The sequence below is a fragment of the Clostridium sp. Marseille-P7770 genome (assembly GCF_902143525.1).
Taxonomy (GTDB): domain Bacteria; phylum Bacillota; class Clostridia; order Lachnospirales; family Lachnospiraceae; genus Pilosibacter.
Genome location: NZ_CABFVC010000005.1, coordinates 286,587 through 401,929 on the forward strand (window position 1 = coordinate 286,587; position 115,343 = coordinate 401,929).

Below are 115,343 nucleotides of genomic sequence, written 5' to 3' on the forward strand. Positions count from 1 at the left end.
TGCTGCTATATCGCTCCGACCTGCTTCTATTGTGTGAAAAAAGTCACACGGATGCTGCAGACCACAGAAGGTAACTAAAAATATTGACACATCCAGGTTTCTGGAGCAGTCGTTTGCGACAATCTCAAGCTTTACGCGAGTGCGCATTGACACATAATTTTCTTTGATTATCAGAATGTTCCATCAGAATTTTCCTTAAACAAAAAGATCTCCGACACCAGATTTTTTCCGTGTCGGAGATATTTTTTCGTAAACAAGTGAAAACTCGCTTCGCGAGTTTCCCCTTGTTATCGCGACAGTCGCCAAGGTCTCGCGCAAGCGCGGACTTTGGCTCGTTGTTCGCGTAAAAAATGAGCCAGGAACCACATTCACATGCGCCCCTGGCTCATTCTCACCCTATCAGTTTTTCTCGATCAATTCCAGACTTAAATCTTACTTTAACTCGTCCGGGATCCACCATAATCCATCGTTGTTCTCTTCCATGTACTGCTTGAACTCGTCGGAATGATAAGCATCCACGATCGCTTTTGCCCACTCAGCATCCTTGTTCTCTTCCTTTACAACAACCTGAAGAACAAGATGATCCTGGATATCCTCAGTTGCAAGTGCTGTGGACGGGTCGATGCCTGCGTTATATACAACGCTGCCGGTGATCGCTACATAGTCAAAGTCCTGAATTGCAGCCGGGATCGTTAAGCTCTTCATCTCTGTGAACTCGATGTTGTGCGGGTTCTCAACGATGTCATCCTGGGTTACTGCGGACGGATCCACATCATCAGCAAGCTTGATCCAGCCGATCTTCTGAAGCATCAGGTAGCATCTTGCGGTGTTGGATGCGTCATTCGGAACTGCAACCTTTGCTCCGTCCGGGATCTCATCGACAGACTTATATTTTGCGGAATATACGCCTGCCGGTACTGTCGGGATCGGGCTTAATGCAACGAGATCCGCATTATAGTTCGCGTTGAAGTTTTCCATATATGCGGTGTGCTGCTCTACGTTGACATCGACGTCGCCGTCATTCAGTCCGATATCTGCTGTCTGAAGGTCGGAGAAGTCAACTCCCTTTACGGTATATCCCTCTTTCTCGAGGATCGGAACGATCGCCGCCTCAAAAAGCTCTGTGTACGGTCCCTGGGACTTACCATAGACGATCTCTTTCTTGTCACCGGTGGTGTCCGCTGGTGCCTCTGTGCTGTCTGCCTGTGTGTCCTGGCTCTCAGCAGCCTGCGCCGCTGTTGTAGCTGCTGTCTCTGTCTTTCCGCATGCGGCAAGGCTTAAAACTGCCGCTCCCATCAGTACTCCTGCAATCACTTTTCTCATAATTCTTTCTCTCCTCTTCTTTTATTTATGTTGTCTTAACTTTCCGGAAATCGTATTTCCAAGAATCTGCAACAGCTGTACCAGAACGACCAGGATCACGACCGTGAGGATCATGAGCGGAGTGTTCATCTTCTCATAACCATATGTCAGCGCCAGGTCACCGACTCCGCCTCCGCCGACATAACCAGCCATCGCGGACGCTCCGAGAAGTCCGATGGTTCCTGTTGTAAGTGCAAGCACCATGGAACCCAGGGTTTCCGGAACCAGGAAATAGCGGATGACCTGCCAGGTTGTCGCGCCCATGGCCTCAGCCGCCTCCAGGATTCCCGGATTGATCTCAAGCAGGCTGTTTTCCATCAGTCTTGCAAGATACGGACTTATGTAAACAACTAACGGGACCAGCGCCGCTGTACTTCCGATCGTTGTTCCGACGATCGCGCGTGTGATCGGCATGATCGTTACAAGCAAAATTACGAACGGAATGCTTCGCACCACATTGATATAAGCGCTCACGATCCAGTATAACGGTCGGTTCTCCGCAAGTCCGCCTTTTCTGCAGAGCACCAGGATCAGGGCCAGGATCATACCGATGATCGTTCCAACAAGGAGCGACCAGCCGACCATGTAGAGAGTCTGTCCTCCGTTTAACAGGAGGCGTTCCACCGTGACCTTAAAGATCTTTGTTTTCATGAGTTCGTCCATCTTACTCCACCTCCATCCGTTCTCTTAAGACGCCATTTTTATCGATCTGCTCTTCCGCTTTCCGGATACTCTCATCGTCACCGATGAGCTGTAAGATAAAGACGCACATAACGCTGTCTTCCAGTTCCTGGACCGCTGCGCCGAGGATATTGACCACGACACCGTCCGTCTTGCAGATATCGGAGATCACCGGACGTTTCACGCTGGAACCGATGAATTTCAGGCGTTCCACACGGAAATTTTCTTTCTGTTCCTTCACGAGGCTTATAATGCTGTCCGGGATCTGGTCCCGGATGACCGTCTGGACGAACCGCTTTGTCACCGGCATCTTCGGGGATCCAAAGACCTCCATGACACTGCCGGATTCCACGATCTTTCCGCTCTCCATGACCGCTACCTTGTTGCAGATCATCTGAACGACCTGCATCTGGTGGGTGATGAGGAGGATCGTGACGCCCATCTCACGGTTGATCTTCTTTAAAAGCTTTAAGATTGATTCCGTTGTCTGCGGATCCAGGGCGCTTGTGGCCTCGTCGCAGAGTAGGAGTTCCGGGTCAGTGGTCAGCGCTCTCGCGATTCCCACACGTTGTTTCTGTCCTCCGGAGAGCTGGCTGATATAGGTATCTTTCTTATCCTCCAGCTCAACGATCTTTAATACTTCCTTAACCTTCTTGTCGATCTCTGCCTTCGGAGTCTTCGCTAAAATCAGTGGAAGTGCGATGTTGTGGTACACCGTCTTGGATTCCAGTAAGTTAAACTGCTGGAAGACCATTCCGATCTTTCTTCTCAAAGCCCTGAGCTCCGGCTTTTTCAGTGCGGAAAGCTCCTTTCCACAGACAGTGACTTTTCCGCTGTCTGCCGTTTCAAGGCCATTTACCAGGCGGATCAGCGTAGACTTTCCGGCTCCGGAAAATCCGATGATGCCGCAGATATCACCTTTTTCCACATGGATACTCACATCGTCCAGCGCGTGGACGGTTCCGTATTTTCCTGAAAAGGTTTTGCTTACATGTTCGATCTGGATCAATGTTTCTTCCTCCCAACTAAAAAGAATGTGCCTTGGCACATTCTCGCGCCTCGCGCGGTCGCTTGCGACAGTCTACATCTTCGCGCGAGTGCGCATCTTTGGCACGTCAGTGCCTTTTTATGTAACAGGAAATTCCTCGGAATTTCCTGTTACATAAAAAATCCCGGAAGTTTTTACACTTCCGGGCGCATTTTCTGGCATTAACAGGAAACTATTTTCTGTATACAGGTACATGACCGCACAGCAAAGCTCCTGGCCGTAAAAAACGCCCGGAAGTACACATGCAACAGCAACAACACATATTGTTCATATCAATTCTTCCAGCATTTCCCATACCTGTATCTCCTTTCCGACCGCCAGTCATCCCGCAGTCCTGTGTTTCCTCATCGTCTGAACTTCCTGTTCAAATCCGATGGCGCTATCATACCCTTCATTTCCTATTTTGTCAATATGTTTTTATAATTTTTAAACTATATATTTATTTTTTTTAAACTTCTCGCGCTATCGTTTTAAAATTTTCATATCGTTTTCAGGATATCTTGCGTCGCGCTACCACCGAAACACCACAATCCCCGCAATCGCCAGAACAGCACCGATAAGTTTTCTCCACTCAAACGCCGCTTTCTCGACACCGAAGAGACCAAATACCTCCGCCACATAGGAGACCAGGATCTGGGTCACAACGATGAGCAGTGTCGCCTTTGCCGGACCCAGGCCGTCCATACTTTTGATCACGGTCCAGGTGATAAATGCGCCCATGACACCGCCAAGCAGCATATACTTCCGGTCAATGGAAAACATCCCCCAGATTTCCCCGCGTCCGGTAACGAAATATAAGACCACGCAGGTCACAAGCGCCGTCATCTGCACCCATCCTGCTGCCGCCCAGATACTGCTCTGCTTCGTCACCTCCGTGTTAAAAATCCCCTGCAAACTCATAAGCGCTCCCGAAAGCAGTGCCACCAGAATTCCCCACATATAAAAAACCTCCTGAAACCATGTTTCCCTTAGGATTCCATGATCAGGAGGTTTTTATACCGGCTTTTACACGGCAAATGTTATCTTGTCACAACGATTCCGTTTACTGTCCATGCACCGTCCGCATCAACCGTATAACCATCCGGAGTTGTCGTTCCGGAATACATGGCTCCGCGGTGTCCGTTGGAGGTCTCCTCGAAATAATAGCAGCGAAGCTTGCCGTCATTTCCTTTGATCCAGTTCCATCCGGTCGTCATTCTTCCAAGTGTGCTGTCAGAAACCGGATTAAAGAAGTACCATCTTCCATCGCTATCTTTAAACCAGCCTGTCTGCATGACACCATTTGCATCGAAATGGAACCAGGAATCCTTCGGCTGTCCTGCTCCTGCATATGGATTCTCAATATGTGCCCATGCAGATACAAGATTCTTTCCGTTTGCGGCATTCTTAAAGTACCAGTTTCCCGCTGCATCCTGGCTCCAGCTTCCTGCCGTCATTCCATCAGAAGCAGATGTATTTTTCTTCTTTGAAGAAGAGCCTGCCGGTTCTCCGGATTCTCCGCTATCCGAATCACTGCTGTCGTAAGTCACTTGCTTGATCTCGAAAGTCAGATCCGGATATCCTGTGGATGTTACAACGACCGTATACGGCTCTTTGCCATCAAATACACTGCTGTTTGCAAGATCGATCGTTCCGTCACTCTTTACGATCACAACAGCGCCTCTTCCGGATGCCGCATATTCCTTACCGTTGACCGATACCTTTGTGATGTTCTTTAAGTAGTTCGCGAAATCAGCTTCATCTGCAGAGCCTTTTTTGATGACTGCCGGTACACTGTAATTTCTGTTATAGTATGCCGGATTCGTATCGCTGCTGAGTACAAAATCTGCCTCGATATCTGCCCACTTTTCATTCTTATCAGAAATGGTAAGGGTATACTTTCCAGGCATTGCGTCTGTATAAGTGAGCGCTCCGTCTGCAAATGATGTCTTCAGTCCCGTGATCTGATACTCCGGATCAAATCCTTCCGGAAGTTTCACCGTAACAGCGACAGATCCGTTCCCGGACTTTCCGTCAGCCACTTCAGCCTGTGTGCCATCCTTCATCGGTACATAGAGGTCCGTGTCGATCTCATAAGCGCCTGCGCTTGTGAGGTACGTGATCTTGTCGATGGTCTTACCCATGATATCCTTGTACGGCTCCACGCTGGCATCGACACCATGGCTCTCTTTCGTATATCCGGTGTAAATTCCAAGCTCGGTTCCGCGCCAGATATTTTCGAGATGGCGGAGACCATAGCTCTTTCCGTCCGTTGTCTCAAGAATCACTTCATAGATCGAACTGTTTGTCACGGACTCATCAAGTCCGCTCACATTGATCTGGTAATCTCCGCGTGTCGTCTTTGTCGTGATCTCTGCGGCTGCATCTGATTTTTTAACAGATTTTCCATTCTGGAACTTTGTCTCGGAGAACTTAAAATTTCCATCCTCTCCAACGGTAACCTCTTTATAAAAGTCCGGTTTTTCATCCGGGCTTAAAACATAATACGCATAGGTACCGTTCTCAAATAAGGTGTCTCTTCCTTTGTATGTGTTTGTCTGCTGTTTTCCGCGAAGTGTTGTTGTGATCGTCAGCTCCTTGCTGCCATCTCCTACGTGGGTCAGGTCCTTAAGGTCCGCATCAGAATTTACCATCAGTTTAACCGGGAATGTAACTCCGTCGATCTTCGATCCGTCTGAATTCTTATGGTAAGATCCATTCGACAGTGATTTTGTACGTGTCTTCTGATACGTTGCAGATGTCATCGCATCCACCGGAATATCATTCTGCTTCAGATCATTCTTGTAAAGCTCGTCATACGGAATATTCATCAGCGCATAGATTTCCTGTTCCTCGACCTTCAGTTCTGTCGGGATCACAAAAATTCCCTTTTCCGTTACGAAGCGGATTTGGGTGATCGTTTTTCCGATGAGTGACTTATAATGGTTCGGATTCAGAATGCATTTTTTGCTCTTTGTTGTGAAACCGGTTGAGAAGGCCAGCTCTCCATCTTTAAGGTATGTGTTTTCAAGAAGGCGAAGCCCGTAGCTGTAGCTGTCCCTATTATTTGTCTTTAAAACCACCTCATAGACTGCATCGGTGGAAGATGCGATCAGATTCTGATAATCCTCGATCGTGATCTCGTAGTCGCCATGATATGGCTTGTTTTTTCCAGGATGATACCGTCCGGAGCAGGCAACGATCGTTGCATCAGTTTCAATTTCCTGTTCATCACCAAAGAACTTGCTGAATACCGTTTTCCCATCCTCATCAATTTCCATCAGTTTCTTGTAAACCTTTGGCTCATATCCGTTCGGAAGTACCGCATACGCATAGTCATCATCCAGATTGAACAGGTTATCATTATAGGTGGAATCACTTGCCGAGGCAACTTCAACCTCTTCTGCATTGGACGCAGTGACCTTCTTAAATTCCTTTAAAAGAGACAGATCATCTACCCATACCGGAATGATCGCTCCTTTGATCTCACTTCCATCTTCTGAATGATAAGTACCATTTACTACCTTTTTTTTTCTCGTTTTTTCCTTTGTTGCAGACGAAACAGAATCTACCTTTGTATCATTCTGAATGTCGTTTTCATATACCTTGTCGTACGGCACATTCATCAATACAAATCCGGATCCTCCATTCTCAGAATCGTCATTCCGTTCCCCAATATTTTGATCTACATTCAGCTCCGCTGCTTTTAAACCGGACTTTGAATTACTTTCCGCCACTTCCGCAAGCGCTGCCGTTGGAATCGCTCCGGCAACCATCGCCGCACTTAACAGAACTGCAAGCGTTTTCTGCTTTTTCATGACCTTTCTCCTTTCGCACCATCCCTGTTATTCAAATTAGTTTCAGCTAACCCATGCTTTTGCAACTACATTTCGAATCACGCACACTGCCTTTGATTCGTTGAGCCGTTCGCAGATCTTCTCCCCTGCCTATTCTATCTGCCGGAAAAGAATTTGTGAGATTCGCGTGCATGAAACACGATCTGCCTCCGCATACCTTTTGTTTCATTCTGCCATGCAGAAAATGCAATCTGCTTTTTGAACAAGCAAGCAGGTTAGCTATTGCTAACTCTTTTGCAATAATATCCTACCTCTCATCCAAACTTCTGTCAAGAAAAGAGGACCGCCGATGTGCTGGGTCGGTGGTCCTCTTTCCTTTATTTATGCCGCTTTATGCGGAAAAATGAGAATTTTTTCCATTTTTTATTTACACGAACAACGAGCCAAAGTCCGCGCCTGCGCGAGACCTCGTGCTGTCGGTCCTACGTTTATTTTCTCTTCCTGCACGCCGCCATCGCCAGATGCTTCGCCAGCACCGCCGTTGTCACCGCTCCGACGCCGCCCGGCACCGGAGTCGCTGCGGACGCTTTTTCTTCCAGGCCATCCCAGAGGACGTCTCCGCAGAGTTTTCCGTTCTCATCCACATTGATCCCGACATCGATGAGGACAGCTCCCTCTTTTAAGAATGACGGATCCAGCATCTTCGCCTTTCCTGCTGCCGCAACGAGGATATCCGCCTCCTGGCAGACAGCCTTCAGATTCTCGGTCTTCGTATGGCAGATCGTCACCGTCGCATTTTCCTTTAACATCAGCATGGACAGCGGACGTCCGACTACCATGCTGCGTCCCACGATCACCGCGCGTTTTCCGGCGATCGAAAGGTCGAATGCCTTCAGGACCTCAATAACCGCCTCCGCCGTACACGGAGCAAATCCATCTTTCTCACCGGCAAACACCTTTGCCGTATTGACCGCGCAGATCCCGTCGAGATCCTTTTCCGGACGGATCATCGCCTCGGCGCGCTTTTCATTGATGTGCTTCGGAAGCGGACGGAATAACAGGATCCCGTCGATCGTCTCATCATCATTGATCTTCTGGAATTCCGCAAAGAACTCTTCCTCGCTGATATCCGCCGGATATGCAAAAGACTTCGCTTCCATTCCATATGCCGCAATGCGTTTCATGACATTTCTCTCGTAGGAGAGGTCATCCGGGCGCTCCCCGATCCGGACGATGGCCGCTGTCGGCACATATCCGTTTAATTCCTGGTTCATGGAAAGAACCTGTTCCTTGATCTTTGCAGAAACCTCTGCTCCCTTTAATGTAATCATCCTCTTACCGCCTTTAACACAATCTCGTAGATCCGGTCTGCCTGTTCCGTTCCCTTCTTTATAAGAAGTTCCGCCTGCTGGTTCACTGCTTCGGCATACTCCCGGTCCTTCATCATCTTCGTATTGATATACACGCTCATGACCGCGCCGAGAAGCGCCGAACGGATTCCCTGGATCCCGACTCCGGCGTCGCTGACCGCAAGCCGGCTGCCGTTCAATGCCAGGAACTCGATATCATCCATCACGCTGACCGCCCGCTCCATGACTTCCATCGGAACCTGCGCAGCAGCTTTCAGGCACTCTTCCATCCGCTCTTCCTTTGCTTTTTTCTCCTCGTCCGTCTCCGCCTTCATGCGGTAAACCTCCGAAAGCGGCTCAAACGCCTGCTCGTCCGCCTTCTCGAGACGGATGAAATCCATTCTCGCTTCCTGTAATCGTACAAGGATCTTCTGGATCTCTTCCTCATATATTGCAAATTTCTTTTTCCCTGTCGTCAGGTTTCCCACCATCTCGCCGAGGGCTGTTCCGACAGCGCCGTAAACCGCCGCTGCGCTTCCGCCTCCCGGAGTCGGTGCCTTGGATGCCAGAACTTCCAGGTATTCATTCCACTGTCCCATGACATATTTCCTTCCAGATTTTCTCTTCGCAGTTCTGCTTTGCGTTCTAAACCGGCAAACGCTGCGGCCGTTGCTGTATTGTGCGGAATCGTTTACGGAATCTTCTATTCAGAAAATTTCTGCACGCACCCAACAGCGTTCTTCGGATTATTATCCATGATTTTGCGATTCTTGTCAATCCTGGAACGCTTTTTCCTATCGTTTCTATAGGATGATTCAGGCACTTTTATGCATAAATCTGTCTCCGGATCGTCATTGTGACCGGTCTCTGCCTGCTGAATCTGATATCAGCCATCTGCAATATTCTTCCATATACAGTCGCCTTTTCCTGACATTTTATATTTCATATCGTCAAACCTCGTCATCCTGCTTCTCTGTCGCCTGCATTTATACACTTTATATGCATAATATGCAAAATTTCTTTATAAAAATACATTTTATGCTTGACATACCGTATATTCAGTTGTATATTTATGAAGCACAACGAAAATAAAACGTCTGAAATAAATCGGAGGACTTGATTATGAAAGAGAAAGTTGTTTTAGCATATTCCGGCGGTCTTGATACCACCGTACTGATCCCGTGGTTAAAGGAAACTTACAACTACGACGTTATCTGCGTCTGCATCGACGTTGGACAGGGAAACGAGCTTGACGGTCTGGAAGAAAGAGCAAAATACTGCGGCGCTTCCAAATTATATATCGAACACGTTGTTGATGAATTCTGCGACAATTATATCGCTCCGTGCGTAAAGGCAAATGCGACATACGAGAACAAATACCTTCTCGGTACTGCAATGGCCCGCCCGCTGATCGCAAAGATCCTCGTTGATATTGCAAAAAAAGAAGGCGCTGTTGCGATCTGCCACGGTGCTACCGGTAAAGGAAACGACCAGGTCCGTTTCGAGCTCGGTATCAAAGCCCTCGCTCCGGATATGAAGATCATCGCTCCGTGGAGAATCTGGGATATCAAATCCCGTGAAGATGAGCTGGAATACTGTGCAAAACACAACATCGAGCTTCCGTTCAAGAAAAACGACAGCTACAGCCGTGACCGCAATATCTGGCACATCAGCCATGAAGGTCTTGAGCTCGAGGATCCGTCCCTGGCTCCGAACTACGACCACATGCTCGTACTCGGCGTAACACCGGAAAAAGCTCCTGATAAAGATACAGAGATCTCCATCACATTCGAAAAAGGTGTTCCGGTCGCATTAAACGGCGAGAAGATGAAATTCTCCGAGATCCTCACAAAGTTAAACGAGCTCGGCGGCAAGAACGGTATCGGTATCACAGATATCGTTGAGAACCGTATGGTCGGCATGAAGTCCCGTGGTGTGTATGAGACTCCTGGCGGAACCATCCTTCTCGAAGCTCACAAGCAGTTAGAGGAGCTGATCCTGGACAAGGAGACATTAAAATTCAAGAAGAACATCGACAACGAATTCGCTGATGCTGTCTACTCCGCAAAATGGTTCAGCCCGTTACGCGAGGCATTACAGGCATTCGTTGAGTCCACACAGGAATACGTAACCGGTGAGTGCAAGATGAAACTCTACAAGGGCAACATCATCAAACAGGGCACAACCTCCCCGTACTCCTTATACAACGAGAGCATCGCATCCTTCACAACCGGCGACCTCTACGATCACCACGACGCTTCCGGCTTCATCAACCTCTATGGCCTTTCCACAAAGGTTCGCGCGATGAAGAAGGCAGAGATCGAGAAAAATCAGAACCAGAACTAATCCAGTTCTCTCATAAGAACTTAGGCAGACAGCCCCGGCAGGGATTTCCCGCCGGGGCTGTTAATATCTGTTTACCAGAAGTTTCTACAAAAAGACCGGGAACATTTTTCCTGCTCCCGGCCTTCTTTCTATGGATGCGCGATACATGCCGCTCCTATCTGTGCGTTCTGTCAATTACTTTGCATCTTTTTTATAATTCTTCCTGGCTTACTCCCTCCAGTACAATATGGTCTCCAGGTAAAAGCGCACCGCCACAGCCATCTACTCGTTTCGTACCTGCCGCATAGAATTCACCATCAATGCACATTACGCTGTTTAGCATCGTACTCATCGCCTGATCCACCGGAACAGGAACAATCTTATGCCCCATCTCTTCCAGTATTTTTCTTGTATCTCCGGAAATTCCATACTCCACTTCAAGTCCCTGGGCCCTCGTAAGGCAATTGATATATGGAGCATTCACCAGCTGCTCCGGAGTCATGTCGAAATCAATTGCATTCACGATTCCCTGAAGAGTTCCCGTAATAATTCTCGGTCCACCTGCTGCCCCGATTGCAAGGAATGGTTTTCCATCTTTAAATACCATACTCGGAGACATACTGGAAAGAGGCGTTTTTCCACCCTGAATCGCATTGGCGCTTCCATATGCAAGTCCCTGACTTGTCATTGCTCCTACTGCCGCCGAGAAATCGGACATTGCGTTATTCAGTACAAATCCAAGGCCATCGACAACAATTCCACATCCAAACCAGTCTCGAATCGTCTGTGTCTGCGAAAAAGCATTTCCGTCTTTATCCATTACCACGAAATGGGATGTATTTCCAGGATACTGTTTTGCTTCGATTCCATCGGCCGATGCAAACTCTCCCGCCTTTTCTCCCGCCAATGTAAAACGCTCATGAGCAAATTTCTTGCTTGTCAAACGTTCTACATCGACATTCACAAAATCCGGATCACCAAGTGCTACACTTCTGTCAGCAAATCCCAGTTTCATAGACTCTGTCAATGCATGGATACTGGCTGCTGTATTATGTCCCATGGAACGAACATCATAGTTTTCCAAAATGTTCAGCATTTCAACCAGTGCACAGCCTCCGCTCGGCGGTGCAAATGCGGCAACCTCATATCCCCGATATGTTGTTTTCACTGGTTCGCGGAATTTTGGTTCATAACTCTCCATGTCAGAAACATCAAAACAACCACCACGATCATTAATCAGATCTACAATCTGTTTTGCAACTTTTCCTTTATAGAAATAATCAACTCCCTGTTCCGCAATATTCTCCAGAAGATCAGCAATCTCCTGGTTCTTCTGGATCTCACCGAATCGATAGAAACTCCCATCTTCCTTCAGATACAGTTTTCGAAATGCTTCTGAAAGGCGCATTTTACGCTCAACCGAATTGTCATACATCGTCAGAGCACCTGTATAGCTTGTTCCAAATCCATTACGAGCACAACGAATTGCCGGAGCTGCCACATCTTTTAAAGTCATAGTTCCATATTTCTTCAATACGATATCCATGGTCTTTAAAAGTCCGGGAAGCGCCACTGACTGACCACCAAGATCTTTCCACTCATCCTGCACTTCACCATCTTTTATAAAGAGATCAGCTGTTGCCTTTGCCGGTGCGATCCCTCTTCCGTCAATTCCTTCTGTTTTCCCAGTTTTCGCATCGTACAGTAAGGAAAAGCATCCGCCGCCAATACCAGAATGATGGGGTTCTACCACAGATAACGTCAGTGACACCGCTACTGCCGCATCAAACGCGTTTCCGCCTTTATTTAAAATTTCAAGTCCTGCTCTCGTTGCATATATATTATTACAGCTGACCGCTCCCATGCTTCCATGCGCTACCGGTTTCCCCCAGTAGGATGGCCACATATAAATCTGTTTTTTCATATTCTGTGCCATATTCTCACACTTTCTAAATTAATTTTTTTCCTTATAAGTCATGAGCGAAACAATAATTCCTACACCGTAAGTAACAACTACAACCGGATATACTGCTTCAACAATATCAGTAAGTCCCAGAAGCATCCATGCCACACCTGTGATCATTCCTGTCAGCATGCTCCAGAATGCACCTTGTTTTGTTGTCTTTTTCCAAAGTAATCCTGCCAGGATCGAGAAGCTCACCGGTGCTGCCGCAACGTGCTGTAATGTCAGGAACAGGTTTGTTAAGGACTTGCTTGGAATCAGAAATGCCGGGATCAATGTCAGATATGCGAATACAAACGTAATCGTTTTTGAAAGCTTCAGAACTTTCGCATCATCGACGTCCGGATTGATTTCTGTTTTATATACGTTTGTAATAATGGTTCCCGTTGCCAACATCATAGTTGCCATTGTCGCTGCAATGATCATAGTTGCAAATGCAAAAATAATACCTGCAAATACTGGACTGCTGAAGGTTTTGATAGCATATGCGAATGCAGTGGATCCATCACCGAGGTCTGCTCCGCTCGCCTTAGAAAGCATACCACAAGTTGCTGTAAAGAAACAGATCGGAGCTGCAATTACATAACCAAGAATGGAACCAACTCTTGCTGCCTCCGGGCTCTTTGCAGAAAGAAGCGGCTGAAGAACAGCCTGCATAACCGCCGTACTGATGCAGCCACCTACGATCCATGCAACAATACGCTGTGTCGGCATATTTCCCATGGAATCATACTTCTCAGGAAGCTCGCCTAAAAGACCGCTGAATCCTCCAAATTTCGGAAGTGTTGTGAATACAAAACAGATCAAGAGAACATAGATACCAATACATACAACACGACCGACAGCAGATGCACCTTTCATACCGGAAAAGCTTGTATAAATAACTGCAATCGTGACACCAATAAACATTGCCACCATAAGATTCAATCCAGGAAGCACGATCTGAATGATACTGGATACAGTCTTCAGCTGGATCGGAATATACAAAAATCCGTACACGATCCACGCATATGAATAAAGTCTTGTCGTTCTTACATCATATTTTGTCTGAAGATAGACCGGAACCGATTCTCCTGGCATCCTTTCGCGAATGATCTTTGCAAATACCGCAAGCGCGATGAAATAAAAAGAACCTGCAATCGAATACCATGCACCTGATATTCCCAGATTATATCCATTCTGGGCTGCTCCTACAACTGCCATGCCTCCGATCTGCCATGCTGCAAATACACACCCCAGTGATAATGCGCCCATTGTTTTATCCCCGCCGGACCACTGGTTTGCAGACTTAATTTTGGTTCCTGCATAAACACCTATGCCGATGATAAGACAGAATGTAATGATCCATACCGCTACTAACATACATATCCCTCCTGCTAAAATTGCTGATCTTCCGCTTTTCAAACTCTTATCTGGTGCTCTCTGATTTTCTGCCGAAGATCTGTTGACTGCCACGCAGACATTTTGCTTTCTTTATGTTACACCGTACTGATATGATCGTGTTAAACTGTTCTGCCTCCTTGTCAGAAATATATTACACATTACATATCTCTTGCTCTCATCATACAAACTTTATAGGTAATTGTCAAGAGTTCACGGCAAAGCGGTTGATTTTCAGCCAAATTCCTTATATACTAAAAGAAATATACGATATTTTTGAAAAAAATTACTGTCTCGATTAAAATACAGAACTTTTTGTAATGCTTTTCCAAAACATTTTGTTTCATTTCATGGTTTCCTGTTTCGACTAACATCACCATCGACAATGAACTGATTTATATTACATTTTCGTTCCTATACTAAATTCAAATGGAGGTTTTTATGGATGACAATCAGCAGAGTCTTCTTGGGACTCGAAAAATACATACTGAGACATATAAAAATCAGGCATATGATCTGATCAAAGATGCAATTCTCTACAACCGTTTCCGCGTTGATGCGATCTATTCTCAGGAGGCGATCTGCACCGAACTCGGTATCAGCAGGACACCTGTCCGTGAGGCTCTTCTTGAGCTTCAAAAGGAAGGTTATGTCAGTTTCGCCCGCGGAAAGGGAGTAAAAGTTGTCCCCGTAACAGAACAGGATGCCGGAGATATTCTGGAGGCACGAATTTTTCTGGAATCTCACAACGCAAAACTTGCTGCCGAGCGAGGTACCGACAAGGAAAAGCTGGCAATCATGGATTGCCTGTCCGAATTAAAGCAGAATCTCTCCTCGCTTGACAGTCGTCTTCTTTACCGGATTGATCATCGGTTTCATCGTCTTGTTGCGGATGCTTCCCACAATGGATGGTTTGCTCGCCAAACAAGCCTGATTCTTGACCATTATCTGCGATTTGAGGTTAAATCCGTCTATAATAATTCTATCGATGGTAAACTTGTATATAAAGAGCATTTTTCTATCGGAGAGGGAATCCTCAACAGCCAGCCTGAAATAGCGGCTCAAGCCATGCAGCACCATCTCTCCAATTCCTATACTCGCACACTGGGTAGAATCTGGAAAACCACGCCGGAGCGGTAACTGTTATTCACCGACCATATTATGCGAATTTCAAAAAGTCACGGTATTTCCGCTCCCCTTGGTGGAGTGCAGATACCGTGACCATTACACAATCTCCCTAACGACTGCAATTTTCAAATCTTTCTATCTGATATCTTTGCCATGGTTATGTAAATTTTCCTTGCGGTGCCTCTGTTTCGAATGTGTTTTCTTCGAATAAAGCTCTATCGGCTCACACAAACCTCTCTAATTTTTCATATCCAACATTCATCTTACTCAAAGTATCTTTGACGAAACATTTTTCTTAAACCTCTTACGTTTTTCTTTCTTGCTTGAAGAAAATCTTTCAGATTTGTCCTTTAAATTTCATGTTTTATTGACACTTTAGACACAACTTTATGGTTCAATAGTAGACGTAAGAAAGAGATCTGAAACATCTGTTTCCAAATTCTCTTTCCTTGCAACTACAATTTCAAGTACAGGAAGGAAGCTTTGATTATGAAAAAGAACTTATTATTGACTGCTGCTTTAGCAGGCGTTCTCGCATTAGCAACCGCATGCTCTTCCCAGGGCACAACCACCGCAACCACAGCTGCACAGACAACTGCCGCTGCAAAGGAGACCGCTGAAGTAAAAGAAACGACCGTTGCAAAGGAAACGGCTGACACAAAGGAAACGGCTGAAGTAAAAGAAACGGCTGACGCAAAAGAAACAACTGAAAAAGCCGATGAAGAAAAAGAATCCACGATGACCGGAACGATCAGCGATATCAAGGACTTTATGTTCACGATCACCTCTGACGGAAATGACTACGCATTTACATTCGATAATGACAAAAAGCCGGAAGGACTCGCAGAAGTCAAAGATGGCGATAAGGTTACTGTAACCTACACAGGTACTGTCAGCGCCGTTGACGCATTCTCCGGTACTGTTGTATCTGTGAAGGCTGCAAAATAATCGCTCCTGATCAACAGAAAAATATGCTTTTTCACGAAGCGAGAAGGTTCCATCGGAATCTTCCGCTAATCAAATCCCCTCACCCCGAAAATGCAGTGCATCTTCAAGGTGAGGGGTATTTCTTTCATTTCTTTCATTTCTTTCATTTCGTTCATTTCTTCCTAAGTCTCACGCCAAAATGCCATAGCGGAAGCAGATACAAAAAGACTGCTGCCACAATCGATGTAAGCGGTGCTGACACGGATGCCAGAGGAACCGCACCGGCAATCGACCATGGAACTAACGGTGCGACTACGATCACAGAATTTTCCATATCGATCGCAAATTTCTGGGGATCCGGCTCCAGCTCCTTACAGATCTGATCCACCAGCATCGTCGCCAGTGTCTGGTTGCAGGCCACCATCCCTGCTGCCACGGAAGTCATAAGGATCGTGCCGAACGGAGTGATCTTTCTGCTCACAGTCCCCATCTTCGACTTTAACCCATTTAAAAGACCAGTTTCCTCAAAAATTCCAGAATATGAGGACGAGATCGTAATAATCAGTGCCACGCGAACCATGGACATGATTCCGCCGCCATCGATCATGGATGAGATTGCCGGGTCCGGGGACTTGTAGCCGCCTACCAATATTCCAACGATCAGGGACGGATCCGTGTGCTGCCAGAAAAGGCACACGCCAAGCGCTGTCACAATACTTGCAAGCATTGCCTTGCGCACCTGCACCCGGAACAGCGACAATACCATAATCACCACCGCCGGAAGAATCGGGATCAGCCCCAGGCGGAACACGCTGGAAAAGCTCTCTGCCAGGGACAGATTTCCGGATCCCGCTGCCGGAAATACAATCCCGCAGACACCGTAAAAAACACAGGTCAAAATTAGCGGCAAGATTGTCGTCTTCACCATCAGGCGTATATTGTCAAAAATATTCGTGTGGGTCAACTCCGCAACCAGCAGCGCGCTGGTGGATACCGGAGAACACCGGTCCCCGAAGAATACACCGGAGAGTATCGCGCCTCCTGCAAGGATCTCGTTGCACCCCACCGCCTTCGCCATGGTCATGCAGATCACACCCATGGTCGCCGCCGTTCCGAATGCGGTTCCTGTGAGGACGGAAACCAGGCAGTTTAAAAGGAACGCCATCAGGATCATCACCGCCGGATTCATAAGTCCTGCGCAGTAGGACACGATCGCCGGGATCGTCCCCGCCGCCCGCCAGAGCGCCGTCAGCATACCGATAAATAAAAATGTAAGCAGAATATTCTTCGCCGTCTTAATTCCCTTCCAGGACATTGCGAAAATATCCTTCGCCGAATAACCGCAGTTCAAAGAATACGCAAAAAAGATCAGATATCCGATCGCTAACGCCGCCAGAATCGGGATCCCAGCCATAATACTTCCGATCAGCGTCACTGCAAATACAATGAGAACCGCCGTCTCGCTGATATGTACTTTCATACCAATTACCTCTCCCCTGTTTTCTTTCGTGAACCATTCTCTTAAATATCCGTTCCCTGTTTCAGATATTCCGATTCATCTTTCTGGTGTTAGTATACGCCTGGTTTTCTCACTTGTCTAACTGTATTTTCTGATATATAATACAGTTAAATTGCTGTATTATTTCAGGAGGTTTTATATGAACTTTCTTTCCATGGATTACTTTCTCATGACCGCCGAGAAGCGCAGCTTCACAAAAGCCGCCGACGCTCTTCACATCACCCAGCAGACCTTAAGCACCCACATCGCCAACCTGGAGCAGGAGCTGGACTGCAAACTCTTCGTCCGCCACGTTCCCCTTGAACTCACCTACGCAGGCGAGATCTTCCGCCAGTACGCCGCGGACTTCCAGAAAAAATACCGCGCCATGCAGCATGAGTTCGCCGACCTGAATAAAAATGAGCAGGGCATCCTGCGCATCGGCATCTCCTTCACCCGCTGCCATGCCATCATGCCTGCGATCATCACTGAATACCAGAACCGGTTCCCTAATATGGAGATCCAGGTCATTGAAAACGGAAACACCGGCCTGCAGAAAGACCTGATGGAACACAGGATCGATCTCGCCATCGCAAAATTTCCTGATTTTCTGCCAGGAATTTCCCTGACTGATTTCTATGAGGAAGAAGTTGTCCTTCTTCTCGCAGATTCCCTGTTCCGGAAGGTCGTTTCGAATGCCGCTCCAGCTGATGCCTTGTTTTTATATCTTCCAAAAACTATCTGCGGCTCCGTCTCTGATTCCACTTCTGACACCAATGCTGCTGGAGCTGTATCCTCTTCTTTCCAGGATTTCCCAGCTCCGACAGATTCCCAGCCCGAACCATTAATGTTAAGAAGCCCGGAAGACTTCTCCATCTTCGAACACTGCCCATTTCTTCTGAACTATGCCACCGACATCGCCGGTCAGCTCGGACACCACTTCATCAGCATGGGCAATTTTAAGCCTATCGTAAAGACCCAGTCCGACAATATGGGGATGCTCTTAGAACTCTGCGCCGCCGGAAAAGGTGCCTGTATCTCCCCGCTGAACCTCGCCTTAAGTTCCCTCTCCTTCGATCAGCGAAAAAAAATGCGGATCATCCACCTCGGACAATCCGCAAAATATAAGATCCGCTTCGGCTGTCTCGAACAGCCATACCAGTGGAAAGCGATCCAGAACTTTATGGATGCTGCAAACGCTGCACTCGCGCAGACCGCCCCCACGACATGATTGGCACATTCCAGCAGACTGTATGTACTGAAATACAGAGATTTATCTGTAAATATCCATATATAATGTTTCATTTTTAGGAATGCAAAAATCCCCGCCCGGAAACCCGGACGGGGATCATCACCTGTTGTGACACTACCGGCAGAATCACTCTGCCTACTTTATATACATTTACAATTCACGCAAATTATTTAGCTGCTGCAGCCTTTGCTTCTTTGATCTTCTCTGTCAGCATCGGAACGATCTTGTTTAAGTCGCCTACGATACCGTAGTCAGCTACATCGAAGATCGGAGCGGACTCATCTTTGTTGATCGCAATGATGATGTCAGACTCTTCCATACCAGCTACGTGCTGGATAGCACCGGAAATACCGATTGCGAAGTATACGTGCGGACGAACAGTCTTACCAGTCTGTCCTACCTGGAGATCTTTCGGCTTCCAGCCGGAATCTACAACTGCACGAGAGCAGCTTACTGTACCGCCAATAGCCTCAGCGAGGTCATCAAGCAGTTTGAAGTTCTCTGCGCTGCCAACTCCACGGCCACCGGAAACAAGGATCTTTGCATCCATGATATCAGCTACGTCGGATACTGCCTTAACGATCTCGAGAATCTCAACGTACTTGTTGTCCGGAGTGAAGCCCGGGTTGAATTCGATAATTTCAGCTTTTCTGCCAGCCTCACGGTCAAGCTTCTGCATAACGCCTGGACGTACTGTAGCCATCTGCGGACGGAATTCCGGGCAAGCGATTGTAGCGATCGTGTTGCCGCCGAATGCCGGACGGGTCATAAGGAGCTGACCATGTTTCTGCTCTTTACCCGGCATAGCTACGAGCGGGAAATCTCCGATATCGAGCTGTGTGCAGTCTGCTGTAAGACCTGTATGGATACGTGCGCAAACACGCGGGCCAAGGTCACGACCGATTGCTGTAGCACCGATTAAGAAGATGTCCGGCTTGAACTCGTTGATAACAGATGTGATCGCATGAGTATACGGCTCAGTTCTGTAATCCTTTAATTCCGGATCGTCAACAACGATAACTTTGTCTGCACCGTACTCACCGAGTTCGTCTGCAAGACCTTTTACGTTGGAACCAACTAAAACTGCTGTTACAGTTGTTCCTAAATCTTTTGCCAGGTCTTTACCTTTACCGATCAGCTCCAGAGCGATGCTGCTGATCTGATTGTCTACCTGCTGTGCAAAGACATATACACCCTTATATTCTGCTAAATTCATCACTTTTCACCACACTTTTCTTTTTTTGAATTAAAGTACATGTTTCTCAGTAAGTTTCTCAACAATGTAATTTGCAGCTGCGGACGGGTCAAGGTTTGTCTCCTTAACGCCTGCACCCTTTCTTACTTTGTCGGAAGCCTTAGCGATCTGAGTCGGGGATCCCTTAAGACCAAGGTTGGAATCAAGGACATCCTTCAGATCTTTTCTGCCCCAAACGGTGATCTCTTTCTTGTATGCATCGAAGATTCCGCCCGGAGTCATGTAACGCGGCTCATTTAATTCAGAAAGTGCTGTAATTAAGCACGGCATTTTAGCCTTTAACATCATGTATCTATCATCGAACTGACGCTTAACGATTACGGAGTCGCCATCGATCTCGATGCCCTCAGCATAGCTGATTACCGGGAGACCAAGGTGCTCGGAGATCTGCGGACCTACCTGAGCAGTATCACCATCGATAGCCTGACGGCCTGTGATGATGAGGTCATAGTCAAGGTTTCTTAAAGCACCAGCGATTGTCTGGGATGTAGCCCATGTATCAGCACCGCCGAGAACACGGTCTGTAACAAGGATACCGTTATCAGCGCCCATAGCCATAGCCTCACGAAGAACTTCCTCAGCCTTCGGAAGACCCATTGTAACTACTGTAACTTCTGCACCATACTGATCTTTTAAGCGAAGAGCTGCCTCCAGACCAGCTTTATCATCCGGGTTCATGATTGTGAGCATAGCTGCTCTGTCAAGTGTTCCATCCGGTTTGAACTTTACGCCGCCCTTAGTATCCGGCACCTGTTTTACACAAACAACGATTTTCACTGTATTTCACTCCTTATTTTCATTTATAGTTATGATCTTCCAGCTGTTAAATTATTATTTTAACAGTGCGCCGGAGATAACCATTCTCTGAACTTCACTTGTTCCTTCGTAGATCTCGGTGATCTTAGCATCACGCATCATACGCTCTACGTCGTACTCTCTGATGTAACCATAACCACCATGGAGCTGTACAGCCTTTGTTGTTACTTCCATAGCAACCTCTGCTGCATACAGTTTAGCCATTGCTGCCTCTACGCCGTAGGACTTCTGAGTAGCCTTAGCCATTGCTGCACGGTAAACCATCATCTGAGCAGCTTTTACCTTTGTTGCCATATCAGCAAGCTGGAACTGTGTGTTCTGGAACTGACCGATTGTGCGGCCGAACTGCTTTCTCTCTTTTACGTAAGCAACTGTTCTGTCAAGAGCGCCCTCTGCAAGACCAAGAGCCTGAGCAGCGATACCGATACGTCCGCCGTCAAGAGTATGCATAGCGATCTTGAAGCCCTCACCCTTCTTACCTAAGAGGTTGTCCTTCGGGATGCGGCAGTCTGTGAAAATAAGTTCATATGTTGCAGATCCGCGGATACCCATCTTCTTCTCTTTTGTACCAAAAGTGAAGCCCGGTGTACCTTTCTCTACGATAAATGCGGAAATCTCTTTCTGCATTTTGCCACGTTTCTCAACAGTGCCTGTTACAGCGATAACGATGTATGTATCAGCATACTTACCGTTAGTGATGAAGCACTTGGAACCGTTTAATACCCACTCGTCGCCGTCTAAAACAGCTTTTGTCTGCTGGCCCTGAGCGTCTGTACCAGCGCCCGGCTCAGTTAAACCGAATGCGCCTAACTTCTCGCCTTTTGCAAGCGGAACGAGGAATTTCTGCTTCTGCTCTTCTGTTCCGAATGTCATGATCGGATCCATGCAAAGGGATGTATGTGCGGAAACGATAACGCCTGTAGTACCGCAAACTTTGGAAAGCTCCTCAACGCACATAGCGTATGTAAGCGGATCACAGCCCTGTCCACCATACTCCTTCGGTACCGGAATACCGAGGAAACCGTTTTTAGCCATCTTCTCTACGGTTTCAACCGGGAATCTCTCTTCCTCGTCAACCTCCTGAGCAAGGGGTTTGACTTCCTTCTCGGCGAAATCATGGAACAGTGTTCTCGCCATCTCATGCTCTTTACCTAATGTAAAATCCATGTTTTTAGTTCCTCCTTGTGAATTGTATCATGTATAACATGGGGAAATGTGGATGCTTCACTCCCCCGATGTACCTAATTTAGTACATGCCTTTTCATTATAACATATTGTGAAAAAATAAACAATCGTAATAAAAAAATAATTCGAAATTTACTCTTCTGTTATAAAAGGCATATTGCCTGACGGGATAAGATCACCGTCAGGCAACCCTTACATTATTATTTGCTGTAATCGTAGAAGCCCTTGCCGGTCTTTCTTCCAAGAAGGCCGCCGCGAACCATCTTCTTAAGAAGCGGATGCGGACGATACTTCGGATCGCCTGTCTCTGTCTCAAGAACGTTCATGATTGCAAGAACAACATCAAGACCGATCAGATCACCGAGAGCTAACGGTCCCATCGGATGGTTAGCGCCGAGCTTCATAGCAGTATCGATACCCTCTACGGAAGCAACGCCCTCAGCGTAAATGCCGACTGCTTCGTTGACCATCGGAATAAGAATTCTGTTTACAACGAAGCCAGCAGCCTCTTCTACCTGTACCGGAGTCTTGCCGATCTCTTCAGAGATCTTCTTAACAGCTTCAACGTCTTCCGGCTTTGTGTTTAAGCCAGCGATAACCTCAACCAGCTTCATAACCGGTGCCGGGTTGAAGAAATGCATACCGATTACATGTCTCTCAACTGCGCTGCCGATCTCTGTAATGGAAAGAGAGGAAGTGTTTGTTGCAAAGATACAGCTCGGTTTGCAGATCGCATCGAGCTCTTTAAATGTCTGCTTCTTGATCTCCATGTTCTCGATTGCAGCCTCAACAACGAGGTCGCAGTCACCACAGATATCTTTCACACCAGTTGTGATCTTGTTCAGGATCTTGTCAGCCTCTTCCTGAGTCATTTTGCCTTTTGCGATTCTCTTCTCGAATCCAGCGGCAATTTTCTTCTTTCCGTTCGCTGCAAATGTCTCATTGATGTCGCAGAGCATTACCTCATAGCCTTCTGTCTGTGCGAATGCCTGTGCAATACCGGAACCCATGGTTCCAGCGCCGATAATACCAACTTTCATGATTTTATCTCCTTTATGCAAACATATGATGTAGACTTACTGATCGCTGTTCAGACTGAACAGTTCCATTTATTTGTTTTTGAAGCCGTCCACTTTTCTCTTTTCGAGGAACGCCTTCATTCCTTCCTTCTGGTCCTCGGTCTCGAAGCACTCGGAGAAATATTTCTCTTCGATGGAGATTGCGTGGTCAAGGTCGGAAAGATAACCATCTGTCAGGGACTCCTTGGAATTTCTGACAGCGATCGGTGCGTTGGAGGCGATCTTCTTTGCCAGTTTCATAACTGTCGGCATAAGTTCTTCCTTCGTGCACACACCGTTTACAAGACCGATCCGGTATGCTTCGTCTGCTTTGATATTGACAGCAGCATATACCATTTCCTTTGCTTTTCCGGTTCCGATCAGTCTTGCGAGACGCTGCGTTCCACCGAATCCCGGAGTGATGCCAAGACCAACCTCCGGCTGTCCGAACATAGCGTTTTCGGAGCAGTAACGGATATCACAGCTCATTGCAAGTTCATTTCCACCGCCAAGCGCGAAACCGTTGACAGCTGCGATCGACGGGATCGGAAGTGTCTCCAGCTTACGGAAAACATCGTTTCCAGCTTTACTGAACTCACGTGCCTCCTGTACAGTCATTGTGCTCATTGCAGCGATATCTGCGCCGGCAACAAAGGATTTCTCACCCGCGCCGGTCACAACCAGCACTCTTGTTGTACCAAGATCGATGCTGTCAAGAACAGCGTCTAAATCCTGAATAACCTCTGTATTTAAAGCGTTTAATGCCTCCGGACGGTTGATGGTGATAACACCAACAAAACCGTCCTGCTCATATTTTACAAAACCCATATGTAGTTCTCCTCAGATTTTGCCAAAGTCCCAGATTAGTCTCTCTCTACGATTGTAGCGCAGCCCATTCCGCCGCCGATGCAAAGAGTTGCAAGACCCTTCTTAGCATCTGCCTTCTCCATCTCATGAAGAAGTGTAACAAGGATACGGCATCCGGAAGCTCCTACCGGGTGTCCGAGAGCGATCGCACCGCCGTTCGGGTTTAACTTGTTAAGGTCAAAGCCAAGCTCTTTACCTACTGCTACAGACTGTGCAGCGAATGCCTCGTTAGCCTCGATGATATCGAAGTCTTTGATCTCCATGCCTGTTCTCTTAAGAACTTTCTTTGTAGCTGCAACCGGTCCGATACCCATGATCTTCGGATCTACGCCGCCAAGAGCACCGGCAACCCATGTAGCCATCGGCTTAACACCGAGCTCTTTTGCTTTCTCTTCGCTCATAACAACAACTGCAGCTGCGCCGTCGTTGATTCCTGAAGAGTTACCAGCTGTAACTAAGCCGCCGTCTTTCTTGAATGCCGGTTTTAACTTACCGAGTGTCTCAACCGTTGTTCCGTGACGCGGACCTTCATCTGTATCTACGATAACTGTCTCTTTTTTCTTCTTAACTTCTACCGGAACGATCTCGTCCTTGAATGCGCCGGACTTCTGAGCTGCCTCTGCCTTCTGCTGGCTTACTGCAGCGAACTTGTCCAGTTCTTCTCTTGTAAGACCCCACTGATCGCAGATGTTCTCAGCTGTGATACCCATGTGGTAGTTGTTGAATGCATCCCAGAGAGCATCGTTAACCATTGTATCAACTAATGTAGCATTGCCCATACGGTATCCGTAACGGCCTTTCATCATTGCATACGGAGCCATGGACATGTTCTCCATACCACCTGCAACAACGATATCAGCGTCACCGGAAAGGATCATCTCAGCAGCCATGTTGACAGCCTCAAGACCGGAACCGCATACAACGTTGATCGTAACAGCCGGAACCTCGATCGGGAGACCAGCTTTTAATGTAGCCTGACGTGCTACGTTCTGTCCCTGACCAGCCTGGATTACGCAGCCCATGTAAACCTGGTCAACAGCTTCCGGAGCAACTCCTGCTCTCTTTAAAGCCTCTTTGATTACGATTGCGCCAAGTTCCGGAGCCGGTACTGTGCTTAATTCGCCACCCATTGTTCCGATTGCCGTACGGCATGCACCTGCAAGTACAACTTTCTTTGCCATTTTCTTTTCCTCCTCATTATACCGCTGCCAAGCTCTACACCATATATTTTTCCATAAGCAAGGCAGTATATTATGTATAACTAATCATATCACCAAACCGTTTTGCTGTCAAATCATTATCAAAAGCTTTTTATATATTTTTTCTAAACAAATTAGGAACTTTACTCTTCATTTCGTACAAAAGTTACTTTTATGCTCTGATGCGTCACTTTCTGTTTTTGTCATGTTTTACCATTTCTTTCTATTCCTTTTTCACCGGATTTCTTGACCTTGCCGGCAGATAATGATAAAATAATGTCAGAGTTTGGCCCCGGATCCTATGATCCCGGCAAAGTTCTGAGATGCAGTAATATTTTTATGGTTACAAAGAGAGGGTATTAAAATGGATTTCAAACAGATGTATCAGGAAAAGCTGGTTTCCGCTGAGAAAGCAGCTTCCGTTATCAAATCCGGTGACTGGGTCGATTACGGCTGGACAACAGCAACTCCGATCGCAGTCGATAAGGAAATCGCAAAAAGACTTCCGGAATTAACCGACGTAAACTTCCGCGGCGGTATCTTAATGTGGGTGCCGGAGATCTTCAAGATCGAGAATCCGGCAGAACATATGACCTGGAACTCCTGGCATATGGGCGGGATCGAGAGAAAAGCGATCGCACAGGGCTTCAGCTACTATGCTCCGATCCGTTATTCTGAGCTTCCAAGATATTACAGAGAATCCCAGAACAAGCCGGATGTCGCTGTCTTCCAGGTTTCCCCGATGGACGAGCACGGTTTCTTCAACTTCGGACCGAACGCTTCCCATATGGCTGCTGTTTGCGAGACCTCCAAGGTCGTTATCGTGGAAGTAAACGAGAATATGCCGGTATGCTTCGGCGGTACTGAGGAAGGTGTTCATATCTCCCACGTTGACATGATCGTAGAAGGTGACAACCCGGCGATCGCTGAGATGGGCGGCGCTGCTGCTGCAAGCGATGTCGATGAGGCTGTCGCAAAGCTGATCCTTGAGGAGATCCCGGACGGCGCATGCTTACAGCTTGGTATCGGTGGAATGCCGAACGCGGTCGGCGCTCTGATCGCGAAATCTGACTTAAAGGATCTCGGCGTTCATACTGAGATGTATGTTGACGCATTCGTGGATATCGCAAACGCAGGAAAGATCACTGGCGCAAGAAAGAATATCGACAAAGGCCGTCAGGTATACGCATTCGGCGCAGGTACAAAGAAATTATACGACTACTTAAATAAGAATCCGGAGTGCATGTCCGCACCGGTCGACTACACAAACGATGTCCGCACGATCGCGTCTCTCGACAACTTCATGTCCATCAACAACGCAGTTGACCTTGACCTCTTTGGCCAGGTAAATGCTGAGTCCGCAGGAATCAAGCACATCAGCGGTGCAGGCGGACAGCTCGACTTCGTTCTGGGCGCTTATCTTTCCAAGGGCGGAAAGAGCTTCATCTGCTGCTCTTCTACCTTCAAGAAGAAAGACGGCACCTTAGAGTCCAGAATCGTTCCGACTCTGGCTCCTGGCTCCATCGTAACCGATACCCGTGCGAATATCCACTATCTCGTTACTGAGTACGGTAAAGTAAACTTAAAAGGTCTCTCCACATGGCAGAAGACTGAGGCTATCATCTCCGTAGCACATCCGCAGTTCCGCGACCAGCTGATCGCAGAGGCTGAGAAGATGCATATCTGGAGAGCAAGCAACAAGAGATAGTATTTTCCCGTTTTTTCAGGAGAGCTTTCATTTTAGGAAGGCTCTCCTTTTTCTTTCTTTGTCTCACCCTCTGCTTTTTCCGTTGAATGAAGATTAAACTGTTTGATCCGGCGTGTCGCGATCGGACCGCCGATCGCACATCCGGCAACAAGTCCGAAGGTTGCAGATGCGATCGCAAAGCTTCACATTTTTGTATCATAAGCCAATCTCCTGCCACACTATTTTCAGATATGTATTTTGCGTATCACTTGTGTCCATTTTTTTTACAGAAAGTTCCATCGGAATTTCCTGTAAACAAGTGAAAACACGCTTCGCGAGTTTCCCCTTGTTATCGCGACAGTCGCCAAGGTCTCGCGCAAGCGCGGACTTGGGCTCGTTGTCCGCAAAAAAGCAGCAGCATTTTCTGACATTCTCTCCAGAAAATGCTGCTGCTTTTTATTTCTGCAAATGATCTCTTTCTCTAAACGATCCGCTAAATCTGAATTTTTTCTCCACTCATAGATTCAGGATCGGCTCCATCAGCGTGATCCCGCTCTCCTCCGCCAGCTTCTGCCTGCAGATCTCAAGCAGATGTTCCTGATATGGGGACTCATCCCCTGCCCGGTACAGATAATACAGGGTCCGGTTCGGGAGCTCCACATCCAGTTCATGGATGGAAACCGGGGTATTTTTTAAGATGCTCTTTGCAACCGACACAGGTAGAAACGCCCAGTTGTCACCATTCTGCGTAAAGTACTGCAAAAAGCCCATTTCATCGAGATAGACACTCGGGACGGCCGCACTGCTGAAATAGTAGTTGTGCCAGCTGTCAAAATTCTGATCCCACTGCGTCCGGATCTCCTTGCGAGGATCGAGGTCCGAAATGCTGATCCGCTTCGGAAGTTTCAGCTCCGTCCCGACGACCAGGCAGAGCTTTTCTTTAAACAGGATCTCCGTCTTTACCTGGGAAGAGTACATCGGATCCGTGATAAATGCGATATCCACCGTCTTGTTGTTCACATACCCATAGGCGTCACTGGAATGGAGTGTCGTCACATGCAGGCTGCACTCCGGCGTATCTTTCATGAACTCCTGGAACACGGTCGGAAGCATGAATGCCAGGAGACTTCCTACACTCGCAACATAGAAACTCTTCTCATTTCCGAGGAGCGCTTCTTCCTGTGTCTCGTTCCAGAGAGCCTGCCAGCGATGAGCGATCCCGACAAAGGCACGTCCCTGTCTCGTGAGTTCCACATGGCGGACTCCTTTATTCCGGATAAACAGGGAATATCCAAGTTCTTCCTCCAGCGCCCGGATCCTTCGTCCAAGAGCCGGCTGTGTGATATATAATTTTTCTGCCGCCGCGGAAAAACTTCCGCACTGAGCGATCTTTAAAAATGCTTCAATTTCCAGAAATGTCATCACGTTCTCCTTTCTGCCGGGACCGGCAGTTTTCTATTTCGATCCTGCCTTCACACATGTTTTTTTATAACGCTCATCTCTCTTCTGCTTTTTTACCACAGGATTTCATTTTTGTCCAGAAATATTATTTGAAAATAGTTCAATTCTGAAAATTAAAAGTTTGACAGCTACCATTTTCCATTTCTGTTTCTTCTATATTTATAGTAACATTCTTTTCATTTAAATATTAATATTTATGAATATTATATCAAAAAAAGAAACATTTTACAATTATATTCATTTATGGTATCATTTAAGCATAAACAAGAACGAATTGTTCGAATCTCAGGGGAATATCAAAACATACAGGGAGGAAATCATTATGATGCTTACAAAGAGGATCCAGAACATTAAACCGGCCGCTACACTTGCACTGACCGGAAAGGTCGCTGAATTAAGAAAACAGGGAATCGATGTGATCGCCTTCAACCTCGGCGAACCGGATTTCGGTACTCCGCAGAATATCTGTGATGCGGCAAAGGCAGCGATCGATGCCCAGAAAACAAAATACACGGTTGTCTCCGGTATTATGGACTTAAAAGAAGCAATCTGTGCAAAATTCTTAAAAGACAACAATGTCGTTTACAAACCGAACGAGATCTGTGTCGGAACCGGCGCAAAACAGCCGCTCGTCAATGCAGTTCTTGCCCTCTGTGAAGAAGGTGACGAGGTTATCATCCCGACTCCGTGCTGGGTCAGCTACATCGAGATGGTAAAACTTTCCGGTGCTACTCCGGTCCTCGTACAGAACCGTGAGGAAGACGGTTTCGCCCTCAACGTGGAAGGTATCAAGAAAGCCATCACACCGAAAACAAAAGCGATCATGATCAACACACCGAACAACCCGACCGGTGCTGTATATACAAAAGAACAGCTCACAGAGCTCGCAGAACTTGCCTGCAAACATGACTTCTATATTATTTCCGATGAAGTTTACGAGAAGCTGATCTATGAAGGAAAGAAACACTTCTGCGTTGCTTCGATCTCCGAGGAAGTAAAGGATCGTACCGTTGTCATCAATGGTGTTTCCAAAGCTTACTCCATGACCGGATGGAGAGTTGGTTACGCAGCCGGAAATGCAGCTCTCATCAAAGGAATGACTTCTCTTCAGGGTCATACAACATCCAACACCTGCTCGATCGCCCAGTACGCAGCTCTCGAAGCGATCAGCGGACCGCAGGACAGCGTGGAATCCATGAGAGTTGAATTCGACAAACGCCGTAAATTCCTGGTAGAGCGCTTAAATTCCATGGATGGCATCACCTGCAACAACGCAGACGGCGCTTTCTACTTAATGCCGAATATGACTGCTTTCTATGATAAAGAGTGGAACGGAAAGAAGATCGCTGATTCCTTCGGAATGGCAGATTACCTCCTTGCCGAGGCAAAGATCGCGGTTGTTCCGGGCGGTGCATTCGAGTCTCCGGACAACATCCGTATCGCTTACTCCAACTCCATGGAGAGCCTGATCGAAGGTATGAACCGTATGGAAGCAGCTTTAAAGAAACTTGGCTGATCTGACAACCTTCCATATTCGTAAAACTCTCCCGCGCCGGCGGTGATAAGGACAGATCAAACTTAGCTTTCTTCCCATATATTCAACTTCAGTCTCCGTGAAATTACCGACTGTGGATTGAAACAATATATGTGATGAAAAATCCCTGAAAAAAGCCTGTGAATGCAGGCTTTTTTCATTTACGCGAACAACAGGCCAAAGTCTGCGCTTACGCGAGACCTTGGCGACTGCCGCGATAACAAGAGGACACTCACGAAGCATGTTTTCACTTGTTTATGAGCGCCGGTCTCCCTGCCGCTATACAAATTTTCACATTTTTCACGACAGTATATGAACCTCGCCCATGCGCTGTAACAGAATAAATATAATGTATTATTAACATTTAATGGTAAAATTTGTTATTTTTCATTCGACAACAATCATTTTACATTCCGCACGATTCATGCTATAATAATCAAATGAACGGAGAAGCCGCACCAACTTCTCCTAAAAACTTTCTTCTCATTATATTTTACAACGCGATATAAAAGAAACACAGCCGCCCGGAACGATAATTGGGGTATCGTCCGTGGCGGCTGTGTTCGTATAAAGATATAGCCGACATTTTCTATGTATACAAAGACCCTGAATGATCCCATTTTGCAGGAACAGCCAGGGCCTTTCTTTTTTTATTTCTCTCCGTTCAGTTCTTTCTTATAGACCTCAATGACTTTCTTCATCGCATCCGCACCCGGAGCTCCGATTGTCACACGTTTCTCCACGCAGGTCTTCATGGAGATCGCATCGTAGATATCTTCCTCAAATACCGGGCTGATCGACTTGAACTGCTCTAAAGTCAGATCGTCAAGCGCCTTGTTCTCATCGATGCAGAGAAGGACCAGCTGTCCGATAATTCCATGTGCATCGCGGAACGGAACACCGTGGTTTACAAGGTAGTCCGCAGCGTCTGTCGCGTTTGTGAAGCCGTTCTTTGCGCTCGCCTCCATCACATCCTTGCGGAAAGTCATCGTGGATACCATTCCTGTGAAGAGTAAGAGGCAGCCCTTTACGGTATCGATCGCGTCGAAGGTCAGCTCCTTGTCCTCCTGGAGATCCTTATCATAAGCCAGCGGGATTCCCTTCATGACCGTCAGCATGGACATCAGGGCGCCGTAGACACGCCCGGCCTTTCCGCGGATCAGCTCAGCGATATCCGGATTCTTCTTCTGCGGCATGATGCTGCTTCCGGTGCTATAGGAATCATCCATCTCCACGAAGCGGTACTCATTACTGTTCCAGATGATGATCTCCTCGGAGAAACGGCTCAGATGCATTGCGATCGTGGAGAGCGCAGCCAGGAGCTCGATCAGGTAATCACGGTCGGATACGGAATCCATGCTGTTTAAGGTCGGTCCGTCAAAGCCGAGAAGCTCTGCAGTGTACTCACGGTCCAGCGGATAGGTTGTCCCTGCAAGAGCGCCGGATCCCAGCGGGCAGTAATTCATGCGCTTTCTGATATCAGCAAGGCGGCCTCTGTCACGGCGGAACATCTCATAATATGCGCCGACATGGTGCGCCAGTGTTACCGGCTGTGCCTTCTGAAGGTGGGTAAAGCCCGGCATGTAAGTATGAAGATTGTCCTCCATGAGCTTTAAGAGGACCTCAAGAAGTCCCTTTAAAAGTCCGTCCATCTCGTCGATCTCGTCTCGCGTGTAGAGCTTCATATCGAGAGCAACCTGGTCGTTTCTGCTGCGGCCGGTGTGGAGTCTCTTTCCTGCATCCCCGATCCGCTCGATCAGGTTCGCCTCAACGAAAGAGTGGATATCCTCGGACTCCGTTGTGATCTTTAAGGTTCCGTTGTCGATGTCCTCGCGGATGCTCTTTAAGCCTGCGATGATCGCGTCACGGTCCTCTTCTGTGAGGATCCCCTGTTTTGCGAGCATCGTCACATGCGCGATGCTGCCCGCGATATCCTGTCTGTAAAATTTCTGATCGAAGGAGATGGACTCATTAAAGTTATGTACTAACTGGTTTTCTTCCTTCGTAAATCTTCCGCCCCAAAGTTTCATAGCTGTTCCTCCGTTGTCGCCTTTCTATTATTTATAGTGTCTGTCAGATCTTCATCATCGAGATCCGGAATCTCTTCAAATTCCGGTTCTTCATCAGGATCTTCTTCCTGCTGCATGTTCCGGATCTGTTCCATTCTCTTTCTCGCTTCCCGGCGATCCATCTCCCTGCGCAAAAACCACAGAAGGATCAGGATCACGATGGATCCGCCTGAGATCAGACCGCCGGTTTTTAATCCCTCCGGGAAATAGGAGAAGTCGATCACATGATCGCCGGCGCTCACATCGATAGCCAGGAACGCACCGAACGCCTTTCTCGTCTCCACCTTCTCGCCGTCCACTTTTACGGTCCATCCCTTATCAAACGGGATCGAGGTAAAAAGCATTCCCGCTTTCGCCGCACTCACGGTTCCGGAAAGTTTCGTATCTTTCCAGCTCGTCAGATGCATCGGGGACTGGTTCAGCCGGTCATAGACCTGGATCATCGCGTCCTCTGAGAACCGGTAGGCGATCACATTTAACTGTTCGCCGGCCTCATCCGCCGTGAGCTTCACTTCTGTGCCCGGAGCCAGAGTTCCAAGCTCCAGAAGATATCCGCGGTCCACGTTACTGAAGGATTTCTGTCCGGTCGGCAGTTCCGCCTTCACAGTCTTTACCTTCTTGTTCATGACGAACACATAATATTCGCCCGTCTCATCCGGTGTGAAAGTGAAGGTGTTTTTATTCACCGTTCCGCCGGCATCCACAAGGACTTCGTCCGTCCCGGAAACCAGGCAGAGATCATTCTGGACCTCCGCAGGATTATCCATCTCATACTGCCAGTTTTCCTCGATATCTGAAGGAAGGACAAAGCCGAGCGGCAGTGTGTAGAGATTTTCATAGAGATATGTTCCGCCGCTCTCCCGCAGATACATCATGAGCTCCGTGTTGGAGACTGCCTCGGAACAGAGTGCATATTTCACAGAAAAAATGCTGTCGACAAGCGGCGTGCTTCCAGTGATGCTGTAAGCATTTGTGGACGATTCACATCCAAGCTTCTTAAAGAACTTCGAGAGATCCGCGTTCGCCGTTGAGGAAAACAGGGATACCGACGGAAAGTTCATCCATGCCCCGTCATTCTTCGTCTTTCTCGTCTTTTTCTCCACCCGGTAGAAATCCGATGCCGGCTGCAGGGAATCCTTTAAGATCCGGACCTCCTCATTGTCGCTGGTGTAGGACTCACGGCTCGTTGTCGTCACACTCGTCACCGACATGTTGATCGAAGCCTCAATTGCAACCAGCGTCAATGCCAGGAATCCGCACACCGTCCGCTTTCCATCCTTATAGAGATACATCAGTCCGGCATAAGCCGCCAGGAAGATGATCGCCACATAGTAGACGATAAAGTGGAAATGTTCCTGTGTCACCAGCTTTTCCGCCAGCAGGACAAAGCACGCACTCCCCCAGAAGGCGATCGCGATATGCTTTTTCGGCGTCTCATCCAGATACATATACGCCCGGAAGCAGATGAACAGCATCAGGAAGATGTAGATGAAGGACTGTCTGCATGGAAGGCTGTTCGGATAGTGGAATCCATGCCAGATAAAGTTCAGCGCATTGATGGAAAAGCTCGCAAAAAAGATCAGGATCAGTCCGCAGTAGACGGCTTTCTCCTTCACTGCGATCTTCTTACATGCGAGATACATCAAAAAGAAGAGGAATACCGCGACACCGCAGTAGATATTCGGCCAGTGGTCAAGACCGATCTCCGTCTCCACATTTCCGATATGGCGGGCGATCATGTCAAAGATCGGGAAATACGAGCTCCACGCCTTCGGAAAGTCAAAATCACCGGACGCCGTGCTCTGCAACGCATAGATTTCCGGAAGCAGGATTCCTGCTGCCAGTCCGCCTGAGAGCAGCGAGTAAATTCCAAACCGGACGCAGCTGTCCACGTATTTTCTCACCGGCCCCGGCTTTTCCATGATCAGCAGTGCGATAAAATAAAGCACCAGGAACAGGCAGGTCATGATCGAGATATAGTAGTTTGAGAGGATCGAAAGTCCGAGCGTCACACAGTAAAGCATGCCTTTCTGCTCTTTCACGAGTCTCTCAAGGCCGTATACGATCAGTGGGAACAGAAGAATGCAGTCCAGCCACATGATGTTCCAACTGTACGCCGCCATGTATCCGGACAGGGCATAAAAGATCCCGAAGAACCCAACCCCCAGGATACAGTTCTGGCTGTGTTTCTTTAAATACCAGGCAAAGCTCAGCCCCGAAAGTCCGATCTTCAGAACAATCATGATCGTCATAAATTCGATGATAAACTTCTTCGGGCAGAGCAGGATCAGCCAGTTTAACGGGCTGGCCAGGTAGTAGGCATACAGCGCCGCGAAATTGACGCCCATTCCCACATCCCAGCTGTAAAGGAGACTTCCGCCGGTCCGCAGCTTATACTGGAACTCCGAAAAGAACGGGGCGTACTGGTGATACATATCTGTTCTCAGAAAGCACCTCTCCCCGAATGGAAAGATCCCCCTCTGAACGAAAATGCAGATCATGACGAGCACCGGGACAAAGAAGGCGATCAGAAGACCATCCCTCGGCTTTAAAAACGGCGTTGTCTGCCGCTTGTTCCTTCGATTTTCCGGACGATCCGCAGTTGGCTCATCCGGGATCGTATCGATTCCTTTTATTTCTGTCATAAAGTAAAAACTCCTCCGGCTTCATCAGCCTGTAATCATTTTTGCTTTTTCATACTCCCAACATCCGCCGGGCAGACATCGCAGATCATTTCTTTTTATCTCCTGTAAAGATCAGGATCTTGCTGAACACATAATTCAGAACAACGACCACCACGGAGATCAGCAGCTTGCAGATGAAAAACTCCATCTTCATGAGATCCACCATGATAAACAGCGCTGCCAGGTTAAATAAAAATGTCGCGATCCGGCATAAAATGAACGAGACAAATTCCTTCCATACCTTCGCCGGGTTTAAGGTGTGGCTTTCAAACACCCACCATTTGTTCGTCACAAATGCGAACAATACGGCTGCCACCCAGGCGATCGTCTGGGCCGGGACCGGATCCATCTTCCACATATAATATAGAAGATTCGAGATCGCGTAGTCGATCACCGTCGTCAGGACTCCGAAGATCAGATAAGCGATCCCTTCCCTGGCGAGACCGGACTTTTTTGTCCCCGTTTCCTGTCCGCTCTCCGGCTTCTCATTTTTTTCATTCATAAATATTTCCGTCCTTTTCCGGAATCATCGTTTTCAAAACGTTTCTCCGATTTTTTCAGGATTTCCCTATCATATTCGATAGTCTTTTTCATTTTAGTATACCAACGCAAAAAAGTAAAGGACTGACAGCCGAATTTCTAGCTGTCAGTCCTTCTTTTGTTACTTTTCACGGGTAGGAATTTTCTGAACTGAAAATTCCGTATGATACCGTTATGGTTGCGGATTTTGCCGATTCGGAATGCGAAGCATCGGCAAAATCCTGTTACAGGGCGCGGGCATGGAGTGCCCGTGTACTGTAACCTTCTTTTAAAGCGATTTGGAATGGATTTTGCTCGTAACTTGCCATGCATCCGAAGGGAAGCTCCGTGGGAGGTTCCTGTAGGTATCCGGCTGCTGAACAGTTACGACGTTTTATTCTGCGAGCAGCTTCTCAACACTCACAAGTCTTACGCACACGCAGAAGACCTCTGCCGCCTGTCTGAGGTCATCCAGGGACGGGAAGGACGGCGCGATCCTGATATTGGAGTCGTGCGGATCTTTTCCGTATGGGTAAGTCGCTCCGGCACCGGTCATCACAACACCGGCCTCTTTGCACTTCGCAACGATCGCTTTCGCGCATCCGTCAAGAGAGTCGAAGGAGACAAAATATCCGCCGTTCGGTTTTGTCCACTTCCCGATCTCCAGACCGCCAAGTTCCTTATTTAAGATCTCATCGACTGCCTCAAATTTTGGTCTGAGGATCTCAGCGTGCTTAGCCATCTGCGCTTTTAAACCATCGATATTTTTAAAGAAGCGGACATGACGGAGCTGGTTGATCTTGTCATGGCTGATCATCTGGACATTCATCTGCTTCTTCAGCGCATCGATATTTGCCTTTGAAGTAGCGATCGCGGAGATTCCGGAGCCTGGGAAGCTGATCTTTGAAGTCGAACCGAATTTATATACCATGTCCGGATTTCCTGCTTTTTCACACTCAGAAAGAATGTCGAGGACATGATCCGGGTGATCCGGGTGCAGATGATGAACACAGTATGCGTTGTCCCAGTAGATACGGAAATCTTTCGCAGCCGGTTCCAGGTTTGCAAATCTTCTCACAGTCTCATCTGAGTAAGACTCACCGCTCGGGTTCGCATAGAGCGGAACGCACCAGATTCCCTTCACACTCTCGTCATTATTTACATATTTTTCAACAAGATCCATATCCGGACCTTCTCCTGTCATCGGAATGTTGATCATCTCGATCCCGAAGTATTCCGTGATCGCAAAATGTCTGTCATATCCCGGGACCGGGCAGAGGAATTTCACCTTGTCAAGTCTGCACCACGGCGTACTTCCGCATACTCCGTGCGTCCAGGAACGGCTCACGGTATCGAACATCAGTGTCAGACTCGCGTTTCCGTACATCACGATATTCTCGGCCGGCGAGTCCATCATCGCACCCATGAGCTCTTTTGCCTCCTGAATCCCGGTCAGGACTCCGTAGTTTCTCACATCACCGTCCGATGTCATATAATCACTGCTGCTGTTTAAAACGTCCATCATAGGAAGAGAAAGGTCCAGCTGCTCTTTACATGGCTTTCCCCGCGCCATATTCAGGCTGAGATTTTTTCCCTGATACTCCTTATACAGCGCTTCCAGCTGCTCCTTTAAAGACGCAAGTTCCTGTTTTGACATTTCGCGATATGGTTTCATGTCAGTTTCCTCCTCATGATTCAACGATATATTTCAGATTATCTTTTCCCTGAACACTTATTATAATTCATTAAAACCAATATTTCAACTTAAAAAATAAAGTTTTGCTTCTGTTTTTTTATTTTTTTGAACCTGACCCCATAAAAATCTTAGTCATTGCCGTCTGCAGCAGCTCCCTGCCCCCCGTTTTCAGCTCTTTCCGTGCTTCGGTCCGCGCTCCGCGAAGCAACTCCTGACCGTCTCATTGACTTTTCTTTAACAATAACGTATTATAATAAGATATAGGATGATGATTCCATCTGCTTCGAATTCTGAAAAGGAGAATGGCTTTATGACAAATAATATGCGGACGCGCGATATCCGGCGAATGATCCTGATCGGACTGATCGTTGCTCTCGTGTCCCAGCTTTACTGGAATATCTTTATAAATAATTTCCGGATCTCTTCTTCCGTGATCATACTGCCCGTTCTTCTGATGACACTTGGAAAAAGTCTTTCCACACCGCTCACCTGCGCTGTGACCGCAGTCATCGTGTTCTTCTTCCGCCTGTTTCCGGCGCTCCACAGCGGGACCAGTCTCCTCGTCTCAGCGAAAAGTGTTTTTCCGAATGCGATCTTCTATTTCTGCTACGGCATTATTTTCGCAGCCATGGTCCCGGGAAAACATACCGTCTCCTACAGCCGCCTGTTTCCGGCCGTTTTTTTTGCTGATTTCGGTTCCAACCTGGTAGAACTGTGCATTTCCGAGAGTACGGCACACTCCATGACTCCGGACAAGGCAGGATATCTCTTCCTGATCGCTCTGTTCCGTACCTTTCTTGCCGGTCTGATCCTGATTGCGGAAGGTCACTACCGGACACTCTTAAAAAACGAAGAGCATGAGAACCGTTACCGCCGTCTTTTCCTTATGACGACAGGACTGAAAAACGAGATCTACTTCATGCGGAAAAATTCTGAAGAGATCGAATCCGTCATGGCAAACGCATATAAATTGTATGAGAAATTAAATGAAATGGATGTGCCGGAAGACATGAAACATATGTCTCTTGCTATCGCCCGCGATGTCCACGAGATCAAAAAGGATTATATCCGGATCATCCAGGGGATCGAGGAAGAAATTTCCGATGAGTATGACGAAAAGCGGATGAGTTTTCAGGATCTCTTAAAAATCCTGGAGGACACGACCTACCATATGTTGGAGAATAAGAATGTACATATCCAGCTGGAATTCCAGTGTTCTGATAATTTCATGACCGAAGAACACTATGAGCTGATGGCCATCCTCAAAAATCTTGTAAACAACGCGATCGAGGCGATCGAGTCCGACCGTAGATTCGGAATGATCTACATTGAGGAACATCTGACCGACGGAAATTATGTTTTCCGCGTCACCGATGATGGTCCGGGAATCTCCCCCCGTCATCTTCCGAACATCTTCAAGATGGGCTACTCAACAAAATTTGACCAGAAAACAGGAAACATTTTCCGCGGTGTCGGTCTCTATGGCGTAAAAATGACTGTGGAAGAACAATTTAAAGGAAGCATCGACGTTGAATCGGAGCAGGGGATCGGAACCTCCTTCACCATCACGATTCCGGTCACTTCCCTTGTGGAGGAAACATTATGAGAATCTATATTGTAGAGGATGACCTGTCCGTCATCAATATTTTAGAGGACATCATCGAGACACAGGATCTCGGGGAAATCTGCGGAGACTGCGGCGGGGAACCGGCAAATCTCGCAGACGTGCTGCGCGCCAAGCCGGATGTCATCCTCGTTGACTTTTTCATGCCCGTTAAGGACGGGGTAGAATTCGTAAAGGAACTGCGCGCCGTCAACACCTCGATCAAGTGCATCATGATCTCCCAGGTATCTGCCAAAGAGCTGATCAGCAAAGCCTACAGCGCGGGAGTCGACTTCTTTATCAGCAAACCGATCAATCTCATTGAAGTCCGTTCCGTCTTAAAAAATGTAGAACAGCAGATCACCAACGAACGTACACTCGCAAACATCCGTCGCATGTTCATGAACGAGATCGAACATCCTGCCAAAGATGACAAGCCGAAAGCCGACAACTACGGCCGGAAATTAAAGTACATCTTAAACCGCATCGGCATGTCCGGCGAAAAAGGATGCCCGGATATCATAAAGATCTGCGAATATCTCCACGACAACCACATTCCAGTCTCCAACTTGAGCGTTGCCCAGATGTGTGAGGCTGTCAGCGACTCGCCGAAAAACATGGAGCAGCGCGTCCGCAGGACGATCGCGGCCGGAATGTCCAACATTGCCCACATGGGGATCGAGGATTTCATGAACGAGACCTACACTCTCTACTCCGGAACTTTATTCTCCTTCGAGGACGTAAAAGCGGAGATGGACTATCTCCGGGGAAAACGCACATCCGGCGGCAAGGTCAGCATCAAAAAATTCATCGACGGGCTGATGCTGGAAGCCGAACGATAGTTTTTCATGATCCAGGTACATCTTCCGCAAAAACGGATTGTACCTGGTTTTTTCTATTTCTGATGCGTCTCTTCATTCCTCGGAAATCCACATCCGGAACAATGCCCTTTCCATCTTCACATTCCTTATATCGGATTTTTTCACATATTTTACCTTGTTGTGTATAAAAATATTGTTAAGTAATTACAAATTTTGTTAAGTAATTTTTGTAACTTTTTGTAACTTTGTGAAGTTTTTTGAAGGGACATGCTTATACTCTGTACATAAAAGGTATGGAGGTATAAAAACTATGTTACAAATCGAGCTCAACATGTATCAAGCAGTTGCAGTTGCTGCACTGGTTCTGCTTCTTGGACGTTTCCTTGTAAGCAAGATCCCATTCTTAACAAAATACTGTATTCCTGAACCGGTTGTCGGCGGCGTTGTTTACGCTGTTGTTCACCTGATCTTAAGATCCGCAGGGATCCTCGAAATCTCTTTCGACAACACATTACAGTCCTTCTTCATGACTGTATTCTTCTGTAGTGTTGGTTACACCGCATGTTTCCGTCTCTTAAAGAAGGGCGGCGTTCAGGTACTCTTATTCCTGTTAGTTTCCATTATCATGGTTGCTCTTCAGAATGGTCTTGGCGCTGTACTTGCCGGTGCTTTCCATCTCGACCCGAGACTTGGTCTTGCGGTTGGTTCCATCCCGATGGTCGGCGGACATGGTACCGCAGGCGCATTCGGACCGGTTCTTGAGGAAGCCGGTGTCGTAGGCGCTAACGCGGTTGCGATCGCATCCGCAACCTTCGGTCTTGTTGCCGGCTGTGTGATCGGCGGACCGCTCGCTTACCGTCGTATCCATTCCCTGAACTTAAAGTCCACAGAGACTGCTACCGGCGGCGATGAGGTTACAGTTGATAAGAACGAAGTTACCGGCGCGATCGATTCCAGAAGATTCCTGGACAGCGCATTATACCTTGCAATCGCAATCGGTGCCGGCACGATCGTTTCTTTATTCCTTAACAAGTTAATGACATTCCCGAGCTACATCGGAGCAATGGTTGTTGCCGCTATCATCCGTAACGTTGTTGACGCAACCCACAAAGATATGCCGATGGAAGAGATCAGCACGATCGGAAGCTTCTCTCTTTCCTTATTCCTTGGTCTCGCAATGATGGGATTAAAGTTATGGCAGCTTGCAGAGCTTGCTCTTCCGATGATCGTAATGCTCGCGGCACAGACAGTTCTCATGGCAATATTCGCTTACTTCGTAGTATTCAACCTTCTCGGAAGGAACTACGACGCAGCCGTTATGACATCCGGCTTCTGCGGATTTGGTATGGGTGCTACACCGAACGCTATGGCTAACATGCAGGCGATCACCGGAAAGTATGGTCCGGCTCCGACCGCATACTTCGTAGTACCGTTAGTAGGAAGCTTGTTCATCGACTTCTTCAATGCGCTTATCATTACGACATTTATGAACTTCCTGTAAGATCCAATTTTGGATTATAAATTGTAACTCTTGAAAAAGGGCCCGCACCGGAATCCTGGGGTATGTTCCGGTGGCTGGGCTCTTTTTCCTGTCTGAAATTTAATTGTAAATTTTTCTGAACGACCAGAATCTCTCTTTATCTTCCTGAAAACAGTTCTATCCCATCGATCATCTGCAGTTCTTCTCTCACACACTGAAAAAATCTTCGGATCTGATCATCCATCCGGTTCTCTTTTGTGAGTCCATAGATCGTCATGTCCTCCGGTCCGCCTTCCATCGGACAGATCCACACGTCTTGTCTCTTGAATCGCCTTGCAACAAGAAGCGGGATCACCGCCCATTTTTTTCCATTCAGAAAATATTCCAGAAATTCCATCTTATCCGCTGTGAGACTCGGATTTGCATCCGGCGGAAACCATCGGCTATGCCAGATATCATATTCCGGATTCCACGGCAGCCGGATCTGTTCTTCCGGATCCAGCATATCCGGAGTCACTCGCCCCGTTTCTCTCCAGCTCTCACCACCGGCAAACACGAACGGCTCCCTGAACACAGGGAACGGAACTATTCTTCTGGAATTTAAAAGATCCGAGACCAGAGCCACATCAACACTTCCATTTTCCACATACCCATAAATGTCAGAAGAACGCCCCGTCTTAAATTCAATGCTGCAGGTGTTCCGATCGGACATCATTTTTTTTAATACAGCCGGCATCAGATAAAAAGCAATGCTGTTCACTGTGCTGACCCGCAGAAGCGGACTTTTCTTTCTTCTCGGTATCTCCTCCGCCTCCCTGTAAAGTGTCAGCAGGCGTTCCGCGACCGGAACGAATTCTTTTCCATTCTCTGTAAGTTCCACGCTTCTCTGACCGCGTCCACGCTCAAAAAGGCTGTATCCCAGTTCCTCTTCCATCGATTTCATTCTGCGGCTCATAGCCGGCTGCGTAATAAAAAGCCGTTCTGCCGCTGCTGAGATACTGCCATACTGGAGAACTGCCAGGAATGCCTCCAACTCTGTTTTTGTCATAATGATCTCCGTTTTCTTCGATTTTCTTTACTGCAAATATTTTATCCTGTTCAAAATATATCATTTTAATTATATTTTACTTTTTAATTATTCATTTTTCAATTAATATTTTCTGTGATACACTGATTTCTGTGAAGGTACTGAACCATCAGATTTGGCACCAGCCGGAGCAACGCACAGAATTTGGAGTACGCAGTGCGGAACAATCCGGTATCAGAAGATTATATTTCAGGAGTACATAACCATGAACCAGACCTCTTTGCTTTCCGGCAATATCCGGCAGCAGATCTTAACCCTCGCCGTTCCACTGCTGCTTGGAAACATTTTACAACAGCTTTACAACACTGCCGACTCACTGATCGTGGGCAGATTTCTCGGCACCAACGCCTTTGCCTCTGTGGGAATATCCGGCAGTCTTATGAACCTTTTTATCTTCATCCTCGACGGCTTCTGCGCTGGGATCACGGTAATCCTCGGTCAGTTCTACGGAAGCGGTGACAGAAAAAAATACCGTGAGGAGGTCTTCACCGCTCTTCTTCTCGGCATGATCATCGCCCTTATCATCAGCGGTGTGTGTATCGTCTTTCTGGATCCGATCTTAAACCTGATCCACACCCCGGACGAACTCATTCCTTACGCTGAATCCTACCTTTTCATTATCCTCGCAGGGCTTCCTTTTACCTGCCTTTATAACCTTTTATCCGGAATCCTGCGGTCTATCGGCAACACCAGAACTGCCCTTTCTTTTCTCGCTGCCGCCATCACAGTGAACATCGCTCTGGACCTTCTCTTTATCGGCATTCTGAGACTTGGAACCGGCGGTGCTGCCGCGGCCACGATCCTGTCACAGTTTTTCTCCGCAATCTGCTGTTTTCTGTATCTGCGTGATACTTATCCGGGACTGCTCTGCCGCAGAGAAGATATTGGTGCTCATAAGGATCTTATGATCCACACCCTGCGCTACGGTCTCATCTCAGCGCTTCAGGCCTCCAGCCTGTATATCGGAAAGATTCTCGTTCAGGGCAGTGTCAATACACTCGGAACACCGGGAATCGCCGCCTATACAGCAGCGACCCGCATTGAGGGATTCGCGAATTCCTTCGGTGACAGCGGAGGAAATGCGGTCTCCGTCATGGTCTCCCAGAATCTTGGGGCCGGAAATCATGACAGGGTGAAAAAAAGTCTATTCTGGGGGCTGATGTTAAACTGGGCGGTCTGCGTGGTGATCTCCCTTTTCATGTTCTTTGGTTCCGATCCTGCACTCCGGCTGTTTTTGAGTTCTTCAGACGAGCTGGCTCTCTATTACGGAAACAGTTATATAAGGCTGATCTCTGTTTTCTATATATTCTGCTTTACAGGAAGTGCTTACATGGGATACTTTAAAGGACAGGGCTACATGGTCATCGCCTTCTGCGGAACAACCTTACACATTATTTTCCGTGCGATCTGTTCCGCCATCATGATCGGAAAGATGGGGCTCACCGCGGTTGCTCTCTTTTCCGGTCTCGGCTGGATACTCTGTGTGACATTCCTGACGGTCAATTTTATCCGGATCGCAGGGCAAAACGCAAACCTTCCATCCTCCCATGATCCGAACTGACGCTGAGTCCTTGTTCCCGTGCAGGGAGGCAGGCAAGTTCTGAACTGAAAATGTTGTATAATACAATGGCCGTGGCAGAATCGTATCATTTCCCCCTTGCATTCTCCCTCCTGCAGTGCTATAATGTTCAATATCTTGATAAATATTTAATTTTTGAACATTGTAGGAGGTTTCAAATTATGAGTTCCAAAAATTCCGAAACACCATTAAAAGACCGGATCGACTGGGTCACTGTGATCGTACCGTTTCTTGCGATCCTGGCGCTCTGCGTCTGCTTTATCATGATGCCGGACGCGTCAAAGAGCGTTCTCGACACGATCCGCTTTATCCTGGGCGACACCTTCGGCCTGTTCTATCTCGCCGTCGGTCTCTTCGTCTTCCTGCTCTCCCTGTTTCTGGCTTTCTCCAGATTTGGAAATATCCGCCTCGGAAAGCCGGATGAGAAGCCGAAATACCCGCTCTTCGTGTGGGCCAGCATGATGTTCACCTCCGGTCTCGCCGCCGACATCCTGTTCTACTCCTTCTGTGAGTGGATCCTCTACGCCAACGACCCGCATATCGCCGAGATGGGCTCTATGCAGACCTGGTCCAGCACCTACCCGCTCTTCCACTGGGGTCCGATCCCGTGGGCGTTCTACCTGGTGCTCGCCGTGTGCTTCGGCTTCATGCTTCATGTGCGGGGCTGCCACAAGCAGAAATACTCTGAGGCATGCCGCGCACTTCTCGGAAACAAAGTCGATGGACTCCCGGGAAAACTGATCGATCTCCTCGCCCTCTTCGCCCTGCTCGCGGGGACAACGACGACCTTCGCACTGGCAACTCCGTTAATGTCCCAGGTCCTCACAACCCTGTTCCATCTTCCGTCCTCGAAATGGATCACGATCGCGATCCTGGCCGTCACCTGCGTCTTTTATACATACGCCCTGCTGCACGGCATGAAGGGGATCTCCCTGCTTGCAAAGTCCTGCATGTATCTGTTCTTTGCCCTGCTCGCATATGTGCTGTTCCTCGGCGGAGAGACACGCTATATCCTGGAGACCGGTTTTGCCGCAGTCGGAAACCTCGCACAGAATTTCTTTAGTCTCGCGACCTTCACGGACCCGCAGCGAACAACCTCCTTCCCGCAGAACTGGACGATCTTCTACTGGGCCTACTGGATGGTATGGTGTGTGGCATCCCCGTTCTTCATCGGAACGATCTCCCGCGGGCGCACCGTCCGCCAGACGATCCTCGGCGGCTATGCATGCAGCGTCAGCGCCACATTTTTAAGTTTCATTATTTTAGGAAACTACAGCCTCGGACTTCAGGTAAGCGGAAAACTCGATGTGATGGCGATCTACGCAGCCGGCGGTGATCTCTACACGACGATCATCTCCATTATCCAGACCCTGCCGCTCGCTCCGCTCGTCCTGGTGCTCCTGATCGTTGCGATGGTGGCCTTCTACGCGACGAGCTTCGACTCCATCGCTCTCGTGGCTTCTTCCTACACTTACCGCCAGATCACAGGCGATGAGGAGCCGCACAACGCCGTAAAGGCATTCTGGGCGATCATGCTGATCCTGCTCCCGATGGCACTTGTCTTCTCCGACAGCTCCATGGCAAACCTGCAGAGTGTCTCCATCATTGCAGCGTTTCCGGTAGCGTTTGTGATCCTGCTGATCATCGCAAGCTTCTTAAAGGACGCGTCGGATTACCTGAAATCATAAAATATAAACTACGAAATGTACGGATCGATCACTTTCATCATAAAGTTTGATCCGTACTTTTTTCTTAAACAATTTGTAATTCCCCTGCCACACATTTACCACAAGTTGACGGGAAAATACCATTGTCATAAATTGGAATTCTGGTATAATAGAATATGTAAACAATTTGAGAATTTTCAGCAGCCGTAAAAACAATAATCTGGCTGCTGTTACAATTTCCATGAGGAGGAAAATTAAATGAGAAAGAAAAATTTCTGCCTGGCAGTACTTTCCGCATCCGCAGTTCTTGCTCTGGGTGCTTCATTCAGCTCTTTTGCTGCCTGGAAGTCCGTAAACAGCGAATGGGTCTACACTGACAATAACGGCAACAACGTGACAAGCGCATGGAGAACCGACAACGGCGAATCCTATTACCTCGGTGAGGACGGCTATATGATCCGCAACACTCTTCTTGAGGACAACGGGAACTACTACTACTTAAGAAACGGCGGCCAGATGTTAAAGAACGGCTGGCGCTTCCTTGAGAACCCGAGCTGGCAGGGCGATGATAAAGTCGGCGACGCAAGCTGGTACTACTTCGATAACAATGGACGTGCTCTCCGCACGACCGGAGACAGCGTAAAGATCGCTGATATCGGCGGAAAGAAGTATGCGTTTGATATGTACGGAAGAATGCTCACAGGCTGGATCACAGCTGCCGGTGAAAATATCTCCGATGATTCCGATTGGGCAACCGCTACATACTACGGTGACGCAGAAGGCGACGGAAGCCTCGTTACAAACGCATGGGTATACATCAGCGTTAAGGACGATGACAACGAGGACGATAACGAGCCGACTTACCACTTCTACTTCGCTTCCAACGGTAAGAAGACCGTCAGCACAGAGAAGACCATCGGCAATGTAAAATACACCTTCGATGACAGAGGTGTCGCTCAGGATTCCTGGGTACACAACAGCGACAAGGGTACATGGAAATATTATGGTGACGAAGAGGAACCGAAGCTTCATACCGGTTGGTTCGAGGCTGTTCCGTCCAAAGAATTAAACAGCGATGACCACGAAAACGGTACGACTCATTGGTATTATGCGAACTCCAAGGGTGAGATCACTATTCCTACTGCCGACGGCGAAGTTGGAGTCGTTAAAACAATTGATGGAAAATCCTACTTATTCAATTCTGACGGAGAGATGGTCACGGGATTGAGAATTCTTACATACGATGGTTCCAAAATCACCAATATTTCTTCTGAGGTAGACTCTGCTGATACTGTCAAGAATATGAATTCTGACACGATGAAACTCGTTTACTTCGAGTCCAACGGTGCAGCCAAGACAGGTACTACAACGATCACTCTTGACGGAACTTCCTACACCTTCAGTTTTAAGTCTAACGGTTCCCCGAGAGGTGTTGGCGAAACCGGTATCTCTGATGGTTACATCTATCAAAATGGTTTACGTCTGACAGCAGATGAAGACACAAAATACGGCGTTGTTACTTACAAAAACGAGTCCTACGTTGTAAATGAGAAAGGTTCTATCCAGAAAAACAAGAAGAACCTGAAAGACGCTGATGAGACTTACTATTGCACAAACGCAAAGGGTATCTTACTTCACTCCAGTACTGAAAAGTGTACTACAAAGCACTAATCACTCCTAAGCTTCAAGAGCACCTTCTCCATCATGGAGAGGGTGCTCTTTTTTGTTTCCACGTCTTTTGTTTCTATATTTATTCCAGCATTTTTCTGCCCCTCACACTTCTTCCTGCTGCATAATAGTCTCTTTTCGACTCATTTCCGCCACAGATTCCTCAAGGTTTCACCACAAAGTATTCACAGCTTAATCACATTTCACTGATATACTTATTTTATCAAAAGGAAAACATAACCAACCAAAAAATTCAGGAGGTTTCACTATGAAAAAGAAGATTATGACTCTCGCGCTTACCGCAGCAATGGCTGCTTCTATGGGAATGACCGCGTTCGCAGGACAATGGGTACAGAACACCACAGGCTGGTGGTGGCAGGAAGACAACGGCTCCTACCCGGTATCCCAGTGGAAATGGCTGGATGGAAATAAAGACGGCATCTACGAATGCTACGCATTTGATTCAAACGGATATATGTACGCGGATACAACAACCCCGGACGGCTACACAGTGAATAAAGAAGGGGCCTGGACCATCGGCAACTCCGTACAGTTAAAATTTGCGAAAGATATGCAGAATGAATCCGTTTCCAACAACAATACCGCTGCTGATAACAGCACATCTGACAATACTGTTTATACAAACGAGGATATGGTCGGAACCTTCCGGATCAACGACGAGAACAGAGAAGATTACTTTGAGTTTATGCTCGGTGCCGGCGATTCTATTGCGGCATTCTACTATGATACCGACGGAGATACCCATATATACAGCTTCTCTAAAGTCAGCAATACAAAATACCGCGATTCCTCCAATTCACGTAATCTGACGATCGTAGATTATGATACGATTATTGTAAACGACAGAACCTATATCAGGGACTAATCGTTAATAGCTGACCACTCCATTCCTTGAAGACATGACGCATTCTTCCTGTAAACTATAATTTCCATACCTGCTCCCCGCCCCGGCTTGAAATCTTCCTGCCGGGCGTCTATTGTATCGAAGTATAGAAAAAGCGTATCAACCGATGTATTATCACATCTTTTGATACGCTTTTTTCATGATAACAGTTCCGCCTCACGGCATTCCCGTCTCTTTCTATTCTACATCCTGTCCGCCCTTCACCTGCGGCCGTCCAAGGCTCTCCCACTTCAGGTAGGCGCTGATAAAGCCGTCGAGTCCGCCGTCGAGCACTGCATTTACGTTTCCGCTCTCAAATCCGGTCCGGTGGTCTTTTACCATCGTGTATGGCTGGAGTACATAGGAACGGATCTGGCTTCCCCATCCGATATCTTTGATATCGCCGCGGATGTCGGAGAGCTTCTCTGCATTTGCCTGCTGCTTTAACATATACAGTTTCGCTTTCAGCATCTGCATTGCCTTGTCCTTATTCTGGAACTGGGAACGCTCATTCTGACACTGGACAACAACGCCGGTCGGGATATGGGTGATACGGACTGCAGATGACGTCTTGTTGATGTGCTGTCCGCCGGCACCGCTGGAACGGTAGGTATCGATCCGCAGGTCATCCGGGTTGATCTCGATATCCAGATCTTCCTCGATATCCGGCATAACATCACAGGATACGAAGGAGGTCTGTCTCTTTCCGTTCGCGTTGAACGGAGAAATTCTTACGAGACGATGAACGCCGCGCTCGGACTTTAAGTAGCCGAAAGCATTCTCACCGTTAATCTGGATCGTTACCGACTTAATACCGGCTTCCTCACCGTCGAGGAAATCGAGGACCTCGACCTGATAGCCTTTTCTCTCTGCCCAGCGGCAGTACATGCGGTATAACATGCTGCACCAGTCGCAGGACTCGGTTCCGCCCGCTCCGGCATTCAGTCTTAAGATCGCATTGTTATTGTCATATTCTCCGGTCAGAAGTGTGCGCAGACGAAGTGCATCGAGCTCAGAGGTGAACTCGTCGAGCATCTCCTGGATCTCCGGAATGATCGCCGGGTCATTCTCCTCGTACCCCATCTCGATCATCAGTCCGATCTCCTCATACTGATTCTGGAGCTTGTTGTACTCTGCGACCGTGTCCTTTAAGTTTTTCGCTTCTTTCACGAGTCTCGTAGATTTCTCTGCATCCTCCCAGAAGCTCGGCTCTTCCATGGTCTTGTCCAACTCATCGATCCTTCTGATCTTTGCCTCCAGATTCAGGGAATCACGAACCTCCTTTAACGGAGTTTCATATGTGGACAAGGTGTATTTAAACTGGTCTAACTCAACCATTGACTCTGCCCTTTCTTATAATGATTTAACAAGGTCAGCGCAAGAATTTGCGCTGACCAGTAACATTTCAGTATCTTTCCGGCTGCCGTCTCTATGCCAGCGGTTTTCTTCCGTGACACTGCTTATATTTCTTACCGGATCCGCACGGACACGGATCATTCGGGTAGATTTTCTGTGTCTGACGTCTCTGCGGAGCTCTCGCCGCGGAATCGTCACGGTTTGTACCTGTAACCTTAGCAGCCGGCTCTCTCTCCACCTTCTCCTCTACACGGATATGGCAGAGAATACGGAGCGTATCCTCACGGATCGCCGCAGTCATATCATCGAACATCTCGTATGCGCTCATCTTGTACTCAACGAGCGGGTCACGGTTGCCGTATGCCTGTAAACCGATTCCTTCACGGAGCTGATCCATATCGTCGATATGGGACATCCACTTGTTGTCGATAACCTTTAAGAGTACGACACGCTCGATCTCACGAACCTGCTCTGCATCCGGGAATTCTGCTTCCTTGGACTCATAGAACTTCGTCGCAAGCTCTTTTAACATGTGCTTGAACTCATCTTTGTTCATCTTCTTGATCTCTTCTGTCAGCTCGATCGGCTTTAACGGAATGATCGGAAGAAGAAGATCATTTAATTCCTTGAATCCCCAGTTTTCCGGAGTCTGCTCGTCACTGACAGACATATCCACAGCACCCTCAACGATATCGTTGAGCATCTTCATGATCACTTCACGCATGTTCTCACCGTCAAGTACCTGGCGGCGCTCAGCGTATACGACCTCACGCTGCTCATTATTGACCTCATCGTACTTTAAGAGGTTCTCACGGATACCGTAGTTGTTTGTCTCGATCTTCTGCTGTGCTTTCTCGATCGCGGAAGACAGCATCTTGTGCTCGATCTGCTCATTCTCCGGAACACCGAGTGCATTGAACATGCTCATCAGCTTGTCGGAACCGAAGAGACGCATCAGGTCATCCTCAAGGGAGATATAGAAGCGGGACTCACCCGGGTCACCCTGACGTCCTGCACGTCCGCGGAGCTGGTTATCGATACGTCTGGACTCGTGGCGCTCTGTACCGATGATCTTTAAACCGCCGAGTGCTTTGGACTCATCGTCAAGCTTGATATCGGTACCACGGCCTGCCATGTTCGTCGCGATCGTTACCGCACCGTGAACACCTGCATCCGCTACGATCTCAGCTTCCAGCTCATGATACTTCGCGTTTAATACTTTATGCGGAACTCCGCGCTTCTTTAACATCTGGCTCAACATCTCAGATGTCTCGATCGTGATCGTACCGACAAGGACCGGCTGTCCTTTCTCGTGTGCCTTTACGATCTCCTCGACAACTGCGTGGAATTTCTCTTTCTTTGTCTTATATACAGCGTCATCAAGATCCTTACGGATTACCGGACGGTTTGTCGGGATCACGATAACGTCCATGCCGTAGATATTACGGAACTCTTTCTCCTCAGTCTGGGCTGTACCGGTCATGCCGCCTTTTTTCGCGTACTTGTTAAAGAAGTTCTGGAATGTGATCGTTGCAAGAGTTCTGGACTCTCTCTTGACGTTTACATGCTCCTTCGCCTCGATGGCCTGGTGGAGACCGTCGGAGTAACGACGGCCCGGCATGATACGTCCTGTGAACTCATCGACGATCAGGACCTCATCATCCTTGACCACATAGTCCTTATCGCGGAACATGAGGTTGTGTGCACGGAGTGCGAGGATAATGTTGTGCTGGATCTCAAGGTTCTCCGCATCTGCAAGGTTGTCGATGTGGAAGAATGCCTCGACCTTCTTCACACCCTGTTCTGTCAGGTTTACGACTTTCTCCTTCTCATTTACGATGAAATCACCGGTCTCAGTGATCTCCTCGCCCATGATAGCGTTGAGTTTATTAAACTCACCGGATTCCTCACCGCGGACCAGCTGCTTTGCAAGGACATCGCAAACCTCATAGAGCTTTGTGGACTTTCCGCTCTGTCCGGAAATGATAAGCGGGGTTCTCGCCTCATCGATCAATACGGAGTCGACCTCATCGATGATGCAGTAGTCCAGGTCACGGAGTACCATCTGATCTTTGTAGATCGCCATATTGTCACGAAGATAATCGAAGCCGAGCTCATTGTTCGTCACATAAGTGATATCACACTGGTAAGCTGCTTTTCTCTCCTCGGAAGTCATGGAGTTTAATACCACGCCGACCTTTAAGCCGAGGAACTCATGAACCTGTCCCATCCACTCAGCATCACGCTTTGCAAGGTAATCATTGACCGTTACGATCTGGACGCCTTTACCGGAGAGGGCATTTAAATATGCCGGACAGGTGGAAACAAGAGTTTTACCTTCACCTGTCTTCATCTCTGCGATACGTCCCTGATGAAGGACGATACCACCGATGAGCTGTACCGGGTAATGCTCCATATTTAAGACTCTCTTTGCTGCCTCTCTGACAGTTGCAAATGCCTCCGGCAGAATATCGTCGAGCGTTTCTCCTGCAGCAAGGCGCTCTTTGAACTTTCTCGTCTGATCCTTTAACTCGTCATCAGACATCGCCTGCATGGTCGGGCGCAGTTTCTCGATCTTATCGATGATCGGGTAAATATACTTTAATTCCCGGTCACTGTGCGTACCAAATATTTTTTCAACAAAATTCATTCTGCTTGTTCTCCTATATAAATAAATATCCACATGCGGCTACCCCCAGGCTTTCAACTGAAAATCCAGCCACATACACTGTTTCAATCTCTATCCGATGCCTTTTCTTCTATGTTGCGGCACTTTTCACATGACCGCATACGGCTGCATCGTACAATCCTTAATATTTTAACACCTTCCGGGCTTTTATTCAATGACTTCATTTAATTTTAACAATTCGTACATAAATCTCTTATTTTTAACAAGAATCAGCAAGAATTCTCCCACCTCTATAGGTGGTGAGATGAATTGCTATCTCTTGCATAGTGCCATAGTTGGCATGTAAATATCAGATTATTGCACATAGTTGTGCTGTGTGTTGTAAACTTCTCATATATTGATTTTTGCAGTCGTGCTATATCATCAATCCTGCATACAATGAATAAGCCTGAAGGAAAAATAGATTGCAGATCGAGCAGAACAAATGTTCTGAAATATAATAGACAAACGATCTCATTTGTGATATAATTAAATCAGTCGAAATAAAAATAAAGGCTGATAAATATGAGAGAACTTGACAATAATGCACATTCAGTATTTTTACTCTATTATCATCTGATTCTGGTCGTAAAGTACCGGAAAAAGGTCCTGAATGATCCGATCTCGGATCGCGCACGAGAAATCTTTGAATACATTGCGCCCAAATATCATATCACCCTGGAAGAGTGGAATCACGATGAGGACCATGTCCATATCATGTTCCGTGCCCATCCGAAGTCGGAACTCAGTAAATTTATCAATGCCTATAAAAGTGCCAGCAGCCGTCTGATCAAAAAAGAGTATCCGGAGATCCGGCAGAAGCTCTGGAAGGAAATGTTCTGGAGTCAGAGCTTCTGCCTCCTGAGTGCCGGCGGAGCTCCGATCGAAGTGATCCGTCAGTACATCGAGACGCAGGGGGAGAAAAAACATGAACGTAGTATACCGGTTTCGGATCTATCCCAATAAAATACAGCAGGAACTGTTTGCAAAAACATTTGGATGTGTCAGGTTTGTATATAACCGGATGCTGGCAGAAAAGAAGGAATGCTATGAAAAGACCGGAAAAACCCTGAAGGTCACTCCGGCAAAATATAAGGCAGAGTTTCCATGGCTAAAAGAAGTGGACAGTCTTGCTCTGTGCAATGCCCAGCTGCATCTGCAGACTGCTTATAAAAACTTTTTCCGGGATCCATCGTTTGGATTTCCAAAATTCAAGTCAAAAAAGAATCCTGTTAAAAGCTATACCACAAACAGTGTTAATGGAAATATCCTGTTAAAAGATGGGAAACTGAAGCTCCCAAAGGCAGGCTGGATCCGGATCCGGCAGCATCGTAAGATCCGGGAAGATGCCTGCCTGAAAGGTGCATCCGTCTGTCTGGAAGCTGATGGGCGGTATTATGTTTCTCTTCTGTATTTTTGTGAAGAAAAGCCAGTGGAAATAAGGAACATAAGGCAGGTCGTCGGACTCGATTTTTCCATGAAAGAACTATATGTAGATTCCAATGGAAAACATGCAGTTTATCCGCACTATTTCAGAAACAGCGAGGAAAAACTGGCGAAAGCGCAGAGAAAACTGAGTCATTGCCGGAAGGAAAGCAATCGTTATAAAAAACAGCAGAAAAAAGTGGCGCGGATCCATACACATATCGCTCACCAGAGAAAAGATTATTTGCATAAAGAATCAAGAAAGATAACCAATTTCTATGATATCGTATGCATCGAAGATCTGGATCTGAAAACGATGAGCGGGGAACATCATTTTGGAAAAAGTGTCCATGATAACGGCTGGAGAATGTTCACAGATTTTTTGCAGTATAAACTGGAACGGGAAGGGAAGAAGCTTGTCCGCATCGACCGCTGGTATCCCAGTTCCAGAACATGCAGCTGTTGTGGAAAAATAAAACATGATCTGAAACTGGAAGATCGGGTATATCTTTGTAACTGCGGAAACCGGATGGACCGTGATGAAAATGCGGCGGTCAATATCTGCCGGGAAGGCCTGAGAATATCCGGGATCATATTAGAAAAAAGCGAAAAAGCATCATAAAAAGATATCAGTCCAAAAGAACCGTGGGACACACGGGGATCGCTCGTGAATGCTTTGCCCAACGGGGCAATCGAACGAGAAGCCCCCACTTCAAGCGTGAGCTAAGTGGTGGGAGTATGTCACGGACGGTACTTTATAAATTTACAAATTAATGCCGCCTCCAGCAAACAAGCGCGACTCCCAAGCATGTTGTCGCGGCTGAACACCTCTACGGGCAGCAGACCAGCGAGCTCCCGAAACCGTACCAGCACATGCACTCGCCGCGGTTTACTACCACTGTGGCAGCGGACCGGTGAGATTCCGGGCGGGAGCACATTGATCCGGGGAGATGGTTTCCTCTTAGCTCGCGGGTAACTGCGTTGGAGAACAAGGAATACTTGTCTGAGCGAAGCAAGTTGTGTTCCTCGTTCTCCGCCCTTAGCAGTCGCACGCAAGCTTAGAGGAACCCTCCCTGGATCGCCGATGCTTCTGCCCGGAATCTCACCGGCCCGCAGATACTCCCCAGCGCCCGCAATCTCTTCTCCCCAAATTCCTGCCAAACCATTTTCCACTTAAAAACTGTGTCCCCATCCCACACACTTCCAAAAATTCAGATATTTTCCTCCCCTCTCATTTTTCCCATCTTCTCCCCTTCCAGCATCCTCTTCCCGCAGCTTTTCCTCCATGATTCCCCCATTTCCCCCAGACTGTACAACTTGCACAAACCATACATTCGATTCTCCGGTTATCCACTTTATCCACACTAATCCACCAAAATTATGTGGAAAGTTGTCCACCTCGAAAAATGCCGATTTCACGCTATTTCGCAGTTATACACCAAGTTATCCACATTATCCACAGGTTTTTTCCTCCCCACCGGTGGATTTTACACTCTCTTTATATTTGTTTTATTTTTGTGAACATCTCATAAAATTTACATTTCCGACAACTTTTTTGCCCGATCCCATTGACAAACCCGGAAGACTTTATCTAGCTTTTGAGCTTTTATACACCTTTTTTTACCTTTTGAAATTTTCTCATTTTTCGTGTATTTTAGTTGTCTTTTACAGAATTTTGTGTTATACTTAAGCCATCCCAAACAAAGGAGTTGATTTTATGCGTTACACAATCAGCGGAAAAAATATCAACATTACACCAGGCTTAAAAGATGCCGTGGAAAGTAAATTAGGAAAACTGGAGCGCTATTTTTCTCCTGATACAGAAGTACAGGTAACATTAAGCGTAGAGAAAGGACGTCAGAAAATAGAGGTTACGATTCCTGTCAAAGGCAGCATTATCCGTGCTGAACAGGATTCCAGCGATATGTACGTATCCGTTGATCTTGTAGAAGAGATCATCGAGCGCCAGATCAAGAAATATAAAACCAAGATCGTCGATAAGAAACAGAGCGCATTAGCTTTCAGCGAAGCTTTCCTTCAGGAAGAAGCAGAGCAGGAAGAAACCGTTAATATCGTAAAGACAAAACGCTTCGCGATGAAACCGATGGATGCTGAAGAGGCATGCGTACAGATGGAACTTTTAGGACACAATTTCTTTATGTTCCTCAACGCAGATACAAACGAAGTAAACGTTGTTTACAAGAGAAAAGGCAACTCCTACGGACTGATCGAGCCGGAGTTCTAAGTGTTCTGAAATTTCATAAGAATGAATCACCGGATAGCGGCACCGATACGGATCATCGTACAGTGACCGGTTCTCCGGATCAGTAAAAAAACAGGCGGTACCTGATCTGAAATCGGGTATCGCCTGTTCTTTGTCTTCTTTTATCTCTTCTTTTTTGCACACGCCGCGCACGCCTCACATGCGCTCTTCGCGACTGCCATCCCGCCGAGGGATGTCTCGCGAAGCTCTGACGGGATCGAACGTCCGACCGCGTACATGACGCCGATCGTCTCATCGATCGGGGTGATGCTCCGGATCCCGGCCATGGAGAGTTCTGCTGAGATCAGCGCATTCGAAGCGCCCATCGCATTCCGGTTCTGGCATGGATTTTCAACCAGTCCTCCGATCGGATCACAGACGAGTCCTAAAATATTCACGATCGCAAAGGATGCCGCATCGAGACACTGTGCCGGAGTTCCTCCGAGAAGCTCCACGGCCGCGGACGCCGCCATCGCACTCGCCGCTCCGACCTCCGCCTGACAGCCGCCCTCCGCTCCTGCCGTTGTTGCATTTCTCGTGATCAGGTAGCCGACTGCCGCCGCATTGAACAGCACCTTGCAGATCTCCTCATCCGTAAATCCGAAATTTTCCTGCAGCGAACAGAAAACTCCCGGGATCACTCCCGAAGATCCTGCGGTCGGTGCAGCCACGATAAGTCCCATGGATGCGTTGACCTCGAGAACTCCCACCGCGTAAGCGATCGCCTTCGACACTACATCCCCGCAGATATTCTTTCCGTTCTCCCGGAGTGTGTGCAGCTTCCGGCTCTCCCCGCCGATCATGCCGCCCATGCTGACGATGTTCTCCTTCAACGGCTTTTTCGCCGACGCCTGCATGATCGACCATGCCTTTTTCATCTTTTCCTTCGTCTTTTCCGGATCCTGCTCCAGGAAGGTCGTCTCCCGCTCAAACATCGCCTCGGAGATCGTTTTCTTTTCTTTCTCACAGTACTCTAAAAGTTCTGCTCCATTTGTAAAATTCATCATTTTCCCTCCCGTCAGTCCAGATTGATCGCCGGAACCAAAAGTACATTTTTGACCGCCTCAAAGCCGCGCAGAGCGTTTACCACCTGGTTTGAGACCGTCGTGTCCACTTCAATGATCGCATAGGCCATCTTGCCCTTGCTCTCCCTGTAGAGGCGCAGGGAACCGATATTTAAGTCGTATGCACTTAAAACTGCCGTCACGAATGCAAGCGTTCCCTTCTTGTCGATATGCTGGACTACGATCGTACTGTAATTTCCGGTGAGATCCACATCAACGCCATTTAACCGCGTGATGACCGCATTTCCGCCGCCGATGGACTTTCCGCGCAGGGACATCTCATTCCCGTTCTCATCCTTCACATAAATGTCCACCGTGTTCGGATAGATCTCCTTGTCCGTAAAATTCTCCTCAAAACTGAACTGGAGTCCCGCCTCCTTCGCGTACTCAAACGAATCGCGGATCCTCTCATCATCCGGATGGTACCCTAAGATACCGCCGACCAGCGCCCGGTCCGTGCCGTGCCCATGGTACGTGCGCGCAAAAGAGCCATAGAGAACAAAGCGCACCGACACCGGTTTCTCCACCATTTTTCCGGCGATAAAGGCGATCCTCAGCGCTCCCGCCGTGTGAGAGCTTGACGGTCCGATCATATTCGGTCCGAGAATATCGAACGTTCCGATCTCATTCATACCTGTTTCCTCATTTCCTGTATTTTTCGCAAAACGGCCATGATGCTGCATGGAAAATACGCAGCGCTGGATTATAAAACGCAGCTGCCGTTTTGCTTTTCTTTTTCTACATACTGCACTATCCACTATTATACACAATAAGGAGCTGTTTTTCCACAGCTCCTTATCGTTTCTTTTTTATAGTTCCTGCTGTAATTCTTCGCTTGTTCTTCTCTCTACTCCCGACAACTCCCAGCGGCAAGTCTCCGGGCAGGAGTGCCTTAATTCAGGGATCTGGCTTCCTCTTAGCTTGCGGGTGACTGCGTTGGAGAAGAGAAGACACTTGTCTGAGCGAAGCGAGTTGTGTCTCCTCTTCTCCGCCTTTAGCAGTCTCCCGGGAGATTAGAGGAACCTTCCCTGAATTACCGAGTACTCCTGACCGGAGACTTGCCGCGTATCTTTCACCAAACCTTAATTCAGGAACGTAACCGCCTTCGCCGGCGTTCTGTAATACGCGTTGGAAATAATAATACCGGTCTTTGACGTGCTGGCGTGAATGATCTTTCCATCGCCGATATAGAGCGCAACGTGGTTGATCGTCTTTCCGCTCGCATAGAACAGAAGGTCACCCGGCTGGATCTCAGACAGGGAGATCTGCTTTCCGTTCGATGCCTGATCTCTCGAAGTACGTCCGGTGGAAACTCCAAAATGCTCAAAGATCCGCATCGTAAATCCGGAACAGTCCGCTCCGTTTGTCAGGCTTGTCCCACCGTATACATACGGATTTCCGAGGAACTGTTTCGCATAAGCCACGATCGCTGTGCGGACTGCAGAATCATATACCGCACTTCCCGGTCCGTTCTGGGTATCCTGGTAACTTCCGGAGGTTCCCGTACTGCTGCCTGTGGAAGTATTACTGCCGTCACCGCCCGGACCTGCCGTATTGCCGGTATTCTGGCTTGTGCTGCCCTGGCTGCTCTGGTTCGTCTGCTCCTTCGTCGTTCCGTTGTCCGCATTCGGATTCTGCGCGATCATACCGATCGAGGTTGACGGAGTGTCCTTATTTTCCGTGCTCTGTCCGGATTCCTTTTTCAGCTCCTCAACCTTTGCGATCGCATCGTCCGCCTCTTTCTTGATCCGGGCAGCCTCCTCAGCTTTCTGCTTTTCTTCCTCAACGCTGACCGCCTGCTTAAACTCTACCCTCTGGGTAACATAATCCTTATGAACATATCCGCTCAGGGATTCATCGACCTGGATCTCGATAAAATCGCCGTCTTCCTTCACTTCCAGATATTCCGAATCTTTGGAAAGTGTCGTGAGGACTGCGCTGTTCATATTCGGCTGTTCGCGGAGATTTAAACCGTCCGCGCTGACTGTGACATATACAGTTCCCACATTCTTTGCAATCTTCTCAGCCTCAGCACCGGTAATAAAATATTCTGATTTTATGTAACCTTTAACGGAACCGGACTGGATCTGATACCAGGTTCCTCCCTCTCCGTCCACCGTTGCAAGGATCGTCGCCGCACAGTTATTGTAGATCTTTCCGACAATACTGCTGGAGGTGTTCGCCTCAGAACGGATATTTACATAGTTGCTCACGTGGGAGATCGCCACATTATCGTAAGCCGACTGTTTATTTCCAACGGTCGTGATCCCCTCTCTGGCGCTCACCTGCACCGAAAGCGTCTCAGCCGCATAAGCAGCCTGCGGCATCATGAGCGCCATGCTCAGACCGCAGACCGCGATGATTCTTCCTGCTCTGTTCATTCTTTTTCTTTTCTCCTGTCAATTACCGGCAATCCCGTCTTAATTCTGCATCCTGTCAAAAGCTGTCGATATACTTAATTCTGACCGTTCAGATAAGCTTCCACCGATGCGACGCAGTTCGCGCCGTCCGCCACCGCCGTCACGATCTGGCGGAGCGCCTTTGTACGGACATCCCCGGCCGCGAAGATTCCCGGAACATTTGTCCTTCCGTCCTCGCCGGCTGCGATATATCCCGCCGGATCCATCTCCACGGATCCTCTGAATCTCTCACTGTTCGGGGTGATCCCGACCGCGACGAACACGCCATCCACAGCCAGGTCATTCTTCTCCCCGGTCTTCTTATTTAAAATTCTGAGTGTTTCCACCTTATCTGTTCCGACAATTTCTTCCGGGACTGTATCCCACAGGATCTCCACATTCGGAAGCTCCATCAGACGCTTCTGTAAACTCTTCGCTCCCCGGAACTCGTCTCTTCTGTGGATCACATAGACTTTCTCGCAGAGTCTCGCGAGGAAGATCGCATCCTCAAGGGCAACGTCCCCGCCTCCGATCACCGCAGTCGTCTTTTTCCGGAAAAACGCACCGTCGCAGGTCGCGCAGTAGGAAACACCTTTTCCCGTAAACTCCGCCTCTCCCAGGATCTCAAGCTTTCTGTGGTGCGCCCCGGAAGCGATGATGACCGCTCTCGCAAGTCTCGTCTCCTTTTTGCAGACAACCTGATAGATCACAGGCGGGCGCTCCGCCCCGGCTTCTGCTGCCGTCAGGAGTTCCTGCTCCTCTTCCTTCCCGGATGCGTCTGCGGACTCCGCACTTTCGATCTTCTGTACGGTATCTTTTGCGAATTCCACCCCGAGCTTATCGGCATGTTCCCGGAATTTCATTCCGAGATCAAAGCCGCCGATCCCCGGAAGTCCGGCATAATTGTCTACCTCATATGTTGTAAGCACCTGTCCGCCGCTCATCATCTCTTTTTCGATCACGAGTGTCTCAAGCTCCGCGCGTTTTGCGTAGATCGCAGCCCCGAGTCCCGCCGGACCGGAACCGATAATGATCAGATCATAAATCTGTTCCATGATGCCTCCAATCTCAGAATCGATATATATATGATAAATTTTCCGCACATCCTGTTCTTCATGTCCGCACCAGGCGGTCACAAAACACAAAAATACGCCTTGTATAGTATAGCACCATATATATCTATTATACAATCAGTTTCACTGAAATTTAAGTGGCATTCCTGTGGCAAAATACAGAAAAACGCAGCCATACGAGGGAGTACGACTGCGTTTTTCTACATCCTGATCAATTCACTTGGGGTATTAAAGGATATTGAAGGTATCTTTGCTGCATCCTGCAGCATATTTATCTGTAACGGTCCGTCCCTGGTTGAAGTACAGAGGGATGGGACGAAACCATTGCATTCAGGGAATTTTCCAGCTGTTTATTTTTCTCTTTCCGCCGCAAGCTGCTTCTTTAAGAAGGACAGCTGGCCGCCGCTCAGCACAACTGCGATCTCATTATCCGTAAGGTCAAGGTGTGCGCGGAAGGTGAAGTCTTTCGTCTTATCTTTGATGAGAATGGATCTCGTCGGGATCTGATCGAGCAGATCCGCAAACTCCAGCTCATCGTTCTGGTCAAGACGGTCGTAATCAGCCGGATCTTCGAATAACATCGGGATCACGCCGTGGTTTACAAGGTTTCCCTTGTGGATTCTCGCGATGCTCTTTGCGATTACCGCTTTGACGCCGAGGTACATCGGGTTGATGGCCGCATGTTCACGGGAAGATCCCTGGCCATAGTTTTCGCCGCCGATAATGATGCTCTTTCCCATCGCCTTTGCGCGTGCCGCAAACTCCGGATCATAACGGTGGTAGCAGTACTGGGACATCAGCGGAATGTTGGAACGCATGCTGGAGAATTCCGCGCTGGCCGGGGTGATATCATCCGTCGAGATGTTGTCACGCCCCTTTAAGCTGATCGGTGCACAGAGATACTGGGTCGGAGCTTCCGGCACCGGAAGGAACTTGATGTTCGGTCCGCGGACGATCTCAACCTTTTTCGCTTCCTCCTCGGAGAGCGGAGGAATGATCATGGAATCGTCAACAATGTACTGATCCGGCTCTTTGATCTCGCCGAGGATCTTCACGTTCTCGCCCATGATGTCCTCTGCGGTCGCAAATGTTCCCATGATCGCAGTCGCAGCGGCACTTTCCGGGCTTACCAGGTAGATCTTCGCAGTCGGATTTCCGGCGCGTCCCTTGAAGTTCCGGTTGGAAGTGCGGACAGCAACTCCGTCTGTTGCCGGTGTCTGGCCGATCGCGCAGCACGGGCCGCATGCGATCTCAAGGATCCGGACTCCTGCTGCGAGCAGCATATCGATATAACCGTCACGCATCAGCTCACGGTAAGTCTGTTTCGAAGCGATCGCACATGTGCAGCTCACGTCATCGTTGACATGATGCCCGTTGAACACGAGAGCAGCTTTTGCGATATCTGCATAGCTCGCATTCGTACAGCTTCCGATAAATACCTGCTGAACGCGCTTTTTCTCTGCATCCTTTAGCGGCATGACGTTGTCCGGCTGGTGTGGACATGAGATCAGCGGTTCCAGCTCGCTTAAGTTGATGTCGATGCATTCATCATATTCCGCATCCTCGTCCGGCAGCATTTCCACATACTGGTCGCCGCGTCCCTGCGCAGTCATGAACTTTTTCACCTGCGCATCCGCCGGGAAAATCGAGGTTGTCGCACCCATTTCAGCACCCATATTGGCGATCGTGGCTCTCGCCGGGACCTCCAGAGCTGCTGCACCTGGTCCTACATACTCATATACATTTCCAAGTCCGCCTTTGATCGTGACGAGCTGGAGCATTTTTAAGATGACTTCCTTCGGGTTGCAGCCGGGTTTCAGGGAACCGGTAAGATTTACCTTCACGACACGCGGCATGGTGAGGCGCATCGGAACACCGGTCATTGCAGTCGCAACATCCATTCCGCCGACTCCGATACAGAGCATGCCGATCGCGCCGCCGTGCGGAGTGTGGCTGTCACCGCCCATGCTGACCTTTCCAGGCACACCGAATCTCGCAACATGAACCGCATGGCAGATCCCGTTTCCCGGTCTGGAGACATGGACACCGAAACGTTTTGCCGCAGACTGTAAGTAGATATGGTCATCCGGCGTCTTGTTGTCCACATAGAGCAGGTTATGGTCCAGGTAGCTGACACTGCACTCCGTGCGGATCCGGTCAAGTCCGATCGCTTCAAATGCCAGGTATGTCATAACGGCATTGATGTCGTGGGTTAAGGTCTGGTCCACTTTGATAAAAACTTCCTCGCCCGGAGTCATGCTGCCGGAAACATAGTGGGACTCGATAATTTTTCTGGTCAATGATCTTCCCATGGTAAAACCTCCATCTCAATCTTCATAACTGCTGTTTTCACTTCTTCGTTTTCTTCTTCATCTGCACGATCTGCCGACTCTGACTTCCTGAAATTTTGCAGCGCCGATCACGCTTAAATTACTTTTGATCTGGTCTCATCATATCATCGGCAGCCGGGAAAATAAAATTGAAAGGTGGAATGAAATGATTCAAAAGTGGAATGGGGTACTTGCAAAAGCAAAATTTTTCTCTAAAAAACGGGACAAGCTGCCGATTCTGTCGTAAAATAATACTACGAATCCATAAAACGATTCCGTAGGTCTGCGTATTTCTCGCCCCGGAATCGTTACCATGACTTAAGGGATGTGATTTTTCCATGAAAGACTCCGACTGGAGAATTCTTTATGAACTGCATAAAACATCAAATCTGACGAAAACGGCAAATCTCCTTTTTATGACGCAGCCGACCCTGACAAAGCGTTTAAAACAAATGGAGACCGAATGGGGATGTACCATTGTGGACCGGACGCCAAAAGGCCTGACATTCACCGCAGAAGGAAATTTTCTTGCGGCACAGGCAGAAAAATATCTGGAGCTGTTCCATGACACAAAGGAAGAATTAAAAAAACTGCAGGATGCCGCACTGACGGAGATCGTGATCGGCGCTTCCTACACTTACAGCAAATACTCTCTCGCAGATGTTCTTGTTCCGTACCAGATCGCGCATCCAAATATAAAATTCCGGATCGTCAATGATTCCAGTGATGCTCTTTACCGCCAGGTCCTGGACGGATCCGTGGATGTAGGATTTCTGCGCGGGGATTATGAGGGACCGGTAAACAGGACTCTGTTAGGGGAGACCCGCGGTTTCCTTGTCACGAAAGGAGCCGTGGAAGTGTCTGCGCTTCCCGGAATGCACCGGCTGGACTATAAAACGAACGAAAAGACGACCGGGCTCCTGAACAGATGGTGGGAAATGTGCTTTGAGAGCGCTTATCCGTCCGGAATGATGGTCGGGCACATCGACGGGGCATGGAAGCTGATCGATGAGGGGATGGGATATGCCCTGAGTTTTCTGCCGGAAAACTTTGAGAACCGGTATCAGCTGACGCTCACGCCGCTTACATGGCCGGACGGAACACCGGTGACGAGAAAGACCTGGTTTGTGTACCCGAAGGAGAAACGACTGCCGGAAAAGCTTGCCGATTTTATAAAATATACAGAATCGCTTGCTGCTTCATTTTCATCTTCATCTGCTTATTTTTAAGAAGGAACTTCTATGAAAAACATTGACTGGAAAATTTTAAAAGTATTATATGAAAAGCGCAGCATCACAAAGGCCGCCGACGCCCTCTTTATGACCCAGTCCGCCCTGACAAAGCGGCTGCAGTCGATCGAGAGCGAGTGGGGCCGCCAGCTCGTGGAACGGACAAGCCGTGGCGTAACTTTCACAGAAGACGGAAAATATCTGGTACAGAAGGCAAACATCATGCTGGATTTTCTCCAGGAGATCGAGGACCACTTTGCAGACCGCCATACAAAGATGGAATCCTTAAAACTCGGCGTCCCGAACTCGTTTGCAAAGCGCCATCTTCCGAAACTCCTCGCCGCATACCAGAAAAGCGGAGCCAATCTCTATATCAAGACAATTTCCAACTCCAGCGATGTGATCTTAAAGGATCTGATCGACGATACGATCGATATCGGTCTCGTCTGCGGCGATTTCCCGTATCTCGGTGACCAGGTATGCCTGTTTCAGGAAGAGCTCTACATCGTTGCCCCGAAAACAGCAACCATGGATTCCATCGAACATATGCCACTCATCGAGACCTTCTATAATCCGATGGTCCGCATGATCATCAATCAATGGTGGAAAAGTCAGTTCGGAAGCAGTCCCCATGAGAAACAGCAGGTTCCCTACTTTGACATCGCCATCGAAATGGCAGAAAACGGGCTCGGGATCTGTTTCGTGTTCGGAGATGACTGGAAGATCGACGAGAAAAAACTACAGCTGATCCCTGCTTATGACCGGGACGGAAATCCTGTTTCCAGAAAAGTCTCCATGCTGATCTCGGACCGCTGCTATAAAAGCGAGGGAATCTCTGATTTTATCCGGTTTGTGGAAAACTATTACGGAGTAAACTGAAATTGGATCCGGCTGTCTGAAACCTGTTTGTAATCCGGCGTGATATTCCATAATGGAATACCGCGCCTATTCTTTTCCTGAATTTCCATTTGACATGTTAATAATTTATCATAAAGATATCACAAGACAGGATTCCTCCGATCTTTCCCTGAAGCCATCACTCCGGCTGCAGGAAATCCGGCATCGGATCTGGGAATCCCGTAACGTGATCAAGTGGGTATCTTTTATATGATCTATATTCATCTCAGGAGGAAAAGGAAATGAGCTACGCTTATGTGGGCTGCAGAACAACAAAAGAACGAAATGCACGCGGAAAAGGCTTAAAAGTTTTCGAGATCAACGACAAGACCGGAGACTGGAACCTGATCCAGTGTTTAAAGACGGAGGAGGAAAATCCATCCTACCAGACACTCGACAATGAGGGAAATTTTCTCTATTCCGTACACGGAGACAAGACAAAAGTCTCCAGCTATAAAATTCTTGAAGACGGAACTTTATCTCCGTTAAATATGATCGAAATCGGCGGAAAAAATCCGGTGTTCATCACTGCTGACAGAACAAACCGCTTTTTAGTCGTTGCTGCTCTCCAGGGCGGCGCTGTCTATGTCATTAAGAGAAATGAAGACGGAAGCCTCGGCGAGATCGTCTCTGAGACTCATCTTCCTGGCAAAAAAGAGGGAACTGTCTCCTTCGCGCACCAGTGCATCTGGGATCAGACAAAGACCTACCTTTTTGTTGTGACCCAGGGAAGGATCCAGGGCTACGGTCAGGTTCTCGTATACCGCTTTGACGCAGAAAACGGGACTCTCACCGAGACCGACTGCTTCCGCTCCAGAGAGTACGATGAGCCGCGCCACATCGCGGTCCATCCGAACAACCGCTACGCATACCTGATCAATGAAAAAGGCAATAAAATGACATACTTCGGCTTTGATGCTGAGAACGGAAAGCTTCATGCACGTCAGAATCTGCCGACACTTCCGGAAACCTACACAGGCGAAGGACAGGCCAGCGCCTCTCTGCTCGACAAAAACGGAGAGATCCTGATCGGTTCCAACCGCATTCACGAGTCTATCGTTCTCTACCGCATCGACCAGGAGACTGGTTACATGAAGGAACTCGGCTACTACCCGGCAATGGGTCTCACCCCGCGCTTCATCACCTTCAACCCGGATTACAGCCGTTTCTACATGGCAAACGAGGACAGCGATACGATCATCGAGATGAAGCTTGACTCTGAACAGGGCCGCATGGAATACACCGGCCGCGTGATCGCAGCCGAAAGCCCGGTCTGCATCACATTCCGATAGGGAGGTGCACATATGAATCTTGGTCTTATTTCACTGATCGCTCTTTTAGCAGCTATCGTCATCGGCTTCGTCCGCAAGGCGAATGTCGGAATCTTATGTATCGGCTTCTCCATGATCCTCGGTCTCGTCTACGGGATCAAGGCCGGAGACATCATCAAGGGATTCAGTTCCTCCCTCTGTATGCAGATGATCGGCATCACTTATCTCTTTGCCATCATCAATGAAAACGGAACTCTGGAACTTCTCGCAAAAAAAATGGTAGCGCTTGTCGGACCGCACAAGGCGCTGATCCCGTTCGTCATGTACCTGCTCGGATTCCTGATCTGCGCGGTGGGACCGGGAGCCATCCCGTCTCTCGCGATCGTTCCGGTCATCGCGATCCCGGTTGCGATATCCGCAGGTGTGAACCCGATCATGACGGCGATCATCGGGGATCTCGGTGTCATGTCCGGACGCATGAGCCCGCTGACTCCGGAAAGCGCCGTTGTCCGCGAGCTCATGGAATCCCAGGGACTTACCGGCAATACTGTTCCGATCATGATATGCCTGACCGTGACAGCCCTCGTTGTCGCAGTTCTCGTATATATTTACTACAGAGGCTGGCAGGTTGCTCCGCACACCAACCATCAGGATGTTCTTCCGAAATTCAGTAAAAATCAGTGGCTCTCCTTAGCAGGACTTGCCGCTCTCGCGATCGGCGCCCTGTTCTTCTCCTGGAATGTCGGACTTACCGGTTTTACTGTCGGCTCCGTCCTTATCGTTCTCGGATGCGGTGATGAAAAGACTGCATTCAAGATGATCCCGTGGAATGTCATCATCATGGTTCTCGGTGTCGGTATCCTGATGAACGTCATCTCGATCTCCGGCGGCATCGACATCATGGTCGACGGTCTGGAATCTGTGATGGGACCGAAAACAGCCGCAACGATCATGGCGATCGCCGCAGGCCTCATGTCCTTCTTCAGCTCCGGACTCGGCGTTGTGTTCCCGACGCTGATCCCGACAGCCAGCGGGCTTGCTGCGAGCATCGGCGGCGTGACTGCCCTGGAGCTCGTCTCCGTGATCGTCATCGGCGGAACCGTCTCCGGATTCACTCCGATCTCCACGACCGGCGCCCTCATCATGGCGGGTGTTGCCCAGCAGGAGAATGCGGACGAGAAATTCCCACAGAACCGCCTGTTTGTGGAGCTGTTTGCGGTGTCCTTTATCGCGCTTGCAGTTCTGGCTGTATTTGCTTTTATTGGAATTTATAAGATTATTGCATGAATATGCTAATTTGCTAAATAATTTCGATTATTCCATTTTTTTGTTCATTCAGGGACTGAAGGTCCCAAATACATCCTTTGGAATGCCTGGTGAATCTTCATCGGGCATTTTTCTTAAAAAGTAATAAATTTAAGGAATGGATCTTCATGACATTTTGGCATGATGAATTGCGCCAAATTCATAAAACCCCTGCTGTTTTTCTGATATACTAAAATTAAATTATGACCACCTGGGAAGAATTCAAATGATTCTTCCGGAAATGATCTATCATTATTTAGAAAGGAGAATCACAGCTGTATGAATGCAGAAACGCTGTGATACAAATGACCATGTTCAATAAAGAAGAACGAACCTACTGGATCGAAAACTACAAAAAATTTCCGACTGCAAACATCTCCGATGCCATGGACAATCTCGGACTCCGCTCCGGAGTTGTACTCGGACTTCACGCTCTGGATGTCTACCAGCCCCGTACTGCAGGCTTTGCGAAGACGATCCGCCAGATGCGCAGAAAGACTGCATTCGACGGAAAAGCGCTGACAAAACAGGCATCCATCATCGACACCCAGACCGAATACGGCGATCTTCTCGTCATCGAAGCGACCGGTCTTACCGATATCGCCACAGGCGGCGCCATGTTAGCCACAAGAGCCCAGATGCGCGGGGTCATGGGGGAGCTCACAAACGGAAGTCTCCGTGACATCGACGAGATCGCAGACCTCAAATTCCCGGTCTACCTCGGCGGCACAAGCCCGGTAAAAAGCGCCCGTTTCATGGAGACGGTTGACACCGATGTCCCGGTATTCATCGGCGGCGTCCAGATCTGCCCGGAAGACCTCGTCCTTATGGACCGCACCGGCGTTGCCGTCGTTCCAAGTGCACATTTAAAGGAAGTTCTCGAAGAAGCCAAAAAGATCAAAGCAAAGGAAGACCGGATCGAAGACCTCGTCCGCGGCGGAATGAGCCTGAATGAGGCGAGACAGCAGAAATAAACTTACACAAAATCCCTCCGAAATATTTCGGGGGGATTTTCATCGTTACCATTGTATGATTTAACCTGATATGTTATACTTCGCACATCGGAAAGCCGGACGACTTTCCCCTCTTCGATTGAAGAGCAATTATACATCTCTCCCACACATGAAAGGGAGAAATAAAAAATGAGGTGTCTCTCTATGAAAAAAACAGTTCTCGTCACCGGCTCCTCCCGCGGGATCGGGCGGGCGGTGGCTTTAAAATTTGCTTCCTGCGGATACCGGGTCGTGATCAACTGCGCCAGAAGTGCGGACCGGATGGAAGAAGTGAAAAAAGAAGTGGAGACGCTCGGTGCAGAGTGCCTGGCGGTACAGGCGGATGTCGGAAATCCGGAAGACTGTAAGCGCCTGTTTCAGGAGATCGAGTCCCGCTTCGGTCATGTGGATGTCCTCGTAAACAACGCCGGGATCTCCATCATCGGCCTTTTACAGGACTTGAGCTTTGAAGACTGGAACCGAATCATCTCCGCAAACCTCTCCTCCGTCTTCCACTGCGCAAAACTTGCAATCCCCGGGATGATCCACAACCACAGCGGAAAGATCATCAATATCTCCTCCGTCTGGGGCGTCTGCGGCGCGTCCTGCGAAGTGGCCTACTCTGCCACAAAAGGCGGCGTCAACGGTCTCACCATGGCCCTCGCCAAGGAGCTCGCCCCCTCCGGCATTCAGGTGAACGCTATCGCCTGCGGAGCCATTGATACGGAGATGAATGGATTTTTATCTGAGGAGGAGCATGAGATGCTCCTGGACGAGATTCCCGCCGGCCGCATGGGAAAGCCGGAGGAGGTCGCAGATCTCGTCATGAAGCTCGTAGAAGCTCCTGATTACCTGACCGGACAAGTTATAAAAATGGATGGCGGCTGGATCTGATCCAGCCACCATTTCTTTCCGCTTTAAAAGCGCAGACAATCCTGCAGATAACGCGCATGCGCCTGAAGCGCAGCAATAATCTCCTGTCTTCTCTTCTTTATCATCGGACTCATTCCCGTCAGGCTCACACTTCCAAACAATTCATTATGATATCGATTAAAGATCGGCACTGCTAACGCTGATACTCCGGTAAAAAGAGCGTCGTATTCTTCAGAATACCCATTTTTACGGATCCGGTATAGCTCCACGTCAAAATTCTTCTGCCTATCCTCGAAAGACTTCTGGAACGGTGTCATCGGCATTCTTTCCAGATATTCCGCTCTTTCTTTTTCCGATAAATATGCCAACAGAATCTTTCCGCTTGCGGAATCATACAGGGATATCTGTGGTGACACGCGCTGGACAATAAAAGGGCAGTTTGTCGGTTCCGTTGTGTCTATCACTCTCAATTGCTTTTCGTCCATTGCAAACATGGTTCCGTTTAACTGGAACTGATTACTTAACGCCAGCAGCCTGTCATGGCCTCGGTCAATGCACATGCTCTGGCGCGTCCCGGCCGCGAGACAGGCTTTGTTAAACAGCGCCGCCCCCAGCATGTACTGCCCATTTCCATTCTGGCTGATATATCCATTCTGGTAAAGCGTACTCAGGATTCCATGAACTGTACCTTTGTTCAAATTGAGCTGATTGCTGATCTGACCCAGCGTCAGGGCAGAATTTGTCATCGTAAAGCAGTTCAGTATGTTGATCGCACGCTGAACCGACTGGATCTGACGTTCCGTAGCCTTTGTATTTTTTTCCGTAACATTTTTCGATTCATCCAATGGCAAAATACATCCCCCTGTCAAATAGAGTTTGATATTGTCAAAAGCAAGTTGGTAATTATTGTCATTTTAACATTCCTATGCTATATTGTCAACACAGTTACAAAAGTTCAATTTTTTCGGCCGAATAAATAGAACATTCATATCACTCAACTAAAAAAGGAGGAAAACGCATGGTGAATTCCAATAATGTCACTCGTAAATTTACTATGAAAGAAAAACTTGCTTCCCTTGGTCCCGGCTTCGTGATCGTGGGATCATTCATCGGTCCCGGAACCGTAACAAGCTGTACACTGGCAGGTGCAACTTACGGTTTCACACTTTTCTGGTGTGTTGTCTTTTCCGTTATCGCAGTTATCGTCATGCAGGGTATGGCGGCAAGGATCGGCATCATCACTCAGGAAGGTCTTGCAGAAAACATGAAGCATGACTTTGCTGACCGTCCGCTTCTTCGAAACATTTTATGTGGTCTTGTCATCATTGCGATCACCATCGGCGGACTCGCATATATGGGCGGCAACCTTACCGGAACGGCAATGGGAGCCAGTGCACTGACCGGTGTTCCGACAAGAATCATGGCTCCGGTCTTAGGCGTTATCGTTCTGATCGTTCTCCTCTTTGTCGGTGATGCCGTGAAATATCTGGAAAAGCTTTTAAGTGTATGTGTCACTTTAATGGCAATCGTCTTTCTTATGACAATGCTCATTGTTCGTCCTGATTTCGGCGAACTGCTCCGCGGCTGCATCCCGACAGTCCCGAAGGGCGGACTGATGACATGTCTTTCCCTCATTGGAACGACAGTTGTTCCGTACAACATGTTCCTGCATGCTGCAAGCGCCCAGAGAACATGGCATACAAAGGAAGAACTTCCGCTCTGTATGTTTGGCACAACCGTACCGATGATCATCGGCGGTGTTATCACAGGTTCCATTATGATCACATCAGCAGTGGTTATGCGCGGCATGAGCGTTAACAACGCAATGGATATGGCTGTACAGCTTGAAGGTACACTCGGACGTTTCGCTCAGCCTTTCATGGCATTAGGACTTCTCTCCGCAGGTATTTCCAGTGCTCTCTGCTCTCCGATCAGTGTCTCTTACGTATTAGCCGGACTTTTTGACTGGAAGACAGATGGCTCCGATAAACGTTTCTTAGGAACAAGCGCAATCATTCTGATCGTCGGAATTATTATTTCCGCAATCGGTACCAACCCGTTAGCACTGATCATGACTGCTCAGGCTGTAAATGGAATCGCACTCCCGGTCGTTGTAGGTGTTACTCTTTACCTTGCAAGCCGTCAGAGAATTATGGGTGAATATAAGAACTCCATGCTCCAGAACATTATCGGCCTGATGATCTTTGCGATCTCACTGATCCTTGGTATTTCAAGTTTTATCGGTGTTTTTGCCGGTTAAAGCATTAACACATACATGCACATGAGAAGAGGTGAACATATGCTGGAGGAAGTTGCGAGAGATGCCTGGGAGTATGGACGAAAATTCCTGCTGCAGGGAAAGGTCGCAGATTACATACCTGAGCTTGGGAAAGCAAATCCAGTACATTTTGGACTATGTATTAAAACAGAAGATGGCCGTCATATCGAATTTGGGGATTCCGAACGCCGTTTTACTATACAGAGTATCTGTAAAATCGTTTCCCTCGCAGCAGCACTGCAATATATCGGTGAAGAAAAGGTCTTTAAGAATGTGATGATGGAACCATCCGGGGATGCGTTCAATTCAATCTTAAAGCTTGACACAGCGAGCAACCGCCCGTTCAATCCAATGATCAACGCGGGAGCCATTGAAGTTGTAAGCCTTCTGGCCGGGCGCTTCTCTTTCGAACAGATGCTGGAATTTATCCGCACCTTATGTAATGACAATGAGATCGTTCTGGATGAGTCCGTTTATCGCTCCGAAAAGGCGACCGGTGACAGAAACCGGGCGATCGGATATCTGTTAAAGAGCAAGGGCGTGTTAAAGGGGGATGTTCTCCAGACGCTGGATCTCTACTTTAAGCTCTGTTCCTTGAGTGTAAATGCAAGATCATTATCAGAATTAGGCCTTCTTCTTGCAAACGGAGGTATTTCCACAACTACCGGAAAACGCCTTCTCGACAAAAAAGTCGTCCGAACATTAAAAACCCTTATGCTGACCTGCGGCATGTACGACCGTTCCGGGGAATTTGCCGTCCGCGTGGGAATCCCATCCAAAAGCGGTGTCGGCGGCGGAATCCTGTCCTGTGTGGGAGGCCGTATGGGAATTGGAATCTATGGACCGGCACTTGACGAAAAAGGCAACAGCATCGGCGGCGGATATACACTGGAATATCTCTCTGAACATTTGAATCTTCACATCCTTGATTCCGCCGATGAAAAAGAAGCATAAAATTAAGTCTTTTAATGCGACATATACAGTTTTCATGTAACTGTTGACTGCTTCATAACCATAAGTAAAAAAATGCCCTCGACAATGGGGCAATTGAGCAAAGAAAGGAAATAACATTATGAGAAACAGCAAACCAACTATTTATGATCCGGCGTTTTTACCAAACAACATTTACAGCGGAGTTCCGTCCTGGCTGAATCTTCCGGTTCTTGAAAATGAAAGTGAACTTTCCTCCATGGATGCCGTTGTCACCGGTGTTCCGTGGGAAGGCGGATGCACGATCGGCGGATACTCTTCCTGTACAGAAGGACCGAAAGCAATCCGTTCTGTATCGATCCGTTATACCGGCTATCTTCCGGACTTTGACCTTGATGCATTCGATTACTTAAAAGTCGGTGATTTCGGCGATGTCGCATGCAGAAACGGTGATTATCCGCTCACCTTTGCAGCGATCAGAGAAAGAATCGGCCAGATTGAAGAGGCAGGCGCTCTCCCGATCACCTTCGGCGGCGATCATGGAATTGCATATCCGATCATCAGTGAGATTGCAAAACGTCATCCAAAGAGAGTCGGCGTTCTCCATATTGATGCCCATCTTGACAATTACTCCATCTTTGGTGATGATGAATATTCCCGTTGCTCTCCGTTCTATCAGCTTTACAATGATCCGAATATGGATTCCACAAAAATCGTACACATCGGTATCCGCGGACCGCGTAACCATAAAGAGGAATTTGCAAACGCAAAAAAATACGGTGCGACTGTGATTCTCGCAAGAGAGATCAAAGAAAACGGCTGGAAAGAATCCATCCGAAAAGCAATTGAGATCGCCTCAAAAGATACCGATCTGATGTATATCACCGTTTGTTCAGACTGCCTTGACGCAGCGAGCATGCCGCAGGGGCCGCAGGATATGTGTGGCTTAACATCTTATGAATTATGCATGATGCTTCACGAAGCCGGACTCGCAGGTGCAAAGGGCATGGATTTCGTGGAGATCTATCCAGATACTCTGAGCTACCAGACCGCTGCACACGATGCATGCTGGGCAACCCTCTATTATCTGAATGGACTTGCAGAGAGAAAGAAAAACGAGAGCGAACAGAAATAGCTTCTGAAAGACGCAGCAGTTCAGCCAATCCGTGGTCGGACTGCTGCTTTTTTATAAAAAGAAACAAAAAATCAATTTTCTTACCGGTCTGTAGCAGCCGGGACTTTGTACACATGAAGGAGGAAACCATATGAAGACAATTTACGATGTACCGATCATTTTGAGAAGAGAAATTGAAGCGCTTATGGTCAAGCCATTTATCGATGCGTTTGAAAAGGAACTCGGACATGAAAAAACATATGAGATCGTAAAAAAAGTCATCTACGACATCGCCTTTAAAGAAGGTCAGGAATATGCGGAGCTCTTCGGAAGAAATGACCTGCAGGCGATCCGTATGCAGATGGAACCCTGGTCATCGAACGGTGCCTTAAACCTTGCATGGAGTGGAGACGGAGAAAAACATCTTTGTGAAGATGTTCTGGAATGTCAGTATGTTGCCATGTATGAACGTATCGGTATGAAGGATCTCGGAGCTGTCTTATCCTGCGGACGCGATGAACCGTTTTATAAAGGCATGAATTCCAAGATCAAAATGACACGAACAAGAACTCTGATGCAGGACGGCAAATGCTGTGATTTTGTATTTGATCTGGAGGAATAGCTGTGAACGTTCTGAAATTCGTAAAAGCGAAAAATGACTATCTCGGCAAGATCGAGGGCGGTGGACTTTCTTGAAAATTCAAATAACGAATGATATCATATTCCCCTATATACCCCCATTCCTTGCCGGGGAAATTTTCAGAATTCCATGACAGTTAAAAAGTGGGACTACTTCACCGACGCTTTGCTCGCCGGACAGCAATCCCACTTTTTATTTATTGATTTCTCTGTATATGATTTTTATTATTTTTGCGAAATATCAGGCGTTCTTTTCCTTCTCTTCTCTCTCCTCGCGCTCCCGCTCCGCCTGGGATTTTCTCAGATAGTCCGGCTTATGCTCCATGGCGGTCTCTGTCTTTCCTTCCGCAAAGTAGACAGCACCCAGTGCAGCCACAGAAGCGGCTCTCTGGCGGTTTACATGCGCCGGGGCAAGATCGTAAGGCACGGTCATTTTCTCCCGGATCTGCTTTTCGTAGACCGGCACACCGTCACCTAAGAAGATCACGCGCTCGCCCATCGCGTTCAGTTTTTCGATCAGCTCGCCCATATCCATCGCATCCTGATCCATCACGGTCTCAAATTTCTTCTCAAAGCGATAGATTCCCGTGTAGACCTGGTTTCTTCTCGCATCCATGATCGGACAGATCAGTCCGGATGCACCGAACAGGTTGTACGCTGTCGCGTCAAGCGTCGGAACATGGATCAGCGGCTTATTTAATGCCAGTCCAAGTCCCTTCGCCGTCGCAGAGCCGATCCTGAGTCCCGTAAAGGATCCCGGACCGCCTGACACCGCGATCGCATCGATCGTGTTCAGATCGATCCCGACAAGTTTTACCATCTCATCGATCATCGGCAGCAGAGTCTGTGAATGGGTCATCTTGAAATCCACCGTATATTCCGCCATCGTGATCCCATCCTCATAGATGGCCGTCGATGCCACCAGTGAGGAGCTCTCAATTCCTAAAATCCGCATCTATTTGTCCTCCACCGTGATCTTTCTGTAATCAAAACCTTTCTCCAGGTTCTTTTCGATCGTGACGGTCTTCACATGTTCCGGCAGGATCTCCTCGATCATGTTGGACCACTCGATGAGCGTCACACCTTCCCCGTAGAAGCAGTCTTCGTATCCGACTTCATCCATCTCGCTGATGTCGCCGATCCGGTACACATCGAAATGGTACAGCGGCATTCTTCCGCTGTCATACTGCTGGACGATCGTGAAGGTCGGGCTGTTTACCGGCTCCGTGATTCCGAGTCCCTCAGCAAAGCCCTTCGTAAAAACTGTTTTCCCGACGCCAAGATCGCCGTTCAGACAGATCACTTCGCCCGGCTTTGCCTGTTCCCCAAGCATTTTTCCAAAGGCGAAGGTCTCCTCCGGTGCATTTGTTTCCTTTATCATGCCTTTAATCCTTTCGTCTTCTTCGGCGGAAGATTCCGCTTGCAGAAATCAACAAACTCCTGCTTTCTCCCTTCAATGGACCGGAATGGCACAAGATATCCGTTTGTCGGTCCGACCTTGATGATATACATATTCGGGATCCGAACGACTTTCCAGATCTGATCCCATTTCAACTCTCCGGTCACACCGGCCTGTTCGACCCCGATCTGCTCATCCGAAACGTCAAGATTGATCGGCGTTGAGTATCCGGTCGTTTTCGCATGCGCCTTTGCCTTCATCCAGATCATGATCGGCTGGACAAACACAAAAAGGATGATACAGCCCAAAAGCATGACTCTCTGCATCACTGCCACTGAGCTCCATGCGTATCCGAGAATCCCGATGACCAGGATCAGGAACACGAATGTAAAGATCCCGGCAAATCCCGAATACGCGCTGTACATGGAGAAATCAAAAATATCTCTCGCTGTCATTTTTACCTGAATTTTCATACCAGTTTTTCCTCTTCAAATGCCGTCCGGATCCGGTTCATACACTCCTCGATGACGCTGCGCGGGGAAGCGACGTTGATGCGCTCAAATCCGCGTCCCTCCTCACCGAAGATATATCCCTCATCCAGAGCGACCTTTGCTTTCTTCTGCATCAGTTCTTCCAGTTTTTTCTCATTCCGGTCAACGTATCCGTTGAGATCAAGCCACGCGAGGTAGGTTCCCTCCGCCTTGACGAGATGAGCCTTCGGAAGATATTTCTTTAAATATTCGTCGATATACGCGAAGTTTCCATCCAGATAGTCCTTCAGCTGCTCCAGCCACTCTTCCCCCTCTGTGTAGGCCGCGATCATCGCCGTCATGCCCAGAGCGGAAGCGCCATCCATGGACAGGCTGCCATTCACATAGTCTTTCCATTTTTTCTGAAGTTCCTTATTGTGGATCACGATATTGGAGGTCTTCATTCCGGCAAGGTTGAAGGTCTTGCTCGGCGCCGTGCAGACAACGATCCGGTCCGCATACTCCGGAGCCACATTCATGATCGGTATGAACGTCACGCCACGGCGGATCAGGTCGCAGTGGATCTCATCGCAGATGATCCATTTGTCGTACTTTTTACAGATCTCAACCGTCTTTTTAAGCTCGTCCTCCGTCCAGACACGGCCTGTCGGGTTATGCGGACTGCATACCACGAGAACCTTGTTTGCCGGGTCCTCCATCTTCTTATCGAGATCCTCAAAGTCGATCCGGTAAGCACCGTTCTCATAGATCAGCGCGTTGTCCACCGGAATGCGGCCGTTGCTGTTGGCCTTATTCGTAAATGGATAGTAGATTGGGCGCTGGAGGACGATCCCGTCCCCCGGTTCCGTGAGGAGGTTGATGAGCGCTGCATAGGCAGCCACAACGCCCGGACAGAAAAACAGGTTCTCTCTGCTCTCCTCCCAGCCATAGCGCTTCTTCATCCAGCCTGTCACAGCATCCATGCACTCGTCCGCATCGTACATGGTGTATCCGAAGATTTTCCGGTCGATCCGCTCATGGAGAGCCTTTAAGATCGGTTCTGCGCAGGCAAAGTCCATATCTGCCACCCAGAGGGCGAGGGAATCTTTGTCAGCTCCCTTCGGCAGACGTTCAACTTTCATTGCATGGGTTCCCTTACGGTCGATCACTTCATCAAAATTATACTTCATGACTGACTCCTCCATTTCTTCGGCTCGCCGGAATATTCTCCGTCTGTCCCGTGTATTCCTTTTTATCTGGTTCGTCTCCTTAAAAGCCTTATATCTCTGGCATTCCTACGCTAAAATCAGTTTCTTCCTGCCGCAGGGATTTCAGGACTTTTCCGCCAATTAAATATTCCTTCATATCGACAATTTAGAATTTATTCCTCGTCCAATATCATAGATAAGGAAATTCTTTTCTTCGCCATATCCACTCCGAGAACCTTCACCTCAACGATATCCCCTACGCTGACCGCCTCAAGCGGATGCTTGATGTACTTCTTGGAAAGCTGGGAAATGTGCACAAGACCGTCCTGATGGACACCGATATCTACGAAAGCGCCGAAATCAATGACGTTTCTGACGGTTCCCTTTAAGATCATTCCCGGTTTTAAGTCCTTCATATCGAGGACATCCGTTCTGAGGATCGGTTTCTGCATCTCCTCACGCGGGTCTCTCGCCGGTTTTTCCAGTTCCTTTACGATATCCTTTAAGGTCTCCTCACCGACTTCCAGTTCCTCTGAGAGCTTTTTATAATCCATGATCTTCTTTGAGATCCCGGCAGCTCCGCCTTTTGTGATCTCCTCCGGCTCCACATGGACACGTTTTAACAATTCCATCGCCGCCTTGTAGGACTCTGGATGCACAGACGTTCCGTCAAGTGGATTATCCCCACCGGCAATTCTCATAAATCCGGCGCACTGCTCGAACGCCTTCGGGCCGAGCTTTGCGACCTTTAAGAGCTGGCGGCGGTTTGTGAATGCACCGTTCTCCTCACGGTAAGCGACAATATTTTTCGCGATCATCTTTGACACGCCGGAGATGTACTCCAAAAGGGATGCCGATGCTGTGTTCAGGTCAACTCCAACCTTGTTTACGCAGTCCTCCACAACATTCCCGAGCGCCTCACCGAGGTGTTTCTGGTTCATATCATGCTGATACTGACCGACGCCGATGGCCTTCGGATCGATCTTTACAAGCTCTGCAAGCGGGTCCTGGAGACGTCTCGCGATGGAGACAGCACTTCTCTGACCTACATCAAATTTCGGGAATTCCTCTGTCGCAAGCTTGCTGGCAGAATATACGGAAGCTCCCGCCTCGTTTACGATCACATACTGGACGTGTTCCGGGATCTCCTTGATAAACTCCGCGATGATCTGCTCAGACTCTCTGGAAGCAGTTCCGTTTCCGACGGAGATCAGGGAGATCTGATATTTCTCGATCAGCTTCTTTAAGGTCTTTTTCGCGTCCTCGACCTTATTCTGCGGTGCGGTCGGATAGATCACAACGGTATCGAGGACTTTTCCGGTCGCATCAACGACAGCCAGCTTACAGCCGGTACGGAACGCCGGGTCCCATCCAAGAACAACGCGTCCGGCGATCGGAGGCTGCATGAGAAGCTGTTCCAGGTTCTTTCCGAATACCTGGATCGCGCCGTCCTCCGCCTTTTCCGTCATGAGATTTCTGACCTCACGCTCGATCGCCGGAGCGATCAGACGGTTATAGCTGTCCGCGATCACTTCCTGCAGGATCGGAGTTGTCACCGGGTTTTCTCTCGTGATCACCATCTTGTTCAGATAGCGCAGGATTTTCTCCTCCGGAGCCACGATCTTTACAGTCAGGATCTTTTCCTTCTCGCCGCGGTTTAAGGCGAGGATCCTGTGTCCTGCACACTTTCTCACGAGCTCCTCGTGGTGATAGTACATCTCATAGACAGATTCTGTCTTCTCATCCTTTGCCTCGGAGACGATCGATCCCTCTTCCTTCGTCACGTTTCGGATATAGGCGCGGTATTTCGCAACCTCGGAGATCCGCTCCGCGAGGATATCCTTTGCGCCGTCGATCGCTGCTTTCACGTTCGCAACGCCTTTTTCCTCTGATACATACGGGGCCGCAAGAGTCTCGATCGGCTCCTTCGCCATCTGCAGCATAATCGTATCGGCAAGCGGCTCAAGTCCTCTTTCCTTTGCAACGCTTGCTCTCGTCTTTCTCTTCGGGCGGAACGGAAGATATAAGTCCTCGACCGCCACCATCGTCTCAGCATCCTCGATCTTTTTCTTCAGATCAGCGGTAAGTTTTCCCTGATCTTCGATCGCCGCGAGGACCTGGGTCTTACGGTCTTCCAGTCCGCGCAGATATTTTAATCGTTCATCCAGGTTTCTTAATATCTCATCGTTTAAGGAACCGGTTACTTCTTTCCGGTATCTGGCAATAAACGGAATCGTGTTTCCCTCATCGATCAGATTTACGGCTGCCTCGATCTGGCTCCGTTTTACCCCTAATTCCGCTGTCAGTACGCCTAAAATGTCCATGTTGTTTCTCCTTCTGGTTCTTCCCCGGACGGCTCCAGGCTGCCGGAGATGTCAATCTCCATTATAATTCAATCCATCCTCTTATGCAACTTAAATGTGGACATGCGCGGCGTTTCATGTTAAACTATACGGTAACTGTTCCGTGTCATTTTTCCGCGGCGCGGACAAGTTTCACATACATTTAGGAGGAATTTTCATGACAGATTACGACGATCAGAATTCATCTGAATATAAAGACCAAACCACTGAAACAGCTCCTGCAGAACAGACCGGTCAGCAGATTTCATCCCCGGCAGACGGACAGGATACAAACCAGCAGTCCCCGGACAATAGGCAGATGTCTCCTCAGAATAATGGACAGGATCCCTACTGGCAGAACCCAAACAGCCAGCAGATCCCTCCTCAGAACAACGGACAGAATCCTTATTGGCAGAACCCAAACAGCCAGCAGATCCCTCCTCAGAACAACGGACAGAATCCTTACTGGCAGAACCCAAACAACCAGCAGATTCCTCCTCAGTATAACGGGCAGCCGCCCTACTGGCAGGATCAGCCGCAGCGCCCAAGACGCGAGAAAAACTCATTTGCAGCGATGTCCCTGATCAGCGGTATCTTCGCGATCCTGACGCTCTGCTGTTTCGCATTCCCAGTTGCGATCATCTGCGGAGTCGGCGCGATCTGTTTCGCGATCATCTCCAAACGCGGGCAGGCATTCCGCGGAACAGCCATCGCAGGCATTATTCTCGGTGTGATCGCCATTCTCCTCGGTGTCGGTGAATTCTTTTATGTTCTGACGATCACCAACTTGATGAAGGACCCGGCCAACGCGGCAGCTTTCAACCAGTTCTTTGAACAGTTTCAGCAGCAGTTCGGGATCAATTAATCTTTTGTTTCAAAAGCCGGTTGATCACCTTTTATGGCAATCGAAAAGCCACTGTTCCCTTCCATCGATCACAAAAAGATCGCGGAAGAAGAACAGTGGCTTTCCTTTTTTCCATATGACGCAAAAAAACCGGCAGAACACGCATAAAACGTATTCCACCGGTCTTAAGTTCTGCCGTACGGCTAATTGCTATACAGAATTAAACGAGCTCGATCAGAACTGCCATAGCACCGTCGCCCTTACGCTGACCGATCTTGATGATTCTTGTGTAACCACCGTTACGGGAAGCGTACTTCGGAGCGATCTCGTTGAACAGCTTGTTTGTAAGATCAACTTTCTTTGTGTTTTTCTTCTTACCAGCTGCTGCTGTCGGAACTTCTGTTACGTCATAAAGAGCTTTTACCATCTGTCTTCTTGCATGAAGTCTGGACGGCATGTCCTTCTTGATTTCCTTCTCAACTTCGTCGTATACAGTAACTTTCTTACCGTCAACAACTTCTTTTACTCTCTTGCCGTCAGCGTCCTTGCGGGCAACTTTAGCAGTAACTTTTACAGTCTCGAAGTTATCTTTCTCTTTTACTGCAAGAGCGATCAGGCTCTCAACGATCTTTCTTACTTCTTTAGCTCTAGCCTCAGTTGTAACGATCTTTCCATGATATAAAAGGTTTGTAGCCTGGATTCTAAGTAATGCTTTTCTCTGACTGGAAGTTCTTCCGAGTTTTCTATAACCTGCCATGATTTAATTCTCCTCCATTTGTGGAACAGCCGCCCACGCATCTTTGGACTTACTGGACTGCCGCCTTTTTCTCCATAATGAGTCGCTCTACGCCCGTCCGTGCTTCTTTGGACTTACCATCCGGGTGTGTATCACAACTAAATTTTACTGTTCGTCACTGGAATTGAGCTGTAAGCCCAGTTCTTTTAACTTTGCAAGTACTTCCTCGAGGGACTTACGACCAAGGTTTCTAACCTTCATCATATCCTCAGATGTACGGCTGCAAAGCTCTTCAACGGTATTGATACCGGCTCTCTTGAGACAGTTGTAGGAACGAACGGATAACTCCAGCTCGTCAATGTTCATCTCAAGAACTTTCTCTTTCTCGTTGTTCTCCTTTTCAACCATAACCTCTGCAGTCTTTGCATTCTCAGAGAGGTCGATGAAGAGATTCAGATGCTCGCTTAAAACTTTAGCAGCAAGGCTGACTGCCTCGTCCGGATCAAGTGTTCCGTTTGTGTAGATCTCAAGTGTGAGCTTATCGTAGTCTGTCTGCTGACCAACACGGGTGTTCTCAACGGACATGTTGACACGCTCAACCGGTGTGTAAATGGAATCTACAGCGAGAACTCCGATCGGAAGATCGTCGCTCTTGTTCTTATCAGCGCTCACGTAGCCACGGCCGTTGGTGATCGTAAGTTCCATGTAGAACTTGCTGTCTGCACCGCCGCTTAATGTTGCGATCACCTGATCCGGGTTGAGGATCTCGATGTCAGCATCTGTCTGAATGTCAGATGCGTGGATCACGCCCTCGCCCTCGAACTCGATGTACGCAGTCTTCGGCTCGTTTGTATCGCTGTTGTTCTTAATTGCTAAGCTCTTGATGTTCATGATGATCTCAGTTACATCTTCCTTAACGCCGGAGATGGAGCTGAACTCATGAAGTACACCATCAATTTTCACCTGGCTGACAGCAGAACCCGGTAAAGAAGAAAGCATGATTCTTCTCAGGGAATTTCCCAGAGTTGTGCCGTAACCCCTCTCAAGCGGTTCTACGACAAACTTTCCGTATCTTTTATCTTCGGAAATCTCAGCAATCTCAATGTTTGGTTTCTCAAAATCGAACACAAAAAGCCCCTCCTTTTGGGTATGCTTTGACAAATGCCACGGAGCATTTTAGAACACAAAGCATCCGGCCGAAAAATGGCCAGATACTTTGTAAAAACCGCTCCGGTGAATTATTTGGAGTATAACTCGACGATGAGCATCTCGTTTACAGGAACGTCGATTTCTTCTCTTGTCGGAAGAGTTTTGATCTCGCCCTTTAAGTTCTCATGGTCAGACTCTAACCATGCCGGAACAAGACGACCAGCTGTGGTCTCGAGAACCAGCTTGTAGTGGTTGTCGCCTTTGTTCTTTTCTCTGATCTCAACAACATCGCCAGCCTTTACAAGGTAGGACGGGATGTTTACGCACTTGCCGTTTACAAGAACGTGCTTGTGGTCAACGATCTGTCTGGCTTCCTTTCTTGTTCTTGCGAAACCAAGACGGAAGATAACGTTGTCAAGTCTGCGCTCAAGAAGGATCATAAGGTTTTCACCTGTCTGTCCGTTTAAACGCTCAGCCTTATCGTAGTAGTTACGGAACGGCTTCTCCAGAACGCCATAGATGAACTTAGCTTTCTGTTTTTCTCTTAACTGAAGACCATACTCACTGATCTTCTTGTTTGCTCTCTTAGATTCTCTGTTGGATTTTTTATCTATTCCTAAATAAATGGGATCAAGGTCAAGGGATCTGCATCTTTTAAGAACAGGAACTCTATCAACTGCCATTTTATTTCCTCCTAATTAGACTCTTCTACGCTTTGGCGGACGGCATCCGTTGTGCGGAACCGGTGTTACGTCCTTAATGCTTGTTACTTCAAGACCACATGCCTGAAGGGCACGGATAGCAGCCTCACGGCCTGATCCCGGTCCTTTAACCATAACGTCTACGGATTTTAAACCATGTACAAGAGCTGCCTTAGTTGCAGTTTCTGCAGCCATCTGTGCTGCATATGGAGTAGATTTCCTTGAACCTCTAAATCCCAGACCGCCTGCACTTGCCCAAGATAAGGCATTACCCTGTGCATCTGTTAATGTCACGATTGTGTTGTTAAAAGATGACTGGATGTGCGCCTGTCCGCGTTCAACGTTTTTCTTTACACGCTTTTTTGTCACTTTTTTAGCAGTGGACACTTTTTTAGCCATTTTAAACTAACCTACTTTCTCATTTACTGAACCCTGTTTCCTGTCTTTAAAACATGCAACGTGATTCATAACATTTGTTACTGATTATTATTTCTTCTTGTTTGCAACAGTCTTTCTCGGACCCTTGCATGTTCTTGCGTTTGTCTTGGTCTTCTGACCACGGCAAGGAAGACTCTTTCTGTGACGAATACCTCTGTAGCATCCGATCTCCTGAAGTCTCTTGATGTTTAAAGCGATCTCACGACGTAAGTCACCTTCAACAGTCTGAGTCTCAGCGATTACTGCTGCAATGTTCTTTACTTCGTCATCGGTTAAATCCTTTACACGAGTGTCAGGATTTACACCAGCCGCAGCAAGAATACGGTCTGCACTTGCTCTACCGATACCGTAGATATAAGTTAAGCCGATTTCGACACGTTTTTCCCTTGGTAAATCAACACCTGAAATACGAGCCATGAGTGGTACCTCCATTTAAATATTGTAGAAATAGTTATTGCCGACACGACAACGCACTCTCGCGTTTCATGTCAAAGCCGCGCGAAAAATACAGGCAAATATGCGGCATCAGCCCTGTCTCTGTTTGTGCTTAGGATTTTCACAGATAATTCTGATACTGCCTTTTCTCTTAATAACCTTGCACTTCTCGCAAATCGGTTTTACTGATGATCTTACTTTCACAGTAATTCTCCTTTCCTTCGTAGTCCGCTTCCCTTACTGCCGGAAACACACCGATTCCGTGCCATCTGGAAACGGCATTACGGGTTGCTATACCTGTATAAAAAGCACCTGAAAATGGGCATAATACAAGCGTTCCAACAAAGTTCGCTTGAGCATTATAACACTTCCTTACAGGAAAATCAAGCATTTTTGCTGGTTTTCTTCAACTTTTTTCTGCCCGTCCTCAAAGATACTATTTATCTCTCCAAATGATACGTCCCTTGGATAAATCGTATGGGGACATCTCTAATGTTACCTTGTCTCCCGGAAGAATACGGATGTAGTTCATACGCAGTTTTCCGCTGATGGTTGCTAAAACCTTGTGGCCATTTTCAAGTTCAACCTGGAACATGGCATTCGGCAGTTTCTCTACAACAACGCCTTCGATCTCGATTACGTCAGCCTTAGACATAAAATTTACCTCCTGTTTGCTTTCTTAATGATCTGGACATGTTTTTTATTTTTCCGGAGGACCCGGCCGTTCTCTGCAAGCAGAGAAACGTATGTTCCAAGGTCCTCCGTTATGACATAGATTTTATCCTTGTCATTTCCGGCAAGTGATCTCGCCAGGAATCCCGGGGTCATCTCCATGCGGGGCCTCCTATTCAAGGCCCGGACGCAGGGAGAGGATCTCCGGCTCGCCCTCGGTGATGAGGATCGTATTCTCATAGTGAGCGGACAGGGCATGATCTGCTGTAACAACGGTCCAGTCATCGTCCATCCAGATTACATCCGGTGTACCTGCATTGATCATCGGCTCGATCGCCAGTGTCATGCCCGGCTGCAGAAGGATCCCCTTTCTCTTCGTTGCGAAGTTCGGGACCTCCGGATCTTCATGAAGGTGGGTACCAATTCCATGTCCTACCAGATCGCGGACAACGCCATAGCCGAATTTCTCGGCATATGCCTGGATTGCCGTGGAGATGTCATTCAGATGATTGCCTGCTTTTGCAAATTTAATACCTTCGTAAAAGCACTGTTTTGTCACATCCATCAGTTTCTGTGCTTCCGGGGAGACGTTTCCTACTGCCCAGGTGCGGGCTGCGTCGGAATGGTATCCTTTATAGATCGTTCCTGCGTCAAGGCTGACGATATCGCCTTCCTTTAAAATGCGGTGCTTATTCGGGATACCATGTACGATCTCATCGTTTACGGACACGCAGATGGATGCCGGATATCCATTATAATTCTTAAAGGACGGAATGCATCCATGGCTGCGGATCAGGCGCTCTCCCAGCTTGTCGATGTCCATCGTGGACATTCCCGGGTGAACGGCTGCATGCAGCTCCTCGTGTACCTGCGCCAGAATTTCTCCGGCTTTTCGCATCAGTTCGATCTCTCTCGGCGATTTAATTGTTACTGCCATTCTTTTAAGCTCCTAAAATCTTTGTGATAGCCTCAAATACCTGTTCCATATTCTGTGTTCCGTCTACAGTGTAGAGAACGTGCTTATCCGCATAGAAGCTGATGAGCGGACGTGTCTGCTCATGGTAAACAGCCAGACGTTTTGTAACAGTCTCCGGCTTATCATCATCTCTTAAGACGAGTTCAGCGCCGCACTTGTCGCAGATGCCTTCCTTCTTCGGAGCAGCATATACGATGTGATAGGTCATTCCGCACTTTACGCATGCACGGCGGCCTGCCATACGGGTAACGATCTTCTCATCCGGTACGTCGACATCGATCGCGAAATCGATCGCCTCTCCCTTTTTCGCAAGAGCCTCTGTGAGAGCCTCTGCCTGCGGGATCGTACGTGGGAATCCATCGAGGATGTATCCCTCTTTGCAGTCCGGCTGGCTGATCCTGTCCATAACAAGGTCAACAGTCAGTTCATCCGGAACAAGAAGTCCCTGGTCCATGAATGCTTTCGCTTTCTTTCCAAGTTCTGTTCCGTTCTTGATATTAGCCCGGAAGATATCTCCGGTAGAAATGTGCGGGATTCCGTACTTTTCCGCGATTCTCTGTGCCTGGGTTCCTTTTCCGGCACCCGGCGCGCCCAACATAATGATCTTCATAATTGTTATTTCCTCCACTCGTCCTAAAAAACCGAAAAAGCGGGCGAAAAGCATCTTTCCGCCCGCTCCGATTTTCAGCACGCAGCTGCTGCTATTTCTCTGTCAAATCAGTCATTTAAGAATCCCTTGTAATTTCTTACAAGCATTAAAGACTCCACAGCCTTGATCGTCTCGAGGATAACACCTGCAATAATGATCAGGGATGTGCCGCCGAAGGAAAGATTACCAACGGAGAAGAGACCGGATGCGATGATCGGGATAATGCACACGATCACCAGACCGCAGGCTCCAATAAATACAATATAGTTTAAGATATTGTTAAGGTAGTCCGAAGTTGGCTTACCTGGGCGGATGCCCGGGATAAAGCCGCCGGATTTCTTCATATTATTAGCAACTTCCAGCGGGTTAAACGTAATGGACGTATAGAAATACGCGAACAGTACGACTAATACGATATATACGAGCAAACCAATGGAGTAAGCCGGAGCTTCCGGTTTAAACCAGTTGGATGAGCTCAGCGCTAACAGGATCTTTCCACCGATTGTTGAATAATCTACGTGGAAGAACTGAGCGATCATGACCGGCATGGACATGATGGAAGAAGCAAAGATGACCGGAATAACGTTTGCGGTGTTTACCTTCAACGGAATGTAGGTAGACTGTCCGCCGATCATTCTGCGGCCCTGCATCTTCTTGCTGTACTGTACCGGAATTCTGCGCTCCGCATCATTTAAGATGAGAACGAAGACAACGATCGCAATGATGATCGCCAGTACAATAATGCATGCTACTGTTGCAACTGCAACTGATTTGCCTGCCATAAAGCGCTCATATAATGTCATCATATCCTGTGGAGTACCAGATACGATATTGATCAGAAGTACGATGGAAATACCGTTTCCGACTCCATTGTCTGTAATCCTCTCGCCAATCCACATCAGAAGAGCGGAACCTGCGGTCATAGCTGCTACAACCGTGAGGTATCCCCAGACATTGCGGTGATCTTCGAGAAGAAGTCCTTTACCGCCAAGGCCGACTGCCATTGCACAGGACTCGAAAAGAGCCAGGCCAACGGTAAGATATCTGGTGTACTCTGCGATCTTCTTTCTTCCGTCCTCACCATCCTTCTGCATTTCCTCAAGCTTCGGAATTGCAATGGTAAGCAACTGCATGATGATGGACGATGTGATATACGGGGTGATGCTCAGCGCAAAGATCGACATGGAGGAGAAAGATCCTCCTGTGATCGCATTGAAAAATCCCATTCCAGATGACTGGAGATTGGAAAAGAAATCATGCAGATAGCTGGGATCAACGCCCGGAATCGGAAGACAACAGCCGATTCGGATGACTACAAGCATCATGAAGGTGTAAAGAAGTCTGTCGCGGACTTCTTTCACCTTAAATGCCTTCTGTAAGGATTTTAGCATATTAGATCACCTCGCAGGTTCCACCTACTGCCTCAATTTTAGCTTTTGCGCCTTCACTGAAAGCATTGGCTTTAACGACAAGTTTCTTTGTTAACTCTCCGTTACCAAGAATCTTAACGCCGTCCTGCGGGTTTTTGATCACACCTGTCTCCAGTAATGTCTCAACGGATACTACGGAGTCATTCTCAAATCTCTCTAATGCGCTTACATTAATTCCAACGATCTCCTTGGAGTTGATGTTTGTAAATCCTCTCTTCGGAAGACGTCTGTATAACGGCATCTGGCCGCCCTCGAAACCAGGTCTCGGTGCGCCGGAACGTGCCTTCTGGCCCTTATGTCCCTTACCAGCTGTCTTACCATTTCCAGAAGCGTGTCCACGACCTCTTCTGAAACTATCACTGTGTTTAGATCCTTCAGCAGGATGTAAATTAGATAAGTTCATCACTGCACCTCCTTACTTATATCTATTAGATCTCTTCAACTTTTACCAGATGTCTGACATTCTGGATCATGCCTCTAACTGCACCATTATCCGGCATCTCAACAGTCTTGTGCATCTTCTTTAAACCAAGTGCCTCGATTGTTGCTCTCTGCTTCGGAACAGCGCCGATAGGGGATTTTACTAATGTGATTTTTAATTTCTCTGCCATTTTATTATCCTCCTATTAGCAAACAACGTCTTCAACAGATTTGCCGCGGTTCTTAGCAACCTCTTCCGGAGTCTTTAATTTTGTAAGACCCTCGATTGTTGCGAGAACTACGTTTGTCTTGTTGTTGGAACCTAAAGACTTTGTACGGATGTTCTTGATGCCTGCAAGCTCTACTACGGAACGAACCGGACCACCAGCGATGATACCAGTACCTTCCGGAGCTCTCTTGATCAGTACGGAAGCGCTTCCGTACTCGCCAAGGAAGTCGTGCGGGATGCTCTTGTTCTCATCCATCGGGATCTCTACAAGGTTCTTCATAGCAGCTTCTTTACCTTTACGGATAGCTTCCGGAACCTCACCTGCTTTACCAAGGCCTGCGCCTACGTGACCATTGCCGTCTCCTACTACTACCAGAGCGGAAAATCTCATGGTACGTCCACCTTTAACAGTCTTGGATACGCGCTTAATGGCAACAACTTTGTCATTTAACTCTAACTGACTTGCGTCAATGATTGTACGCTTCATGCTGTTTTCTCCTCTCTATTAGAATACGAGACCAGCCTCGCGGGCTGCATCTGCTAATGCCTGAATCTTACCCTGATAAATGAAACCGCCTCTATCGAAAACGACCTCTTTGATGCCTTTCTCGATTGCTCTCTTAGCTACTACGGTTCCGATATATGCAGCTGCATCAACGGTATCTGTGTTCTCTAACTCTGCTTTGATCTCTTTCTCAAGAGTAGAAGCAGATACTAAAGTATGTCCAACGGAATCGTCGATGATCTGAGCATACATATGATTATTGCTTCTGAACACTGCTAAACGCGGTCTCTCTGCTGTACCAGCAAAGCGATTGCGTAATCTATAGTGTTTTTTTCTGCGGATTTCGCTTCTTGACTGCTTGCTAACCATTTTTACACTCTCCTTAAATTATTTCTTACCAGTCTTACCAACTTTGCGTCTGATAACCTCATCAGCGTACTTGATACCTTTGCCCTTATACGGCTCCGGTCTTCTCTTCTCTCTGATTTCAGCTGCATACTGGCCGACTTTCTCTTTGCTGATGCCCTTAACGATGATGATGTTCTGTCCATCAAGAACAGTCTCGATACCTTCCGGATCTTCCATCTCTACCGGATGGGAGTAACCAAGGGAAAGTGTGAGCTTCTTGCCCTGCTTCTGAGCTCTGTAACCAACACCGTTTACCTCAAGCTTCTTCTCGTAGCCTTCAGTAACACCCTGGATCATGTTATGGATTAGCGTTCTTGTAAGACCGTGTAAAGATTTCATCTTCTTTAAATCGTTCGGTCTTGTTACGACGATGTGTCCATCTTCTTCTTTGATTTCCATCTCTACCGGTAAATCTCTTACCAGTGTTCCCTTCGGACCTTTAACGGTCACATTGTTGTTCTCTGCGATTGTTACAGTTACGCCTGCTGGAATCGCTACCGGCATTCTACCAATACGTGACATGCCTTTTACCTCCTACTTAGATTCTCGGAAAGTGCTTTAACACTCTCTGTTTTCAGTTTCTATGTTATATATAGTCTGAAGTTATCTCCAGACGCACGCAAACTCCGCCCTTCCAGATCTTAAATCCGGCTTTGCAGGCGGGGTGCGATAACATCAATAATTACCAAACGAACGCAAGAACTTCTCCGCCGACACCAAGCTGTCTAGCCTGCTTGTCAGTGATGATTCCCTGGTTTGTGGATACGATAGCGATACCAAGTCCGCCAAGTACCTTCGGCATATCTTCCTTGCCAGCGTATACACGTAAGCCCGGCTTGGAGATCTTCTTGATACCGGAGATGATCTTCTCGTTCTTGTCTGCGCCATACTTTAAGGAGATGCGGATTGTCTGGAATGCACCGTCCTCAACGATGTCATATTTCTTGATGTAGCCTTCTCTTACAAGGATATCAGCGATAGCTAATTTCATCTTGGAAGCCGGAACATCTACTGTATCGTGTTTAGCAGTGTTTGCGTTACGAATTCTTGTAAGCATATCTGCAATCGGATCGCTCATAGTCATGATTATATTTCCTCCTAATGGGTTGTTGGTTTATCACTGTGGTTCGCGAATCATTCGCGCTGCACAGGAGTGTTGTTCGGCCTGGGGAAAACAAGTTTTCCGTATAGGCGTTGTTACGATGAATAGGGAAGTTCTTTTCCCTGTGGTCGAAGAACGGGACCAGTCAGCTTGCCAGGCGCTTCACTGCACGGTCAGGCGGGGGAACTCGCCGTTTCCCACCTGACTTCTGACGCCTTTTAAGCAGCTAAATCCTACCAGCTTGCCTTCTTTACGCCCGGGATCTCGCCCTTGTAAGCGAGCTCACGGAAGCAGATACGGCAAATGCCATATTTTCTCAGATATGCATGTGGACGACCACAGATTCTGCAGCGGTTGTATTCTCTTGTGGAGAACTTTGCCGGACGCTGCTGTTTAATCTTCATTGAAGTCTTTGCCATGGTTACTCCTCCTAATTACTTTGCAAACGGCATGTTGAATAATGTTAAAAGTTCACGAGCTTCCTCGTCAGTCTTAGCGGTAGTAACGAAGATGATGTCCATACCTCTAACCTTGTCAACTTTATCATATTCAATTTCCGGGAAAATTAACTGTTCCTTGATGCCGAGTGCGTAGTTACCTCTGCCGTCGAACGCGTTAGCGTTTACGCCGCGGAAGTCACGTACACGCGGAAGAGCGAGGTTGATCAGACGATCAGCGAACTCGTACATCTTCTCGCCGCGAAGAGTAACTTTGCATCCAATAGCCATGCCCTCTCTGAGTTTGAAGTTTGCGACAGACTTCTTAGCCTTTGTAAGAACTGCCTTCTGACCGGAGATGATCTCAAGGTCACGAACTGCAGAGTCAAGGACTTTCGCGTTGTCTTTTGCTTCGCCTACGCCCATGTTGATAACGATCTTGTCGAGCTTCGGCACTTCCATGATATTCTTATAACCAAATTTCTTGATCATTGCTTCAACGATCTCGTTCTGGTACATTTCTTTTAATCTAGCCAACTTGTGTTTCCTCCTCTCTGCTATTAGTCAATTACTTTACCGGTTGCCTTAGCAACGCGGACTTTCTTACCGTCTTTAACTTCAAAGCCAACTCTTGTAGCTTTTCCGTCAACGAACAGCATTACGTTGGAGATATCGATCGGAGCTTCCTGATGAACAATTCCGCCGTTCTGGTTTGTCTGGCTCGGTTTGGTGTGCTTTGTCACCATGTTGCAGCCTTCAACGACAACTTCGTTCTTCTTGGTATCTACGCTCAGAACTTTACCAGTTTTATCTTTATCTTTACCTGCGATGATCTTTACCATATCATCTTTTTTGATTTTATGCATTATCTGGCACCTCCTTATAATACTTCCGGAGCCAGAGATACGATCTTCATGAACTGTTTCTCACGAAGCTCTCTTGCAACCGGCCCAAAAATACGGGTTCCTTTTGGAGTCTTGTCATCTTTGATGATAACTGCTGCGTTCTCATCAAATTTAATATAAGAACCGTCTTTACGACGTGCGCCTTTTACAGAACGAACTACAACGGCTTTGACTACATCGCCCTTCTTTACAACGCCACCTGGTGTTGCTTCTTTAACGGAGGCTACGATTACATCACCGATGTTAGCATATCTTCTTGTAGAACCGCCCATAACGCGGATACAAAGCAGTTCTCTTGCACCTGTATTATCGGCAACCTTTAATCTGGATTCCTGCTGAATCATGCCTGTTACTCCTTCCTCGAATCAATTATCTTGCTTTCTCGACGATTTCAACAAGTCTCCATCTCTTATCCTTGGATAACGGTCTTGTCTCCATCACTTTAACTGTGTCGCCGATATTGCACTCATTTTTCTCATCATGAGCTTTTAATTTATATGTCTTTTTAACGATCTTTCCGATTAACGGATGTTTTACGTGGTTCTCGATAGCAACGACGATTGTCTTGTCCATCTTGTTGCTAACTACCTTACCAGTACGTGTTTTTCTAAGATTTCTTTCCACGACGGATAATCTCCTTTCAAAATCGATTTGTTACACGCATCGGCGTGTGTCATAACGACAGCTGTTCAACCCGCAAGTATGCCTTGGGGGTTCTTCACCGATACGGGATTAGTTAGCAACTCTTGCCTTTTCTGTGATAACAGTCTGAATTCTTGCGATGTTCTTGCGAACCTCTTTGATTCTGCTTGTGTTATCTAACTGGTTGGTTGCGTTCTGGAATCTCAGGTTGAAGAGCTCCTTCTTTGCTGCAACTAATTCTTCATTTAACTCTGCAGCGGTTTTCGCTTTTAATTCTTCTACATACTTATTAGTTTTCACTGTTATCACCGCCTTCTAAATCTGCCTTGGAAGCAATTTTACACTTACACGGGAGTTTGTGCATAGCAAGACGAAGAGCTTCCTTTGCTGTTTCCTCCGGAACGCCAGCGATTTCGAACATAACACGGCCCGGTTTAACTACTGCTACCCAGTACTCAAGAGCGCCCTTACCGGAACCCATACGAGTCTCAGCCGGTTTAGCTGTTACCGGTTTGTCCGGGAAGATCTTGATCCAAACTTTACCACCACGTTTGATATAACGAGTCATGGCAACACGGGCTGCCTCGATCTGATTAGATTTGATCCAGCACGGCTCAAGGGCAACAAGGCCATACTCACCGTTGGAGATTGTATTTCCTCTTAAAGCTTTACCGGCCATAGTTCCACGGAACTGTTTGCGGCGCTTTACTCTTTTCGGCATTAACATTATTTATCGCTCCCTTCCTTATTTCCCTTAGTCGGAAGAACCTCGCCTTTGTAGATCCAAACTTTAACGCCAAGTTTGCCGTAAGTTGTATCTGCCTCTGCGAAACCATAGTCAATATCTGCTCTTAATGTCTGAAGCGGGATTGTTCCCTCGCTGTAGAACTCTGTACGTGCGATATCAGCGCCGCCAAGACGTCCGCCAACTGCAGTCTTGATACCAAGAACGCCAGCCTTCATGGATCTGGACATTGTGGACTTCATAGCACGACGGAAGGAAACACGGTTCTCAAGCTGCTGAGCGATGGACTCTGCAACGAGCTGAGCTTCACGGTCCGGTCTCTTAACTTCCTTGATGTCTACAAATACCTTCTTAGCAGTCATCTTCTGAACTTCAGCTTTGACCTTCTCGATCTCAGATCCGCCCTTACCGATAACTACGCCCGGTTTTGCTGTGAAAACGATAATTTTTACTCTATCAGATGCGCGCTCGATTTCGATCTTGGAAACGCCGGCGCTGTATAATCTCTTCTTCAGGTAAGTTCTGATTTTGTGATCCTCGATGAGGTTGTCAGCGAAATCAGCTTCAGCGTACCATCTGGAATCCCAGTCTTTGATAACGCCGACTCTCATGCCGTGTGGATTAACTTTCTGTCCCATAACTGCCTCCTATTATTTCTCGTTCAGCACGATAGTGATGTGGCTCATTCTCTTTTCGATTCTGTAAGCTCTACCCTGTGCTCTCGGTTTTACTCTCTTCATAATCGGTCCCTGAGATGCGTAGCACTCCTCCACATACAGGTTCTCTGCGTTCATGCCGTTGTTGTTCTCAGCATTTGCGATTGCAGATTTTAATAATTTCTCGATTAAGCTGGAAGCATATCTAGGATTGTAAGTTACAATACCAAGTGCTGTCTGAACATCTTTGCCTCTGATGGCATCTAATACGAAACAAGCCTTCTGAACGGATACTCTTGCGTAAGACAGCTTTGCAGACGGTCTTGTATCCTTCTGGGCATTTCTCTCTCTCTTAATCTGACTTCTATGTCCCTTAGCCATTACTGGAACCTCCTTTCAAAGCGTATCTATTATTTACGTCCGGACTTTTTCTCGTCTTTGCCGTGGCCTCTGTAAGTTCTTGTAGCAACGAACTCACCAAGTTTGTGACCAACCATATCTTCTGTTACGTATACCGGTACATGCTTTCTGCCGTCATGTACAGCGATTGTATGACCAACCATCTGCGGGAAGATTGTAGAACGGCGGGACCAGGTCTTGATAACCTGTTTCTGTCCTGCCTCGTTCATAGCGTCTACCTTCTTCAGTAAGCTAGCGTCTGCAAATGGTCCTTTTTTAAGTGAACGAGCCATCGTTTTACCTCCTATCGATTATGAAATAGCCTTACCATTTCTTCTTCTTACGATTAACTTGTTAGACTGTTTGTTTTTCTTTCTAGTCTTAAGACCAAGAGCAGGCTTGCCCCACGGTGTGCACGGACCCGGACGGCCGATACCAGTCTTACCTTCACCACCACCGTGCGGATGGTCATTCGGGTTCATAACGGAACCACGGACTGTCGGGCGGATACCCATGTGACGTTTTCTACCTGCTTTACCAATCTTAACAAGGTTGTGGTCGCCGTTGCCTACAACACCGATTGTTGCGCGGCACTCGATCGGAACCATTCTCATCTCGCCGGACGGTAAACGAAGTGTAGCGTATTTTCCTTCTTTAGCCATTAACTGTGCAGCGTTTCCTGCAGAACGAACCATCTGTCCGCCCTTGCCCGGGAAAAGCTCGATATTGTGAACCTGTGCACCAACCGGGATTAAGGATAACGGTAAGCAGTTGCCGACCTTAGCCTCTGCGTGCTCGCCGCTCATAACCTTCATTCCGTTTGTAAGGCCCTGCGGTGCAAGGATGTAGGACTTCTCACCATCTGCGTAGCAGATTAAAGCGATGTTAGCGCTTCTGTTCGGATCGTACTCGATACCGATTACAGTTGCCTGAATTCCGTCTTTGGAATTTCTCTTGAAGTCAACCATTCTATATTTCTGTCTGTTTCCACCGCCCTGATGTCTAACGGTGATCTTACCCTGGTTGTTACGACCAGCGTTCTTCTTTAAAGAAACTACTAAGGACTTCTCCGGAGTTGTCTTTGTGATCTCGGAGAAATCAGAACCTGTCATATTTCTTCTGGAAGGTGTATATGGGTTATAGGTTTTGATTCCCATTTCTGACTCCTTTCAACGCCTTCTGGCGTTTCTATTTTTCGTATCGCGGCTTTGGTTGCCGCATAGTTTCAAAAATTACAGACCCTGGAAGATCTCGATGTCTTTGCTGTCTGCTGTGAGCTTAACGATTGCTTTCTTGGTCTTAGCAGTCTTACCAACTACCATACCACGTCTGCGGTTCTTACCGTCAGCGTTCATTGTGTTTACGCTCTCGACCTTTGTGCCCGGGAACATCTTCTCAACAGCTTCTTTGATCATGGTCTTGTTTGCTTCCGGATGTACGAGGAATGTATATTTCATCTCGCTCATAGCGTTCATGCTCTTCTCAGTTACAACCGGTTTGAGGATTACGTCGTAGTACTGTACGTTTGCCATTATGCGTATACCTCCTCGATAGATGCTACAGCAGCCTTAGTAGCTACTACAGTGTTGTATTTCAGAATGTCGAATACATTGATTGTATTAACAAGGGAAGTCTTAACTTCCGGGATATTTCTTGCGGAAAGAACTGTGTTCTGATCGTTGTCAGCAAGAACAACAAGAGCCTTGGAAACCTTGAGGTTGTTCATAACAGCCTTGAAGTTCTTTGTCTTGATCTCGTCGAACTTTAACTCGTCAACAACTACGAACTTGTTCTCGTTTACTCTGCTTGTAAGAGCGGACTTAAGAGCAGCTCTCTTCTCTTTCTTGTTAAGAGTGATTGTGTAATCTCTCGGAGTCGGAGCGAATACCATTCCGCCGCCTGTCCACTGCGGAGATCTTGTGGAACCCTGTCTAGCGTGACCTGTTCCTTTCTGTCTCCACGGCTTTCTGCCGCCACCGGAAACCTCAGAACGTGTTTTTGCTTTCTGTGTTCCCTGACGTTTATTTGCAAGCTGTGCAACAACAGCCATGTGTACGAGATGCTCGTTCACTTCAACGCCAAATACAGCGTCGTTCAGCTCGATTGTGCCAACTTCTTTACCTTCCATATTGTATACGGATACGTTTGCCATTTCTGTTTCCTCCTTTCCTGTAAAAGCTTATTTGTTAGCCTTTACTGTTTCCTTTAATGTTACTAAGGACTTCTTCGGTCCCGGTACAGCGCCTTTAACAAGGATCAGGTTGTTCTCAACGTCAACCTTGACAATCTCGAGGTTCTGAGTGGTAATCTTCTTGTTACCCATCTGACCCGGCATGCCTTTGCCCTTGAATACGCGGCCCGGAGTTGTTGCGGAACCATTGGAACCCTGATGACGATGGAATTTAGAACCATGAGCCATCGGTCCTCTGCTCTGTCCAAGTCTCTTAATAGCGCCCTGGAAACCTTTACCTTTGGAGATAGCAGTTGCATCAACCTTATCGCCAGCAGCGAAGATATCAGCTTTGATTTCGTCTTTTACGTTATACTCTTCAGAATTCTCAAAACGGAACTCTCTAACGAATCTCTTGTAAGATACGCCAGCCTTGTCGAAGTGACCCTTTACCGGCTTGTTTACAAGTTTCTCTCTCTTATCTACAAAGCCAACCTGTACAGCTTTGTATCCATCGTTCTCCTCTGTCTTAACCTGTGTTACTACACACGGACCAGCCTGAAGAACAGTTACCGGAACAAGAACGCCTTCATCGTTGAAGATCTGAGTCATTCCGACTTTTGTAGCTAAAATCGCTTTCTTCATTGTTTTTACCTCCTGTTACTAATCTACAGCGGAACGCAAAACAGAATTTTCTGTGCGTTCATCCTAGAGCAGCCCAACATAGGTGGAACACTATGACATTACATATTGTAATGATGTTGATTCCCTTTCAGGATGAGTAGTGTTGCTTTTATATCAGAACCATTCAGGATTTCTAATTTTAGTGGCTACATTTCAGTAGCATGAAAAATAAATATTTTTCAATTATTTATTTTTCATTTTGATGTCGATATAAACACCAGCCGGCATTTCCAGTCTGGACAGTGCATCTACTGTCTTCTGGCTCGGGCTTGCGATATCGATGAGTCTCTTATGAGTTCTCTGCTCGAACTGCTCTCTGGAATCTTTGTACTTATGAACAGCTCTTAAGATTGTTACAACCTCTTTCTTTGTCGGCAGCGGAACCGGACCACTCACCTGTGCTCCTGTTTTCTTTACTGTCTCGATGATCTTTCCAGCGGACTGGTCGATCAGCTGATGGTCGTAAGCCTTTAATGTGATTCTCATAACCTGACTTGCCATAAAAAAAGTCGCCTCCTTTTCGCACTTTTAATCGAAGTACGACAAGCGGTGACTGTACACGGTCTCGTGTGTATCATGCCGATTCACACGTTGTTACTGCCCCTTACCCTGAGCAGCTGTTAATTTGGTACAGTGACTTGTCGCCAGTTTCCTAACTTGACATTCGCTCCACGGAACACCTGCCATTCTCAGGCAGCAACCTCTCGCTTCTACGCTATCATGTCACAGCCAGATAAGAATAACACATCGTAATCTAAAAATCAAGCCTTTTTTGCTTATTTTTTAAGGGTTTTTTCAATTTGTGGATAATCGGCAGGAGCATGTTCAAATCGAAGTTTTCCATGCACAGATTGAAACAGCAAAGAGGAAAAAGGTCGCATCAGATCCATTCTCATGTGACTTTTTCCTCTTTTCGCTTCAGGGAGCATCCTGTTTCTTCTATATAATATAGTAGATATTCAATTTTCCCCGTTATCAATTTCTCAGAATCTAATGCGCAGGTCCTACTTCTCAGCACCTGTCTCTTTCTCGATCTCCAGATTCTCCTTTACCTTCGCCTCAAAGTCATCATTCGCAGCTTCTGTCTCCCCGGTCTCCGCGGAGATCTTCGCTTTTACCGCATCGACGCCTTCATCGAAAACTTCAAGAGCTGTCTGCAGCTGGTTGTCCTCGTCCTTCGGGATCTCGATCTTTGACTTCAGATCCTCAGCGAGTGCGACTGTCACATCCGGCTCGATGCCGAGTTTGTGGATGCACTCACCGGACGGAGTATAATAATACGCCGTTGTGAGTTTCAGGCCGCTGCCGTCCGGGAGATTGAACACTCCCTGGGCGATTCCTTTTCCGAAGGTCTTCTCTCCGACGATCGTTGCCCAGTTGTTATCCTTTAAGGCACCCGTCAGTACCTCGGAGGCGCTGGCGCTCTCGCCGTTTACAAGAAGAATGATCGGGACATCCACTTCATGTCCGTCATCGGAAGAGTAGGTGCTGTCATCGATTCCTTTTCCCTTAAAGCTTACGATGGTCTTTCCATCCGGAAGAAGATAATCTGCGATTTCCTTCGCCGCCTGGACAACACCGCCGCCGTTATTTCGAAGGTCAACGATCAGCTTTTCCATTCCCTGGGCTGTAAGGTCATCCACAGCTTTCTTAAACTGTTCGGAGCTTACCTCCTCAAAGGAAGAAAGTGAGATATATCCGGCTTTGTTTTCCACCATCTCATACTCCACCGTCGGGTTCTCCACCATGCGCCGCTCCACATCCATCTCCACATATTCATCCGTGGACTGACGGTAAACAGTCAGATGGACCTTCGTTCCTTCCTCACCGCGAATGTGATCGCTCACGAGAAGAGAGAGGTCCTCACCGGTCGCCTCGATATCTTCCACTTTGTAGAGGATATCTCCGGGAAGCATTCCGGCTTCCTGTGCCGGGGAATCTTTAAACACCTTCACGGCCGTGATAATTCCGGTATATACATTCTGGCTGACCTGAACACCGATCCCGCAGTAAGTACCGGAATTTTCCTCGTTCAGACTGGTATATTCGTCCTTATCATAATACACAGAATACGGATCGTTCAGAGAATACATGTACCCTCGGTAGATCCAGTCCTCCGCTGTCCCGTTCTTCTTCTGTTCTTCCTCCGTCATGTTCTCATCGAACAGGAAGTACTTGTCGATCAGTGCCTCCATGTACTGAAGCTTCGGCTCGATCTTCTTCATATCAAGCTTGTTGGCATCCGCTCCGGTCGTCTGTGCGCTCTGACTCTCCGAAGTCCGACGCCCGATGATCCATATTCCGGTTGCAAATCCAACCACTGCAAATCCCGCAAAAGCCGTCACAAGTGCGCCCACCAGGACGCCTTTCCAGAATTTATTTTTCGTCTCTTTCTCTTCCAATGTCTTCTCTCCTTCATCCTTCTGCAGCTGTTTTTGTCTGGAGATTTTTCTCTTCCATTGCTGTCTGAAATCCATTATGTACAGCAAAGCCTATCACGATCCGAATTGTCCGCATGATCTGCGCAGCTCTGTCAAAGTCCGCTATGGACTTACATACTTCGTCGGATTCACATAGGAACCGTTCACTCGGACTCCGAAATGGAGATGGGATCCGGTGGAATAGCCCGTTGAGCCGACTTTCGCGATCGTCTGTCCCTTTTTCACACTTTGTCCCTGTGATACCAGAAGACTGGACGCGTGCATATACACGGTGTAGACGCCGCCTCCATGGCTGATCATCACATAATTTCCAGCGGAAGAGCTGTAAGTCGCGATCACGACCTCACCCGCTGCAGCCGCGACGATGGAAGTTCCTGTCGGCGCGCTGATATCGATTCCCTGGTGGTTCGAAGAAGCCCCCTTTGTCGGGGATTTCCGGCTTCCGAATCCCGAAGTGATCCGTCCGCTCGCCGGACACGGCCATGTAAAGCTAATGTCCCCAAGGCTCACTGTTTTATACGTCTGTGCCGCCTTGTTTGCCGCAGCAGCTTTTTTCTTCTCCTCCTCGGCTTTCTTTCTCGCTTCCTCTTCCTTCCGTTTGATTTCCGCCTCGATGGACTTGATCTGGTTTTCCTGCGCCTCGATCGACTTCGCATATTCGGAGATCTGACCTTCTGCGGAAGCGATCTTCGTCTCGTAGTTCTGGAGCTCCGTCTGTTTCGCGGCGAGAAGCTTCTCCACGGACGCCTGTTTTGCCTCCGTCTCATCCTGAAGAGTTAATAGTTCAGCATGCTCTCCTTCCAGAGCTTTCTCTTTCTCTGCGATCTTCTCCTTCGTTGCGGCATACTCATCGAGTTTTTGCCGGTCATAGGAAGAGATTTTTGTGATATACTCCGCCTTGCTTAAAAGCTCCGAGAGGGAACCCGCCTCCATGAGAAGATCCACGTAGGTGCTGTCGCCCTTCTCGTACATATATTTTATCCGGAGCTTCATGGATTCATACTGGCTTTTCTCCGTCTCCTTCGCCTCGGAGAGTTCCTGCTTTGTCGTATCGATCTGCTTTTCCTTCGCGTCGATGTCATCATTCAGCTTTGAAAGCTCATTTCCGATCGATTCCAGACTGGAATCCAGCTTTTTGACATAGGCGGTCGTGTCGCTTTTCAGTCCTTCCAGGTTCTTTAATTCCTGTTCTGTTTTCTTTTTTTCCGCTTCCAACGCCGTTTTTTTGCTCTTCGCGTCACTCAGTCCGCTCTTCGTCGCCTGGGCGGAAAGCGGCGTCGCGAGAACGAGGGCAAAAGACAAGGCCGCAGCCAGAAACTTTCCTGATCTTCTCATTTGTCTCTCCCTCCTACACGCGCAGCTCTCTGCGGATCGTAAAGAAACTTACGAAAAATCCAAGTCCGCCGCCAAGTGCGAGGGCGATCGCCGCCATCGTCGGATAGAAGGTTCCGATCGGCAGGAACTGGATGATCCCCGAGAGCAGCTCAAACCGGTTCATCACATATTCCACGGTCTGGCGGTAAACGAACAGCATGACTCCCAGCGGGATCGCCGCTCCGATCAGCCCCAGGATCGTTCCCTCCACCACAAACGGCGCCCGGATCATGAAATTTGTCGCTCCGATGAGCCGCATGATCCTGTTCTCGTTCTTGCGGAATTCAGCGGCGACAGAGATCGTATTGCTGATCAGGAACACCGCAACGGCGAGCAGCATGGCGATCAGGACGCCGAACAGGAGTCCCAGGATCTTATTAAAGCTCGCGAGGCCGGTTGCCGCACTGTTGGAATAGTTTACCTTGCGGACTCCGGAAAGTCCTTCCAGGTAAGCCACCATCCCGTCCTGATCCGTGATGTTGTTTAAGCAGATCTCATAGGAAGAAGATCCCGCAAGAGGATTATCGTCCGCAAATCCTTCCGCAAGTGCCTCCTCGTCCCCGAAATACTCGCTCTTAAAGCTGTCCCACGCCTCCTCAGCGGAGACAAATTTGATCTCTTTTATGATTCCCGACTTATCCGACTCGATCTTTGCCCCGATGTCTTTGATCTCGTCCTCCGTCAGGTTCTCATCGAAAAATACCGTGATCCCCATCGTTGTCTCCGCCGTGCGGACCATGTACTCGATGTTGGTGATCACAGAAAAAAATACGCAGAATAAAAAAATACATGCAGAAATGATCGCGGTCGACGCAAGGGAAAACCAGATATTTCTGCATATATTCACCAGTCCCTGCTTCATGCAGAACCAGAATGTGCTAATCCTCATAACGGTACCCACTTTCCTCCTCATCACGGATCACCATACCACGGTCGATCGTAATAACACGTTTTTTCATCATGTCCACGATCTCATGGCTGTGCGTGACAACGATCACGGTTGTCCCACGCCTGTTGATCTTTTCCAGAAGTCCCATGATCTCCATCGCATTGTGGGGATCCAGGTTTCCTGTCGGCTCATCGGCAAGCAGGATCTCCGGACGGTTGATCAGAGCCCTGGCGATCGCCACTCGCTGCTGTTCTCCGCCGGAAAGCTGGTGCGGGAAAAACTTATATTTGGAAGAAAGACCTACCATCTTCAACATCTGCGGAACAGATTCCCGGATCGTCCGGCTGGACTCTCCGATCACTCTCTGGGCAAATGCCACATTCTCATAAACCGTCTTATCTTTTAAAAGACGGAAATCCTGGAATACGACACCAAGGCGTCTGCGGTATTTCGGAACATATCTTCTCGGCATTTTCACGAGGTCCATGTCATTAACGACAACACGGCCGGAAGTCGGCTCCACTTCCTTCAAGAGGATCTTGATCAATGTGGATTTTCCGGAGCCGCTCCGGCCGGTTATAAAGACAAATTCCCCATCATCGATCGTGATGTTCACATCCCGCAGGGCTTTCGTACCCCTGTCATAGGTCTTTGTCAGTTTTGAAATTTCTATCATAATTTAGTAGTCCAGATTCTCCATGTACTTCATGTACTTTACAACCATCAGGGCGATCTTGAAGGTGATCGCGTCCTCAAATACGCGCAGATCCAGGCCGGTGCTCTTCTGGAGCTTATCCAGACGGTAAACAAGCGTATTTCTGTGGATGTAGAGCTGTCTTGATGTCTCGGAGACATTCAGGCTGTTCTCAAAGAACTTATTGATCGTTGTGAGTGTTTCCTCATCGAACTCATCCGGGTTCTTCCCGTCAAAGATCTCCTTGATAAACATCCGGCAGAGCGGAAGCGGAAGCTGATAGATCAGACGTCCGATACCAAGGTTCGAGTAAGCAACTACATTCTTGCTGCTGTAGAAGATCTTTCCGACGTCGAGAGCCATCTTCGCCTCTTTGTAGGAGCGGGAGACATCCTTGATCTCGCCGACGATCGTACCGAACGCGATGCGCACCTTGGACATTGCCTCCGTGTTCAGCATATCCAGAATCGTGTTCGCGACCTTCTCAAGATCCTCGTAAGTCTCACCCGGCTTTACCTCGCGGACGAGGATGATATTCTTTTCATCGACAGCCGTGATGAAATCTTTTGTCTTTGTAGAGAACAGGCTCCGCATCGTCTCCAGAGCATTGTTGTCTTTTTCATTCTTTGTTTCGATCAGATATACTACTCGTTTTACATTCGTCTCGATATGGAGCTTCTTCGCGCGGTTGTAGATATCAACGAGAAGAAGGTTGTCGAGAAGAAGGTTCTTGATGAAGTTATCTTTATCGAATCTTTCCTTGTAGGCCACCAGAAGATTCTGGATCTGGAACGCTGCCAGTTTGCCTACCATATAAACATCATCGCTGCCGCCTTTTGCGAGCAGGATGTACTCAAGCTGGTGCTCATCAAACACTTTAAAGAACTGATAACCGGAAATCACCTGGCTGTCCGCCGGAGAATCCACAAACGCGAGTATGGAGCTTTCATACTCTTCCGCATGCTCGAATGTGGAAGCCAGGACCTTTCCCTCCACATCACAGACGCAAAGGTCAATTCTTGTAATCTCTTTCAGTCCTTCGATATTCGACTGTAAAATCTGATTTGAAATCATAGCGTCCTCTCCTTTTCACAGTATCGCGACGATCCAGTACCTTTCTCCTCAGGTTCCACGGTTTGCAGTTCCTTTCGGGATGAATGGCAATCGTTGCAGGCATGGACATATTCACATTTATTCTAATGCAAAATCACAAAAAAGAAAAGAATTTTTTGTATTTTTCACTAAAAAAACAGACCGGATCCCCGTAAAAGGACCGGCCTGCCTGATATTTTGGTTATTCTGCAATGATTTTTTCTGTTTCTTTGTCGAAGAGGTACACATTGTCGCCGGAAATTTTGAAGGACATCTTCTTTCCGGTGAGATTTTCTCCGCCTTCCGCCTTTGCCAGGAATTCATTCTCACCGACACGGAAGCGGATATACGGCGCATCATCGATCTCCTCGCCTCCGATGAGTTCCCCTGTGATCTCACCGTTCTCTCCGTTCTTTGCCGGAGTGACTTTATCCGGGCGGACACCTGTAAAGACCTCCTTGCCCACATAGCCGAGCTCTCTGAGGAGATTTCCTTTTTTCTCTGAGAGCGGGATTGTTCCTGATGAAAACTTCAGAACAACACTGCCGTTCTCCTCCGTCACCTTCGCGATGGATAAGTTCATCCGCGGTGTTCCGAAAAATCCGGCAACAAACAGGCTGCCCGGGTGGTTATAGATATTCTGTGCGGAGTCTTCCTGGCAGATCACGCCTTCGTTCATCACGATCATCCTTGTCCCCAGCGCCATTGCCGTTTTCTGGCTGTCTGTCGCGTAGATCACTGTGATCCCGAGCTCACGGTTGATGTTTGCAAATTCTTTTCTCATCACTTCCTGAACATCCGGATCCGCCTCCGCGATCGTGCGGTCCAGGAGCAGGATCCCCGGGCGGCGCATCAGGGCACGTCCGAGAAGGACACGATATGTATCAGCGGCTGAGAGTTCTTCCGGCATCTTGTCAAGAGTCTCCCCAAGATTTAAGATCTTTGCAGTCTCTTCCACTCTTCTCTCGATCTCCGCCGGGTTCATTTTTGCCATCCGGAGTGAAAACATGAGATTTTCCTCCACGCTCATTCCCGGATAGAGTACACTGTTCTTAAAAAGCATCGCGACGTTTCTCTCTTTCGGATCCGCGTCCGTCATGTCGATCCCATCGATCAGCAGGCTGCCTGAAGTGATCTCCTCAAGTCCGCCGATCATCCGAAGCAGCGTCGATTTTCCGCACGCCGTCGGTCCCACCAGGATCAGAAATTCCCTATCCTTCACTTCCAGATTGAAATCCCGGATTGCCTTCTGGTCACCCGGAAACGTCTTGTTGATATTTTTTAACACTAAACCAGACATCAATTTCCTCCTGATCTGTATGATATATTCATCTGCAGGATTGCAGACTTAACCTATTGTTATATCTATTGTATCCATCATACACAAACAGTACATGTTTTTCCATATGGTTATTCCACAAAAAAATGCGTTTTTTCCATGCATATTCCATAGGACCACTCAGACTTTTTGAAAAATATGCCCTTTTTCCATAAAAACAGACAGACGGTTAGTTAATTTCTTATCAAAATTACCAAAAAGGCGGAGACTGTTTTCACTCACAGTCTCCGCCTTTTTTATTTACGCAAACAACGAGCCAAAGTCCGCGCTTGTGCGAGACCCTGGCGACTGTCGCGATCATTCTTATTTTACTGCGATCGCTTCCATCTCAAGAAGGACATCCTTCGGAAGTCTTGCAACCTCCACGCAGGAACGTGCCGGGCAGTCTTTTGCGAAATATTTTGCATAGATGCCGTTGATCGTTGCGAAATCATCCATGTTTTTGATGAATACGCTTGTTTTTACAACCTGGTCAACAGATGTCCCTGCTGCCTCGAGAAGATTCTTCACATTTTTCATGACCTGCTCTGCCTGAGCCTCGATCCCCTCCGGGATCTCACCTGTCTCCGGGTTTACCGGGATCTGTCCGGATGCAAATACAAAACCATTTGCCTCGATTGCCTGGGAATACGGTCCGATCGCTGCCGGTGCGTTTGTTGTGCTGATAACTTTCTTCATGTGATTTTCCTCCATGATTCCTTATTTATCGATTTTCCGGATGCTTTTCTCCGTGATCTCGATCTTTCCTTCTTTTAACAGATGTCCCACCGCACGCTTGAATGCGTTCTTGCTGAGTTTGAACTCGCGCGCGATGACTTCCGGAGCTGCCTTATCATTAAACGGCAGGACTCCGTCAAACTCTTCAATGACCTTCATGACAAGATCGGCGTCAGAAAAGATCTGGCTTCCCGCCTTGTCTCTCGTTGTGAGGTCAAGCTTTCCGTCCGCACGGACTCTCGTCACACGGACACGGATCTCATCTCCTACCTTGTAGCCGGAAAACAGTTCCTTTTTCGGGATCATTCCCTGGTAGATCCCATCCACCGCAACGAATGCGCCCATATCCGGATTGATCTCAAATACAAATCCATCCGCCTCGTCTCCGGTGTGGTACGGGGAATCACATCTCAGATACTGGTACGCCTTCATGGTCGCCGCGAGACGTTTGCTCTTATCCACGTAGAGGGCAACCAGGCATTTCTCTCCTTTGCGGACCTGGTGGGTCTGCTCCTTAAACGGGAGCAGGAGATCTTTCTCCAGTCCCATATCGAGAAACGCGCCGATCTTTGAGACTTCTTTCACCTCAAGGACCGCCGTCTCACCCAGAGTGACCTTCGGGCGGGATGTCGTCGCGATCAGGCGGTCCTCAGAATCCTTGTAGAGGAACACCTCCAGCTCATCCCCGATCTTCGTTCCCGCCGGTACCTGCTTCTTCGGGAGAAGGACGCCCTGGGCATCCGCCTTATCTCCGTCAGAGAGATAAATTCCAAAGTCCTTCTCTTTGATCACTTTCAGTTTCTGAATTTTTCCGATTTCCATCATGTCTTTCGTCCTCCCGCAGCTGCACCCCGGCATTGTTCACGTTCCATGCAAACAGCAACCCGGATCTTTCCGCTGCGTCCTCTCTTTTTATTTTCACTGTCATGATCCTGCCAACCATCAGCAGGATCCGGTTACATCTCTTTCAACTCGATATTTGCAAACACATCGCCGTCCGGATTGCAGAGCGATACAAGATAGGATTTTCCTTCCCGCGCGCTCCTGATCACGATCTCATCCCCGAGCACAGCCGCTTTCCTGTATTCAGCCCTGATCTCCGAAATTTCCGTCCCGGCCGGAAGAAGTTCTCTCGCAATGTCCACATACTGGGCATTGTTTACATGAAGGTTCGTGTCGAGAAGGTGTTTCATGACCACCATCCGTCCCGTCTCCTCCATCTCCTTCGGCACCTGGATCTTTCTTCCCACATCCTTCATCTCGAGTTTCGGGCTGAACTCCCCGTAAGGAGCTGTGTCCGACTCCATGATCCGCATCGGGCGTCCCGTCTCCGTATTCAGGAGAAACCAGTAGGAATTTGCCTTCACGAGATATTCGTTCTTTTCATCTATGATTGCGAAGTTTCTCAGGGCGTAAAGTCCTTTTACCCCATACGGCCATGTGACCACGCGGATCTTTTCACCCAGCGCCGGGCGTCTTTCGATCATGATCTGCCAGGATGATAACAGCCATGCTTTCTTCTCCTGCTCCAGATATCCGATCCCGACTCCCGCGTCTTCCGACTGCATTGTCGAACAGTCCTGCATATAATTCATGATCCCGGTCAGGGACAGCTTCGCGTCAATATCCGTCTCGCTGTACCGGACCCGGCTGTTTAATTCATACATAATCTACCTCACTGATCGGCAAGATCCGTATTCCGACTCAAAAATCCATTCCCGCGAAACACGCTCTCTTTTTCCGACTTCGCCTGTAACTGTTCAGTACCTTCACAGTCACGAGCAAAAATCCATTAAAAATTGCCTGCGGCAATGGGATTTTTGCCTGCCAGCCCATGTTTTCGTACGGTCAGCGCAGTAAATGCGCAGACCTACTGAACAGTTAGCTTCGCCTTTACATTAACACAAATGGATGTCAAGCGCAAGAAAAAGGTGTACAGTAACAAAAAAGACCATTAAGCCTTGCATTCACAAAGATTAACAGCCTTTTATCAGCTGGGCTACAAGGATTCGAACCTTGAAAATGACGGAGTCAGAGTCCGTTGCCTTACCATTTGGCGATAGCCCAATAATATGTGCTTAAAGCACTTTGACAATATTTAGTTTATAAACTGGGCTACAAGGATTCGAACCTTGAAAATGACGGAGTCAGAGTCCGTTGCCTTACCATTTGGCGATAGCCCAATGCATCAACGAGACATATTATAGCGCAACGACTCTGATCCGTCAACTATTTTTTTCAATTTTTTTATTTTTTATTTACTGGATCCTGCTGCAGGCTTTCCAGTCCGGAAAATTACTGCCTGTGGATGAACATTTTCCCTCACCTGTCTTAATGATTCCGCGGATTATCCGGATCTTCGAAACCAGGGCCCTGCATGTATGCCGGAGTCTTTGTTTCCGGTGTCAGCATTCCGGACGCCGCGGTGGTCTCCGTGACCGCAGCCGTTGTCTCCGAGGCTGTCGGCGCGGCTGTCTCCGACGGCACAGTTTCCGGCGCTGCAGTTACAGCAGGAGCCGTCTCCGCCGGAGAAGTTTCCGGAACGCCGGTCGTCTCATGAGAAGTTCCATACTCCCAGGTATTCCGATTCCGTCTCCGTTCAGAACTTCCATATTCATCGCGCTCAGACTCATCGTCCTCGTCATCCCCGTCTTTCCGGTAGCTTCCTGTATCCTGGTCCACCCAGTCCACGCTCTCTCCGGCTTCCAGGGCTTTCCGGCGTCTCTGCATCTCCGAAAGACCATCGTTCTCCGTAGTCTCTGTCTCTTCGCCCGCAGCAGACTCATCCGTAGTCTCTGTTTCCTGCTTTAAGACATCTTCCGTGCTCTCCTGAGCAGTTGTCTCCTCCTCTGTACTCTCCTCGCTGGCCTTCTCAAACGTCGTCTTTACGATCACCGGCTCCAGCGACAGCTGATATTCATGTTCTTCGATCTCACGGACCAGACGTTTCGATGAATACCCGGCGAGTTCTTCCTTTTCCGGCACTGTGATCTCCGGATTTTCCGCAAACAGACGCTTTAAGAACTCCGCCTTCGTCACCGTGATCCCATATTCCGTCACAAGTTTTTTCGTGTCTGCGTCCTCATCCGCCTCAAACACGTAGACCTTCGCCCTGGACTCCTTTTTCTGGAGCTCGGACTCTGTCTCCTTCTGAACTTCTTTTACGATCTTCTCCGGCGACGCCTTACTGTCCGGATCAGATCTCCGGACAGAGATCAGGATTCCTCCGTCCTCGCCCAGACTGTTATTCTCAGCGAGCCGGTCAAAGATTTTCCCCACAGTGATCCCAAGACTTTTTCCGTCAAACGCATCCATGGAGACTGTTTCATTTGTCCTCGCCATCTTTCCGGATGCCGACAGCACTGCGCCCCTCCTGTTCATGGTAAATTCCATCAGGATATCGGAATTTACTTCCATGATCAGGGACTCTTTCTGGTTCTTTCCAGCCATCAGGACCGCCATCAGGCAGACGGCAGCTGCGCAGGCCGCCAGCGCTCCTCCTGCCCTCGTAAACCACTTTTTCAGGGATTCCGCGGAGAATTCTCCGTCAGCTCCCATTCCCGCTTCCCTTCGGTCCGTCTGCTTTTTCTTCTCCTCAAAGAGTATGTCCTCATGTTCTTCATTCTGATTCATCATACCGTTTTCCTCTCGCCTTCATAAGCCACGTGAAGAAGGAATAAGCCTTCCGGCGGAGCAGTTCTCCCCGCCATGTCCCGGTTCTTTGCCTCCAGGATCACCTTCATTTCCTCCGGTTTCCGCATTCCGCTGCCGATCTCCAGGAGTGTTCCCGTCAGGATCCGCACCATGTTGTAGAGAAAGCCGTTTCCTGTATACAGAAGTTCGATCTTCGTTCCGTGTTCCACGATCTTTATCTCATCGATCCGGCGCACCGTGCTCTTTTTCATCCTGCGGTTCGCACAGAAACTTTTGAAATCATGCTCCCCGATGAGGAAGCCTGCCGCGCGCCTCATGGCCTCCAGATCCAGTTTTTTCCCAAATCCGTAAACATATTTTCGCTCAAACACATTCTTCTTATCCCCGGTCTCCACATAATATCCGTATGTTTTTGAGGAGGCGGACAAACGGCTGTGGAAGCGTTCCGGTGCGAGATCAGCCTCAAGCACCCGGATATCCTCCGGCAGATACCTGTTTAAGTATTCTTTCGCAGTCCCTCCGTCCGGGCAGATCTTCGCGTCCACATGGAAATTTGCCACCTGGCCTTTTGCATGGACTCCCGCGTCTGTTCTTCCGGACCCGTGGACTTCCACTTCCTCTCCCGCCATTTTTAAAAGCACTGCCTCCAGTTTCCCCTGGATCGTATTCTCCGTATTTCCCTGTTTCTGCCAGCCGTCATACCGGTTTCCGTCATATTCCAGCGTAATGCGAATATTATTCTTCATTGTTGTTCCTTCCTGATCTCAAAGCGGACCCGTTCCGGCTTTTCCCGGTAAACAAAAATTCCCGGCAGAATTTTCTTCCTTGATCCGCCGGGAATTTCTGGCTCATCTGCCTGTTACCGCCCGGAAAAGACTATTTGTCTTCCAGCACGGATGTACAATGCGGACAGCGTGTCGCATGGATATTGATTTTTGTTTTGCAGTACGGGCATTCCTTCTCCGTAGCAGGAGCCGGAGCTGCCGGTTTCTCGAACATTTTCTTTGCCAGATGAACAGGACCAATTTTCACCACTATTCTACCAATTTTTCTCTTTGTTGGGAATACCCAGTTCCTGTTTTTTTATCTTTTCCTCAAATTTTCCCCATTTTATCCTGCTTCTGTCCCTCCGCAGTGCTCGTTTCCATCACCGGACTTTCCCCGATGGATCTCCGTCCTGCCCCGTTCCTCTCCCAAAATGCGACAGCAGGAGTAAAAGCTCATGCGCAAACAGCGGCATGGCGGAGAGGATGAGAAGTCTTGCCCATTCTGTCTTCGTGAGCCGCACGGTCTGGAACGCCGCAACGAGCGACGTCTGTTCCGTCACCACAAACTGCAGAGAGAATCCGACCGCCAGCGCCAGAATCATCAGCCGGTTATTCACAGGATCCATCCGGAAAACAGACTTTTCCACATCCCGCATCCCGATCGCGTGGAAAAGCTGGGACAGTCCCAGGACGGTAAAGGCATACGTCTGGCAGTGCGCCAGGATCATGGGATCTTCCAGCACTTTTCTGATCCCGGCAAGTGCAGCCGGTCTTCCACTCCCGACAAGAAGAGCTGCCGGAACGACCAGAAAAGCGGTCAGGCTGATCAGTGCGATAAGAAATCCATAAAACACCGTGCAGATCCCGCCTCCGTGGGCAAACAGGCTCTCTCCCGGTCTTCGCGGCTCCTTCTCCATCAGCTCCATTCCGTCGCACACATCCGTCCCCAGTGCCAGCGCCGGCAGAGAATCCGTGATCAGGTTGATCCAAAGGATGTGGCTTGCCTTGAGCGGGGCTGGCAGCGAAAACAGGATTGCGAAAAACATGGTCATGATCTCCCCAAAGTTCGAAGAAAGCAGAAATATCACCGTCTTTTTGATGTTTTCATAGATCTCTCTTCCTTCCTCAATGGCATTCCGGATCGTGGCGAAATTGTCATCCGTCAGAACGATGTCCGCCGCCTGTTTTGCCACATCAGTCCCGTTCTTTCCCATGGCGATCCCCACATCAGCCGCCCTTAAAGACGGAGCGTCGTTTACCCCGTCCCCGGTCATGGCGACGATCCCATCCGCCTTCTTAAATGCCTGAACGATCCTGACTTTGTGATCCGAGGAGACCCGCGCGAACACCCGGATCGATCCGATCCGTTTCTCAAGCCCGTCGTCACCCATCCTGTCTAATTCCTCCCCGGTCACGCACTGGGCCGGGGAATCCGCGATCCCAAGCTTTTTTGCCACTGCCAGGGCCGTATTTTTATGGTCCCCCGTGATCATCACCGTTGTGACCCCGGCGCGGCGAAATTCCCTTACCGCCTCCGCGGCCTCCGGGCGCACCGGATCTTCCAGGACCGCCAGCCCCAGGAATGTCATCCCTCGCTCGGACATGTCATTCCCGTTCTTCATGGCTGCCCCCAGGACGCGTCCGCCTGACGCGGAATAAGCGGAAAACTGTCTTTCATATTTTTGTCTCCGCTGCTCCGTCATGGGATGGATCCCCATCTCGTCCTTATAGTGGTCACACCGTTCCAGGATCACATCCGGCGCCCCTTTCGTGAATGAGACGATCCTGTCCTGTCTCCGGCATACCGTCGTCATCCGCTTCCGCTCCGAGTCAAACGGCAGCGCTGCGCTCCTGACCCACTCCCTTCTCAGCTTCTCTGACCATCTTTCGTTTTCCCAGCCTCTCTTCTTTCTGTCTCTGACGTCCGTCTTTTTCTGATCTTCGCTTTCTCTGTCCGCATAGAGTAAAAATGCCGCCTCCGTGGGGTCCCCGATCACCTCCCGCTTCCCCCATTTTGCATCATTGCAGAGAAGAAATGCCGTCAGAAGGAGTTCCGGATCCCCGTCCAGTGCCTGCACCGTCATCTCGTTTTTTGTCAGCGTACCCGTCTTATCCGAGCAGACCACATTGACAGCTCCAAGCGTCTCCACCGACGGCAGCCGCCGCACGATCGTGTTTACTTTTGCCATCCTGGAGACTGAGAGTGCGAGAACGATCGTGACGACCGCCGGAAGTCCTTCCGGGACCGCCGCCACCGCCAGGGAGATCGCCGTCAGGAACATCTCCCCCGCATCCCGCTTCTGAAAGATCGCCATCAAAAATAAAACAGCGCAGAGTCCCACCGCCAGGATGCTTAACATCGTCCCGAGGTCTCCTAACCGCTTCTGCGGCGGGGTGATCCCCCCCGGCGTCTCGTGGATCAGCTTTGCGATCCCGCCGATCTCCGTCTCCATTCCCGTCGCTGTGACGATCCCCTCGCCGCTCCCGACTGTCACAAATGTGGACATGTACGCCATATTTTTCCGGTCCCCCAGCGGGGTATGCGCCCCTGCCAGAAATCCTGCGTCTTTCTCCACGGGAACCGACTCCCCCGTGAGTGCCGATTCCTGCGTTTTTAAGTTCTCCGCAGTGATCAGCCGGAGGTCTGCCGGAACCTGCTGCCCGGCACTGAGCAGCACGAGATCCCCGGGGACCAGCACGGCGGAATCCACCTCAAGGATTCTCCCGTCCCGCCGCACCACGGCCGTGAGCCTCGTCATCTTCTTTAAGGAATCCAGCGCTTTCTGCGCCTTTCCTTCCTGTGCCACTCCCACCGCCGCATTTAAGAGCACGACTGCCACGATGATCGCCGCGTCGCCCTGTTCCCCTAAAAGGACTGAGATCACACCGGCAGCTAACAGTACATAGATCAGCGGATCCATGAACTGCCCGATCAGCCGTTTTAGGACAGACGGAGGCTTTTTCTCCTGCAGTTCATTTTTTCCATATATGGACAGCCGCCGTTTTGCCTCCCTGTCGGACAGACCGCCTGGATCCCCGGCATCCAACTCCCGTTTTACGTCAAAGACTGTTTTTTCTTCAAACAAAAAATCCCCCCATCCTCTCCTGCTTTTAGCAAGTTTATGAGGATGGAGGGAAAAACATACCCGGCCGCGTCTCTCAATGAAATTTATAATTTCTGATCACGGCCTGCAATGTCCTTGTTCCATTATATTCATTTACATCCGGGTAGTAGATCATATCGATCATATTTCTTCCCGCCTGCTCCTCAAGGAACCGGTCCCCGTCGGCAAACAAAAGTCCGTCCACCGGCTGCCCCGTCTCCGTCACGAGATTCAGCTTTACGACATTCCGGTTCTTTCCGAGAACTCTCGCATTCCGGATCACCAGACTTTTCTGCGCGAACAGCGGTTTTTCATTTCCCTGTCCGAACGGCTCCAGGTCCTTTAACTCCTGGACGATCTTCTCGTTCACATACTCGAACGGCATCGGGACGTCGATCCAGATCTTTGGCACAAAATCTTCCTCCGTGAGCTCTGCGTCCGCGTTTAACCGCCTCCGGAACTCATCGATATCCTTTTCTTCCAGGGAAAGTCCTGCTGCCATCGGATGTCCGCCGAACTTCACGAGGAGATCCGAGACTTTGCAGAGTCCCTGGTACATGTGATACTGCTCGATGGAGCGGCCGGAACCTTTCGCCGTGGTCTCTCCGCGGGTCAGCACAAAGGACGGCTTGTGGAAATGTTCCCGGAGTCTTCCGGCGATGATCCCGGCTAACGATTCATGGCACTCCGGAAGAAATACAACGAGTACCTTATCGTCCATGTACTGTTTTTCCACCTGCTCGATCGCTTCCGCCTCCCCTTTCGCGGTCATGTCCTTCCGCATATCGTTGAGTTCTTTAAGCTCATCCGCCATCTCGCCGGCCCGTTCCGGATCTTCCGCCAAAAGCATCCGCAGTGCGACCTTCGCGCTCTTTAACCGGCCTCCGGCGTTTAAGCAGGGACCGATCACAAAGCCGATATGGTACGCGCTTAAATTTTCGATATCCAGGTTATTTTTTTCTATAAGTTTCCGGAGTCCGGTATTCTTCGTCGATCCGATCTTTTTGAGACCATATTTTACAATCAGCCGGTTCTCGTCCTGGAGCTTCATGACATCCCCCACCGTAGCGATGGCGGCGAATTCCAACAGGTCCATCCACTCACTCTCCGGGATCCCAAGCTTCTCATACAGCACCCGGATGAGCTTCCAGGCGACCACAGCGCCGCAGATCTCGTGGAACGGGTAAGTCTCCCCGTCCTGCTTCGGATCAACCACAGCGTCCGCCGGAGGCAGGATCTGACCATACTCATCGACCGGAACTTCGTGGTGGTCCGTCACCACGACCGTCATTCCCAGCTGTTTCGCGATGCTGATCTCACGGAGTGCCGCAATCCCGTTGTCGCAGGTCACGAGCGTATCCACTCCGTCTGCGGACGCCTGGCGGATAATCGACTCGTTGATCCCATATCCGTCCTTGATGCGGTCCGGGATCTCATAATCGATCTGAGCATCATTTTCTTTCTCGACGCTGTATCGGCCTGCCTCCAATGAGCACCGCTGCGATAGTTCTTTTGCCGCCCGCTGAAATCCCTTTAACAAAATATATGTCGAGCACACGCCGTCGATATCGTAATCCCCGATGATCCGGACATGCTTTCCCTCTTTCAGCTTTCTTACGATCAGCTCCGCCGCCTGCTCCATCCCCTTCATCAGACGCGGATCATAGAGATCGTCCAGCGTCCCATAAAGATATTTTCTCATCTCCGCTTCTTCCGTCAGTCCGCGGTTTCTCATGACCCGCACCGCGACCGGGCTGACTCCCAGCCGCATGGCGAGACCGGAAAAATCCGCCCGCTTCGTCTGCACCATCCAGAGTTCTTTCTTTTCCTCCATGTTTTTCTCCCGTTATTTTTTACCGTTTTTCTGCCAGATAAAAGTTTTCCATCAGTATTTCTGTCCATTTACTTTCAGCCACTGCCGCCGTTCCCTGTAATCCGGCAGGATTTTCCCGACTTCCGCCCAGAATGCCGCGCTGTGGTTCATCTGGAGTCTGTGGGCGAGCTCGTGCACCACCACATAGTCCAGGATCTCCGGAGGCATCAGCACCAGTTTCCAGTTAAAATTCAAGTTTCCCTTCGCACTGCAGCTTCCCCAGCGGGTCTTCTGCTCCCTGATCGTGATCGTCCCGTAAGAGACTCCCATGAGCGGAGCATAATGGCTGCATCGGGCTCTGATCGCCTCTGCTGCCCGTTTTCTGCCTTCCGCCCGTTCTTGATCCGTGTAGGACGGACGCTCCGCCATGATCCGCTCTCCGGCTTTCAGGCGCACCTCGATCCAGTCCCGGTGTCCCTCGACAAACCAGTCCGCTGTCTGCACCGGCGTCCGGTAAGGCGCCCGGACCGTGATCGTCCCGTCGAGATCCACTTTTAAGGACATGGACCTGCGCTTCGCCCGGATCAGTTCATATGTAAAATGTTCTGTCTTTCTCTTCATATGCTGTCTCCTATGATACGAAAAAAGGCACCTGCTAATGCAGATGCCTTAATCAGCGCGCCAGAGAAGATTCGAACTCCCGACACTACGGTCCGTAGCCGTATGCTCTATCCAGCTGAGCTACTGACGCACATTTGAGAAGTCTTGGTGAACCGCAACTCACTCAACGAAAAGTATTCTACTACATATTTTCGTTTCTGTCAACACTTTTTGAAATTTTTATTCAATTTTTTGTTTTACCGATCGCGGTGCGCAAAAACAGCTCAGCCGCGCACCGCAATCATGGTTCAAACAATCCAATTCCTATGCAGGATCACCCGCAGTACGATCTCCTTACCAGATCGACGGTTTCAGATCTGTCGGAAGCGGATTCGGATATGTCTCTCCGTCCAGCTCTTCCTTCCAGTCTGCCTTTGCTTTTTCGATCAGCTCCGGATTCAGGAGAAGCTCAGC

Annotated in this window: 111 protein-coding genes, 3 tRNA genes and 1 pseudogene (2 of these 115 cut by a window edge); 28 read left to right on the forward strand and 87 right to left on the reverse strand. The window is 48.4% G+C overall.

What is annotated here, in order from left to right; genetic code table 11:
• A protein-coding gene (locus FN001_RS14055; protein ID WP_142412273.1) for an MATE family efflux transporter crosses the window boundary here: on the forward strand, positions 1-78 show its 3' portion. The gene continues 1,275 nt to the left of window position 1, outside the view; only the last 78 of its 1,353 coding nucleotides appear in the window; its start codon lies off the left edge, out of view; its stop codon occupies positions 76-78.
• Between the two features lie 354 nt (positions 79-432).
• Here the strand turns inward: FN001_RS14055 and FN001_RS14060 are convergent, their stop codons facing one another.
• The 7 genes from FN001_RS14060 to FN001_RS14090 all read right to left on the reverse strand — a co-directional run bounded on the left by FN001_RS14060 (position 433) and on the right by FN001_RS14090 (position 8,815).
• A complete protein-coding gene (locus tag FN001_RS14060) occupies positions 433-1,323 on the reverse strand; it encodes a MetQ/NlpA family ABC transporter substrate-binding protein (RefSeq protein WP_142412274.1) in 891 nt (296 codons plus the stop codon).
• Between the two features lie 21 nt (positions 1,324-1,344).
• Positions 1,345-2,025: a methionine ABC transporter permease gene (locus FN001_RS14065; protein WP_185911952.1), complete on the reverse strand. Its 681-nt coding sequence runs from the start codon at positions 2,023-2,025 to the stop codon at positions 1,345-1,347.
• 1 nt (position 2,026) lies between these two features.
• Entirely contained in the window at positions 2,027-3,052 is a 1,026-nt protein-coding gene (locus FN001_RS14070) for a methionine ABC transporter ATP-binding protein (RefSeq protein ID WP_142412275.1), read from the reverse strand.
• 549 nt (positions 3,053-3,601) lie between these two features.
• Complete coding sequence (locus FN001_RS14075; RefSeq protein WP_142412276.1) at positions 3,602-4,030, reverse strand: DMT family transporter; 429 nt, start codon at positions 4,028-4,030, stop codon at positions 3,602-3,604.
• A gap of 80 nt (positions 4,031-4,110) precedes the next feature.
• Positions 4,111-6,888, reverse strand: a complete 2,778-nt coding sequence (locus tag FN001_RS14080) for a hemoblobin-interacting domain-containing protein (protein WP_142412277.1) — start codon at positions 6,886-6,888, stop codon at positions 4,111-4,113.
• A 467-nt stretch (positions 6,889-7,355) separates the two neighbouring features.
• On the reverse strand, positions 7,356-8,198 hold the full coding sequence (locus tag FN001_RS14085; RefSeq protein ID WP_142412278.1) for a bifunctional 5,10-methylenetetrahydrofolate dehydrogenase/5,10-methenyltetrahydrofolate cyclohydrolase: 843 nt from the start codon (positions 8,196-8,198) through the stop codon (positions 7,356-7,358).
• Positions 8,195-8,815 (reverse strand): cyclodeaminase/cyclohydrolase family protein, encoded by a 621-nt coding sequence (locus FN001_RS14090; RefSeq protein ID WP_118727757.1) that lies wholly within the window; start codon positions 8,813-8,815, stop codon positions 8,195-8,197. The genes FN001_RS14085 and FN001_RS14090 overlap by 4 nt, the downstream gene beginning before the upstream one ends.
• Positions 8,816-9,338: 523 nt before the next feature.
• Here FN001_RS14090 and FN001_RS14095 point away from each other — a divergent pair.
• Positions 9,339-10,562, forward strand: coding sequence for an argininosuccinate synthase (locus FN001_RS14095; protein WP_182426766.1), 1,224 nt, complete (start codon positions 9,339-9,341; stop codon positions 10,560-10,562).
• 190 nt (positions 10,563-10,752) lie between these two features.
• Here FN001_RS14095 and ggt read toward each other — a convergent pair whose 3' ends face one another.
• Together ggt and FN001_RS14105 are read right to left on the reverse strand one after the other, a co-directional pair.
• Positions 10,753-12,477 (reverse strand): gamma-glutamyltransferase, encoded by a 1,725-nt coding sequence (ggt, locus tag FN001_RS14100; RefSeq protein ID WP_142412279.1) that lies wholly within the window; start codon positions 12,475-12,477, stop codon positions 10,753-10,755.
• An 18-nt stretch (positions 12,478-12,495) separates the two neighbouring features.
• On the reverse strand, positions 12,496-13,866 hold the full coding sequence (locus FN001_RS14105) for a sodium:solute symporter family protein (RefSeq protein ID WP_142412280.1): 1,371 nt from the start codon (positions 13,864-13,866) through the stop codon (positions 12,496-12,498).
• A 459-nt stretch (positions 13,867-14,325) separates the two neighbouring features.
• On the opposite strand from FN001_RS14105, the gene FN001_RS14110 reads away from it, so the two are divergent.
• Both FN001_RS14110 and FN001_RS14115 read left to right on the forward strand, forming a co-directional pair.
• Positions 14,326-15,024, forward strand: a complete 699-nt coding sequence (locus FN001_RS14110; RefSeq protein ID WP_142412281.1) for a GntR family transcriptional regulator — start codon at positions 14,326-14,328, stop codon at positions 15,022-15,024.
• A 477-nt stretch (positions 15,025-15,501) separates the two neighbouring features.
• Positions 15,502-15,960: a hypothetical protein gene (locus FN001_RS14115; RefSeq protein ID WP_142412282.1), complete on the forward strand. Its 459-nt coding sequence runs from the start codon at positions 15,502-15,504 to the stop codon at positions 15,958-15,960.
• A gap of 151 nt (positions 15,961-16,111) precedes the next feature.
• Here the strand turns inward: FN001_RS14115 and FN001_RS14120 are convergent, their stop codons facing one another.
• On the reverse strand, positions 16,112-17,419 hold the full coding sequence (locus FN001_RS14120) for a Na+/H+ antiporter NhaC family protein (protein ID WP_142412283.1): 1,308 nt from the start codon (positions 17,417-17,419) through the stop codon (positions 16,112-16,114).
• Between the two features lie 178 nt (positions 17,420-17,597).
• On the opposite strand from FN001_RS14120, the gene FN001_RS14125 reads away from it, so the two are divergent.
• A complete protein-coding gene (locus FN001_RS14125) occupies positions 17,598-18,668 on the forward strand; it encodes a LysR family transcriptional regulator (RefSeq protein WP_142412284.1) in 1,071 nt (356 codons plus the stop codon).
• 187 nt (positions 18,669-18,855) lie between these two features.
• On the opposite strand, the gene FN001_RS14130 is transcribed toward FN001_RS14125, so the two are convergent.
• The 6 genes from FN001_RS14130 to FN001_RS14155 all read right to left on the reverse strand — a co-directional run bounded on the left by FN001_RS14130 (position 18,856) and on the right by FN001_RS14155 (position 25,051).
• Positions 18,856-19,905, reverse strand: coding sequence for an electron transfer flavoprotein subunit alpha/FixB family protein (locus FN001_RS14130; protein WP_118298760.1), 1,050 nt, complete (start codon positions 19,903-19,905; stop codon positions 18,856-18,858).
• A 30-nt stretch (positions 19,906-19,935) separates the two neighbouring features.
• Positions 19,936-20,721 carry an electron transfer flavoprotein subunit beta/FixA family protein gene (locus FN001_RS14135; protein ID WP_117470189.1) on the reverse strand — a complete coding sequence of 262 codons (786 nt, stop codon included), beginning with the start codon at positions 20,719-20,721 and terminating at the stop codon, positions 19,936-19,938.
• Positions 20,722-20,775: 54 nt separating this feature from the next.
• Positions 20,776-21,927, reverse strand: coding sequence for an acyl-CoA dehydrogenase (locus FN001_RS14140; RefSeq protein WP_117470188.1), 1,152 nt, complete (start codon positions 21,925-21,927; stop codon positions 20,776-20,778).
• Positions 21,928-22,145: 218 nt separating this feature from the next.
• A complete protein-coding gene (locus tag FN001_RS14145; RefSeq protein WP_142412285.1) occupies positions 22,146-22,985 on the reverse strand; it encodes a 3-hydroxyacyl-CoA dehydrogenase NAD-binding domain-containing protein in 840 nt (279 codons plus the stop codon).
• A gap of 69 nt (positions 22,986-23,054) precedes the next feature.
• Positions 23,055-23,831, reverse strand: coding sequence for an enoyl-CoA hydratase-related protein (locus FN001_RS14150; protein WP_118530430.1), 777 nt, complete (start codon positions 23,829-23,831; stop codon positions 23,055-23,057).
• A 35-nt stretch (positions 23,832-23,866) separates the two neighbouring features.
• Complete coding sequence (locus tag FN001_RS14155) at positions 23,867-25,051, reverse strand: acetyl-CoA C-acetyltransferase (protein WP_142412286.1); 1,185 nt, start codon at positions 25,049-25,051, stop codon at positions 23,867-23,869.
• A gap of 382 nt (positions 25,052-25,433) precedes the next feature.
• Here FN001_RS14155 and FN001_RS14160 point away from each other — a divergent pair, with 382 nt between their 5' ends.
• On the forward strand, positions 25,434-26,777 hold the full coding sequence (locus FN001_RS14160) for a butyryl-CoA:acetate CoA-transferase (RefSeq protein WP_118650883.1): 1,344 nt from the start codon (positions 25,434-25,436) through the stop codon (positions 26,775-26,777).
• A gap of 32 nt (positions 26,778-26,809) precedes the next feature.
• On the opposite strand, the gene FN001_RS18780 is transcribed toward FN001_RS14160, so the two are convergent.
• The gene (locus FN001_RS18780; RefSeq protein ID WP_486463525.1) at positions 26,810-26,911 is read right to left on the reverse strand and encodes a hypothetical protein; all 102 of its coding nucleotides are present in this window, start codon (positions 26,909-26,911) and stop codon (positions 26,810-26,812) included.
• A 361-nt stretch (positions 26,912-27,272) separates the two neighbouring features.
• Positions 27,273-28,178 (reverse strand): LysR family transcriptional regulator, encoded by a 906-nt coding sequence (locus FN001_RS14170; RefSeq protein WP_142412287.1) that lies wholly within the window; start codon positions 28,176-28,178, stop codon positions 27,273-27,275.
• 361 nt (positions 28,179-28,539) lie between these two features.
• On the opposite strand from FN001_RS14170, the gene FN001_RS14175 reads away from it, so the two are divergent.
• Complete coding sequence (locus FN001_RS14175; protein ID WP_118298766.1) at positions 28,540-29,733, forward strand: pyridoxal phosphate-dependent aminotransferase; 1,194 nt, start codon at positions 28,540-28,542, stop codon at positions 29,731-29,733.
• Between the two features lie 668 nt (positions 29,734-30,401).
• On the opposite strand, the gene argH is transcribed toward FN001_RS14175, so the two are convergent.
• The 4 genes from argH to FN001_RS14195 all read right to left on the reverse strand — a co-directional run bounded on the left by argH (position 30,402) and on the right by FN001_RS14195 (position 36,698).
• Positions 30,402-31,781 carry an argininosuccinate lyase gene (gene argH, locus FN001_RS14180; protein ID WP_118298767.1) on the reverse strand — a complete coding sequence of 460 codons (1,380 nt, stop codon included), beginning with the start codon at positions 31,779-31,781 and terminating at the stop codon, positions 30,402-30,404.
• Positions 31,778-34,465, reverse strand: a complete 2,688-nt coding sequence (locus tag FN001_RS14185) for a YfhO family protein (protein ID WP_142412288.1) — start codon at positions 34,463-34,465, stop codon at positions 31,778-31,780. Before FN001_RS14185 ends, argH begins: the two co-directional genes overlap by 4 nt.
• Positions 34,466-34,550: 85 nt before the next feature.
• Positions 34,551-35,006 (reverse strand): GtrA family protein, encoded by a 456-nt coding sequence (locus FN001_RS14190; protein ID WP_118298769.1) that lies wholly within the window; start codon positions 35,004-35,006, stop codon positions 34,551-34,553.
• Between the two features lie 411 nt (positions 35,007-35,417).
• Positions 35,418-36,698, reverse strand: a complete 1,281-nt coding sequence (locus FN001_RS14195) for an aspartate aminotransferase type Ic (RefSeq protein ID WP_142412289.1) — start codon at positions 36,696-36,698, stop codon at positions 35,418-35,420.
• 331 nt (positions 36,699-37,029) lie between these two features.
• On the opposite strand from FN001_RS14195, the gene FN001_RS14200 reads away from it, so the two are divergent.
• The 3 genes from FN001_RS14200 (at position 37,030) to gltS (ending at position 40,644) form a co-directional block, all read left to right on the forward strand.
• Complete coding sequence (locus tag FN001_RS14200) at positions 37,030-38,325, forward strand: sensor histidine kinase (protein WP_142412290.1); 1,296 nt, start codon at positions 37,030-37,032, stop codon at positions 38,323-38,325.
• Positions 38,322-39,164, forward strand: a complete 843-nt coding sequence (locus FN001_RS14205) for a response regulator (protein ID WP_142412291.1) — start codon at positions 38,322-38,324, stop codon at positions 39,162-39,164. Before FN001_RS14200 ends, FN001_RS14205 begins: the two co-directional genes overlap by 4 nt.
• 289 nt (positions 39,165-39,453) lie before the next feature.
• On the forward strand, positions 39,454-40,644 hold the full coding sequence (gltS, locus tag FN001_RS14210) for a sodium/glutamate symporter (RefSeq protein ID WP_142412292.1): 1,191 nt from the start codon (positions 39,454-39,456) through the stop codon (positions 40,642-40,644).
• A gap of 136 nt (positions 40,645-40,780) precedes the next feature.
• Here gltS and FN001_RS14215 read toward each other — a convergent pair whose 3' ends face one another.
• A complete protein-coding gene (locus FN001_RS14215; RefSeq protein WP_142412293.1) occupies positions 40,781-41,671 on the reverse strand; it encodes a LysR family transcriptional regulator in 891 nt (296 codons plus the stop codon).
• Positions 41,672-41,915: 244 nt separating this feature from the next.
• Here FN001_RS14215 and FN001_RS14220 point away from each other — a divergent pair, with 244 nt between their 5' ends.
• The 4 genes from FN001_RS14220 (at position 41,916) to FN001_RS14235 (ending at position 47,510) form a co-directional block, all read left to right on the forward strand.
• Positions 41,916-43,271, forward strand: coding sequence for an MATE family efflux transporter (locus tag FN001_RS14220; protein WP_142412294.1), 1,356 nt, complete (start codon positions 41,916-41,918; stop codon positions 43,269-43,271).
• A 179-nt stretch (positions 43,272-43,450) separates the two neighbouring features.
• Entirely contained in the window at positions 43,451-44,977 is a 1,527-nt protein-coding gene (locus FN001_RS14225; RefSeq protein ID WP_142412295.1) for a BCCT family transporter, read from the forward strand.
• Between the two features lie 237 nt (positions 44,978-45,214).
• Positions 45,215-46,627 carry a PspC-like choline-binding domain-containing protein gene (locus tag FN001_RS14230; RefSeq protein ID WP_142412296.1) on the forward strand — a complete coding sequence of 471 codons (1,413 nt, stop codon included), beginning with the start codon at positions 45,215-45,217 and terminating at the stop codon, positions 46,625-46,627.
• Between the two features lie 265 nt (positions 46,628-46,892).
• A complete protein-coding gene (locus FN001_RS14235; protein ID WP_142412297.1) occupies positions 46,893-47,510 on the forward strand; it encodes a hypothetical protein in 618 nt (205 codons plus the stop codon).
• Between the two features lie 216 nt (positions 47,511-47,726).
• Here the strand turns inward: FN001_RS14235 and prfB are convergent, their stop codons facing one another.
• Together prfB and secA are read right to left on the reverse strand one after the other, a co-directional pair.
• A complete protein-coding gene (gene prfB, locus FN001_RS14240; RefSeq protein ID WP_118299253.1) occupies positions 47,727-48,866 on the reverse strand; it encodes a peptide chain release factor 2 in 1,140 nt (379 codons plus the stop codon).
• 91 nt (positions 48,867-48,957) lie between these two features.
• A complete protein-coding gene (gene secA, locus FN001_RS14245; RefSeq protein WP_142412298.1) occupies positions 48,958-51,534 on the reverse strand; it encodes a preprotein translocase subunit SecA in 2,577 nt (858 codons plus the stop codon).
• A 543-nt stretch (positions 51,535-52,077) separates the two neighbouring features.
• Between secA and tnpA the strand changes: the two genes are divergently transcribed.
• From tnpA to hpf, 3 genes are all read left to right on the forward strand, one after another.
• Positions 52,078-52,518 (forward strand): IS200/IS605 family transposase, encoded by a 441-nt coding sequence (gene tnpA, locus FN001_RS14250; RefSeq protein ID WP_117483318.1) that lies wholly within the window; start codon positions 52,078-52,080, stop codon positions 52,516-52,518.
• The gene (locus FN001_RS14255; protein ID WP_142412299.1) at positions 52,481-53,599 is read left to right on the forward strand and encodes an RNA-guided endonuclease TnpB family protein; all 1,119 of its coding nucleotides are present in this window, start codon (positions 52,481-52,483) and stop codon (positions 53,597-53,599) included. Before tnpA ends, FN001_RS14255 begins: the two co-directional genes overlap by 38 nt.
• Positions 53,600-54,694: 1,095 nt before the next feature.
• The gene (gene hpf, locus FN001_RS14260; protein ID WP_118533617.1) at positions 54,695-55,222 is read left to right on the forward strand and encodes a ribosome hibernation-promoting factor, HPF/YfiA family; all 528 of its coding nucleotides are present in this window, start codon (positions 54,695-54,697) and stop codon (positions 55,220-55,222) included.
• 140 nt (positions 55,223-55,362) lie between these two features.
• Here the strand turns inward: hpf and sdaAA are convergent, their stop codons facing one another.
• From sdaAA to FN001_RS14285, 5 genes are all read right to left on the reverse strand, one after another.
• Positions 55,363-56,244, reverse strand: a complete 882-nt coding sequence (gene sdaAA / locus FN001_RS14265; protein WP_118299257.1) for an L-serine ammonia-lyase, iron-sulfur-dependent, subunit alpha — start codon at positions 56,242-56,244, stop codon at positions 55,363-55,365.
• 14 nt (positions 56,245-56,258) lie between these two features.
• Positions 56,259-56,936 carry an L-serine ammonia-lyase, iron-sulfur-dependent subunit beta gene (sdaAB, locus tag FN001_RS14270; RefSeq protein ID WP_021905496.1) on the reverse strand — a complete coding sequence of 226 codons (678 nt, stop codon included), beginning with the start codon at positions 56,934-56,936 and terminating at the stop codon, positions 56,259-56,261.
• Positions 56,937-57,386: 450 nt separating this feature from the next.
• Positions 57,387-58,685, reverse strand: coding sequence for a C40 family peptidase (locus FN001_RS14275; protein ID WP_021905497.1), 1,299 nt, complete (start codon positions 58,683-58,685; stop codon positions 57,387-57,389).
• Positions 58,686-58,759: 74 nt separating this feature from the next.
• A complete protein-coding gene (locus tag FN001_RS14280; RefSeq protein ID WP_118533621.1) occupies positions 58,760-59,758 on the reverse strand; it encodes an NAD(P)/FAD-dependent oxidoreductase in 999 nt (332 codons plus the stop codon).
• A gap of 368 nt (positions 59,759-60,126) precedes the next feature.
• Complete coding sequence (locus tag FN001_RS14285) at positions 60,127-62,088, reverse strand: aconitate hydratase (protein WP_142412300.1); 1,962 nt, start codon at positions 62,086-62,088, stop codon at positions 60,127-60,129.
• Positions 62,089-62,444: 356 nt separating this feature from the next.
• Between FN001_RS14285 and FN001_RS14290 the strand changes: the two genes are divergently transcribed.
• From FN001_RS14290 to ymfI, 6 genes are all read left to right on the forward strand, one after another.
• A complete protein-coding gene (locus FN001_RS14290; protein WP_142412301.1) occupies positions 62,445-63,335 on the forward strand; it encodes a LysR family transcriptional regulator in 891 nt (296 codons plus the stop codon).
• 12 nt (positions 63,336-63,347) lie between these two features.
• Positions 63,348-64,214, forward strand: a complete 867-nt coding sequence (locus tag FN001_RS14295; protein ID WP_142412302.1) for a LysR family transcriptional regulator — start codon at positions 63,348-63,350, stop codon at positions 64,212-64,214.
• 260 nt (positions 64,215-64,474) lie between these two features.
• Entirely contained in the window at positions 64,475-65,524 is a 1,050-nt protein-coding gene (locus FN001_RS14300; protein ID WP_142412303.1) for a lactonase family protein, read from the forward strand.
• Between the two features lie 12 nt (positions 65,525-65,536).
• Positions 65,537-66,790: an SLC13 family permease gene (locus FN001_RS14305; protein ID WP_142412304.1), complete on the forward strand. Its 1,254-nt coding sequence runs from the start codon at positions 65,537-65,539 to the stop codon at positions 66,788-66,790.
• Positions 66,791-67,113: 323 nt separating this feature from the next.
• The gene (locus tag FN001_RS14310; protein ID WP_243122036.1) at positions 67,114-67,782 is read left to right on the forward strand and encodes an RraA family protein; all 669 of its coding nucleotides are present in this window, start codon (positions 67,114-67,116) and stop codon (positions 67,780-67,782) included.
• A gap of 183 nt (positions 67,783-67,965) precedes the next feature.
• On the forward strand, positions 67,966-68,694 hold the full coding sequence (gene ymfI / locus FN001_RS14315) for an elongation factor P 5-aminopentanone reductase (protein ID WP_142412306.1): 729 nt from the start codon (positions 67,966-67,968) through the stop codon (positions 68,692-68,694).
• A 23-nt stretch (positions 68,695-68,717) separates the two neighbouring features.
• On the opposite strand, the gene FN001_RS14320 is transcribed toward ymfI, so the two are convergent.
• Positions 68,718-69,524: an IclR family transcriptional regulator gene (locus FN001_RS14320; protein WP_142412307.1), complete on the reverse strand. Its 807-nt coding sequence runs from the start codon at positions 69,522-69,524 to the stop codon at positions 68,718-68,720.
• 167 nt (positions 69,525-69,691) lie between these two features.
• Here FN001_RS14320 and FN001_RS14325 point away from each other — a divergent pair, with 167 nt between their 5' ends.
• The 4 genes from FN001_RS14325 to FN001_RS14340 all read left to right on the forward strand — a co-directional run bounded on the left by FN001_RS14325 (position 69,692) and on the right by FN001_RS14340 (position 73,617).
• Entirely contained in the window at positions 69,692-70,933 is a 1,242-nt protein-coding gene (locus FN001_RS14325; RefSeq protein WP_142412308.1) for an Nramp family divalent metal transporter, read from the forward strand.
• A 39-nt stretch (positions 70,934-70,972) separates the two neighbouring features.
• Entirely contained in the window at positions 70,973-71,905 is a 933-nt protein-coding gene (gene glsA, locus FN001_RS14330; protein WP_142412309.1) for a glutaminase A, read from the forward strand.
• A 118-nt stretch (positions 71,906-72,023) separates the two neighbouring features.
• Positions 72,024-73,016, forward strand: coding sequence for an agmatinase family protein (locus FN001_RS14335; RefSeq protein WP_142412310.1), 993 nt, complete (start codon positions 72,024-72,026; stop codon positions 73,014-73,016).
• Positions 73,017-73,146: 130 nt separating this feature from the next.
• A complete protein-coding gene (locus FN001_RS14340) occupies positions 73,147-73,617 on the forward strand; it encodes an L-2-amino-thiazoline-4-carboxylic acid hydrolase (RefSeq protein ID WP_142412311.1) in 471 nt (156 codons plus the stop codon).
• Between the two features lie 258 nt (positions 73,618-73,875).
• Here FN001_RS14340 and tsaB read toward each other — a convergent pair whose 3' ends face one another.
• The 5 genes from tsaB to FN001_RS14365 all read right to left on the reverse strand — a co-directional run bounded on the left by tsaB (position 73,876) and on the right by FN001_RS14365 (position 79,035).
• On the reverse strand, positions 73,876-74,589 hold the full coding sequence (gene tsaB, locus FN001_RS14345; RefSeq protein ID WP_142412312.1) for a tRNA (adenosine(37)-N6)-threonylcarbamoyltransferase complex dimerization subunit type 1 TsaB: 714 nt from the start codon (positions 74,587-74,589) through the stop codon (positions 73,876-73,878).
• Positions 74,590-75,015: a tRNA (adenosine(37)-N6)-threonylcarbamoyltransferase complex ATPase subunit type 1 TsaE gene (gene tsaE / locus FN001_RS14350; RefSeq protein ID WP_117514264.1), complete on the reverse strand. Its 426-nt coding sequence runs from the start codon at positions 75,013-75,015 to the stop codon at positions 74,590-74,592. It abuts the gene before it with no gap.
• A complete protein-coding gene (locus FN001_RS14355) occupies positions 75,012-75,506 on the reverse strand; it encodes a YcxB family protein (protein ID WP_021905509.1) in 495 nt (164 codons plus the stop codon). Before FN001_RS14355 ends, tsaE begins: the two co-directional genes overlap by 4 nt.
• Entirely contained in the window at positions 75,503-76,693 is a 1,191-nt protein-coding gene (locus FN001_RS14360) for a MalY/PatB family protein (protein WP_142412313.1), read from the reverse strand. The genes FN001_RS14355 and FN001_RS14360 overlap by 4 nt, the downstream gene beginning before the upstream one ends.
• Before the next feature lie 191 nt (positions 76,694-76,884).
• Positions 76,885-79,035 carry a Tex family protein gene (locus FN001_RS14365; protein WP_142412314.1) on the reverse strand — a complete coding sequence of 717 codons (2,151 nt, stop codon included), beginning with the start codon at positions 79,033-79,035 and terminating at the stop codon, positions 76,885-76,887.
• Positions 79,036-79,231: 196 nt separating this feature from the next.
• On the opposite strand from FN001_RS14365, the gene FN001_RS14370 reads away from it, so the two are divergent.
• Positions 79,232-79,918, forward strand: a complete 687-nt coding sequence (locus FN001_RS14370) for a hypothetical protein (protein ID WP_142412315.1) — start codon at positions 79,232-79,234, stop codon at positions 79,916-79,918.
• A 199-nt stretch (positions 79,919-80,117) separates the two neighbouring features.
• Here FN001_RS14370 and FN001_RS14375 read toward each other — a convergent pair whose 3' ends face one another.
• The 51 genes and pseudogenes from FN001_RS14375 to FN001_RS14620 form a co-directional block, all read right to left on the reverse strand.
• A complete protein-coding gene (locus FN001_RS14375; RefSeq protein WP_015553821.1) occupies positions 80,118-80,654 on the reverse strand; it encodes a bL17 family ribosomal protein in 537 nt (178 codons plus the stop codon).
• A 144-nt stretch (positions 80,655-80,798) separates the two neighbouring features.
• Complete coding sequence (locus tag FN001_RS14380) at positions 80,799-81,761, reverse strand: DNA-directed RNA polymerase subunit alpha (protein ID WP_118298697.1); 963 nt, start codon at positions 81,759-81,761, stop codon at positions 80,799-80,801.
• A 110-nt stretch (positions 81,762-81,871) separates the two neighbouring features.
• Positions 81,872-82,465 (reverse strand): 30S ribosomal protein S4, encoded by a 594-nt coding sequence (rpsD, locus tag FN001_RS14385; RefSeq protein WP_015553822.1) that lies wholly within the window; start codon positions 82,463-82,465, stop codon positions 81,872-81,874.
• A 15-nt stretch (positions 82,466-82,480) separates the two neighbouring features.
• On the reverse strand, positions 82,481-82,882 hold the full coding sequence (gene rpsK, locus FN001_RS14390; protein ID WP_015553823.1) for a 30S ribosomal protein S11: 402 nt from the start codon (positions 82,880-82,882) through the stop codon (positions 82,481-82,483).
• A gap of 87 nt (positions 82,883-82,969) precedes the next feature.
• Positions 82,970-83,338, reverse strand: coding sequence for a 30S ribosomal protein S13 (gene rpsM / locus FN001_RS14395; protein ID WP_015553824.1), 369 nt, complete (start codon positions 83,336-83,338; stop codon positions 82,970-82,972).
• A gap of 108 nt (positions 83,339-83,446) precedes the next feature.
• Positions 83,447-83,560 (reverse strand): 50S ribosomal protein L36, encoded by a 114-nt coding sequence (gene rpmJ, locus FN001_RS14400; protein ID WP_003022746.1) that lies wholly within the window; start codon positions 83,558-83,560, stop codon positions 83,447-83,449.
• 232 nt (positions 83,561-83,792) lie between these two features.
• Positions 83,793-84,011, reverse strand: a complete 219-nt coding sequence (gene infA, locus FN001_RS14405) for a translation initiation factor IF-1 (RefSeq protein WP_015553825.1) — start codon at positions 84,009-84,011, stop codon at positions 83,793-83,795.
• Positions 84,012-84,016: 5 nt separating this feature from the next.
• On the reverse strand, positions 84,017-84,190 hold the full coding sequence (locus tag FN001_RS18195; RefSeq protein WP_182426560.1) for a KOW domain-containing RNA-binding protein: 174 nt from the start codon (positions 84,188-84,190) through the stop codon (positions 84,017-84,019).
• 10 nt (positions 84,191-84,200) lie between these two features.
• Entirely contained in the window at positions 84,201-84,965 is a 765-nt protein-coding gene (map, locus tag FN001_RS14410; RefSeq protein ID WP_118604094.1) for a type I methionyl aminopeptidase, read from the reverse strand.
• A gap of 4 nt (positions 84,966-84,969) precedes the next feature.
• A complete protein-coding gene (locus FN001_RS14415) occupies positions 84,970-85,614 on the reverse strand; it encodes an adenylate kinase (RefSeq protein WP_118321373.1) in 645 nt (214 codons plus the stop codon).
• A gap of 107 nt (positions 85,615-85,721) precedes the next feature.
• Positions 85,722-87,044 carry a preprotein translocase subunit SecY gene (gene secY, locus FN001_RS14420; protein ID WP_142412316.1) on the reverse strand — a complete coding sequence of 441 codons (1,323 nt, stop codon included), beginning with the start codon at positions 87,042-87,044 and terminating at the stop codon, positions 85,722-85,724.
• Between the two features lies 1 nt (position 87,045).
• Positions 87,046-87,486 carry a 50S ribosomal protein L15 gene (gene rplO / locus FN001_RS14425; RefSeq protein ID WP_118298693.1) on the reverse strand — a complete coding sequence of 147 codons (441 nt, stop codon included), beginning with the start codon at positions 87,484-87,486 and terminating at the stop codon, positions 87,046-87,048.
• A gap of 25 nt (positions 87,487-87,511) precedes the next feature.
• A complete protein-coding gene (gene rpmD, locus FN001_RS14430) occupies positions 87,512-87,694 on the reverse strand; it encodes a 50S ribosomal protein L30 (RefSeq protein WP_015553830.1) in 183 nt (60 codons plus the stop codon).
• Between the two features lie 15 nt (positions 87,695-87,709).
• Complete coding sequence (rpsE, locus tag FN001_RS14435) at positions 87,710-88,219, reverse strand: 30S ribosomal protein S5 (RefSeq protein WP_118599616.1); 510 nt, start codon at positions 88,217-88,219, stop codon at positions 87,710-87,712.
• An 18-nt stretch (positions 88,220-88,237) separates the two neighbouring features.
• A complete protein-coding gene (rplR, locus tag FN001_RS14440; protein ID WP_015553832.1) occupies positions 88,238-88,606 on the reverse strand; it encodes a 50S ribosomal protein L18 in 369 nt (122 codons plus the stop codon).
• 18 nt (positions 88,607-88,624) lie between these two features.
• Entirely contained in the window at positions 88,625-89,167 is a 543-nt protein-coding gene (rplF, locus tag FN001_RS14445; RefSeq protein WP_015553833.1) for a 50S ribosomal protein L6, read from the reverse strand.
• A 160-nt stretch (positions 89,168-89,327) separates the two neighbouring features.
• Complete coding sequence (rpsH, locus tag FN001_RS14450; RefSeq protein WP_015553834.1) at positions 89,328-89,729, reverse strand: 30S ribosomal protein S8; 402 nt, start codon at positions 89,727-89,729, stop codon at positions 89,328-89,330.
• A gap of 251 nt (positions 89,730-89,980) precedes the next feature.
• On the reverse strand, positions 89,981-90,166 hold the full coding sequence (locus tag FN001_RS14455) for a type Z 30S ribosomal protein S14 (RefSeq protein WP_008396318.1): 186 nt from the start codon (positions 90,164-90,166) through the stop codon (positions 89,981-89,983).
• Positions 90,167-90,181: 15 nt separating this feature from the next.
• A complete protein-coding gene (gene rplE / locus FN001_RS14460; protein ID WP_118532551.1) occupies positions 90,182-90,721 on the reverse strand; it encodes a 50S ribosomal protein L5 in 540 nt (179 codons plus the stop codon).
• Positions 90,722-90,744: 23 nt separating this feature from the next.
• Positions 90,745-91,050, reverse strand: coding sequence for a 50S ribosomal protein L24 (gene rplX / locus FN001_RS14465; RefSeq protein ID WP_015553835.1), 306 nt, complete (start codon positions 91,048-91,050; stop codon positions 90,745-90,747).
• Positions 91,051-91,064: 14 nt separating this feature from the next.
• Complete coding sequence (gene rplN / locus FN001_RS14470) at positions 91,065-91,433, reverse strand: 50S ribosomal protein L14 (protein ID WP_118532547.1); 369 nt, start codon at positions 91,431-91,433, stop codon at positions 91,065-91,067.
• A gap of 25 nt (positions 91,434-91,458) precedes the next feature.
• Entirely contained in the window at positions 91,459-91,740 is a 282-nt protein-coding gene (gene rpsQ, locus FN001_RS14475) for a 30S ribosomal protein S17 (protein WP_330579573.1), read from the reverse strand.
• An 81-nt stretch (positions 91,741-91,821) separates the two neighbouring features.
• Positions 91,822-92,031, reverse strand: a complete 210-nt coding sequence (rpmC, locus tag FN001_RS14480; protein ID WP_021905521.1) for a 50S ribosomal protein L29 — start codon at positions 92,029-92,031, stop codon at positions 91,822-91,824.
• Positions 92,021-92,458, reverse strand: a complete 438-nt coding sequence (gene rplP / locus FN001_RS14485; protein WP_015553837.1) for a 50S ribosomal protein L16 — start codon at positions 92,456-92,458, stop codon at positions 92,021-92,023. The genes rpmC and rplP overlap by 11 nt, the downstream gene beginning before the upstream one ends.
• Positions 92,458-93,114 (reverse strand): 30S ribosomal protein S3, encoded by a 657-nt coding sequence (gene rpsC / locus FN001_RS14490; RefSeq protein WP_015553838.1) that lies wholly within the window; start codon positions 93,112-93,114, stop codon positions 92,458-92,460. The genes rplP and rpsC overlap by 1 nt, the downstream gene beginning before the upstream one ends.
• Positions 93,115-93,126: 12 nt before the next feature.
• Positions 93,127-93,513 (reverse strand): 50S ribosomal protein L22, encoded by a 387-nt coding sequence (rplV, locus tag FN001_RS14495; RefSeq protein WP_015553839.1) that lies wholly within the window; start codon positions 93,511-93,513, stop codon positions 93,127-93,129.
• A gap of 29 nt (positions 93,514-93,542) precedes the next feature.
• Entirely contained in the window at positions 93,543-93,824 is a 282-nt protein-coding gene (gene rpsS / locus FN001_RS14500) for a 30S ribosomal protein S19 (RefSeq protein WP_015553840.1), read from the reverse strand.
• Between the two features lie 18 nt (positions 93,825-93,842).
• The gene (rplB, locus tag FN001_RS14505) at positions 93,843-94,688 is read right to left on the reverse strand and encodes a 50S ribosomal protein L2 (RefSeq protein WP_117470154.1); all 846 of its coding nucleotides are present in this window, start codon (positions 94,686-94,688) and stop codon (positions 93,843-93,845) included.
• A gap of 75 nt (positions 94,689-94,763) precedes the next feature.
• Positions 94,764-95,063, reverse strand: coding sequence for a 50S ribosomal protein L23 (gene rplW, locus FN001_RS14510; protein WP_142412317.1), 300 nt, complete (start codon positions 95,061-95,063; stop codon positions 94,764-94,766).
• A complete protein-coding gene (rplD, locus tag FN001_RS14515) occupies positions 95,063-95,683 on the reverse strand; it encodes a 50S ribosomal protein L4 (protein ID WP_117470152.1) in 621 nt (206 codons plus the stop codon). Before rplD ends, rplW begins: the two co-directional genes overlap by 1 nt.
• 27 nt (positions 95,684-95,710) lie before the next feature.
• The gene (rplC, locus tag FN001_RS14520) at positions 95,711-96,346 is read right to left on the reverse strand and encodes a 50S ribosomal protein L3 (RefSeq protein ID WP_117503172.1); all 636 of its coding nucleotides are present in this window, start codon (positions 96,344-96,346) and stop codon (positions 95,711-95,713) included.
• 222 nt (positions 96,347-96,568) lie between these two features.
• Positions 96,569-96,886: a 30S ribosomal protein S10 gene (gene rpsJ / locus FN001_RS14525; protein ID WP_015553845.1), complete on the reverse strand. Its 318-nt coding sequence runs from the start codon at positions 96,884-96,886 to the stop codon at positions 96,569-96,571.
• A gap of 503 nt (positions 96,887-97,389) precedes the next feature.
• The gene (locus FN001_RS14530) at positions 97,390-98,787 is read right to left on the reverse strand and encodes a S41 family peptidase (protein WP_243122030.1); all 1,398 of its coding nucleotides are present in this window, start codon (positions 98,785-98,787) and stop codon (positions 97,390-97,392) included.
• Between the two features lie 141 nt (positions 98,788-98,928).
• A complete protein-coding gene (locus FN001_RS14535) occupies positions 98,929-100,161 on the reverse strand; it encodes a murein hydrolase activator EnvC family protein (RefSeq protein ID WP_142412319.1) in 1,233 nt (410 codons plus the stop codon).
• Between the two features lie 13 nt (positions 100,162-100,174).
• Positions 100,175-101,089 (reverse strand): cell division protein FtsX, encoded by a 915-nt coding sequence (locus tag FN001_RS14540; RefSeq protein ID WP_142412320.1) that lies wholly within the window; start codon positions 101,087-101,089, stop codon positions 100,175-100,177.
• Positions 101,079-101,765, reverse strand: a complete 687-nt coding sequence (gene ftsE / locus FN001_RS14545; protein ID WP_118321380.1) for a cell division ATP-binding protein FtsE — start codon at positions 101,763-101,765, stop codon at positions 101,079-101,081. Before ftsE ends, FN001_RS14540 begins: the two co-directional genes overlap by 11 nt.
• Before the next feature lie 3 nt (positions 101,766-101,768).
• Positions 101,769-102,857, reverse strand: coding sequence for a PucR family transcriptional regulator (locus tag FN001_RS14550; RefSeq protein WP_118321381.1), 1,089 nt, complete (start codon positions 102,855-102,857; stop codon positions 101,769-101,771).
• Positions 102,858-103,077: 220 nt separating this feature from the next.
• Complete coding sequence (locus FN001_RS14555; protein ID WP_142412321.1) at positions 103,078-104,175, reverse strand: ABC transporter ATP-binding protein; 1,098 nt, start codon at positions 104,173-104,175, stop codon at positions 103,078-103,080.
• A 342-nt stretch (positions 104,176-104,517) separates the two neighbouring features.
• Positions 104,518-104,892: a RidA family protein gene (locus FN001_RS14560; protein ID WP_118298679.1), complete on the reverse strand. Its 375-nt coding sequence runs from the start codon at positions 104,890-104,892 to the stop codon at positions 104,518-104,520.
• Between the two features lie 21 nt (positions 104,893-104,913).
• Entirely contained in the window at positions 104,914-105,756 is an 843-nt protein-coding gene (locus FN001_RS14565; RefSeq protein WP_118298678.1) for a CvfB family protein, read from the reverse strand.
• A 131-nt stretch (positions 105,757-105,887) separates the two neighbouring features.
• On the reverse strand, positions 105,888-106,598 hold the full coding sequence (locus FN001_RS14570) for an acyl-[acyl-carrier-protein] thioesterase (protein WP_142412322.1): 711 nt from the start codon (positions 106,596-106,598) through the stop codon (positions 105,888-105,890).
• A gap of 327 nt (positions 106,599-106,925) precedes the next feature.
• Positions 106,926-106,998: transfer RNA gene (locus FN001_RS14575), tRNA-Gln, on the reverse strand.
• Between the two features lie 43 nt (positions 106,999-107,041).
• Positions 107,042-107,114: transfer RNA gene (locus tag FN001_RS14580), tRNA-Gln, on the reverse strand.
• A 148-nt stretch (positions 107,115-107,262) separates the two neighbouring features.
• Entirely contained in the window at positions 107,263-108,567 is a 1,305-nt protein-coding gene (locus tag FN001_RS14585) for an anti-sigma-I factor RsgI family protein (protein ID WP_142412323.1), read from the reverse strand.
• On the reverse strand, positions 108,564-109,331 hold the full coding sequence (gene truA, locus FN001_RS14590) for a tRNA pseudouridine(38-40) synthase TruA (protein ID WP_142412324.1): 768 nt from the start codon (positions 109,329-109,331) through the stop codon (positions 108,564-108,566). The genes FN001_RS14585 and truA overlap by 4 nt, the downstream gene beginning before the upstream one ends.
• 130 nt (positions 109,332-109,461) lie before the next feature.
• Positions 109,462-109,557 (reverse strand): annotated as a pseudogene (locus FN001_RS18525) (large conductance mechanosensitive channel protein MscL); the annotation flags it as partial.
• A 175-nt stretch (positions 109,558-109,732) separates the two neighbouring features.
• Positions 109,733-112,438 (reverse strand): cation-translocating P-type ATPase, encoded by a 2,706-nt coding sequence (locus FN001_RS14600; protein ID WP_142412325.1) that lies wholly within the window; start codon positions 112,436-112,438, stop codon positions 109,733-109,735.
• A 73-nt stretch (positions 112,439-112,511) separates the two neighbouring features.
• A complete protein-coding gene (gene recJ, locus FN001_RS14605; protein WP_142412326.1) occupies positions 112,512-114,290 on the reverse strand; it encodes a single-stranded-DNA-specific exonuclease RecJ in 1,779 nt (592 codons plus the stop codon).
• A 51-nt stretch (positions 114,291-114,341) separates the two neighbouring features.
• The gene (locus FN001_RS14610; protein ID WP_118298672.1) at positions 114,342-114,890 is read right to left on the reverse strand and encodes a M48 family metallopeptidase; all 549 of its coding nucleotides are present in this window, start codon (positions 114,888-114,890) and stop codon (positions 114,342-114,344) included.
• 56 nt (positions 114,891-114,946) lie between these two features.
• Positions 114,947-115,020 (reverse strand) — tRNA-Arg (locus FN001_RS14615).
• Positions 115,021-115,223: 203 nt separating this feature from the next.
• Positions 115,224-115,343: the 3' end of a M20 family metallopeptidase gene (locus FN001_RS14620; protein ID WP_142412327.1), read on the reverse strand. Its footprint extends 1,317 nt past the window's final position; the window shows 120 of its 1,437 coding nt (coding positions 1,318-1,437); its start codon lies beyond the right edge, outside the window — the gene reads right to left on this strand; its stop codon occupies positions 115,224-115,226.

What these genes read in the sequence shown, in the direction of transcription:
- FN001_RS14060 (WP_142412274.1), bottom strand. Translation starts at nt 1,323, where the DNA reads ATGAGAAAAGTGATTGCAGGAGTACTGATGGGAGCGGCAGTTTTAAGC.
- FN001_RS14065 (WP_185911952.1), bottom strand. Translation starts at nt 2,025, where the DNA reads ATGGACGAACTCATGAAAACAAAGATCTTTAAGGTCACGGTGGAACGC.
- FN001_RS14075 (WP_142412276.1), bottom strand. Translation starts at nt 4,030, where the DNA reads ATGTGGGGAATTCTGGTGGCACTGCTTTCGGGAGCGCTTATGAGTTTG.
- FN001_RS14080 (WP_142412277.1), bottom strand. Translation starts at nt 6,888, where the DNA reads ATGAAAAAGCAGAAAACGCTTGCAGTTCTGTTAAGTGCGGCGATGGTT.
- FN001_RS14085 (WP_142412278.1), bottom strand. Translation starts at nt 8,198, where the DNA reads ATGATTACATTAAAGGGAGCAGAGGTTTCTGCAAAGATCAAGGAACAG.
- FN001_RS14090 (WP_118727757.1), bottom strand. Translation starts at nt 8,815, where the DNA reads ATGGGACAGTGGAATGAATACCTGGAAGTTCTGGCATCCAAGGCACCG.
- FN001_RS14095 (WP_182426766.1), top strand. Translation starts at nt 9,339, where the DNA reads ATGAAAGAGAAAGTTGTTTTAGCATATTCCGGCGGTCTTGATACCACC.
- ggt (WP_142412279.1), bottom strand. Translation starts at nt 12,477, where the DNA reads ATGGCACAGAATATGAAAAAACAGATTTATATGTGGCCATCCTACTGG.
- FN001_RS14105 (WP_142412280.1), bottom strand. Translation starts at nt 13,866, where the DNA reads ATGTTAGTAGCGGTATGGATCATTACATTCTGTCTTATCATCGGCATA.
- FN001_RS14110 (WP_142412281.1), top strand. Translation starts at nt 14,326, where the DNA reads ATGGATGACAATCAGCAGAGTCTTCTTGGGACTCGAAAAATACATACT.
- FN001_RS14115 (WP_142412282.1), top strand. Translation starts at nt 15,502, where the DNA reads ATGAAAAAGAACTTATTATTGACTGCTGCTTTAGCAGGCGTTCTCGCA.
- FN001_RS14120 (WP_142412283.1), bottom strand. Translation starts at nt 17,419, where the DNA reads ATGAAAGTACATATCAGCGAGACGGCGGTTCTCATTGTATTTGCAGTG.
- FN001_RS14125 (WP_142412284.1), top strand. Translation starts at nt 17,598, where the DNA reads ATGAACTTTCTTTCCATGGATTACTTTCTCATGACCGCCGAGAAGCGC.
- FN001_RS14130 (WP_118298760.1), bottom strand. Translation starts at nt 19,905, where the DNA reads ATGAATTTAGCAGAATATAAGGGTGTATATGTCTTTGCACAGCAGGTA.
- FN001_RS14140 (WP_117470188.1), bottom strand. Translation starts at nt 21,927, where the DNA reads ATGGATTTTACATTAGGTAAAGAGCATGAGATGGCGAGAACACTGTTC.
- FN001_RS14145 (WP_142412285.1), bottom strand. Translation starts at nt 22,985, where the DNA reads ATGAAAGTTGGTATTATCGGCGCTGGAACCATGGGTTCCGGTATTGCA.
- FN001_RS14150 (WP_118530430.1), bottom strand. Translation starts at nt 23,831, where the DNA reads ATGGGTTTTGTAAAATATGAGCAGGACGGTTTTGTTGGTGTTATCACC.
- FN001_RS14155 (WP_142412286.1), bottom strand. Translation starts at nt 25,051, where the DNA reads ATGGCAAAGAAAGTTGTACTTGCAGGTGCATGCCGTACGGCAATCGGA.
- FN001_RS14160 (WP_118650883.1), top strand. Translation starts at nt 25,434, where the DNA reads ATGGATTTCAAACAGATGTATCAGGAAAAGCTGGTTTCCGCTGAGAAA.
- FN001_RS14170 (WP_142412287.1), bottom strand. Translation starts at nt 28,178, where the DNA reads ATGACATTTCTGGAAATTGAAGCATTTTTAAAGATCGCTCAGTGCGGA.
- FN001_RS14175 (WP_118298766.1), top strand. Translation starts at nt 28,540, where the DNA reads ATGATGCTTACAAAGAGGATCCAGAACATTAAACCGGCCGCTACACTT.
- argH (WP_118298767.1), bottom strand. Translation starts at nt 31,781, where the DNA reads ATGAAACTTTGGGGCGGAAGATTTACGAAGGAAGAAAACCAGTTAGTA.
- FN001_RS14185 (WP_142412288.1), bottom strand. Translation starts at nt 34,465, where the DNA reads ATGACAGAAATAAAAGGAATCGATACGATCCCGGATGAGCCAACTGCG.
- FN001_RS14190 (WP_118298769.1), bottom strand. Translation starts at nt 35,006, where the DNA reads ATGAATGAAAAAAATGAGAAGCCGGAGAGCGGACAGGAAACGGGGACA.
- FN001_RS14195 (WP_142412289.1), bottom strand. Translation starts at nt 36,698, where the DNA reads ATGAAACCATATCGCGAAATGTCAAAACAGGAACTTGCGTCTTTAAAG.
- FN001_RS14200 (WP_142412290.1), top strand. Translation starts at nt 37,030, where the DNA reads ATGACAAATAATATGCGGACGCGCGATATCCGGCGAATGATCCTGATC.
- FN001_RS14205 (WP_142412291.1), top strand. Translation starts at nt 38,322, where the DNA reads ATGAGAATCTATATTGTAGAGGATGACCTGTCCGTCATCAATATTTTA.
- gltS (WP_142412292.1), top strand. Translation starts at nt 39,454, where the DNA reads ATGTTACAAATCGAGCTCAACATGTATCAAGCAGTTGCAGTTGCTGCA.
- FN001_RS14215 (WP_142412293.1), bottom strand. Translation starts at nt 41,671, where the DNA reads ATGACAAAAACAGAGTTGGAGGCATTCCTGGCAGTTCTCCAGTATGGC.
- FN001_RS14220 (WP_142412294.1), top strand. Translation starts at nt 41,916, where the DNA reads ATGAACCAGACCTCTTTGCTTTCCGGCAATATCCGGCAGCAGATCTTA.
- FN001_RS14225 (WP_142412295.1), top strand. Translation starts at nt 43,451, where the DNA reads ATGAGTTCCAAAAATTCCGAAACACCATTAAAAGACCGGATCGACTGG.
- FN001_RS14230 (WP_142412296.1), top strand. Translation starts at nt 45,215, where the DNA reads ATGAGAAAGAAAAATTTCTGCCTGGCAGTACTTTCCGCATCCGCAGTT.
- FN001_RS14235 (WP_142412297.1), top strand. Translation starts at nt 46,893, where the DNA reads ATGAAAAAGAAGATTATGACTCTCGCGCTTACCGCAGCAATGGCTGCT.
- prfB (WP_118299253.1), bottom strand. Translation starts at nt 48,866, where the DNA reads ATGGTTGAGTTAGACCAGTTTAAATACACCTTGTCCACATATGAAACT.
- secA (WP_142412298.1), bottom strand. Translation starts at nt 51,534, where the DNA reads ATGAATTTTGTTGAAAAAATATTTGGTACGCACAGTGACCGGGAATTA.
- tnpA (WP_117483318.1), top strand. Translation starts at nt 52,078, where the DNA reads ATGAGAGAACTTGACAATAATGCACATTCAGTATTTTTACTCTATTAT.
- FN001_RS14255 (WP_142412299.1), top strand. Translation starts at nt 52,481, where the DNA reads ATGAACGTAGTATACCGGTTTCGGATCTATCCCAATAAAATACAGCAG.
- hpf (WP_118533617.1), top strand. Translation starts at nt 54,695, where the DNA reads ATGCGTTACACAATCAGCGGAAAAAATATCAACATTACACCAGGCTTA.
- sdaAA (WP_118299257.1), bottom strand. Translation starts at nt 56,244, where the DNA reads ATGAATTTTACAAATGGAGCAGAACTTTTAGAGTACTGTGAGAAAGAA.
- sdaAB (WP_021905496.1), bottom strand. Translation starts at nt 56,936, where the DNA reads ATGAATGAGATCGGAACGTTCGATATTCTCGGACCGAATATGATCGGA.
- FN001_RS14275 (WP_021905497.1), bottom strand. Translation starts at nt 58,685, where the DNA reads ATGAACAGAGCAGGAAGAATCATCGCGGTCTGCGGTCTGAGCATGGCG.
- FN001_RS14280 (WP_118533621.1), bottom strand. Translation starts at nt 59,758, where the DNA reads ATGGAACAGATTTATGATCTGATCATTATCGGTTCCGGTCCGGCGGGA.
- FN001_RS14285 (WP_142412300.1), bottom strand. Translation starts at nt 62,088, where the DNA reads ATGGGAAGATCATTGACCAGAAAAATTATCGAGTCCCACTATGTTTCC.
- FN001_RS14290 (WP_142412301.1), top strand. Translation starts at nt 62,445, where the DNA reads ATGAAAGACTCCGACTGGAGAATTCTTTATGAACTGCATAAAACATCA.
- FN001_RS14295 (WP_142412302.1), top strand. Translation starts at nt 63,348, where the DNA reads ATGAAAAACATTGACTGGAAAATTTTAAAAGTATTATATGAAAAGCGC.
- FN001_RS14300 (WP_142412303.1), top strand. Translation starts at nt 64,475, where the DNA reads ATGAGCTACGCTTATGTGGGCTGCAGAACAACAAAAGAACGAAATGCA.
- FN001_RS14305 (WP_142412304.1), top strand. Translation starts at nt 65,537, where the DNA reads ATGAATCTTGGTCTTATTTCACTGATCGCTCTTTTAGCAGCTATCGTC.
- FN001_RS14310 (WP_243122036.1), top strand. Translation starts at nt 67,114, where the DNA reads ATGACCATGTTCAATAAAGAAGAACGAACCTACTGGATCGAAAACTAC.
- ymfI (WP_142412306.1), top strand. Translation starts at nt 67,966, where the DNA reads ATGAAAAAAACAGTTCTCGTCACCGGCTCCTCCCGCGGGATCGGGCGG.
- FN001_RS14325 (WP_142412308.1), top strand. Translation starts at nt 69,692, where the DNA reads ATGGTGAATTCCAATAATGTCACTCGTAAATTTACTATGAAAGAAAAA.
- glsA (WP_142412309.1), top strand. Translation starts at nt 70,973, where the DNA reads ATGCTGGAGGAAGTTGCGAGAGATGCCTGGGAGTATGGACGAAAATTC.
- FN001_RS14335 (WP_142412310.1), top strand. Translation starts at nt 72,024, where the DNA reads ATGAGAAACAGCAAACCAACTATTTATGATCCGGCGTTTTTACCAAAC.
- FN001_RS14340 (WP_142412311.1), top strand. Translation starts at nt 73,147, where the DNA reads ATGAAGACAATTTACGATGTACCGATCATTTTGAGAAGAGAAATTGAA.
- tsaB (WP_142412312.1), bottom strand. Translation starts at nt 74,589, where the DNA reads ATGCGGATTTTAGGAATTGAGAGCTCCTCACTGGTGGCATCGACGGCC.
- tsaE (WP_117514264.1), bottom strand. Translation starts at nt 75,015, where the DNA reads ATGATAAAGGAAACAAATGCACCGGAGGAGACCTTCGCCTTTGGAAAA.
- FN001_RS14355 (WP_021905509.1), bottom strand. Translation starts at nt 75,506, where the DNA reads ATGAAAATTCAGGTAAAAATGACAGCGAGAGATATTTTTGATTTCTCC.
- FN001_RS14360 (WP_142412313.1), bottom strand. Translation starts at nt 76,693, where the DNA reads ATGAAGTATAATTTTGATGAAGTGATCGACCGTAAGGGAACCCATGCA.
- FN001_RS14365 (WP_142412314.1), bottom strand. Translation starts at nt 79,035, where the DNA reads ATGGACATTTTAGGCGTACTGACAGCGGAATTAGGGGTAAAACGGAGC.
- FN001_RS14370 (WP_142412315.1), top strand. Translation starts at nt 79,232, where the DNA reads ATGACAGATTACGACGATCAGAATTCATCTGAATATAAAGACCAAACC.
- FN001_RS14375 (WP_015553821.1), bottom strand. Translation starts at nt 80,654, where the DNA reads ATGGCAGGTTATAGAAAACTCGGAAGAACTTCCAGTCAGAGAAAAGCA.
- rpsD (WP_015553822.1), bottom strand. Translation starts at nt 82,465, where the DNA reads ATGGCAGTTGATAGAGTTCCTGTTCTTAAAAGATGCAGATCCCTTGAC.
- rpsK (WP_015553823.1), bottom strand. Translation starts at nt 82,882, where the DNA reads ATGGCTAAAAAAGTGTCCACTGCTAAAAAAGTGACAAAAAAGCGTGTA.
- rpsM (WP_015553824.1), bottom strand. Translation starts at nt 83,338, where the DNA reads ATGGCTCGTATTTCAGGTGTTGATTTACCAAGGGAAAAACGTGTCGAA.
- infA (WP_015553825.1), bottom strand. Translation starts at nt 84,011, where the DNA reads ATGTCTAAGGCTGACGTAATCGAGATCGAAGGCGTTGTTGTAGAGAAA.
- FN001_RS18195 (WP_182426560.1), bottom strand. Translation starts at nt 84,190, where the DNA reads ATGGAGATGACCCCGGGATTCCTGGCGAGATCACTTGCCGGAAATGAC.
- map (WP_118604094.1), bottom strand. Translation starts at nt 84,965, where the DNA reads ATGGCAGTAACAATTAAATCGCCGAGAGAGATCGAACTGATGCGAAAA.
- FN001_RS14415 (WP_118321373.1), bottom strand. Translation starts at nt 85,614, where the DNA reads ATGAAGATCATTATGTTGGGCGCGCCGGGTGCCGGAAAAGGAACCCAG.
- secY (WP_142412316.1), bottom strand. Translation starts at nt 87,044, where the DNA reads ATGCTAAAATCCTTACAGAAGGCATTTAAGGTGAAAGAAGTCCGCGAC.
- rplO (WP_118298693.1), bottom strand. Translation starts at nt 87,486, where the DNA reads ATGAACTTATCTAATTTACATCCTGCTGAAGGATCTAAACACAGTGAT.
- rpmD (WP_015553830.1), bottom strand. Translation starts at nt 87,694, where the DNA reads ATGGCAGAGAAATTAAAAATCACATTAGTAAAATCCCCTATCGGCGCT.
- rpsE (WP_118599616.1), bottom strand. Translation starts at nt 88,219, where the DNA reads ATGAAGCGTACAATCATTGACGCAAGTCAGTTAGAGTTAAATGACAAA.
- rplR (WP_015553832.1), bottom strand. Translation starts at nt 88,606, where the DNA reads ATGGTTAGCAAGCAGTCAAGAAGCGAAATCCGCAGAAAAAAACACTAT.
- rplF (WP_015553833.1), bottom strand. Translation starts at nt 89,167, where the DNA reads ATGTCACGTATTGGTAGAATGCCGGTAGCGATTCCAGCAGGCGTAACT.
- rpsH (WP_015553834.1), bottom strand. Translation starts at nt 89,729, where the DNA reads ATGACTATGAGCGATCCGATTGCAGATATGCTTACAAGAATTCGTAAC.
- FN001_RS14455 (WP_008396318.1), bottom strand. Translation starts at nt 90,166, where the DNA reads ATGGCAAAGACTTCAATGAAGATTAAACAGCAGCGTCCGGCAAAGTTC.
- rplX (WP_015553835.1), bottom strand. Translation starts at nt 91,050, where the DNA reads ATGCATAAAATCAAAAAAGATGATATGGTAAAGATCATCGCAGGTAAA.
- rplN (WP_118532547.1), bottom strand. Translation starts at nt 91,433, where the DNA reads ATGATTCAGCAGGAATCCAGATTAAAGGTTGCCGATAATACAGGTGCA.
- rplP (WP_015553837.1), bottom strand. Translation starts at nt 92,458, where the DNA reads ATGTTAATGCCGAAAAGAGTAAAGCGCCGCAAACAGTTCCGTGGAACT.
- rpsC (WP_015553838.1), bottom strand. Translation starts at nt 93,114, where the DNA reads ATGGGACAGAAAGTTAATCCACACGGCATGAGAGTCGGCGTTATCAAA.
- rplV (WP_015553839.1), bottom strand. Translation starts at nt 93,513, where the DNA reads ATGGCTAAGGGACATAGAAGTCAGATTAAGAGAGAGAGAAATGCCCAG.
- rpsS (WP_015553840.1), bottom strand. Translation starts at nt 93,824, where the DNA reads ATGGCTCGTTCACTTAAAAAAGGACCATTTGCAGACGCTAGCTTACTG.
- rplB (WP_117470154.1), bottom strand. Translation starts at nt 94,688, where the DNA reads ATGGGAATCAAAACCTATAACCCATATACACCTTCCAGAAGAAATATG.
- rplW (WP_142412317.1), bottom strand. Translation starts at nt 95,063, where the DNA reads ATGGCAAACGTACAGTACTACGACGTAATCCTCAAACCGGTTGTAACT.
- rplD (WP_117470152.1), bottom strand. Translation starts at nt 95,683, where the DNA reads ATGGCAAACGTATCCGTATACAATATGGAAGGTAAAGAAGTTGGCACA.
- rplC (WP_117503172.1), bottom strand. Translation starts at nt 96,346, where the DNA reads ATGAAGAAAGCGATTTTAGCTACAAAAGTCGGAATGACTCAGATCTTC.
- rpsJ (WP_015553845.1), bottom strand. Translation starts at nt 96,886, where the DNA reads ATGGCAAGTCAGGTTATGAGAATCACATTAAAGGCTTACGACCATCAG.
- FN001_RS14535 (WP_142412319.1), bottom strand. Translation starts at nt 100,161, where the DNA reads ATGAGAAGATCAGGAAAGTTTCTGGCTGCGGCCTTGTCTTTTGCCCTC.
- FN001_RS14540 (WP_142412320.1), bottom strand. Translation starts at nt 101,089, where the DNA reads ATGAGGATTAGCACATTCTGGTTCTGCATGAAGCAGGGACTGGTGAAT.
- ftsE (WP_118321380.1), bottom strand. Translation starts at nt 101,765, where the DNA reads ATGATAGAAATTTCAAAACTGACAAAGACCTATGACAGGGGTACGAAA.
- FN001_RS14550 (WP_118321381.1), bottom strand. Translation starts at nt 102,857, where the DNA reads ATGATTTCAAATCAGATTTTACAGTCGAATATCGAAGGACTGAAAGAG.
- FN001_RS14555 (WP_142412321.1), bottom strand. Translation starts at nt 104,175, where the DNA reads ATGTCTGGTTTAGTGTTAAAAAATATCAACAAGACGTTTCCGGGTGAC.
- FN001_RS14560 (WP_118298679.1), bottom strand. Translation starts at nt 104,892, where the DNA reads ATGAAGAAAGTTATCAGCACAACAAACGCACCGGCAGCGATCGGACCG.
- FN001_RS14565 (WP_118298678.1), bottom strand. Translation starts at nt 105,756, where the DNA reads ATGATGGAAATCGGAAAAATTCAGAAACTGAAAGTGATCAAAGAGAAG.
- FN001_RS14570 (WP_142412322.1), bottom strand. Translation starts at nt 106,598, where the DNA reads ATGTATGAATTAAACAGCCGGGTCCGGTACAGCGAGACGGATATTGAC.
- FN001_RS14585 (WP_142412323.1), bottom strand. Translation starts at nt 108,567, where the DNA reads ATGATGAATCAGAATGAAGAACATGAGGACATACTCTTTGAGGAGAAG.
- truA (WP_142412324.1), bottom strand. Translation starts at nt 109,331, where the DNA reads ATGAAGAATAATATTCGCATTACGCTGGAATATGACGGAAACCGGTAT.
- recJ (WP_142412326.1), bottom strand. Translation starts at nt 114,290, where the DNA reads ATGGAGGAAAAGAAAGAACTCTGGATGGTGCAGACGAAGCGGGCGGAT.
- FN001_RS14610 (WP_118298672.1), bottom strand. Translation starts at nt 114,890, where the DNA reads ATGAAGAGAAAGACAGAACATTTTACATATGAACTGATCCGGGCGAAG.